Source organism: Clostridium sp., from assembly GCF_047777555.1.
Taxonomy (GTDB): Bacteria; Bacillota; Clostridia; order Clostridiales; family Clostridiaceae; genus Clostridium_H.
In genome coordinates this window covers 288,358-403,700 of record NZ_JBKEEV010000003.1, presented here as the reverse complement: position 1 = coordinate 403,700, position 115,343 = coordinate 288,358, and the positions used below count along the sequence as shown (strand labels likewise).

The 115,343-nt window shown below is 31.7% G+C and carries 115 protein-coding genes, 5 tRNA genes, 1 pseudogene and 2 riboswitches (1 of these 123 running past the window's edge); of the genes and pseudogenes, 105 read left to right on the top strand and 16 right to left on the bottom strand.

Annotated elements, in window-relative coordinates; all coding sequences use genetic code 11:
• Nucleotides 1–215 precede the first annotated feature (215 nt).
• Nucleotides 216–1,862 (top strand): hydroxylamine reductase, encoded by a 1,647-nt coding sequence (hcp, locus tag ACFWTK_RS07985; RefSeq protein ID WP_415875474.1) that lies wholly within the window; start codon nucleotides 216–218, stop codon nucleotides 1,860–1,862.
• A gap of 137 nt (nucleotides 1,863–1,999) precedes the next feature.
• Here hcp and ACFWTK_RS07980 read toward each other — a convergent pair whose 3' ends face one another.
• Nucleotides 2,000–2,677 carry a Crp/Fnr family transcriptional regulator gene (locus ACFWTK_RS07980; protein WP_415875473.1) on the bottom strand — a complete coding sequence of 226 codons (678 nt, stop codon included), beginning with the start codon at nucleotides 2,675–2,677 and terminating at the stop codon, nucleotides 2,000–2,002.
• 143 nt (nucleotides 2,678–2,820) lie between these two features.
• On the opposite strand from ACFWTK_RS07980, the gene ACFWTK_RS07975 reads away from it, so the two are divergent.
• The 4 genes from ACFWTK_RS07975 to ACFWTK_RS07960 all read left to right on the top strand — a co-directional run bounded on the left by ACFWTK_RS07975 (nucleotide 2,821) and on the right by ACFWTK_RS07960 (nucleotide 4,752).
• The gene (locus tag ACFWTK_RS07975; protein WP_415875472.1) at nucleotides 2,821–3,282 is read left to right on the top strand and encodes a hypothetical protein; all 462 of its coding nucleotides are present in this window, start codon (nucleotides 2,821–2,823) and stop codon (nucleotides 3,280–3,282) included.
• A gap of 243 nt (nucleotides 3,283–3,525) precedes the next feature.
• Nucleotides 3,526–4,008, top strand: coding sequence for a DUF2975 domain-containing protein (locus tag ACFWTK_RS07970; RefSeq protein ID WP_415875471.1), 483 nt, complete (start codon nucleotides 3,526–3,528; stop codon nucleotides 4,006–4,008).
• A gap of 35 nt (nucleotides 4,009–4,043) precedes the next feature.
• Nucleotides 4,044–4,523, top strand: coding sequence for a DUF2975 domain-containing protein (locus ACFWTK_RS07965; protein ID WP_415875470.1), 480 nt, complete (start codon nucleotides 4,044–4,046; stop codon nucleotides 4,521–4,523).
• A gap of 10 nt (nucleotides 4,524–4,533) precedes the next feature.
• Nucleotides 4,534–4,752, top strand: a complete 219-nt coding sequence (locus tag ACFWTK_RS07960) for a helix-turn-helix domain-containing protein (RefSeq protein ID WP_415875469.1) — start codon at nucleotides 4,534–4,536, stop codon at nucleotides 4,750–4,752.
• A 155-nt stretch (nucleotides 4,753–4,907) separates the two neighbouring features.
• Here the strand turns inward: ACFWTK_RS07960 and ACFWTK_RS07955 are convergent, their stop codons facing one another.
• Nucleotides 4,908–5,444: a GNAT family N-acetyltransferase gene (locus ACFWTK_RS07955; protein ID WP_415875468.1), complete on the bottom strand. Its 537-nt coding sequence runs from the start codon at nucleotides 5,442–5,444 to the stop codon at nucleotides 4,908–4,910.
• Nucleotides 5,445–5,947: 503 nt separating this feature from the next.
• On the opposite strand from ACFWTK_RS07955, the gene ACFWTK_RS07950 reads away from it, so the two are divergent.
• Nucleotides 5,948–7,330 carry a radical SAM protein gene (locus tag ACFWTK_RS07950; protein WP_415875467.1) on the top strand — a complete coding sequence of 461 codons (1,383 nt, stop codon included), beginning with the start codon at nucleotides 5,948–5,950 and terminating at the stop codon, nucleotides 7,328–7,330.
• An 85-nt stretch (nucleotides 7,331–7,415) separates the two neighbouring features.
• Here the strand turns inward: ACFWTK_RS07950 and ACFWTK_RS07945 are convergent, their stop codons facing one another.
• Nucleotides 7,416–8,531: a glycosyltransferase family 4 protein gene (locus ACFWTK_RS07945; RefSeq protein ID WP_415875466.1), complete on the bottom strand. Its 1,116-nt coding sequence runs from the start codon at nucleotides 8,529–8,531 to the stop codon at nucleotides 7,416–7,418.
• Between the two features lie 146 nt (nucleotides 8,532–8,677).
• On the opposite strand from ACFWTK_RS07945, the gene ACFWTK_RS07940 reads away from it, so the two are divergent.
• The 9 genes from ACFWTK_RS07940 (at nucleotide 8,678) to nifS (ending at nucleotide 16,947) form a co-directional block, all read left to right on the top strand.
• Nucleotides 8,678–9,688: a CotS family spore coat protein gene (locus ACFWTK_RS07940; RefSeq protein ID WP_415875465.1), complete on the top strand. Its 1,011-nt coding sequence runs from the start codon at nucleotides 8,678–8,680 to the stop codon at nucleotides 9,686–9,688.
• A gap of 86 nt (nucleotides 9,689–9,774) precedes the next feature.
• The gene (locus ACFWTK_RS07935) at nucleotides 9,775–9,969 is read left to right on the top strand and encodes a hypothetical protein (protein ID WP_415875464.1); all 195 of its coding nucleotides are present in this window, start codon (nucleotides 9,775–9,777) and stop codon (nucleotides 9,967–9,969) included.
• Between the two features lie 11 nt (nucleotides 9,970–9,980).
• Nucleotides 9,981–10,739 (top strand): spore coat protein, encoded by a 759-nt coding sequence (locus tag ACFWTK_RS07930; protein WP_415875463.1) that lies wholly within the window; start codon nucleotides 9,981–9,983, stop codon nucleotides 10,737–10,739.
• Between the two features lie 11 nt (nucleotides 10,740–10,750).
• Nucleotides 10,751–11,779 carry a CotS family spore coat protein gene (locus tag ACFWTK_RS07925; protein WP_415875462.1) on the top strand — a complete coding sequence of 343 codons (1,029 nt, stop codon included), beginning with the start codon at nucleotides 10,751–10,753 and terminating at the stop codon, nucleotides 11,777–11,779.
• Nucleotides 11,780–11,921: 142 nt separating this feature from the next.
• A complete protein-coding gene (locus ACFWTK_RS07920; protein WP_415875461.1) occupies nucleotides 11,922–12,362 on the top strand; it encodes an RrF2 family transcriptional regulator in 441 nt (146 codons plus the stop codon).
• Between the two features lie 43 nt (nucleotides 12,363–12,405).
• On the top strand, nucleotides 12,406–13,335 hold the full coding sequence (gene cysK, locus ACFWTK_RS07915; protein WP_415875460.1) for a cysteine synthase A: 930 nt from the start codon (nucleotides 12,406–12,408) through the stop codon (nucleotides 13,333–13,335).
• Nucleotides 13,336–13,463: 128 nt separating this feature from the next.
• Complete coding sequence (locus tag ACFWTK_RS07910; RefSeq protein WP_415875500.1) at nucleotides 13,464–14,600, top strand: cysteine desulfurase family protein; 1,137 nt, start codon at nucleotides 13,464–13,466, stop codon at nucleotides 14,598–14,600.
• Nucleotides 14,597–15,748, top strand: coding sequence for a tRNA uracil 4-sulfurtransferase ThiI (gene thiI / locus ACFWTK_RS07905; RefSeq protein ID WP_415875459.1), 1,152 nt, complete (start codon nucleotides 14,597–14,599; stop codon nucleotides 15,746–15,748). Before ACFWTK_RS07910 ends, thiI begins: the two co-directional genes overlap by 4 nt.
• A 47-nt stretch (nucleotides 15,749–15,795) precedes the next feature.
• Nucleotides 15,796–16,947, top strand: a complete 1,152-nt coding sequence (nifS, locus tag ACFWTK_RS07900; protein ID WP_415875458.1) for a cysteine desulfurase NifS — start codon at nucleotides 15,796–15,798, stop codon at nucleotides 16,945–16,947.
• A gap of 82 nt (nucleotides 16,948–17,029) precedes the next feature.
• Here the strand turns inward: nifS and ACFWTK_RS07895 are convergent, their stop codons facing one another.
• Nucleotides 17,030–18,163, bottom strand: a complete 1,134-nt coding sequence (locus ACFWTK_RS07895; RefSeq protein WP_415875457.1) for a glycosyltransferase family 4 protein — start codon at nucleotides 18,161–18,163, stop codon at nucleotides 17,030–17,032.
• A gap of 199 nt (nucleotides 18,164–18,362) precedes the next feature.
• Between ACFWTK_RS07895 and ACFWTK_RS07890 the strand changes: the two genes are divergently transcribed.
• The 11 genes from ACFWTK_RS07890 to spoIIR all read left to right on the top strand — a co-directional run bounded on the left by ACFWTK_RS07890 (nucleotide 18,363) and on the right by spoIIR (nucleotide 29,781).
• The gene (locus tag ACFWTK_RS07890) at nucleotides 18,363–19,373 is read left to right on the top strand and encodes a CotS family spore coat protein (protein ID WP_415875456.1); all 1,011 of its coding nucleotides are present in this window, start codon (nucleotides 18,363–18,365) and stop codon (nucleotides 19,371–19,373) included.
• A gap of 177 nt (nucleotides 19,374–19,550) precedes the next feature.
• Nucleotides 19,551–20,393 carry a DUF975 family protein gene (locus ACFWTK_RS07885; protein WP_415875455.1) on the top strand — a complete coding sequence of 281 codons (843 nt, stop codon included), beginning with the start codon at nucleotides 19,551–19,553 and terminating at the stop codon, nucleotides 20,391–20,393.
• Between the two features lie 195 nt (nucleotides 20,394–20,588).
• On the top strand, nucleotides 20,589–21,485 hold the full coding sequence (gene yabG, locus ACFWTK_RS07880) for a sporulation peptidase YabG (protein ID WP_415875454.1): 897 nt from the start codon (nucleotides 20,589–20,591) through the stop codon (nucleotides 21,483–21,485).
• A gap of 252 nt (nucleotides 21,486–21,737) precedes the next feature.
• Complete coding sequence (locus ACFWTK_RS07875) at nucleotides 21,738–21,974, top strand: Veg family protein (RefSeq protein WP_415875453.1); 237 nt, start codon at nucleotides 21,738–21,740, stop codon at nucleotides 21,972–21,974.
• A gap of 206 nt (nucleotides 21,975–22,180) precedes the next feature.
• Complete coding sequence (locus tag ACFWTK_RS07870; protein ID WP_415875451.1) at nucleotides 22,181–23,740, top strand: DUF3794 and LysM peptidoglycan-binding domain-containing protein; 1,560 nt, start codon at nucleotides 22,181–22,183, stop codon at nucleotides 23,738–23,740.
• Between the two features lie 269 nt (nucleotides 23,741–24,009).
• Nucleotides 24,010–24,852, top strand: a complete 843-nt coding sequence (gene ispE / locus ACFWTK_RS07865; protein ID WP_415875450.1) for a 4-(cytidine 5'-diphospho)-2-C-methyl-D-erythritol kinase — start codon at nucleotides 24,010–24,012, stop codon at nucleotides 24,850–24,852.
• A 142-nt stretch (nucleotides 24,853–24,994) separates the two neighbouring features.
• On the top strand, nucleotides 24,995–25,186 hold the full coding sequence (locus ACFWTK_RS07860) for a CLC_0170 family protein (protein ID WP_415875449.1): 192 nt from the start codon (nucleotides 24,995–24,997) through the stop codon (nucleotides 25,184–25,186).
• Nucleotides 25,187–25,234: 48 nt separating this feature from the next.
• Nucleotides 25,235–26,695: a spore germination protein gene (locus ACFWTK_RS07855; RefSeq protein ID WP_415875448.1), complete on the top strand. Its 1,461-nt coding sequence runs from the start codon at nucleotides 25,235–25,237 to the stop codon at nucleotides 26,693–26,695.
• Nucleotides 26,696–26,721: 26 nt separating this feature from the next.
• Nucleotides 26,722–27,822, top strand: coding sequence for a GerAB/ArcD/ProY family transporter (locus ACFWTK_RS07850; RefSeq protein WP_415875447.1), 1,101 nt, complete (start codon nucleotides 26,722–26,724; stop codon nucleotides 27,820–27,822).
• Nucleotides 27,812–28,996 (top strand): Ger(x)C family spore germination protein, encoded by a 1,185-nt coding sequence (locus ACFWTK_RS07845; RefSeq protein ID WP_415875446.1) that lies wholly within the window; start codon nucleotides 27,812–27,814, stop codon nucleotides 28,994–28,996. Before ACFWTK_RS07850 ends, ACFWTK_RS07845 begins: the two co-directional genes overlap by 11 nt.
• 131 nt (nucleotides 28,997–29,127) lie before the next feature.
• Entirely contained in the window at nucleotides 29,128–29,781 is a 654-nt protein-coding gene (gene spoIIR / locus ACFWTK_RS07840) for a stage II sporulation protein R (RefSeq protein WP_415875445.1), read from the top strand.
• On the opposite strand, the gene ACFWTK_RS07835 is transcribed toward spoIIR, so the two are convergent.
• Nucleotides 29,778–30,941: an MGDG synthase family glycosyltransferase gene (locus tag ACFWTK_RS07835; RefSeq protein WP_415875444.1), complete on the bottom strand. Its 1,164-nt coding sequence runs from the start codon at nucleotides 30,939–30,941 to the stop codon at nucleotides 29,778–29,780. The two genes, spoIIR and ACFWTK_RS07835, sit on opposite strands and share 4 nt — an antisense overlap.
• 136 nt (nucleotides 30,942–31,077) lie before the next feature.
• Here ACFWTK_RS07835 and ypeB point away from each other — a divergent pair, with 136 nt between their 5' ends.
• The gene (gene ypeB / locus ACFWTK_RS07830) at nucleotides 31,078–32,436 is read left to right on the top strand and encodes a germination protein YpeB (protein ID WP_415875443.1); all 1,359 of its coding nucleotides are present in this window, start codon (nucleotides 31,078–31,080) and stop codon (nucleotides 32,434–32,436) included.
• Between the two features lie 107 nt (nucleotides 32,437–32,543).
• Here the strand turns inward: ypeB and ACFWTK_RS07825 are convergent, their stop codons facing one another.
• Nucleotides 32,544–33,959, bottom strand: a complete 1,416-nt coding sequence (locus ACFWTK_RS07825; RefSeq protein ID WP_415875499.1) for a potassium/proton antiporter — start codon at nucleotides 33,957–33,959, stop codon at nucleotides 32,544–32,546.
• 254 nt (nucleotides 33,960–34,213) lie between these two features.
• Between ACFWTK_RS07825 and ACFWTK_RS07820 the strand changes: the two genes are divergently transcribed.
• The 10 genes from ACFWTK_RS07820 to rho all read left to right on the top strand — a co-directional run bounded on the left by ACFWTK_RS07820 (nucleotide 34,214) and on the right by rho (nucleotide 44,941).
• A complete protein-coding gene (locus ACFWTK_RS07820; protein WP_415875442.1) occupies nucleotides 34,214–35,920 on the top strand; it encodes a methyl-accepting chemotaxis protein in 1,707 nt (568 codons plus the stop codon).
• 111 nt (nucleotides 35,921–36,031) lie between these two features.
• Nucleotides 36,032–37,063, top strand: coding sequence for a D-alanine--D-alanine ligase family protein (locus ACFWTK_RS07815; RefSeq protein ID WP_415875441.1), 1,032 nt, complete (start codon nucleotides 36,032–36,034; stop codon nucleotides 37,061–37,063).
• 30 nt (nucleotides 37,064–37,093) lie between these two features.
• A complete protein-coding gene (locus ACFWTK_RS07810) occupies nucleotides 37,094–38,077 on the top strand; it encodes a tRNA 4-thiouridine(8) synthase ThiI (protein ID WP_415875440.1) in 984 nt (327 codons plus the stop codon).
• A gap of 15 nt (nucleotides 38,078–38,092) precedes the next feature.
• On the top strand, nucleotides 38,093–38,509 hold the full coding sequence (locus ACFWTK_RS07805) for a DUF1934 domain-containing protein (RefSeq protein ID WP_415875439.1): 417 nt from the start codon (nucleotides 38,093–38,095) through the stop codon (nucleotides 38,507–38,509).
• 153 nt (nucleotides 38,510–38,662) lie between these two features.
• Nucleotides 38,663–38,956, top strand: coding sequence for a ribose-5-phosphate isomerase (locus tag ACFWTK_RS07800; RefSeq protein ID WP_415875438.1), 294 nt, complete (start codon nucleotides 38,663–38,665; stop codon nucleotides 38,954–38,956).
• Nucleotides 38,957–39,130: 174 nt separating this feature from the next.
• Nucleotides 39,131–40,744, top strand: a complete 1,614-nt coding sequence (locus tag ACFWTK_RS07795) for a CTP synthase (RefSeq protein ID WP_415875437.1) — start codon at nucleotides 39,131–39,133, stop codon at nucleotides 40,742–40,744.
• 261 nt (nucleotides 40,745–41,005) lie between these two features.
• On the top strand, nucleotides 41,006–41,602 hold the full coding sequence (locus ACFWTK_RS07790; protein ID WP_415875436.1) for a cysteine hydrolase family protein: 597 nt from the start codon (nucleotides 41,006–41,008) through the stop codon (nucleotides 41,600–41,602).
• A 213-nt stretch (nucleotides 41,603–41,815) separates the two neighbouring features.
• The gene (locus ACFWTK_RS07785) at nucleotides 41,816–42,823 is read left to right on the top strand and encodes a S66 family peptidase (RefSeq protein WP_415875435.1); all 1,008 of its coding nucleotides are present in this window, start codon (nucleotides 41,816–41,818) and stop codon (nucleotides 42,821–42,823) included.
• A 136-nt stretch (nucleotides 42,824–42,959) separates the two neighbouring features.
• Nucleotides 42,960–43,304: a hypothetical protein gene (locus ACFWTK_RS07780; protein ID WP_415875434.1), complete on the top strand. Its 345-nt coding sequence runs from the start codon at nucleotides 42,960–42,962 to the stop codon at nucleotides 43,302–43,304.
• A gap of 179 nt (nucleotides 43,305–43,483) precedes the next feature.
• Nucleotides 43,484–44,941: a transcription termination factor Rho gene (gene rho / locus ACFWTK_RS07775; protein WP_415875433.1), complete on the top strand. Its 1,458-nt coding sequence runs from the start codon at nucleotides 43,484–43,486 to the stop codon at nucleotides 44,939–44,941.
• Between the two features lie 20 nt (nucleotides 44,942–44,961).
• On the opposite strand, the gene rpmE is transcribed toward rho, so the two are convergent.
• Entirely contained in the window at nucleotides 44,962–45,177 is a 216-nt protein-coding gene (gene rpmE / locus ACFWTK_RS07770; RefSeq protein ID WP_415875432.1) for a 50S ribosomal protein L31, read from the bottom strand.
• Nucleotides 45,178–45,498: 321 nt separating this feature from the next.
• Here rpmE and ACFWTK_RS07765 point away from each other — a divergent pair, with 321 nt between their 5' ends.
• The 31 genes from ACFWTK_RS07765 to ACFWTK_RS07615 all read left to right on the top strand — a co-directional run bounded on the left by ACFWTK_RS07765 (nucleotide 45,499) and on the right by ACFWTK_RS07615 (nucleotide 73,076).
• Entirely contained in the window at nucleotides 45,499–46,104 is a 606-nt protein-coding gene (locus tag ACFWTK_RS07765; protein WP_415875431.1) for a thymidine kinase, read from the top strand.
• Between the two features lie 42 nt (nucleotides 46,105–46,146).
• On the top strand, nucleotides 46,147–47,118 hold the full coding sequence (locus ACFWTK_RS07760) for a DUF1385 domain-containing protein (RefSeq protein WP_415875430.1): 972 nt from the start codon (nucleotides 46,147–46,149) through the stop codon (nucleotides 47,116–47,118).
• A gap of 39 nt (nucleotides 47,119–47,157) precedes the next feature.
• The gene (gene prmC, locus ACFWTK_RS07755; protein WP_415875429.1) at nucleotides 47,158–48,009 is read left to right on the top strand and encodes a peptide chain release factor N(5)-glutamine methyltransferase; all 852 of its coding nucleotides are present in this window, start codon (nucleotides 47,158–47,160) and stop codon (nucleotides 48,007–48,009) included.
• Nucleotides 48,010–48,084: 75 nt separating this feature from the next.
• Nucleotides 48,085–48,705, top strand: coding sequence for an HAD family hydrolase (locus ACFWTK_RS07750; protein WP_415875428.1), 621 nt, complete (start codon nucleotides 48,085–48,087; stop codon nucleotides 48,703–48,705).
• A gap of 135 nt (nucleotides 48,706–48,840) precedes the next feature.
• Entirely contained in the window at nucleotides 48,841–49,917 is a 1,077-nt protein-coding gene (gene prfA / locus ACFWTK_RS07745) for a peptide chain release factor 1 (RefSeq protein WP_415875498.1), read from the top strand.
• A gap of 31 nt (nucleotides 49,918–49,948) precedes the next feature.
• A complete protein-coding gene (locus ACFWTK_RS07740; RefSeq protein WP_415875427.1) occupies nucleotides 49,949–50,524 on the top strand; it encodes a hypothetical protein in 576 nt (191 codons plus the stop codon).
• Between the two features lie 47 nt (nucleotides 50,525–50,571).
• On the top strand, nucleotides 50,572–51,303 hold the full coding sequence (locus tag ACFWTK_RS07735) for a ZIP family metal transporter (protein ID WP_415875426.1): 732 nt from the start codon (nucleotides 50,572–50,574) through the stop codon (nucleotides 51,301–51,303).
• Nucleotides 51,304–51,387: 84 nt separating this feature from the next.
• Nucleotides 51,388–52,443, top strand: a complete 1,056-nt coding sequence (locus ACFWTK_RS07730) for an L-threonylcarbamoyladenylate synthase (RefSeq protein WP_415875425.1) — start codon at nucleotides 51,388–51,390, stop codon at nucleotides 52,441–52,443.
• A gap of 11 nt (nucleotides 52,444–52,454) precedes the next feature.
• The gene (locus tag ACFWTK_RS07725) at nucleotides 52,455–52,898 is read left to right on the top strand and encodes a low molecular weight protein arginine phosphatase (protein ID WP_415875424.1); all 444 of its coding nucleotides are present in this window, start codon (nucleotides 52,455–52,457) and stop codon (nucleotides 52,896–52,898) included.
• 59 nt (nucleotides 52,899–52,957) lie between these two features.
• On the top strand, nucleotides 52,958–53,407 hold the full coding sequence (gene rpiB, locus ACFWTK_RS07720) for a ribose 5-phosphate isomerase B (protein WP_415875423.1): 450 nt from the start codon (nucleotides 52,958–52,960) through the stop codon (nucleotides 53,405–53,407).
• A gap of 36 nt (nucleotides 53,408–53,443) precedes the next feature.
• Nucleotides 53,444–54,073: a uracil phosphoribosyltransferase gene (gene upp, locus ACFWTK_RS07715; RefSeq protein ID WP_415875422.1), complete on the top strand. Its 630-nt coding sequence runs from the start codon at nucleotides 53,444–53,446 to the stop codon at nucleotides 54,071–54,073.
• 208 nt (nucleotides 54,074–54,281) lie between these two features.
• On the top strand, nucleotides 54,282–54,770 hold the full coding sequence (locus ACFWTK_RS07710) for a deoxycytidylate deaminase (protein ID WP_415875421.1): 489 nt from the start codon (nucleotides 54,282–54,284) through the stop codon (nucleotides 54,768–54,770).
• 24 nt (nucleotides 54,771–54,794) lie between these two features.
• On the top strand, nucleotides 54,795–55,823 hold the full coding sequence (locus tag ACFWTK_RS07705) for an MraY family glycosyltransferase (RefSeq protein WP_415875497.1): 1,029 nt from the start codon (nucleotides 54,795–54,797) through the stop codon (nucleotides 55,821–55,823).
• 67 nt (nucleotides 55,824–55,890) lie between these two features.
• Nucleotides 55,891–57,006 carry a non-hydrolyzing UDP-N-acetylglucosamine 2-epimerase gene (wecB, locus tag ACFWTK_RS07700; RefSeq protein WP_415875420.1) on the top strand — a complete coding sequence of 372 codons (1,116 nt, stop codon included), beginning with the start codon at nucleotides 55,891–55,893 and terminating at the stop codon, nucleotides 57,004–57,006.
• 110 nt (nucleotides 57,007–57,116) lie between these two features.
• Nucleotides 57,117–58,295 (top strand): acetyl-CoA C-acetyltransferase, encoded by a 1,179-nt coding sequence (locus tag ACFWTK_RS07695; protein ID WP_415875419.1) that lies wholly within the window; start codon nucleotides 57,117–57,119, stop codon nucleotides 58,293–58,295.
• Nucleotides 58,296–58,545: 250 nt separating this feature from the next.
• Entirely contained in the window at nucleotides 58,546–59,721 is a 1,176-nt protein-coding gene (locus ACFWTK_RS07690) for an acetyl-CoA C-acetyltransferase (protein ID WP_415875418.1), read from the top strand.
• A 577-nt stretch (nucleotides 59,722–60,298) separates the two neighbouring features.
• Nucleotides 60,299–60,679 (top strand): ATP synthase subunit I, encoded by a 381-nt coding sequence (locus tag ACFWTK_RS07685; RefSeq protein WP_415875417.1) that lies wholly within the window; start codon nucleotides 60,299–60,301, stop codon nucleotides 60,677–60,679.
• Nucleotides 60,680–61,360, top strand: coding sequence for a F0F1 ATP synthase subunit A (locus tag ACFWTK_RS07680; protein WP_415875416.1), 681 nt, complete (start codon nucleotides 60,680–60,682; stop codon nucleotides 61,358–61,360).
• Between the two features lie 93 nt (nucleotides 61,361–61,453).
• The gene (gene atpE / locus ACFWTK_RS07675) at nucleotides 61,454–61,711 is read left to right on the top strand and encodes an ATP synthase F0 subunit C (RefSeq protein WP_061857998.1); all 258 of its coding nucleotides are present in this window, start codon (nucleotides 61,454–61,456) and stop codon (nucleotides 61,709–61,711) included.
• Nucleotides 61,712–61,776: 65 nt separating this feature from the next.
• The gene (locus ACFWTK_RS07670) at nucleotides 61,777–62,256 is read left to right on the top strand and encodes a F0F1 ATP synthase subunit B (protein ID WP_415875496.1); all 480 of its coding nucleotides are present in this window, start codon (nucleotides 61,777–61,779) and stop codon (nucleotides 62,254–62,256) included.
• A 2-nt stretch (nucleotides 62,257–62,258) separates the two neighbouring features.
• A complete protein-coding gene (locus tag ACFWTK_RS07665) occupies nucleotides 62,259–62,795 on the top strand; it encodes a F0F1 ATP synthase subunit delta (protein WP_415875415.1) in 537 nt (178 codons plus the stop codon).
• A 23-nt stretch (nucleotides 62,796–62,818) separates the two neighbouring features.
• Nucleotides 62,819–64,327 (top strand): F0F1 ATP synthase subunit alpha, encoded by a 1,509-nt coding sequence (gene atpA, locus ACFWTK_RS07660; protein WP_415875414.1) that lies wholly within the window; start codon nucleotides 62,819–62,821, stop codon nucleotides 64,325–64,327.
• Between the two features lie 28 nt (nucleotides 64,328–64,355).
• Entirely contained in the window at nucleotides 64,356–65,234 is an 879-nt protein-coding gene (gene atpG, locus ACFWTK_RS07655) for an ATP synthase F1 subunit gamma (RefSeq protein WP_415875413.1), read from the top strand.
• A 13-nt stretch (nucleotides 65,235–65,247) separates the two neighbouring features.
• Nucleotides 65,248–66,645: a F0F1 ATP synthase subunit beta gene (gene atpD, locus ACFWTK_RS07650; protein WP_415875412.1), complete on the top strand. Its 1,398-nt coding sequence runs from the start codon at nucleotides 65,248–65,250 to the stop codon at nucleotides 66,643–66,645.
• Nucleotides 66,646–66,660: 15 nt separating this feature from the next.
• Nucleotides 66,661–67,062 carry a F0F1 ATP synthase subunit epsilon gene (locus ACFWTK_RS07645; protein ID WP_415875411.1) on the top strand — a complete coding sequence of 134 codons (402 nt, stop codon included), beginning with the start codon at nucleotides 66,661–66,663 and terminating at the stop codon, nucleotides 67,060–67,062.
• 199 nt (nucleotides 67,063–67,261) lie between these two features.
• A complete protein-coding gene (locus ACFWTK_RS07640; RefSeq protein WP_415875410.1) occupies nucleotides 67,262–67,957 on the top strand; it encodes a hypothetical protein in 696 nt (231 codons plus the stop codon).
• 30 nt (nucleotides 67,958–67,987) lie between these two features.
• Nucleotides 67,988–69,247 carry a UDP-N-acetylglucosamine 1-carboxyvinyltransferase gene (murA, locus tag ACFWTK_RS07635; protein ID WP_415875409.1) on the top strand — a complete coding sequence of 420 codons (1,260 nt, stop codon included), beginning with the start codon at nucleotides 67,988–67,990 and terminating at the stop codon, nucleotides 69,245–69,247.
• Nucleotides 69,248–69,448: 201 nt separating this feature from the next.
• Complete coding sequence (gene spoIID, locus ACFWTK_RS07630; RefSeq protein ID WP_415875408.1) at nucleotides 69,449–70,477, top strand: stage II sporulation protein D; 1,029 nt, start codon at nucleotides 69,449–69,451, stop codon at nucleotides 70,475–70,477.
• A gap of 279 nt (nucleotides 70,478–70,756) precedes the next feature.
• The gene (locus ACFWTK_RS07625; protein ID WP_415875407.1) at nucleotides 70,757–71,515 is read left to right on the top strand and encodes a peptidoglycan DD-metalloendopeptidase family protein; all 759 of its coding nucleotides are present in this window, start codon (nucleotides 70,757–70,759) and stop codon (nucleotides 71,513–71,515) included.
• A gap of 145 nt (nucleotides 71,516–71,660) precedes the next feature.
• Entirely contained in the window at nucleotides 71,661–71,915 is a 255-nt protein-coding gene (gene spoIIID / locus ACFWTK_RS07620) for a sporulation transcriptional regulator SpoIIID (protein WP_061857988.1), read from the top strand.
• Between the two features lie 129 nt (nucleotides 71,916–72,044).
• The gene (locus ACFWTK_RS07615; RefSeq protein WP_061857987.1) at nucleotides 72,045–73,076 is read left to right on the top strand and encodes a rod shape-determining protein; all 1,032 of its coding nucleotides are present in this window, start codon (nucleotides 72,045–72,047) and stop codon (nucleotides 73,074–73,076) included.
• 63 nt (nucleotides 73,077–73,139) lie between these two features.
• On the opposite strand, the gene yyaC is transcribed toward ACFWTK_RS07615, so the two are convergent.
• Nucleotides 73,140–73,691: a spore protease YyaC gene (gene yyaC, locus ACFWTK_RS07610; protein WP_415875406.1), complete on the bottom strand. Its 552-nt coding sequence runs from the start codon at nucleotides 73,689–73,691 to the stop codon at nucleotides 73,140–73,142.
• 109 nt (nucleotides 73,692–73,800) lie between these two features.
• Between yyaC and ACFWTK_RS07605 the strand changes: the two genes are divergently transcribed.
• The 12 genes from ACFWTK_RS07605 (at nucleotide 73,801) to prfB (ending at nucleotide 85,355) form a co-directional block, all read left to right on the top strand.
• Nucleotides 73,801–74,409 (top strand): hypothetical protein, encoded by a 609-nt coding sequence (locus ACFWTK_RS07605; RefSeq protein ID WP_415875405.1) that lies wholly within the window; start codon nucleotides 73,801–73,803, stop codon nucleotides 74,407–74,409.
• A 207-nt stretch (nucleotides 74,410–74,616) separates the two neighbouring features.
• A tRNA-Thr gene (locus ACFWTK_RS07600) sits at nucleotides 74,617–74,692 on the top strand.
• Nucleotides 74,693–74,697: 5 nt separating this feature from the next.
• A tRNA-Tyr gene (locus tag ACFWTK_RS07595) sits at nucleotides 74,698–74,782 on the top strand.
• A 5-nt stretch (nucleotides 74,783–74,787) separates the two neighbouring features.
• A tRNA-Val gene (locus ACFWTK_RS07590) sits at nucleotides 74,788–74,863 on the top strand.
• A gap of 51 nt (nucleotides 74,864–74,914) precedes the next feature.
• A tRNA-Tyr gene (locus ACFWTK_RS07585) sits at nucleotides 74,915–74,999 on the top strand.
• A gap of 152 nt (nucleotides 75,000–75,151) precedes the next feature.
• A riboswitch (SAM riboswitch) is annotated at nucleotides 75,152–75,252 on the top strand.
• A gap of 70 nt (nucleotides 75,253–75,322) precedes the next feature.
• Nucleotides 75,323–76,498, top strand: a complete 1,176-nt coding sequence (gene metK, locus ACFWTK_RS07580) for a methionine adenosyltransferase (protein WP_415875404.1) — start codon at nucleotides 75,323–75,325, stop codon at nucleotides 76,496–76,498.
• Between the two features lie 233 nt (nucleotides 76,499–76,731).
• A complete protein-coding gene (gene recD2 / locus ACFWTK_RS07575; RefSeq protein WP_415875403.1) occupies nucleotides 76,732–78,981 on the top strand; it encodes an SF1B family DNA helicase RecD2 in 2,250 nt (749 codons plus the stop codon).
• 2 nt (nucleotides 78,982–78,983) lie between these two features.
• Nucleotides 78,984–80,009 (top strand): hypothetical protein, encoded by a 1,026-nt coding sequence (locus ACFWTK_RS07570; protein ID WP_415875402.1) that lies wholly within the window; start codon nucleotides 78,984–78,986, stop codon nucleotides 80,007–80,009.
• A gap of 17 nt (nucleotides 80,010–80,026) precedes the next feature.
• A complete protein-coding gene (locus ACFWTK_RS07565) occupies nucleotides 80,027–80,659 on the top strand; it encodes a ComF family protein (protein ID WP_415875401.1) in 633 nt (210 codons plus the stop codon).
• Nucleotides 80,660–80,924: 265 nt separating this feature from the next.
• Nucleotides 80,925–81,458: a ribosome hibernation-promoting factor, HPF/YfiA family gene (hpf, locus tag ACFWTK_RS07560; protein WP_415875400.1), complete on the top strand. Its 534-nt coding sequence runs from the start codon at nucleotides 80,925–80,927 to the stop codon at nucleotides 81,456–81,458.
• Between the two features lie 210 nt (nucleotides 81,459–81,668).
• Entirely contained in the window at nucleotides 81,669–84,173 is a 2,505-nt protein-coding gene (secA, locus tag ACFWTK_RS07555) for a preprotein translocase subunit SecA (protein WP_415875399.1), read from the top strand.
• 77 nt (nucleotides 84,174–84,250) lie between these two features.
• Nucleotides 84,251–85,355 (top strand): peptide chain release factor 2 gene (prfB, locus tag ACFWTK_RS07550; protein WP_415875398.1). Its coding sequence is split into 2 segments (ribosomal slippage): nucleotides 84,251–84,328 and nucleotides 84,330–85,355, totalling 1,104 coding nucleotides; the frame shifts between segments, so codons are not numbered across the junction.
• Between the two features lie 58 nt (nucleotides 85,356–85,413).
• On the opposite strand, the gene ACFWTK_RS07545 is transcribed toward prfB, so the two are convergent.
• The gene (locus ACFWTK_RS07545; protein WP_415875397.1) at nucleotides 85,414–85,713 is read right to left on the bottom strand and encodes a hypothetical protein; all 300 of its coding nucleotides are present in this window, start codon (nucleotides 85,711–85,713) and stop codon (nucleotides 85,414–85,416) included.
• 326 nt (nucleotides 85,714–86,039) lie between these two features.
• On the opposite strand from ACFWTK_RS07545, the gene ACFWTK_RS07540 reads away from it, so the two are divergent.
• From ACFWTK_RS07540 to ACFWTK_RS07510, 7 genes and pseudogenes are all read left to right on the top strand, one after another.
• Nucleotides 86,040–86,243, top strand: a complete 204-nt coding sequence (locus tag ACFWTK_RS07540; protein ID WP_415875396.1) for a DUF1657 domain-containing protein — start codon at nucleotides 86,040–86,042, stop codon at nucleotides 86,241–86,243.
• Between the two features lie 142 nt (nucleotides 86,244–86,385).
• Nucleotides 86,386–87,072, top strand: a complete 687-nt coding sequence (locus ACFWTK_RS07535) for a Crp/Fnr family transcriptional regulator (protein WP_415875395.1) — start codon at nucleotides 86,386–86,388, stop codon at nucleotides 87,070–87,072.
• Between the two features lie 115 nt (nucleotides 87,073–87,187).
• A complete protein-coding gene (locus ACFWTK_RS07530) occupies nucleotides 87,188–87,955 on the top strand; it encodes a formate/nitrite transporter family protein (protein WP_415875394.1) in 768 nt (255 codons plus the stop codon).
• A 15-nt stretch (nucleotides 87,956–87,970) separates the two neighbouring features.
• Nucleotides 87,971–88,970 (top strand): annotated as a pseudogene (gene asrA / locus ACFWTK_RS07525) (anaerobic sulfite reductase subunit AsrA).
• On the top strand, nucleotides 88,971–89,762 hold the full coding sequence (gene asrB, locus ACFWTK_RS07520) for an anaerobic sulfite reductase subunit AsrB (protein WP_415875393.1): 792 nt from the start codon (nucleotides 88,971–88,973) through the stop codon (nucleotides 89,760–89,762).
• Nucleotides 89,763–89,775: 13 nt separating this feature from the next.
• On the top strand, nucleotides 89,776–90,738 hold the full coding sequence (asrC, locus tag ACFWTK_RS07515) for a sulfite reductase subunit C (protein ID WP_415875392.1): 963 nt from the start codon (nucleotides 89,776–89,778) through the stop codon (nucleotides 90,736–90,738).
• Between the two features lie 344 nt (nucleotides 90,739–91,082).
• Nucleotides 91,083–92,282 carry an anaerobic nitric oxide reductase flavorubredoxin gene (locus ACFWTK_RS07510; protein WP_415875391.1) on the top strand — a complete coding sequence of 400 codons (1,200 nt, stop codon included), beginning with the start codon at nucleotides 91,083–91,085 and terminating at the stop codon, nucleotides 92,280–92,282.
• A gap of 106 nt (nucleotides 92,283–92,388) precedes the next feature.
• Here ACFWTK_RS07510 and ACFWTK_RS07505 read toward each other — a convergent pair whose 3' ends face one another.
• On the bottom strand, nucleotides 92,389–93,087 hold the full coding sequence (locus ACFWTK_RS07505) for an NAD(P)/FAD-dependent oxidoreductase (RefSeq protein ID WP_415875390.1): 699 nt from the start codon (nucleotides 93,085–93,087) through the stop codon (nucleotides 92,389–92,391).
• Nucleotides 93,088–93,296: 209 nt separating this feature from the next.
• Between ACFWTK_RS07505 and ACFWTK_RS07500 the strand changes: the two genes are divergently transcribed.
• Nucleotides 93,297–93,986, top strand: coding sequence for a YjjG family noncanonical pyrimidine nucleotidase (locus ACFWTK_RS07500; RefSeq protein ID WP_415875389.1), 690 nt, complete (start codon nucleotides 93,297–93,299; stop codon nucleotides 93,984–93,986).
• 140 nt (nucleotides 93,987–94,126) lie between these two features.
• Here the strand turns inward: ACFWTK_RS07500 and ACFWTK_RS07495 are convergent, their stop codons facing one another.
• Nucleotides 94,127–95,479, bottom strand: coding sequence for a M28 family metallopeptidase (locus ACFWTK_RS07495; protein WP_415875388.1), 1,353 nt, complete (start codon nucleotides 95,477–95,479; stop codon nucleotides 94,127–94,129).
• A 180-nt stretch (nucleotides 95,480–95,659) separates the two neighbouring features.
• On the opposite strand from ACFWTK_RS07495, the gene ACFWTK_RS07490 reads away from it, so the two are divergent.
• The gene (locus tag ACFWTK_RS07490) at nucleotides 95,660–97,816 is read left to right on the top strand and encodes a Tex family protein (protein ID WP_415875387.1); all 2,157 of its coding nucleotides are present in this window, start codon (nucleotides 95,660–95,662) and stop codon (nucleotides 97,814–97,816) included.
• 159 nt (nucleotides 97,817–97,975) lie between these two features.
• A riboswitch (FMN riboswitch) is annotated at nucleotides 97,976–98,099 on the top strand.
• A gap of 110 nt (nucleotides 98,100–98,209) precedes the next feature.
• Nucleotides 98,210–98,830: an ECF transporter S component gene (locus tag ACFWTK_RS07485; protein ID WP_415875386.1), complete on the top strand. Its 621-nt coding sequence runs from the start codon at nucleotides 98,210–98,212 to the stop codon at nucleotides 98,828–98,830.
• Between the two features lie 44 nt (nucleotides 98,831–98,874).
• Here ACFWTK_RS07485 and rimI read toward each other — a convergent pair whose 3' ends face one another.
• From rimI to ACFWTK_RS07465, 4 genes are all read right to left on the bottom strand, one after another.
• Nucleotides 98,875–99,321: a ribosomal protein S18-alanine N-acetyltransferase gene (gene rimI, locus ACFWTK_RS07480; RefSeq protein ID WP_415875385.1), complete on the bottom strand. Its 447-nt coding sequence runs from the start codon at nucleotides 99,319–99,321 to the stop codon at nucleotides 98,875–98,877.
• A complete protein-coding gene (gene tsaB, locus ACFWTK_RS07475) occupies nucleotides 99,314–100,030 on the bottom strand; it encodes a tRNA (adenosine(37)-N6)-threonylcarbamoyltransferase complex dimerization subunit type 1 TsaB (protein ID WP_415875384.1) in 717 nt (238 codons plus the stop codon). Before tsaB ends, rimI begins: the two co-directional genes overlap by 8 nt.
• A complete protein-coding gene (tsaE, locus tag ACFWTK_RS07470) occupies nucleotides 100,027–100,485 on the bottom strand; it encodes a tRNA (adenosine(37)-N6)-threonylcarbamoyltransferase complex ATPase subunit type 1 TsaE (protein ID WP_415875383.1) in 459 nt (152 codons plus the stop codon). Before tsaE ends, tsaB begins: the two co-directional genes overlap by 4 nt.
• A 124-nt stretch (nucleotides 100,486–100,609) precedes the next feature.
• The gene (locus tag ACFWTK_RS07465) at nucleotides 100,610–101,839 is read right to left on the bottom strand and encodes an HD-GYP domain-containing protein (RefSeq protein WP_415875382.1); all 1,230 of its coding nucleotides are present in this window, start codon (nucleotides 101,837–101,839) and stop codon (nucleotides 100,610–100,612) included.
• Between the two features lie 218 nt (nucleotides 101,840–102,057).
• Here ACFWTK_RS07465 and ACFWTK_RS07460 point away from each other — a divergent pair.
• The 8 genes from ACFWTK_RS07460 (at nucleotide 102,058) to ACFWTK_RS07425 (ending at nucleotide 106,740) form a co-directional block, all read left to right on the top strand.
• Nucleotides 102,058–102,133 (top strand) — tRNA-Trp (locus ACFWTK_RS07460).
• A gap of 113 nt (nucleotides 102,134–102,246) precedes the next feature.
• Nucleotides 102,247–103,068 carry a nitroreductase family protein gene (locus ACFWTK_RS07455; RefSeq protein ID WP_415875381.1) on the top strand — a complete coding sequence of 274 codons (822 nt, stop codon included), beginning with the start codon at nucleotides 102,247–102,249 and terminating at the stop codon, nucleotides 103,066–103,068.
• A gap of 155 nt (nucleotides 103,069–103,223) precedes the next feature.
• Complete coding sequence (locus ACFWTK_RS07450) at nucleotides 103,224–103,769, top strand: chromate transporter (protein ID WP_415875380.1); 546 nt, start codon at nucleotides 103,224–103,226, stop codon at nucleotides 103,767–103,769.
• Nucleotides 103,766–104,284, top strand: a complete 519-nt coding sequence (locus ACFWTK_RS07445; RefSeq protein WP_415875379.1) for a chromate transporter — start codon at nucleotides 103,766–103,768, stop codon at nucleotides 104,282–104,284. Before ACFWTK_RS07450 ends, ACFWTK_RS07445 begins: the two co-directional genes overlap by 4 nt.
• A gap of 132 nt (nucleotides 104,285–104,416) precedes the next feature.
• Nucleotides 104,417–104,584 (top strand): asparagine synthase, encoded by a 168-nt coding sequence (locus tag ACFWTK_RS07440; protein ID WP_415875378.1) that lies wholly within the window; start codon nucleotides 104,417–104,419, stop codon nucleotides 104,582–104,584.
• Between the two features lie 134 nt (nucleotides 104,585–104,718).
• Entirely contained in the window at nucleotides 104,719–105,120 is a 402-nt protein-coding gene (locus tag ACFWTK_RS07435; RefSeq protein WP_415875377.1) for a zinc ribbon domain-containing protein, read from the top strand.
• 91 nt (nucleotides 105,121–105,211) lie between these two features.
• Nucleotides 105,212–105,748 (top strand): SLAP domain-containing protein, encoded by a 537-nt coding sequence (locus ACFWTK_RS07430; protein ID WP_415875376.1) that lies wholly within the window; start codon nucleotides 105,212–105,214, stop codon nucleotides 105,746–105,748.
• A 23-nt stretch (nucleotides 105,749–105,771) separates the two neighbouring features.
• Nucleotides 105,772–106,740 (top strand): NAD(P)/FAD-dependent oxidoreductase, encoded by a 969-nt coding sequence (locus ACFWTK_RS07425; RefSeq protein ID WP_415875375.1) that lies wholly within the window; start codon nucleotides 105,772–105,774, stop codon nucleotides 106,738–106,740.
• A 41-nt stretch (nucleotides 106,741–106,781) separates the two neighbouring features.
• Here the strand turns inward: ACFWTK_RS07425 and ACFWTK_RS07420 are convergent, their stop codons facing one another.
• Nucleotides 106,782–107,408: a RusA family crossover junction endodeoxyribonuclease gene (locus ACFWTK_RS07420; RefSeq protein ID WP_415875495.1), complete on the bottom strand. Its 627-nt coding sequence runs from the start codon at nucleotides 107,406–107,408 to the stop codon at nucleotides 106,782–106,784.
• Nucleotides 107,409–107,544: 136 nt separating this feature from the next.
• Between ACFWTK_RS07420 and tsaD the strand changes: the two genes are divergently transcribed.
• The 7 genes from tsaD to ACFWTK_RS07385 all read left to right on the top strand — a co-directional run.
• Nucleotides 107,545–108,570: a tRNA (adenosine(37)-N6)-threonylcarbamoyltransferase complex transferase subunit TsaD gene (gene tsaD, locus ACFWTK_RS07415; RefSeq protein WP_415875374.1), complete on the top strand. Its 1,026-nt coding sequence runs from the start codon at nucleotides 107,545–107,547 to the stop codon at nucleotides 108,568–108,570.
• A gap of 436 nt (nucleotides 108,571–109,006) precedes the next feature.
• Complete coding sequence (locus ACFWTK_RS07410) at nucleotides 109,007–110,593, top strand: ABC transporter substrate-binding protein (RefSeq protein ID WP_415875373.1); 1,587 nt, start codon at nucleotides 109,007–109,009, stop codon at nucleotides 110,591–110,593.
• 82 nt (nucleotides 110,594–110,675) lie between these two features.
• A complete protein-coding gene (locus ACFWTK_RS07405; protein WP_415875372.1) occupies nucleotides 110,676–111,680 on the top strand; it encodes an ABC transporter permease in 1,005 nt (334 codons plus the stop codon).
• 13 nt (nucleotides 111,681–111,693) lie between these two features.
• Complete coding sequence (gene nikC / locus ACFWTK_RS07400; RefSeq protein WP_415875371.1) at nucleotides 111,694–112,614, top strand: nickel transporter permease; 921 nt, start codon at nucleotides 111,694–111,696, stop codon at nucleotides 112,612–112,614.
• Nucleotides 112,615–112,625: 11 nt separating this feature from the next.
• A complete protein-coding gene (locus ACFWTK_RS07395) occupies nucleotides 112,626–113,606 on the top strand; it encodes an ABC transporter ATP-binding protein (RefSeq protein WP_415875370.1) in 981 nt (326 codons plus the stop codon).
• Nucleotides 113,599–114,564, top strand: coding sequence for an ABC transporter ATP-binding protein (locus ACFWTK_RS07390; RefSeq protein ID WP_415875369.1), 966 nt, complete (start codon nucleotides 113,599–113,601; stop codon nucleotides 114,562–114,564). The genes ACFWTK_RS07395 and ACFWTK_RS07390 overlap by 8 nt, the downstream gene beginning before the upstream one ends.
• 195 nt (nucleotides 114,565–114,759) lie before the next feature.
• Nucleotides 114,760–115,343, top strand: the 5' portion of a protein-coding gene (locus ACFWTK_RS07385; RefSeq protein WP_415875368.1) for a TetR/AcrR family transcriptional regulator. Its footprint extends 37 nt past the window's final position; the window shows 584 of its 621 coding nt (coding positions 1–584); the start codon lies at nucleotides 114,760–114,762; its stop codon lies off the right edge, out of view.

Sequence of the window (115,343 nt, the reverse complement as noted above, 5' to 3'; positions counted from 1 at the left end):
ACGTTAAGGCTTTATCTAGCATGGTTGTAGATTTATTAAAATTTTTAGTGCTTTTTTTTAACCTGTAACAAAAGTTACAGAAACTAAACATTTTGCCATATATAATAAAGCCATAGAAATTATTAGTGAAGCAACAATTACATAGTTGAATTCACTGTTTAAATTAAATAAAAAGTTATTTTAAATAAAAATAGAAATAAAATGGAGGTATAAGAATGAGCATGTTTTGTTATCAATGTCAAGAAACTGCAGGATGCAAAGGCTGCACAATAAAAGGTGTATGTGGAAAGACTGCAGATGTAGCTAACCTACAAGATTTATTAATATATACACTTAAGGGAATAGCCCTATATGATTTAAAAGCAATGGATGCTGGGATCAAAAATGAAAAAGTAAATCAATTTATAGTGGATGCATTATTTGCAACAATCACAAATGCTAACTTTGATAAAGAAGGTTTTGATGTAAGAATTAGAAAAGGACTAGCTTTAAGAGAAGAAATCAAAGCTTCATTAATAGAAAATGGAGTAAATATAGATGATATAACTCATGACTCTGCTCTATGGATTGGAGACACTCTTGAGGAATTTGAGGAAAAGGCCAAAACAGTAGGAATTCTTGCAGTAGAAAATGAAGATGTAAGATCATTAAGAGAACTATTAATATATGGAATAAAAGGTATGGCAGCTTATGTTGAACATGCTTATAACCTAGGCTTTGAAGATGAAAATCTATATACATTCATGAAGAAAGCTTTAGTATCAACAACTAAAGAATTAAGTGTTGATGAAATGGTTGCAATAGTTTTAGAAGCTGGTAAGTTCGGTGTAGATGCTATGGCTCTACTTGACAAAGCTAATACATCTACTTATGGAAATCCAGAAATAACAAAGGTTAATATAGGTGTTAGAAACAATCCAGCTATTTTAATCAGTGGACATGATCTAAAAGATATGGAAGAATTATTAAGACAAACAGAAGGAACTGGAGTAGATGTTTATACTCACAGTGAAATGCTTGCAGCCAACTACTATCCAGCATTTAAAAAGTATGATCACTTTGTAGGAAACTATGGAAATGCATGGTGGAAGCAAAACGAAGAATTTGAAAAGTTCAACGGACCAATCCTAATGACAACAAACTGCATAGTTCCACCTAAGGATTCATATAAGGACAGATTATATACTACAGGTTCAACTGGATTCCCAGGAGTAAAACACATTCCAGATGGAGAAAATGGTCAGCCAAAAGATTTCTCAAGTATAATTGAACATGCTAAAAAGTGTGCTCCTCCAACTGAGATAGAAAAGGGAGAAATAGTAGGTGGATTTGCTCACAACCAAGTATTAGCTTTAGCTGACAAAGTAGTTGAAGCAGTTAAGAGTGGAGCAATCAGAAGATTCTTCGTAATGGCAGGATGTGACGGAAGAGCTAAGAGCAGAAACTACTATACAGAATTTGCTAAGGCTCTACCAAAGGATACAATAATTCTTACAGCAGGATGTGCTAAATATAAATACAATAAGCTTGATTTAGGAGATATTGGTGGAATTCCAAGAGTATTAGATGCTGGACAATGCAACGACTCATACTCATTAGCAGTAATAGCTCTTAAATTAAAAGAAGTATTTGGACTTGATGATATAAATGAATTACCAATTTCATTTAACATTGCATGGTATGAACAAAAGGCTGTAATAGTATTGCTTGCATTACTACACTTAGGAGTTAAAAATATTCACTTAGGACCAACACTACCAGCATTCTTATCACCAAATGTAGCTAAGGTTTTAGTCGACAACTTTGGTATTGCTGGAATTGGAACAGTAGAAGATGATATTAAATTATTCTTAGGAGAATAATTTAGATTAGAGAGAAAAATATTAAAGAGTGTAAAAATCAATGGATTTTTACACTCTTTTCTAACTCCATAAATTATTAATTTAGAATGTAAAGGCTTTAGTTCTTAATAAAATAAAATTGTTTTATGTTTATGATCCTAAAAAAGTATCTCTTCTAAAGCTTCTATATCCAATATGGTTATGGTTTTTCTATCAAAATCTATAAGTCCATCCTCTTTCATCTTTATAAGTTCCCTCGATAAGGAAGGTCTAGTAGTTCCAAATTGATCTGCCATTTCTTGTCTGGAGCTATTAAGAGTTATGGTTAAACTTTTCTTATTCTTATATTCATTCAAAAGGAAGCTAGATATTTTTTGCCTTATGGTTTGATAAGATAAATCTCTTAATATTTTGCTTAAGGTGAGTATCCTATTAGATAATACCTTCATAAAATTATTTAAAAATGTTGAATTAGAGCTGCATAATTTAAGTATATCATTCTCATGTATAAATAGGATTTTTGTTGCATTAGAGGATACTATAGTTGAAGGGTATGTCTTTTTATTTGAGAATATGATAGCCTCTCCAAAAACATTTCCTTTTTCCATGCGATTTATGGTGACAGTTTTACCAGAAGGGTAATTTTTTTGAACCTCTATTGTACCTTCAAGAACAATTCCGATGCTTGAAATTGGATCGTCCTCTAAAGCTATAATTTCACCTTTTTTATAGGAAGAAATTTTATAATTCGTATTAGATAGCGTTGATATAGCTTCTTCTTCATTGAATCCACTAAATAAACTGCAGGATTTTAAAGCGTTATAAATATATTCCATGAACATCCCCCTTTGTACATAAAGTTTCGTAACATAAGTTACATATTAGATACAATAATATTAGTATAATTAAGAAACTGAATCAAGTATATGATTATAGTCACAATAGATAAGAAGAAACCTTTATGAGAGGAGAAGAGTAAATGAATAATAAAAATAAGGATATATTTAAGGGAATATCAGCGTGTCCATCTATGATAGCTGAAAATATAAATAGTGATAAATCAGAATTAAGCCATTGGCCAATACAGCTTAAACTTATAAAAACATCAGCACAAATTTTTGAAAATGCAAACTTACTCATAGCTGCAGATTGCACTGCATATGCATGTAAAGACTTTCATAATGATTTTATAAAAGGTCATGTCACCACAATAGGATGTCCTAAACTTGATGATGTTGAATTCTATAAGAAAAAGCTAATAGAAATTTTTGAAAATAATAATATCAAAAGTGTTAAAGTTGTAAAAATGTCCGTACCTTGCTGCAGTGGGATAAGCATAATAGTTAAACAAGCTTTAAAGGAAGCTAAAAAAGATATTCCTTACAGCGAGGTTACTATAGATGTAGACGGTACATTAGGACTAAATTGTGCAGCAATTTAGTTCTAGTAGAAAGCATTGAATAAGCATTAAAAGCTCTTTATTTCTAGTTTTAAAACACCGTAAGAACCTTCTATTGTCTGAGCGACAGCGAGCTTAGAAGGTTTAGGAGTTTTAAATCCAGAAATATTAGAGTTTTTTTTATATATTACAATAATAATATAATATAAAACGATATAAATTTATTACAAAACGATAAATAATGTGTTAAAATTATCTTGTAATTAAATTAGTGAGGTGCTTTAAATGAATGTCAAACAAGGTTCAACCACTTTCCTAAAGGGAATTATTTTTCTCATTGGGATTGCTGTATTTGTTTTGTGCATCTATTGGTTGCCTGTCATAGCCATTAATGATGCAAAAGCGCATCCAGGTGACCACTTGCTATATCCCTTTTTAGGATATGCGTATGGATGTTTTATTGCGTTTTCTGTTGCATTGTATCAAGTATTTAAATTATTAACTTATATCGAAAAGGACAATGCTTTCTCAGCGTTATCACTTAAATCTTTGAAGGTTATAAAGAAATGTGGCTTAACAATCATTTCCTTATTTTTGTTAGGTATAGTAACATTAAAGATAGTTGCTAGTGGCACAGGAGATGACTCAACAGGTCCTATAGCACTGAGTCTAATAGGTATTTTAGCAACAAGTATCATCACACTAATTGTGGATGTACTGCAAAAACTATTAAAAAATCTTCTAGATAAAAAAACGAAAAATGCTTAACGGTTTTATAAAATTCAATTAGTGAGGTTATTTTTATGAAAAAAATTACAACAAACTTTTTAAGACTAGCTGTTATTTTTATAGGAATCGTAGTTCTTGCATTGTGTATATTTTTTGTACCTTATCTGGCTTTTGGTGTATGTAATTTTTTAAAAATTAATTTCTTAAAGTACATTATTTACATTATTTTATATGGGAGTGCGATACCTTTCTACTTAGCTCTGTATCAAGCTTTTAAACTTTTAAGTTATATTGACAAAAATAAAGCTTTCTCGGAATTATCCGTAATAGCTTTAAATAAAATCAAATACTGTGCCATTTCAATCTGTATTTTGTATGTGCTAGCCTTGCCATTATTCTTTTTGGTAGCGGATAAAGATGATGCTCCTGGTCTCATATTTGTCGGAATGGTCATTCCTTTTGCTTCAATGGTTGTAGCCGTTTTTGATGCTATACTTCAACGGCTTCTAGAAGAAGCGATTAAAATAAAATCAGAAAATGATTTGACGGTCTGAGGTGGAATATATGGCAATTATTATTAATATTGATGTAATGTTAGCAAAACGAAAAATGAGCGTAACGGAACTTTCTGAGAGGGTTGGAATTACTATGGCAAATCTTTCTATTTTAAAAAACGGAAAAGCAAAAGCGATTCGTTTTTCAACATTAGAAGCGATATGTAAAGCTTTGGATTGTCAGCCAGGTGATATTTTGGAGTACAAAAGCGATGAAGACACTCAATAAAAACATATAACAAATCTACTTAACTATCAGGAGTTGATAGACAATTTAAGGGATAGCCATCAAGCCGTCCCTTTTTTGTGGTCATTGATGTCAAAGAGAATCCGTTTTTACTTTACTTAATTCACCTTTTAGGAAAATTATGTATTAATTATAGATTAATACAAATATCCTAACATATCTAAATTACCATCTTTCCAAACTTTATTTCCTACTTTTTTTATCATCAGCCCTTTATCCTTAAATTCTTCTTCTCCAATTCCTATTATTTTATGTTCATGTATTTTGATCCACTTACACATAACATTTGCGTTAACAAAGCCATTCTTTTTATAAAAGTTTTCCACATCAGTGAAAAGTAATAAAAAGTCCATTTGATGTTCTACAGAAAAACATTCAATTACTTCTAGTAATTTCGAACCTATACCTTTGCCTCTATATTCATTTTTTACACAAATATCTATGATGCCCAATACTTTTATGGCTACACCATTTAAATTCATTACTCTATAATCTAATCCTACTTGTCCAACTAAGTTATCTTTATCAAATGCTAAAAATCTAAAATGAGGCAATTGTTTATAGTATATTCTGTCCTTCGGATAAATTTCTCCAAAGCTCTCAACCAGTAAATCTGATATTTTCTTTTCCAGTTTAATATCGATATCATATTCGTTTATATTTAAAATTTCCATGTTTTAGACCTCTCTTAAAATAAAATTTGAATTTGTTAAGTATATCGTAAATATTAATTTTATTTGTTACATAATATTTTTCAATTGTGCAATAAATTATAGTTAATTTATATCCTAATTATAACACTAACATAGTTGCTAATATATCACTAATATATCTTATTGCAACACCAGCTCCTCCACTTTCTACACTTCTAAACTCTCCACTTCTCTACTGTCACTTGCTCCTCCGATTGTTTTTATTTATCTAATCTAAAAGTTGCAGTACATAAGCTTCTTTGCGTAATGAAGCTTTCCTAAATGCAAATTCCATATGTGATGTTACATATAAGAAAATTGCTGCGCAATTCTCTTATATTGTATATTTATTAACACTTTGTAAATTTATCTCAGTTAATTATTGACTTTTAGTCATTTTAGAATATAATAGTAATAAATTGAATAAACTATTGTATTAGGGCTTGGGTTTGTAGATTTTTTAGTTTATATGAGGAGGAATTGCAATGGGAGTAAAGGATAGCTTGGAGAAGAGTGTTAAGCAAAAAGTGGTAAATACTGTATTAAGTATTATAGACAAAGATCCGGAAAAAAACGTAGATAAGATCTTTGAAGCATTAAAAAAGGTTACAAGGGATAAGGGACAGTTAGCTCAGATTGAGGCTGTTCATAAGTATTATAATATGCAGCCTGCTACTCGTAAGTTAGTGGAAAGCATATTAAAAGATACGGATAAGAAGTGTCTAAAAAAATTTTTTACTAATTTTTTTGCAAATGCAAACTGGTATGCTGGCTCTAAAAGATCAAAATATTTGTTTGAAGAGGATACAAAAATACCTTTTACAATGCTTATAAGCCCTACTATGCAGTGCAATTTGAGATGTAAAGGCTGCTACGCTACAGATATGATGAGTTTGCCTAAAATACCTATAGAAGAGGTGGACAGAATAATAGGTGAGGCTAGAGACCTTGGTATCTACTATGTTATAGTTTTAGGTGGAGAACCTTTCTTCTATAAGGAATTGCTCGATATATATGAAAAGTATGATGATATGATATTTACACCATTTACTAATGGTACTATGATAGATGAAAAAATAGCAGATAGACTCAAAGAATTAGGAAACGTAATACCTATGCTTTCTGTAGAAGGGGAAGAGGAAGCTACAGATGCAAGAAGAGGAAAAGGTACTTATAAAAGAGTTATGCATGCTATGGATCTTTTAAAGGAAAGAGGCCTATTATTTGGTGTATCTACTGCTGTTACGAGGGAAAATATTGATTCTGTATTATCTGATGAGTTTGTAGATAAATTGATAGAAAAGGGCGCAAGAATGAACTGGTATTTCCTATTCATGCCAGTTGGGTGTGAGAAACCAGATTTTGACTTAATGCTGACTCCAGAGCAAAGAATTTATCTTGGAGAAAGAACTCATGAAATAAGAAAGACTAAGCCGTATTTTACAATAGATTTCTTTAATGATGCACCTTTTGTTGGAGGATGCATAGCAGGAAAGTATTTCTTCCACGTAAATGCTAATGAGGACTGTGAACCTTGTATATTTGCTCACTTTGCAACACAAAATCTTAAAGGAAAACATCTTATAGATGTATTTAGAGATCCTTTCTTTAAAGAATTAAGACACAGACAACCATATAACAAAAATATGTTAAGACCTTGTATGATGATAGATAATCCAAATGTAGTAAGGGAAGTATGTGAAAAGGTAGGTGCTAAGCCAACAGACTTAGGTGGAGAAATTATGCTCCATGATGAGGAGTATAAGAGGAAAATAGAACAAGTAGCAAATGACTTTGCCCCTTATGCTGAAAAGATGTGGAAAGAAAGATTCAATGAGAAGGGCAATGAAAATTTTGCAAGAGGATAGTCAGAATAAGAGAAAAGTTTAAATAAACACAAATAATCCCACTGGTTGTAGCTTGCTGCAGACAGCGGGATTATTTATATTACACTTATCCATTACATACTTTTTCATAGACTTTAAAGGTTTTTTCGGCAGTTTTTTTCCAGGAGAATTTTGAAGCTTGCCTTAAACCTTTTTCTCTTAAGCTTTCCCTTAGCTTTTCATCATTAAGCACTTTTTCTAAAGATTCCTTAAGCTCATCTTCGTCATAAGGATTGATTAGTATGGCGCTGTCTTCTACTATTTCAGGTATTGATGTAATATTTGAAGTAATAACAGGGGCACCACAGCTCATTGCCTCAAGAGGTGGAAGTCCAAAGCCTTCATATAGAGATGGATATACAAAAGCATCACAGGAATTATAAAAAATAGGAAGTTCTTGCTTAGGTATAAATCCAGTAAACATTATCTTAGAAGCTAGATGAGAGTAAGAACTGCTCAAGTACTCTCCCAAGTCTTTTTTTGCACCACCTATTACTAGAGTGTAGTCTTTCTCTTCTAAATTAGGTAGAGCTCTTAAAAAAGAATTTATTAATGCCTTTACATTTTTTCGAGCACTAAATCCACCTATATATAGGATGAAAGGTTTAGTGATATTATATTTTTTAGCTAAAAATTTCTTACAAGTATCCTTATCTAAAGGCTTGTATATACTATCTGCAGCAAGAGGAGTTACAAATATCTTATCTGGGTCAATAGGGAAAAATTTTAGTATATCCTTTTTAGAGTATTCTGACACGGTGATTATTCCATCAACATTTTGTATAATATTAGGCACTTCTCTTAGAAACTTTAACAAATATCCACGTCCTACAGTTTCTGGCATAATATAAGGTATTAAATCATGAACAGTGATTACTTTTTTACATTTAGCATCTATATTTAGCCCAATACCATTTTGAGGCACGTGATAAATATCTATATTCTCACGGATTAAGTCGTAAGAAAAATAATTTTGTTCAAAAAATCTAGTATGACGCTTAGAAGTCATGACTATTTCCGTATTATCTTTTTTATACTCCTCATAATTTAGCTCTGACCAGTAGAGTCTATAATAATTATCTTTATATAAATTTATTAAGTTTTTAACAATATTTTCTGTATAAGTACCAATTCCAGTACCTCCATACCAATTGATACCTCTAGCATCAATGGCTATTCTCATTAAATCCTCCCCTTATAATCCTTATATAGTATTAATATTAAATATTTAACAAAAGTGTGATATAAATATCGATACTTACTATTATTCACATACTAAAAAAATTATTCATATACTAGAAGGAGAAAAAGATTTTGGAGGAAGGTTCCTTGGATGCAAAGGATGTAAAAGCAATAGTTGAAAAGGAGTATGGAGTTAACGTAAGTAATATAGAACCTTTGAAAAACATATATAAATTAGACATTTCTAATAAAGAATTCTGTCTCAAGGTTATCAAATATGAATTTGGGCATTTCTTTTTCATTCTTAGTGCCATAAAGCATCTTCAAGAAAATGGATTTCATAAAATACCTGAGATAATAAAAACTCAGGAAGGAATGGATTATATAGAACTTGAGGGTAATTATGCTTATTTAACCCCTTGGGTTAATGCAAGGCATTGCAATTATGATAATCCATTAGATATAAAAAAAGCTGCACTAAAGCTGGCTGAACTTCACATAAAAAGCAGAGGCTTTAATGTGACAAAGGAAATGAAACCTAGGATAGGGTGGCTAAAATGGATAGAAACATATAAAACGAGAAAAAATGAAATTCTTGACTTTAAGCATAGAATAAGTAAAAAGGAGAAGCCTTCTAAATTCGATGAGATGTATTTAGAAATTATGGATGATGAGCTAAAAAGGGCAGATAGAGCTATTGAGAATTTAATAAACAGCAGTTATGTAGAAAATATGAAAAAAGAAATAAAAGATAGAAGCTTTTGCCATCATGATTATGCATATCACAATGTACTTATAGATAATGATAATCAGGTTAATATAATAGATTTTGATTATTGTATATTAGATACACATTTGCATGATTTATCAAGTCTTTTAATAAGAAGGATGAAATATGGAAAGTGGGACTTGAAGAATGTGGTAGAAATACTTGATATATATAGCTCAATAAATGAAGTATACAATGATGATATTCCAATAATGGCTGCTTTTATGGAATTTCCTCAAGACTATTGGCAAAGAGGAATTCAATATTATTGGGAACAAAAGCCGTGGGGAGAAGAGTTTTTTATAAAGAAACTTGAAAAATACATTGAAGATAGAGAGCAGAAACAAGAACTAATAGAGCAATTTAGGAAAACCAAGTTAAATGGTTAAACTATTCCATTATCAATTATCTGTTTAATGGGCAGTGAGTATAAAATACTCGCCAATCATTAAAAAAGAGTTTTGGGGGGATGAGAATGAGCAAGGATGAAAATTATGAGATTTTCGGATACGATTCACAGGATATTGATATAGATAAGTATGACAAAGAAGTTGATAAAATGAAGCAGCATATTAAGATGTTAAAAAAGCTGAGGAAAAAACAGGAGAAGCTTAGAAAGCTGGAAAAGGAGAGACGTCATTTAATGAGAAAAATGAAGAAGGATAGATAGGAGTGAAGTTAATGATAAGCTTATATGATAATTCCTTTTTAAAATATTGTAAGGAAAAAGGAATTAAGCAAATAGATTTTGAAAATAATAATCTATTTAGAAAATTTGTTGATGAAGATGACATAATAGAGCATATGCATACATTAAGTAAGTTTCATAAAGAGATTAGTGGGTATAACAATTATATAGGATATAGATTAGAAGATAAAAGAGGAAGAACAGTAGAGCAATATAAAGTGTATAAAAGAAAGGTAAAACGTCAGTATGAATCCATAAAAAAAGAATCTGAACTAAGCAGCTTTGAAAAGCTTTTGTTAGAGCATGGAGATAAGTATTTAAAGAGGGCAGAAAAGTGTATAAAAGTGATATATGATAATGGATATTTAGAACTTATAAAAAGAAGTATGGATAGAAATGAAATCTGTATAGGTGACACTTCCTTTAACAATCTTAGAATAAGAAATCAGATAGAAGTTAATGATTTGAGCAAGTGCGTTTATGACTTAGTTGAGATTGATGGAGCAGACTTCTTGCTTAGATTAATAAAAAAAGGATTAGATTTAGATTATGAAAATCTAGTGAGAGAGTTTTGTAAGATAGAGGGCTTGGATTCAAGGAGTGAAAACTTTATAAAGGCAGTAGTATCCTATCCTAGTGAGTTTATGAAATGCTGTATTAAGTATAATAAAAAAAATGAAATAAAAGATAAGGATAAGTATGAAGCTAAGCTCAAGAAAATAGTTGAGGAGGCTTCCATAAGCTTAATATAGGAGGTGGGGAGATGTTAGAAAATATTAGATTTAAGGATAGAAAGGCTTTAATACAATATGATTTAAATATAGACATTTTTAAAAATTATAATTTTATTGTTGAGGATGTAATTCCAGTTCGAAAGGTTTTTATATTAGTTACTAATAAAGGAAATAAGATTCTTAAACGACTTAACTATGGAATTAAAGATTTAGAATTTATACAAGAAGGAGTAGATTATATAAAAAGGCATTCCTTTGATAGAGTGTTTAACTATGAACTAACAAAGGAAGGAAAGGCTTATGTTATTTGGAAGAAGCATACTTATACTGTTATGGATTTGATAGAGGCTAGAGAAAGCGAATATACTAATCCTATAGATGTAAATATAGCTTCACGCGGTCTTGGAGAACTTCATAAGGCTAGTGAGGGATTTAAATATAAAAATAAAACTAGATATGCCTGTGGAAACACTATAAATAGCTTTAAAAGAAAACTTGAAGAGATGGAGTTATTTAAAAATATAGCTATTTTGGGAGAGGATAAAACAGAATTTGATAATATATTTTTACAAAATATTGATTACTATAAAAAGCAAATAGAGGAAAGCATAAAAATTTTAGAAAAATCTAATTTCTATAAGCTGTGCAGTGAAGAAGATAAAGTAGTACTATGCCATCATGATTTAGCTCATCATAATATATTAATTAAAGACGAAAAGGCATATTTCGTAGACTTTGACTATTCTATAATAGATTTAAAAGTTCATGACTTATGCAACTTTATAAATAAGGTAGAAAAATGGTCCGCTTATGATATGGAAAATACTAATAGAATAATTGAAAATTATTGTGCTAATAACGATATAGATAAGAAGGAATTAGAGGTTTTATATGGAATGCTAGTATTTCCACAGGATTTCTATAATATATCTAAGGCATATTATACAAGAACAAAGGATTGGGATTATGACATGTTTTTAGAGAAATTAATAAAAAAGAATAACTTTAAGGAGGATAGAGAGGAGTTTTTAGAAAAGTTCAGAACCATGTTAGCTTAAATTGGAATATAATTAGCCGAATAAAAAGATAAGTTTAGGTTAATATTTAATATTAGCCTAAAACTTTTTTATTGACAAAAAAATGAATTTGTAATATAATCCTATTAAAACAGTAGTTTTAATAGGATTAAGGAGTGTTGATATGAAAATATCTACTAAAGGAAGATACGGACTAAAGGCTATGGTAGATTTAGCTCTTTATTCTAGCAGCGAAAGCAGTATAACCTTGAAGAGCATATCTGAAAGACAGAATATATCAGAAAGATATCTTGAGCAAATTTTCTCTGCATTAAGAAAAAATGACTTGGTAAAAAGCATAAAGGGACCTCAGGGAGGATATATGCTAAGTAAGCCGTCAAAATATATAAGTGTAGGAAATATTTTAAGGGCTCTTGAAGGTGAACTTCATATTGTATCAGAAGAAGAAGAAGAAAATGATGATAAAGTTGCAATGTGTATAAAAGAAACTGTATGGAATAAGATTAATGAAAGTATTGATAAAATAGTAGATTCTATAAGTTTAGAAGATTTAGTATGGGAATATAATAATTCAAATAGCAATGGATATATGTTTTATATATAAGTTTATAAGGTTTTATGCGTTTAAATTATAAGGAGGGATTCTCATGAAAATAGCAAAGAATTTAACTGAGTTAATAGGAAATACACCGATGATGGAGCTTGGTAATTATGATAAGGTAAATAATTTAGAAGCTAATATAATTGCAAAGCTAGAATACTTTAATCCAGCAGGAAGCGTTAAAGATAGAGTTGGTTATGCTATGATAGTAGATGCTGAAGAAAAGGGAATTATAAATAAGGATACAGTAATAATCGAACCTACAAGTGGTAATACAGGAGTAGGTCTAGCCTTAACAGCAGCTGCAAAGGGATATAAATTGATTATAACAATGCCAGAATCCATGAGTATGGAAAGAAGAAAAGTTCTAAAGGCTTATGGAGCAGAGCTTGTACTAACTCCTGCGGCTGAAGGAATGAAGGGAGCTATTGAAAAGGCTGAAGAAATAGCTAAAAATACTCCAAATTCATTTATTCCTCAACAATTTGCTAACCCAGCAAATGCTGATATTCATAGAAAAACTACAGCAGAAGAGATATGGAGAGATTCAGAAGGAAAGGTAGATATATTTGTTGCTGGAGTTGGAACAGGCGGAACTATAACAGGAGTAGGTGAAGTCCTAAAGCAAAAAAATCCTAATGTTAAAATTGTGGCTGTAGAACCAATGGATTCACCAGTATTATCAGGTGGAAAGCCAGGCCCACACAAGATTCAAGGAATTGGTGCTGGATTTGTGCCAGAAGTTTTAAACACAGAGATAATAGATGAAGTAATAAAGGTTAGCAATGAAGATTCATTTGAAGCTACTAGAGAGCTTGTAAAGACAGAAGGATTGTTTGTAGGAATATCTTCAGGAGCAGCAGTTCATGCAGCTAAGGTATTAGCACAAAGAGAAGAAAATAAGGGTAAAAATATAGTAGTATTATTACCTGATACAGGTTTAAGATATCTTTCAGAGCCTGTATTTGGAGAATAGAAAGTTATTTACAAGATACAACAAATTAGTAGAATTAATTAATGTATAAAACTTTCCTCAGTTGGGGAAAGTTTTAATTAAGTTTTGTGAATATTTTTTAGAGGAGGTGTTGAAGAGTGGAGGGAAAAATAGAAGTCTATATGGATAACAGCGCTACTACAAAACCTTATGATGAGGTTATAGATACTATGGTCGATGTAATGAAAAATTATTATGGAAATCCTTCTTCTGCTCATATCCATGGAATAAAGGGAGAAAAAAAGCTAAATGATGCCAGAGAAATAATTGCAAAAACTTTGAATTGTACTAAGGATGAAATTATTTTTACCTCTGGAGGAAGTGAAAGCAATAACTTTTTAATAGGTGGATTTGCAAAGAAAGGTGTCCATATGATAACTTCCACAATAGAACATCCCAGTGTACTCAATACCTTCAAGGAATTAGAAAATCAAGGGGTAAGGGTTACATATATAAATACAGACAGCAGTGGAAATATAAAGCTTGACGAGCTAGCTAACAGCATAACTAAAGATACTGTTCTAGTAAGTATTATGCATGTAAATAATGAAATAGGAATAATTCAAGATATAAATACTATTGGAAAGATTATAAAAGAAAAGAGCAGCAGAGCAAAATTTCATGTAGATGCTATTCAAAGCTATGGAAAGCTCGATATAGATGTTAAAAGAGACAATATAGATTTATTATCTATTAGTGGACATAAGATACATGGACCTAAAGGAGTAGGAGCAGCATACATAAAAAAAGGACTTAATCCAAAACCTTTGATATACGGTGGAGGACAGGAGAGAAAGCTTAGAAGTGGAACAGAAAATCTTCCTGCTATTGCTGGATTTGCTGTTGCAGCAGATAAAAAGGGTAAAAATTTAAAAGAAAATTTCTGCAAGGTTCAGGAAGTAAAGCAGTATTTTATAGATAAGCTGAAAGATATAGATGATATAAGAATAAACAGTGAAGGAGCAAAATTTTCACCATACATATTGAGCGTATCTTTCAAGGGCGTCAGAGGAGAAGTGTTGCTTCATGCCTTAGAAAGCGAAGGAATATATGTATCTACTGGTTCTGCATGTTCATCAAGATTACATGAAAGAAGTAATTCTTTAGAAGCAATCGGACTTACCGAAGAAGAAATGGAAGGAACTATAAGATTTAGCTTTAGTGAATATAATTCTAAAAAAGAAGTAGATTATGTAATAGAAACGCTAAAGAAATCTTTGAGTTTTCTAAGGAGATTAAAGAAATGAGAAAATTAATTTTAATAAAATATGCATCGGAGATATTTTTAAAGGGATTAAATAAAAAGAGCTTTGAGCAAAAGTTGTTAACAAACATAAAGAGAGCATTAAAAGGCCTTGAGTATGAATTTAGCATGGATCAAAACAGATGGCTTTTATATTCTGAGAATTTAGATGAAGTCATTGAGAGAGTAAGAAAAGTTTTTGGAATAAAGGAACTTGACTTGGTTACAGAAGTAGATGCTAACCTTGAAGCAATCAGCGAAGAGGCCTTAAGAGAAATCAGAGAAGTAAATCCTGCTACCTTTAAGGTGGAAACAAAAAGAGCAAATAAAAAATTTCCTATGAATTCTATGGAGGCCAGCAGAGAAGTTGGAGCATATATATTAAGAAATAGCAAAGATTTAGAAGTAAATGTGCATAATCCTGAAGTAGTAATAAACGTAGAGATAAGAGAAAAAGCGTATATTTACTCAACATCAAGAAGGATAAAGGCCGTAGGCGGTATGCCTTATAAAACTAATGGAAAAACTATACTTATGTTATCAGGAGGTATAGATTCTCCTGTGGCAGGTTATATGATGGCGAGAAGAGGAGTAGAATTAAGCTGTGTTTATTTCCACAGTCCTCCTTATACCAGCGAGAGAGCAAAAGAGAAGGTGAAAGACTTAGCAAAGATATTAAAGGGTTACACTGGAAATATAAACTTATATGTTGTCCCTTTCACTGATATACAAATGGCTATTATAAATAAATGTCCTGAAGATGAATTGACTATAATAATGAGAAGGCTTATGATGAGATTAGCCTGTAAGTTAGCGGAGAAAAATGAAATTCAGTCAGTTACAACGGGAGAAAGTATAGGGCAGGTAGCAAGCCAAACCATGGAAGGGCTGGTTGTAAGCACTGAAGTTGCGGATAGACCAGTATTTAGACCACTCATAGCCATGGATAAAGAAGATATTATGGATATAGCAAGAAAAATAGGCACCTATGAAACATCTATACTCCCATATGAGGACTGCTGTACAATATTTGTGCCAAAGCATCCAAAAACAAAGCCGAAAGTCCATTTCTTGAAAAAGTCTGAAGAAGCTTTAGATGTGGATAAATTAGTTGAGGAAGCGCTAGAAAATACAGAACTTATCATATTATAGGAAAGGGGAGAACTAAAGGCTGCATATATGCAGCCTTTATAAATAACATGAGTAAAAGTATCTATTTAGATTATGCATCAACCACATTTATAAAAGAAGAAGTGTTGAAGGAAATGATGCCATATCTTACTGAACACTTTGGTAATCCTTCATCCATTCACTCTATGTCAAGAGAAGTTAAAAAGGCTGTATATGATGCCAAAATAAGAACTGCTAAAGCGATAAATGCAAGTAGAGAAGAGATATTCTTTACTTCAGGAGGTACAGAGGCTGATAACTGGGCAATTAAAGGGGTTGCCTTTAGGAACAGAGATAAGGGTAATCACATAATAACAACAAAAATAGAACATCATGCAATTTTAAATTCCTGCAAATATTTAGAAGAGCAAGGATTCAAGGTTACATATTTACCAGTGGATGAAGAAGGTATTATAAGAATAGAAGACTTAAAAAATGCCATAACAAAAGATACTATTTTGGTATCAATCATGTTTGGAAACAATGAGGTTGGCAGTATTCAACCAATAAAAGAAATAGGAAAGATATGCAGAGAAAAAAATATAATATTTCATACAGATGGAGTACAGGCAGTAGGTTCAGTTCCCATAGATGTGAATGAACTAAACATAGATTTATTATCCATGTCTGCACATAAGTTTTATGGGCCAAAGGGCATAGGAGCTCTTTATATAAGAAAAGGAACAAAGATACATAATCTAATACATGGAGGCTCTCAAGAAAGGGCTAGAAGAAGTGGAACAGAAAATGTGCCAGGAATTGTAGGATTGGGAAAGGCAATAGAGTTAGCTTCAGAAAGTCTTGAAAAGGAAAGAGTTAGACTAACTTATTTAAGAGATAAGCTTATTGATGGCCTTCTTAAAATTTCTAATTCTAAATTAAATGGGCCTACTGGAGAAAAAAGACTTCCAGGAAACGTAAATGTAAGCTTTAAGGATGTAAATGGAGGAACAATGCTTATGACTTTAGATGAAATGGGCATTTTTGCATCTGCAGGAAGTGCATGTACAGCAGGGTCCTTAGAACCTTCTCATGTATTATTAAGCCTAGGCTTGCCAGAAGATATGGCGAGAAGTTCGGTTAGATTTACCATGGGAGCAAAAACCACAGAAGAAGAGATAAACTATGTAATTAATGTTATGCCTAAAATTGTGGAAAGGATAAGAAACACAAATATATAAGAACTTCGGCACGCAAATTCATAATTGACGATGGAAACTCTCCATCGTCAATTATGAATTTAAAAATAAATTGCTTTGTAACTTATTTTAAATTTTTTATTATACTGTTGTATGCTTTTAGTGTGGTTTCCGCAGTTTTTAGCCAGCTAAATTCGGAGCTTCTTTTTAAAGATTTATCAATAAGATCGTTTCTAAGATTTCTGTCCTCAAGAACTTTGTACATAGCGTCATATAATTCATCTACATCATATGGATTTATAAGGATACCAGCATCTCCTACAACTTCAGGAATAGAGGTCAAGTTTGAAGCTACTATTGGAACACCGCAGGCCATAGCTTCTATAGGCGGAAGACCAAATCCTTCATAAAGAGAAGGATATACGAAAAATTCACAAGCATTATAAAAGATTGGCATATGTTCTAATGGTATAAATCCAGGGAAAATAACATTGTCAGATAGCTGCAAATCGTCAGCAGTCTTCTTATATAGACTGTAGGATTTGCCTTGCTTTCCAACTATAACTAGCTTTAAGCTGCTATTTTTTAACTTATTGAGCAGCTTGCTAAATGCTTGGATCAATCCTACAATATTTTTCCTAGGACTGAAACCACCTACATATAAAATATAGTCGCCGTTTATAGAATAGTTTTTTTTCATAAAATCTTTACATTGTTTTTTATCAAGAGGAATGTATATATCTTCATTGGCTAAGTGAGTAACAAATACTTTATCTTCTGGAAAATCAAAGGCATTTAGTATGTCTTTTTTTGAGTAATTGGATACTGTAATGATTCCATCACATTTTGAAATTATACTTGGCATTTCTCTAAGAAATATTTCTAAGTATGTTTCTCCAACAGTCTCAGGCATTTTATAAGGTATAATGTCATGAAGTGTTATTATAAAAGGACAAGTTTTTTCTTTAGGAAGACCGATACCATTTTGAGGAACGTGGTATAAATCCATATCTTTGCTTTTCAATATATTAGGAATGTTAACCTCATCCCAGAAGTTTCCTTTCATATCTTGTGATATATTTTTTATTTTATAATTATTATTGAATCTAATATCACAAGTACCATCCTTAGGCATAAAAAGCAAATATTCATTAAAAAAGTCTATTTTATTTAAAGAATTGATTAATTGATAAGTATAAGTGCCTATACCTGTTCCTCTATACCAATTTGCAGCTCTTGAATCTATACCTATTTTCATAAAGCATCCCTTCGAAAAAGTAATAATAACTACAGTTTAGTATATTAGAGCTAAGTAAAAAGTGTTAATAAATACTTTATATAAAAAGGATATAGTTTAAAGACTGTGGAATTAGTTGATTTGTTATAAAGTAGTATTTATTAAAAATAATTCTAAATAAGTGCTTTTAGACATATAAATTTATAGGGAGGCGATAATAATGATGAGGGAATTTGAAATTGAAAGACAATTTGATATTAGAATCGAAAGTATAAAGCCCAACAAAGGGGTATATTTTTTAAAAACAAATAAAGGTGCCAAATGCCTTAAGAGAATAAATTATGGTGTCCAAAAGCTCTGCTTTGTATATGGAGCAAAAGAACACTTGATAAATAATGGATTTACCCATGTTGATAAGTACAGTTTAAACAGTGAAGGGGAGCCTTATGCTCTTGTAAATGAGGACATATACACTTTGTCAGAATGGATTGAAGGAAGAGAATGTGACTTTCATAATGATGATGATATAGTTATTGCAGCTAAGGCTCTAGCAAATATGCACATAGCTTCAAAAGGATATGATCCTCCAGAAAACAGCAAGTTAAAAACAGATCTTGGGAGATGGCCTCATCTTATGGAAAAAAGAGTTAAAGCTTTAGATAAGATGAGGGATATGTCAAGAAAGAGAAGTAGAAAAGGAGAGTTTGACGTTAATTATGTAAAGAATGTTGAATTCTATAAGGAACTTGGGAAAAGGGCAATAAAGGTTTTAGATGATTCTAATTACATGGATATATGCAGAGTTACTGATGATGAAAAGAGTTTCTGTCATCATGATTATACTTATCATAATATAATAATAGATAAAGATGACAATGTAAACATAATCGATTTTGATTATTGCAAGAGAGAGGTAAGAACTTATGACATTTCAAACTTTATGACAAAGGTTCTTAAAAGAAGAGAATGGGATATCAATTGCGCAAATCTTATTATTAATGCTTACAACGAAGTTAGTCCTTTAAGTAAGGACGAGTATAGGGTATTATTTGCCTTTTTACTATTCCCTCAACGTTTCTGGAGGTTAGGAAACAGATATTATTATAATGAAGTTAATTGGGCTACAAATACGTTTAATAAGAAAATACAGGCCCTAATTTCCGAGCAAGAACAGTACATGAAATTTATAGATGAATTCAAGAAAGTTTATAATCAGCAAGAGGAGTTATGATAGAAAAGATTTTTTTATAATAGAGCCATATAAGTATATACACTTATATGGCTCTATTATAATAATTTGATAAAAAGTAAAAAATATACTAGTATTATTCTTAAATAGATTAATTTTAGATAGGAGGAAGGCAATAAAAATCAGAAAAGATGATTCTGATAAAAAGCCTATTTAATAATGGAATATAAGAGTATATCTCAATTAAAAAGAGAAGGGCTGCAAAGCCTTAAAGGAAGATGGGGATTGGCTATATTAGTATGCTTAATTACAACCATAATAACAGAAGGAATTTCTATTTATGGAAGAGTTTCCACTATATCACATATTTTAAATAAAGATCTACTTTCACATTTTAGTAATGTAGATTTTCTATTAGAAGAAATGGGAACATCTTCTATAATGTTAAAATTAGATTTCCTTATAAACTTGTTATTAGGTGGGAGTATTACTTATGGACTTAGCAGGTTTTTCTTAAATCTAACTAGAAATGAAAATCCTCAGTTTGAAAACTTATTTTCTGGATTCAAGTACTTTGGAAAGAATTTTCTTATTCAGTTGATCATAGAAATATTTGGTATTCTTTGGACTTTAGTAGTTTATATACCTGTTATTATAATAGGATTTATTACAATAATAGGATCACTTTCAAGCTATTCCGATTTAACAGATATAGAACAGATGCCGTGGAATGTAGGAATAGAAATGGTCATTATTATGGTTGTGTTATTTATAATTGCTTCTATAATTGTTGAGCTTATAGTTCTAAGATATGCTTTAGCATTTTATATTTATAATGATATTAAAGATGCTTCAGTTATGGATTGCATAAATCATAGTAAAGAAATGATGAGAGGGCATAAATATAGGCTATTACTATTAAATTTAAGCTTTATAGGATGGCATATTTTATCTATCTTAACTTTAGGAATAGGGTATCTTTGGCTTAGACCATATATCTTTGCAGCAACAGCCAGTTTTTATAATGACCTTAAACAAAAGTCAGAAACCTTCCTAAACTAAGCGCAGCGCATAACCCCTGCGCTTTAGCATCTAAACTTCTAAACTCTCTCAACTCTCCACCCTCCACTTTTAAACTTCTCCACTGCGCCTATAGGCGCCTCCACTAATAAAAATGCACAGCATTTTTATTACAGTCACCTTCATTATCCATTTAGCATACTATGAAATATAAGTTGTAGTATTGGGGATGATGGTTTGGAAATAGGAGATGCTGTGGTAAGAAGATCTTATGGAAAAGATATTACTTTTAAAATAATAGATATAAAGGATAATGAATATGGAGTCGTTTATGTACTTAAAGGCATAAATATGAGAATAATAGCCGATTCTCCAGAGGATGACTTGGAATTAGCAGGTCGAGAGAATATGACTAAAAAAGAAGCTACATTTAATAAAAAGGTTAATGGATGTATAAAAAAGATATTGATGGATAGAGATATTCAAAAAAAGTATAGAGGGGAAGTAGAAGAAATCAGGGGAAGATCTAAAAATCAAAAAAAAAATAAAGAAGATCTACCCTCAATGCTTTTTGGTAGACCAGGAAGAGTACTGCATGTTGATGGAGATGCTGAATATTTAGATGTGTGTTTAAAAACCTATAAACAGTTATCTGTAGAAGCAGTTGGACATGTGATATCAGAAGCGGAACAGCCGATTCGTGTTCCAGAACTTGTTAGGCAATTAAAGCCCGATATAGTAGTATTAACTGGTCATGATGCTATTGTAAAGGGTACAGATGATTATATGAATCTTAATAACTATAAAAATTCAAAGTATTTTGTTGACACTGTAACTCAGCTTAGGAACTATGAACCGAATTATGATGATTTAGTTATATTTGCTGGGGCATGCCAATCTTGCTATGAAGCTATATTGGATGCAGGTGCTAATTTTGCAAGTTCTCCAAATAGGGTGCTTATACACTGTTTAGATCCTGTATTTATTTGTGAAAGGGTAGCCTATACTAATATAGACAAAGTAGTATCTATACATGAAGCTATACAAAACACTATAACAGGAGCAGATGGCATTGGAGGGCTTCAGACAAGAGGTAAATATAGAGAAGGGTTTCCAAAGTCTAAATACTCTTAAGCGTACTTTATAAATACTATTTGATAAATTTTATATTTTTTATGTATATTAAATAATAAAATTGAAGATAATAATAATATAAACGTATGAGATAAATAATTTAGCTTCAAGTTACGTTTAGCACTTGAAGCTAAATTTGTTTACAGAAAATTTACATTGACAACTATAATATGTTAATGATAAAATTATTAGTTATTTGACATTTGAAGATATGCACTGTATAATATATAATGTAGAAAGAGGGTGCTTGTGATGGAAGGAAGAAATATATTAGCGACTATAAAGAATGAGATGGATGACCACATCGGAGAGAAGGTAACGCTAAGAGCTAATAACGGAAGAAGAAAGATTATTGTTAGTAATGGAGTATTAGAAAAAACATATCCAAGTATTTTCGTTGTTAGATTAGAAGACGACACCCAAAGGACAGTCACATATAGTTACTCAGATGTTTTGACAAAAACAGTTCAAATAGACTTTGCTGGTTAAAGGAATACTGAAATTTCAGTATTTCTTTTTTTATAAGAAATATTTTGTAATATAAAATATTTTCAATACATAGTCTTAATTGATAGCCGCCTAATCCATGATTTTTTACTGCTAAAAAATAGGTAATTATTTTATAAAAGATATCATATTTTTTATAAAGAGTATATATACATTAGTTAGTAGGTATTTTATGGGAGGTAGAATGGATGGCTATGGAATTGATAAAAGAAAATATAGAGTACGAACAACTTCTAGGCGAACAGGCAGTTGATAATATGATAAAAGAAGAATACGTTATACCTGATGTTCAGCCAGATGTGAAAAAAATTTTGATGGTAGATGCTAAGCCTAAAATTGTTAATAAAGAGGTGATGCAAAATAAGGTATATGTAGAAGGAAGGGTAAAATGCAATGTACTTTATTTAGCAAGCGTAGAAGAAAATAGTGAGATTTTTAATGTAGTATATACTAAAGATTTTTCAACTTATATTGAGATGAATGGTGCTAAAGCTGATATGAGCTGTTCATTAGAATGCGATATTGAACATATGGAATGCAGCATAATTAATGAAAGAAAAATATCTATTGAAGGAATCGTACAACTAAAGCTATGGGTTTATAAGAAATATGAATTTGATGTTATTAAGGGTGTAGACGATTTGGATAACATTCAACTTCTAAAAAATCCTTGTATTATTGATAAGGTCATAGGCAATGTAAATGGAGAATTGATAAGCAAGGCCCATATTCAAGTTCCAATGGACAAACCAGAAATAGGCAAGATTTTAGACTGTGATGTTACTGTTCATAAGGCAGATGTAAAACTTAAGGAAGGGAAAGCTGAAGTTGAAGCTTTTACAAAAATAAAAGTTCTATATAAAGCTGCAGAAAATAGAGAATTATGCAGTTTGGAGGAAGATGTATTTGTTAGTGAAGAGCTAGAATGTCCAAACGCAGACCAGTTCATGGAAAATAGTTCGGAATTTGTAGTTGATGATATCGAATTTAATGTTAAAGAAAATGATTTAGGAGAAAACCGAATTATTGATGTTGAAGCTTTAGTAAAATGTGATATTAAAGTTATGCATAAAGAAGAAGTGGACATGATAGAAGATGCTTATTCACCTTCTAGAGTGTTAAAGATGGACAAAAAAGGCTATGAACTTAATACCATGCTAGGACATAATATAAATGAAACTATAATTAAAGAAAACATAGAATTAGAAAATAATATGCCAAAACCAGTTGAAGTCATTATGTCTATAGGAAAGGTATCAGTAACAGATAAGAGAATAGTAGAAGATAAAGTAGTTGTGGAAGGATTATTAAATGTTAATGTGCTATATAAGACATCTGATGATGATAAATATATAGCTACACTAAGTGAAGATATTCCATTCAATTGTAGTGTAGAAGTGTCTGGAGCTAAGATTGACATGGAATGCATTGTAAAGGCGCATCTAGAGAATTTAGAAACCTCTATAGAAGCTGGGACTATAGCTGTAAAAGGTATTGTAAGAGTTTATGCAAGAGTTAATTATGTTACTCATAAGGAATTCTTGGTTGATATAGTTCCTCTTGAAGATGAAGTAATAAAGAAGAAAGCTAGTATAACAATTTATGTAGTTCAAGATGGAGATACATTGTGGAAGATTGCAAAAAGGTACTGCACTACTGTAGAGGATTTGATCAATGTTAATGAGCTAAATAGTGATAATATAATGGCTGGACAGAAATTGATTATACCAGGAAGAGCGGTTATATAAGGGCAGCATTAGAAGTGGAGAGTGTAGAAGTTTAGAAAGTGGAGAATGAAGAAAGGCGCTGAGGCGCAGTGGAGAAGCGTTAAAAGGCAGTTTAGAGAGTTTAGAAAGTTTAGAAGGTGCAAGATAGGAAAGGGTTTTCAAAGGAATAGTCAATAAAAATAAAACTGTAGGTGTAGACTAAGTCTATACTTATAGTTTTTTTGTTTATAATTTTGTGATATAATGTTAAAATAATTTATATTTAAATAGATATTGCGGGGGAAACATATATGTTGATTAAAGCATACGCTAAGATAAATATATCATTGGATGTAGTGGGAAAAAGAGAAGATGGGTATCACCTTTTAGAGATGATAATGCAAAATATAGAGTTATACGATATTTTGAAGGTAGAAAAGAGCAGAAGAGATATTAATATTGAGTGCAATAAGTCTTATGTACCTACAGATGAAAGAAATTTAGTTTATAAGGCTGCTAAGCTGTTTATGGACACTTATGATGTAAAAGGTGGAGCAGATATTAGTATATATAAAAACATTCCTGTAGCTGCAGGACTTGCAGGTGGAAGTACGGATGCTGCAGCTACGTTATTAGCTATGAGAAAGTTGTATGAAGTAGATGTTAGTGATGATGAACTCAGCAAGCTTGGACTAAATATAGGGGCAGACGTTCCATACTGCATAAAGGGTGGAACTGCTTTATGCACAGGTATAGGAGAAGTGGTAACTCCTCTTAAGCCATTTAAAGGACATATGCTAGTTTTAGTTAAACCTAATTTTGGTGTATCAACTAAGGAAGTGTATAAGAATTTAGATTTAAATAAAGTATATAAACATCCAGACACTAAAAGTTTGATTAAAGCTATTGAGAATGATGATATCGTATATGTTAGCGAAAATATGAAGAATGTGCTTGAAAATGTAACATTAAAAAAGCATGTTATATTGAAAGAAATTAAAGAAAAAATGATTAGGGGTGGAGCGTTAGGTTCTATGATGAGCGGCAGCGGGCCATCTGTATTCGGATTCTTTGATGATATTTTAAAGGCTCAAAGATGTTATGAGTATTTTAAAGACAAATATAATGAAGTTTATATAACTAGAACGATTTAAGGATAACCGTATTCTTCTAAGGTGGAGAATACGGTTTTTTTAGTGAAGAATACTGTTATTCTTTTAGTGAAGAATACTGTTATTTTTTGTGTGTATATTTTGTTGCTAGAAGACAAAAAATAGGCTGAGTAGGAGTGATATTATGAAAATTATAAATTTATTTGGAAAATATTTTTTAGCATTGCTTGTAATACAGGGAGCAGTGTTATCCTTAATAGATTCAAAAGAATTGAAGAGGTCAGGAATGATTGAAGCATCTAGGAAAGCAAGAGTTATTGGAAATGGTGTAACTTTATTAGGAGTTATATTGTTTGCTTTAAATTTGCTTATATAAGTATTGAAATTAACTCCAATATTAAAGTGTGTGAAGGGTGTGACAAATTTGAAAGAGAGAATCAAGGAAAGCATATCTAGGCACGTTAAAGAAGACGTTAAATATATGAAGGAACTTTTAAAAGATAATTCAGATATAGTGTTTAGAGAGTTTAGAATTCATGAATTAGATGCAGTTATTGTATTTGTTGATGGACTGGCAGACAAAAGCTTTATAAGTGACTACATAATGGAGAGCGTAATGCATGAAGAGTCTGTAAAATATCATGTGGATGAAATAAAAGAGAGAATATTAGCTGTAGCGGATATGAGAGAGGTTGATAGTCTAAAAGATGGAATAAATGCCATGCTTTCAGGAGAAACCTTGATGCTTATAGATGGTCTTAGAGTTGGGTATGTTATAGCCACTCGTGCTTGGCCAGCAAGAGGAGTAAGTGAGCCAGCGGGTGAAACCGTAATAAGAGGTGCTAGAGAAGGCTTTACAGAGACCATGAGGTTTAATACAGCTTTGGTTAGAAGAAGAGTAAGAGATACTAGATTGAGAGTGGTTCCAAAATCTTTAGGAACTAGATCAAAAACAGACGCAGTGGTAATGTACATAGAAGATATTGTAAATGAATCAGTTCTTGATGAATTAAATAATAGGGTAGATGATATAGAAATCGATGCTGTATTAGACAGTGGATATATAGAACAATTGATAGAGGATAATCCTTTTTCATTATTTCCTCAGATACAAAGCACAGAAAGACCAGATGTGGTAGCAGCAGCCTTATATGAGGGAAGAGTAGCTATGCTAGTTGATAATTCACCATTTGCCATTATAGCTCCAGCAACCTTTCCTACTCTATTTCAATCACCTGATGACTATTATCAGCGTTGGATAAATGCTTCATTAATGAGGATTTTAAGAACTATTGCGGTAGTATTATCTTTGATTCTTCCGGCATTATATGTTGCGGTTACTTCTTATCATACTGCAATTATACCATCAAGGCTTGCTTACTCTATAGCTGCTTCCAGGGAAGGAGTGCCATTTCCATCAGTTGTAGAGACCTTGATTATGGAGTTTAGCTTTGCGCTTTTATTAGAGGCTATATTAAGGCTTCCAAGACCTATAGGTTCAACAATAGGTATAGTAGGAGGTCTTATCATAGGGCAGGCAGCTGTAAGCGCAGGAATAGTAAGTCCTTTAATGATAATAATAACTAGCCTCACAGCTATTACTGAATTTATTACGCCTAATTACGAAGTTTCTATTGCACTTAGAGTTACAAGATTTTTATTAATAATTGCCTCTGCAGTACTTGGTTTGTATGGTATAATGCTGGGACTTATATTACTACTCACACACTTACTGAGATTAAAGAGCTTTGGCATACCATACTTAGCACCAGCTGTTAGTCCAGATATAAATGATTTTAAGGATATGTTTATAAGGCTGCCTCTTAGGTATTTTAAAAAGAGACCAAATTATATGAAAACTGGAGATAAGATAAGGCAAAAATGATTTTGAAAGAGGTGTGATATATCCTTATGAATAAAAAGAACATTTTGAGTCAATATGATTTATTTGTAACTATAGTAGTAACTGTGGTTGGAAGTGCTGCATTCACATATCCAAGAAAACTTAGTGAAGTCATAGGAAGTGAGGGTTGGATTGTAATAATTTTAAGCGCACTTATAGTACTTCCATTTCTATATATAATCTATAAGGCTATTGAAATTAATGAGTATAGAAGGCTTGTAGAAATGCTACAGAGAAACTTTGGAAAATTCTTAGGAAATGCCATAGCACTTTATATTGTATTAGCTGGCATGTTTATAATGGCTATAGAAATAAGAACTTTTGCTGAAGTAATAAAAATGTATCTCTTAAATAGAACACCTACAGAATTTATAATATTAGCAATGTTTCTAGTTGGAGGATTTCTTGTAAGGGGAGAAGTTGAAAGCGTAATAAAATTTAATGAAATAGCTTTTTGGTTAATGTTTGTACCAGTACTAACAGGCATACCTTTTGTATTGAAGGGATCAGATTTTACAAATATACTTCCTATATTTGTTCATGAGCCTTTAGAGTATATAAAAGCTGTAAGAGTAAGTGTTTTCAGCTTTTTAGGCTTTGGAATATTATATATGATAATCCCTATGGTAAGAAACAAAAGAAGCATTATAAGAGTTACATTTAAGAGCCTAGCCTTTATAAGTGCTTTTTATATTATAATAACTTTGTCAGCCTTGTTTGTATTTTCAAAAGAATATAATTCTCAGTTACTATGGCCAACAATAAGTATGTTTTCGACTGTAGATATGCCAGGAACCTTTATAGAACGTTGGGAAGGTATAGTTATGACCTTTTGGATAATTTTCTACTTTACTACTTATGTAAATGTATATTATTTCAGCTCTGAAATTATTAGAGATGTATTTAAGCTGGAAGATGTAAAAGTATCATTGGTATTAATAACTCCTGTAATATATATACTGTCTTTATATCCAGAAAATATAGCTGAAGTTTACAGTATTCAAGATAGGATTACTCCATATACAGATCCTGTAATAATTGGAATATTACCTATTGTATTATTGATTACTGGCTTTGCTAAGGCAAGGAGAGTTAAAGATGAGACATAAGAAGGTAATGATTTTAGCATTAACTTGTTGTTTTTTAACTGGATGTTGGGATAAGGTAGAAATTGATAGCAGAAGTTTTATATCTACCATAGCCATTGATGCAGGAGAAAACATAGATGATGAGGAAAAGTTTAAAGAAATAAAATCTAATGAAGTTTTTAAAGAAAAAGATTTTAAAAAATTAAATATTACCTTTGGACTTCCAAATATTAGTGAACTTGGTCCTGAGGGTGGAAGTGCCGCCAAAGAACAGATTGTAACTACTGAATCCTTTTCTATGCAGGATGCAGTAACAGAACTAGCATCTAAAATGAGTAGAAGTGTATATACAGGTCATTCTAAGCTCCTGATATTAAGCGATAAAATAATAGAGTATCCTGAAACAATGAAAGAGGTATTTGATTATTTAGAACGTCAGCCAGATATTAATAAAATGATGTTGGTGGTTGTGGCAAAGGGTAATGCAGAAGAGTTTGTTAAATTTGAGCCTAAAATGGAAAAGAATATTGAATCTTATATAACTGGGCTAATGGAAAATGGGATTAGCAATTTTAGTGTTCTTCCTGTAAGGTTAAATGATATTTTTATATCCATGTATAAAAATAAAACTGCTGTAATACCAACCATAGAATTTGATAAGGTTAATAAAGATCAACTTAATATATCTGGGGTGGCGTTGATAAAAGATTATAAAATAGAAGGATATTTAACGCCAGAAGAAGATGCTTCATTAGAAATATTGAAGGGCAAAATAAAGGGAGGAAAAGAGGTCATATTGATAGATGGCCATCCCGTAGAATTACAGATAACAGGTATAAAGAGGAAGATAAGTTTAGAAGACGATACTAATCCTAAAAAACTAAAATTTAATATAGATGTATTATTAGAAGGGCAGTTAAAAGGATATTATATAGACAGCGATATATTTTCACAAGGTGAAATTGAAAAAATACAAGATAGTTTTAACGATGTAATAGAAAGAAAGTGTGAAAAGTTAGGAAGAATAATTCAAGAGCAGCATCCTATAGATGCCATAGGGCTTAGGGAATATATTGAAAAGTTTAAACCACAATTATATAAAAAAATAAAAGACAACTGGGAAGAAGTTTATAAAAATGCTGATATAGATGTAACTGTAAGTACTAAAGCAAGAAGACTTGGAATTACAAAATAATTATAAGATTGGAAAAAATAAGTTCGATTTTTTCCAATCTTTTTTATATTGAAATGTATATATTTAAAACAGTGTGTCAATAATTTCGAATATAGGAGATAAATCGTATAAAAAAATGGGGGACAAGTATTATGAAAAAAATAATTGCTATTATGGTTTTTTTAACACTATCATTAGGAATTATACTAGGAGTTTCTTATATGAGAGCTGATGCCAGCCAAAAAACAATTGCAAATAAACTGATAAGATTTCACGTTATAGCTAACAGTGATACTACAGAGGACCAAGCTTTAAAGTTGAAAGTAAGAGATGAAGTTTTGAAATATATAGCTCCAAAACTTAAAGAAGCAAAAAATATAAATGATTCAAGAAACATATTAAAAGCAAATGATGAAGTTATAAAAGAAATTGCTAAGAAGGTGGTTAGAGAAAATGGGTATACTTATACTGTTAATACATCATTATCTCATGAAAATTTTCCAGTTAAGAGCTATGGAAATATAACATTACCAGAAGGAAATTATGAAGCTTACAGGATTATAATAGGAAATGGAGAAGGACATAACTGGTGGTGCATAATGTTTCCCCCTCTATGCTTTGTAGATGTAACAAGAGGAGAAATTGCCTATGATGAAACAGAAAGAGAAATGAAGTCTGTGTTAACAGAAGATGAATACAAACTCGTTGATAATAAGAATGAAGATATTGAAAGCAATGATATAAAATTCAAATTTAAGATTGTAGAAGATATAAAGAATATATATAGAAAAGTCCAGGAAGATTAATTTTTCTGGACTTTTATGCTGCTTATATGATTTGATAGGTTATCTTGGTATAGGCAGTACATTAAAGTATATATATCATCTCCAGAATGAGGTTTTATGTAGTTTGTGTAGTTTCGCTTAATTCTTTCTAATAAAAAAGGATTTTCTAATAAATCTTTAACAATTTTATTACAATTTTTTATATCATCTAAATAAATTCCTAAATTGTGCTCGGTTAAAAACTTAACATTTTTTTCTTCCTGACCAGGAATTGGAGAAAATAAGACAAGAGGTACAGATGAAAGCATAGCCTCTGTTACTGTTATTCCACCTGGTTTAGTAAAGAGCAAATCAGAAGCCTGCATATATTTGCTTATTTCATTGGTATACTTAAGAATCCTAATATCTTTATAAAAGTTAGTCTTTAGTTTTACTAGTTGTTTATAAAGCTTAATATTTTTTCCTGTTATAACTATTATTTGTATATCATTTTCTATCCTATCTAATTCCTTGCAAAGTTCTAAAATCTTGCCCATACCTAAACTGCCGCCCATTATTAAGATAGTAAATTTGTCAGGAGATAAGTTCAGAGAACATAAGGTTTGTGTTTTGTCATATTTTTTTAAAAATTCTGGGTTAACAGGAATACCAAGGCTATAAACTTTGTTCTCATCTATTCCTTTTTCAGAGATATCCTTAATCAAGCTTTTATTAGCTGTGATATATGCATCTATACCTTCATGAAGCCAAAAATGATGGGGAGCATAATCTGTAATTATGGTAATTATAGGTACCTTTAATTCTAATTTTAGCTTAAGTATGGATAACATTTCAGTAGGTATAGGATGAGTCGATATTATGGTATCTGGCTGAAAGTCATCTATGAGCTTTTTAAGCTTAATTGATAACAAACTATTAAATTTAGAATTTAATTGTAGAGATGAAGGCTTATTATTAGAATCTATGACATAATACAATTTCCTATACAAACTTGGCTTAATTTGAAGCGCCTTTAAGTAGCTGCCAATGATTATTTTATTTAGGACGGGGCTTATATAAGTTAGAGTATCAACAATCATAACATCTGAAGTTTTATCTTTTGATAATATGTATTTTTTCATGGCTAAAGAGGTTTGATAGTGACCTTCACCAGCAGAAATTGAAAAAATCAATGTTCTCATTTTTTTCACTCTTTCTTTAATATTAATGTAATTGTGCTGTGCTACTAGTAGTATAACCAAAATGTATAACAATAATTATTAGAACAAATACTATTCATAGGAATTTTATGATAATAAATGGGAGGAAACATTAGATATGAATAAGAAAAGAATCGTCTATACTATAGCGGTAGCTTTTATAGTAGTTTTTTCTACTACTTTTGCTATTTTAATGACGCTTGAAAGAACGGATTACAGGAATTATCTTCAGGGCGAATATTCTAAAAGTATGTATCAACTGATTGATTCAGTAAAAAATATAAAAACTGATTTAGCAAAATCCGCAGTAATAGGATCTAAGGAGCAGGGTCTAATAGCATTTGGAAATATCTCTAAATATGCAGACTCAGCTAATGATAAACTACATTCTCTTCCTATACCTCAGGAGGATTTAGATGGAACTAGCAAATTTCTATCCCAAGTAAGTGACTTTGCTTACAGCCTTGCAAGAAGTTCATCTCAAGGGAAAGCTTTATCTGATAAGGATTATGAGAACATAGAAAATTTAAAAAATGAAGCTGATTATTTGCTAATTCAACTAAATGAGATTCAACAAGATATAAATGAAGGCAAAGTTAAATGGGGAGAGGTGAGAAAAAAAGCTAGTTTAGGATTAAATAAATCTGAAACAAATTTACTATCTAGTAAATTTAAAAACATACAAAACCAAGTAGTACGATATCCAGCACTAATATATGATGGACCTTTCTCAGAAAATATTTTAGAGGTAAAACCAAGGATTTTACAAGAGAAAGAGATTACAGAAGCTAATGCTAAAGACATTGTGAAAAAGCTTTTAGGAACAGATAAAGTTCAATCTATAACAAGAAGAGAGGATGGAAAGACCAAGATACCTTCCTATAGCTTTAATGTGTCTTTAAAGGGAAGAGAAGAAGGAGAAAATGTTGTATGTGAAATAAGCAAAAATGGAGGAAAGGTTGTTTATTTAATAGATAATAGAGGAGTAAATAAAGCAAAGATAGATGTAAAAAAGGCTGCTTCAATTGGCAAAGATTATTTGCAAAAGCTTGGATATAAGAATATGGAGTCTACTTATACAATGAAAGCTGATAATACTGTGACTGTAAGCTATGTATATCATGAAAATGATGTGGCTATTTATCCAGACCAAATAAAACTGAAAATAGCTCTAGATAATGGAGATATACTTGGAATAGAATCACAGCAATATCTAATTTCTCATGTTGAGAAAAGAGATATACCAAAGCCTAAAATTTCAAAAGAAAAAGCAAGGGAGAAGGTTGGAAAAAATCTAAAAATAACTTCAACAAATTTAGCCATAGTACCAACTGAAACTGATAAAGAAGTTCTTTGTTATGAGTTTGTTGGAAAATGTAAAGATGATGATTTCATTGTTTATATAAATGCAGAAAATGGATATGAGCAGAATATTCTTCAAATCATAAAAACAAAAGATGGAGAACTAACAATTTAGAAATGAATTAAAAGGCAATTTATTTGTAGTGGGATATTTATGACTGAGAATTGAGAGTTATTGTAGTTTCAAAGTGGCGAAACAATATTCACTCTCAATTCTTAATTTTAAATAGCTTGAAGTTTTTGCAAATCATTAGCAGCCAGAACTAAAATGTCTCCTGCCTTTATAACTGAGGATCCCTTTGGAATGATGACTTCATCTTTTCTTTTTATCATAATTATGAGTACATCTTCAGGTATATTAGCATTCATAATAGTTTTATTTTTCAAAGGACTATTTTCTTCAATAACTATTTCTACTAATTTTGTATGCACTTCATTTTCGTAATCATTAAAAGTTTTAAATACAGATGATTCTTCTTCAACTAAATCTAGTTTTTTTGATATTGTGGGAATTAATGTTCCTTGAACAATAATGGAAAATAGAGCGATTATAAAGACCGTATTAAATAGTTCATTTGCAACAGAAAGGTTGTTTGTAAGGGCATAGGTTGCAAACACTATAGAGGCAGCTCCACGAAGACCTACCCAAGACACGAGCAATTGTTGTTTTATTGGAGTTTTAAACCAACTGAGTATACTAAAGATTGCAACAGGACGAGCAACTAAAGCCATAAATATTGCAACTATAAAACCGTTTGTAAAAGCTGATGGAAGTTGAGATGGAAAGACTAACAATCCTAATGTAAAGAATAAAACAATCTGCATTAACCAGGATACACCATCAAAGAAATGGACAAGATTTCTTTTGTATGGAATCTTACTGTTTCCAATTACAATTCCTATTATATAAACTGTTAAAAAGCCATTTCCCCCTAAAATTTCGCTCAAAGAGTAACCAAGCAATGTTAGTGATATTACAAGAATTGAGTATAATCCTTCTACATTTAGATGAATCCGTTTTAAAACTAGCACTGAAAGATATGATATAACAAAACCAATAGCAATACCAAATAGTATCTGACGAGATAACATTCCTATTATTGATTGCTGGCTATTATTTGTAATTAAGGAAATAACAACTGTAGTCAACATATATGCTATAGGGTCGTTACTTCCGCTTTCTATTTCAAGCATGGAAGCAAGTCCGCCTTTCAGATTTAAGCTTTTAGATCTCAATATAGAAAATACAGAAGCAGCATCTGTAGAAGATACTACAGCTCCTAAAAGCATTCCTTCAAGAAGGCTTATATTAAGTATAAAATGAGAAAATACGCCAACTAGGATTGCTGTAAATACTACTCCTAAGGTTGCTAAAAGAATAGCTTGTGATGCTATAGGTTTTGCTTCATTCCAGCTTACACCAAAGCCTCCATAAAACATTATAAATACTAAAGCTATACTACTAATCTGCTGAGCAAAAGTGGAATTATCAAAATATATTCCACCTATACCATCGGAACCAAGAATCATTCCTAGGATTAAAAAGATTATCAGTGTAGGTATACCGAAACGATATAAAAGTTTACTGGAAATTACGCATATAAGCAACACTATGCCGCACAGCAGCAGAGTTTTAATCATAAAATCCCCCCTTTATAAATAAAATATTAGAATTTCTATATAAATTGTAATATATTATATTATAATTATATATTATAAATAAGCAAGTTTGCCAATTAAATCTTAATGTTTAAAAAAAATTTACGAAAGTATAATAAGTGATCAAATTTTATTTACAATGTTAAAGAAACATATAATTAATTGTGAATAACATAATATGAAAGCAAAATGATAAATATGAAAATAAAAATTTAGAAAAGGTTGTGGTTTTTATGCGAAAAATAAAAAGTATAAAGATAAAGATAATGCTGCCCATTATATGTATGATGGCTATTTTTATGGGAATTATGGTTAATCAAATTACTTCTCTAAGGAGTAATTTGGAAAAGGTAAAAGAAATGAATAATAAGGCATTTGCTATGTTAACAAAGTCAGAAGAGCTAAAACTAAATGTTGTACAAGTACAGCAGTGGCTTACAGATATTAGTGCCACTAGAGCAGCAAAAGGATTAGATGATGGCTTTGATGAAGCAGAAAAACACGCACAAAATATTGAAAAACTCTTTGATGAGCTTATAGAAATTAATCCAGATAGTAAAAGAAATATTGAAAAGATAAAAGAGGATTTTCAACCTTATTATGAAGCTGGAAAGAAAATGGCTAAGGATTATATTGAAGGAGGACCAGAGAAAGGAAACCTTACAATGCTTCAATTTGATAAGGAAGCTGAGAAGATAAATGAATCAGTAGACGCATTTAAAAATGAGGCATATAAAAGTATAAATGATTATATTTCTAATATAGAAAGAACTGTATATTTTTTAATAGTTAAAATATTAATTTTAGTTATTATAGAATTTATTATTTTTATTATGGTTTGGAAATATATTTCAAAGGGAATTATAAATCCTGTAGGGAATGTTTTAACCAAGTTAAAGGATATAGCTAATAGCCAAGGAGATTTGACTAAGCAAGTTGATGTAATAAGTGATGACGAAATAGGAGAGTTGGCTAAAAATATAAATGCTGTACAAGACTCTTTTAGAAATATTATTAAAACCATTATAGGGGAATCTGTTGAAATAGAGGATATAGTTAATAAGACTAATAATAATATGTCCAACCTAACAAGGGAAATTGAGGAAATATCTGCAGCTACAGAAGAGATATCTTCAAGTATGGAAGAGACAGCGGCCTCTACAGAAAGTATGGTGGGTACTGCTGAAACAATAATGGAAGTTATTGATTCTATAGATATAAAAGCAAAGGAAGGAACTTCTGTAGTAGAGGAAATTAGGTCAAGAGCTAGTGAGCTAAAGGAGAGTGCAGAAATATCACAAAAAAGTGCAAGACAAATAGGAACTAAGATAAAAGAAGAATTAGGTGATGCTATAGAAGGCTCTAAAGAAGCAGAGAAAATTAACTTACTAGTGGATTCTATACTAAAAATTGCACATCAAACTAATCTTTTAGCGTTGAATGCAACTATTGAAGCAGCTACTGCGGGGGAAGCTGGAAAAGGCTTTACTGTAGTAGCTAAAGAAATTGGAAAGTTAGCTGAGAGCTCAAAAAATGCTGTAAATGAAATTAGTAAGGTTACAGAAAAAATCATAAGTTCTGTTGAACATCTAACAGAGAGTTCTAAGGATGTTATAAAATTCATTGATACGGACATTATTAAAGATTATGAAGTTCTTGCGGAAATTGGAGATAAATATTATAAGGATGCCGAATATATGAGAGATTTTATTTTTAGTTTAAGTGATGCATTAGATCAAATTACGGAGAAAATAAGTGATATAGTAAAATCTATAGAACAAATTTCTAGCAGTAACAATGAGATGTCTAATGCCACTCAAGGTATGGCAGAAGGTACAATTATAATTGTAGATAAATCTAATGATGTACTTAAATCTATAAATAATGCTAAAAAAAGTGTTGAAAAACTTATAAACATGGTATCAAAGTTTAAAGTTTAGTATCTTGAAGTGCGCTGTTATTTGGATTAAAATATAGTAAGTGTTTAAAAATAAGATTGATATTAAGCTGATTTTACTTGTCAAGTATAAAGCTGTGAGGGAGATGAAGTTATGAAGAAGAAGGTAGCTATTCTTTTTGGAGGACAATCAACAGAGCATGAGGTATCACGTGTTTCGGCGTCTTCGGTATTAAGAAATGTTGATTTAAGCAAATATGATGTATATCCAATAGGTATAACTAAGGATGGAAAATGGTTTGAATATACAGGAGCAATTGATAAAATCGAAAATGGGGAATGGGAAAAAGATGAATTTTATAAATCTCCAAATGGTCAAGAGATACTTTTTAACAGAGAAGTTGATGTAGTTTTTCCAGTAATGCACGGATTATACGGAGAAGATGGAACAATACAAGGTTTATGCAAACTTTTAGGTATTCCTTGTGTAGGTCCTGGAGTTATGTCTTCAGCTGTATGTATGGATAAAGTTTATACAAAATATCTTCTTGAGAATTTTGGAATAAAACAAGCAAATTATGTAATAGTAAATGCTTATGAATATAGAAAAAGTAAGGAAAGTTTATTAGAGGAAATTGAAAATAAGTTAGGATATGCAGTATTTATTAAACCTTCAAACAGTGGTTCTTCTGTGGGTATAAGCAAGGCTCGCAATAGAGAAGAACTAGAGAGAGGACTTGAAGAGGCATTAAAATTCGATAGAAAAGTTTTGGTTGAGGAAGCCATTAATGCAAGAGAAGTTGAGGTGGCTGTATTAGGAAATGATGAACCTACAGCTGCAACTCCAGGAGAGATAATTCCTGCAAATGAATTTTATGACTACGAGGCTAAATATTCTAATGCGGAATCTAAACTTTTAATTCCAGCAGCTTTAAGCGAAGAGAAGCTTGAGGAAATAAGACAGCAGGCTATTAAAATATATAAAATTTTAGATTGTGCAGGTTTAGCAAGGGTTGACTTTTTAGTAGATAAGGAAACAGAGGAGGCATATCTAAACGAAGTGAATACTATACCAGGATTCACTAAGATAAGTATGTATCCTAAGATGTGGCAGGCAGAGGGTAAATCTTATGGAGATTTAATAAGCGAACTTATAGAACTTGCCATTGAAAGAAATAACCTATAATGATTTATAGCAACTAGAAAGGGGAACAATATGACAAGAGCATTAGCCCTAATATCTGGGGGATTGGACAGCATATTAGCTGCAAAGTTAATAAAAGAACAAGGAATAGATGTTATAGGAATAACTTTTAAGTCATACTTTTTTGGTCCAGACAATGCCATAAGAATGACTAATCAAATAGGTATACCTTTAGAAATTGTAGATTTTTCTGATGAACATTTTAGTATGACCAAGAATCCTAAACATGGACATGGAAAAAATATGAATCCATGCATTGATTGTCATGCTATGATGATGAGATATGCTGGGGAATTATTGGATAAGTTTGAGGCGGATTTTATTATAACAGGAGAAGTATTAAATCAAAGACCTATGTCTCAAAATAAGTCTTCTCTAAATATAGTAAAAAAAGAATCTGGATTTCCAGATAAAATATTAAGACCCCTTTCAGCAAAAGCGCTTCCTCCAACAGAAATGGAGTTAAATGGATTGGTAGATAGAGAGAAACTTTTAGGAATAACAGGAAGAAGCAGAAAAATTCAGATGGAGCTTGCAGAAAAGTGGGGAATAAAGGATTATCCATCTCCAGCTGGCGGATGCAAGCTTACAGATCCTAATTTTTCTGTAAGACTCAGAGAACTATTACAGCATAAAGAAAATCCTACCCAAAGAGAAATAGAACTTTTGAAAATAGGAAGACATTTTAGAGTTTCTCAAAATGCAAAGATTATATCAACTAGAACTGCAGAAGAAGCAAATTTCCTAAAGAAATATTTAATAGAAGAAGATTTAGGATTTTTAGTTAAGGATTTCAAAGGTTCTATGGTGGTTATAATAGGAGATGCATCAAAAGAAGACATACACTTTGCAGCTAAGGTTGCCGGAAGATATTCTAAAGGCAGAGAAGAGGAAACCTTAAGTGTTATTTATGGAAAGTATGGAAGTCCTTATAACAAGTCCGTAAAGGTAGAACCAGCTGCGGAAGAAGAATTGAGCAGATATTTAATAGTCTAGGAAGGTAGGTTGGATATGCAAAAGGATGCAATTATATCTGTAGGAAGCAAACAGGTTGGAAATGAAGATGAAGCCGTAGAAGTTATAACCAAAGGAAAGTTCTATAAGAAAAACAATTGCTATTATGCAGTTTATGATGAAACAGAAATATCAGGGATGGAAGGCACCACAACTACCTTGAAAATTAAGCCAGATAAGTTTACTCTTATAAGGATGGGAAGTACCAATGCAAAAGTGGATTTTAAAGATAAAAGTAGTGATATATCCATGTATGATACTCCTTATGGAGCTTTAGAACTTGTGATAAAAACAAATAAGCTGGATATAAATGTGGATGACAATGGTGGTAAGATTTCTATAGACTATAATATGGCATTAGCTGGACAGAAACCTTTAAAGACTATATTAAATATAGATATAAAAGTAAAATAGTTATATAAAATACAATTAAAACATTAGTTCATCCAATTCACAACTCACTTAGTATACTCTTTATGTATGCTGAGTGAGTTTTTATTTTAAAAATAATAAGTATAAGTTTAAATTTAGGTTTTATGGATAATAATCCTAAATGAGGTGAAATTTATGTATATGATGGAAAACTATGAAAAAGTAATAGAAATAATATGCTCTATGAAAGGTATAAACAGAGATGAACTTTTTAAAATATTACAAGATAAGGAACTTAAATATCTTTTCTTTTTACTTTTGAAAAAGTATAAATGTGATGATATGAATAAAATCAATGAAGATTTTTCTATAGATAGTAGAAGAATTGTAAATTACAATGTAAAAAAAGCTCAAGAAAAGTTTTTTATAAATAGAGAGTTTAGAGAGGCGTATTTTCAAGCGGAAAAGAGAATTGAAGAACTTAAGTAGATAATAAAAATTCAAAAAATACAAAAAAGACTAGCATAATTATAAAAATTATGATATCATATTATTTATGTTTTTGATTTTACCATATAGCATCCCCATTTTATGGGGTAATTTTTATTATAAAGGTTTATAAACAATATGTCAATAGTTTTTTATATCAAAGGAGGAATTATATTGAATACTAAATATGTATTTGTAACTGGAGGAGTTGTGTCTTCTCTAGGGAAAGGAATAACGGCGGCTTCACTTGGAAGATTATTAAAGAATAGAGGATTAAAAGTTTCTATACAGAAATTTGATCCATACCTAAATATAGATCCAGGTACCATGAGTCCTTATCAGCATGGTGAGGTTTTTGTAACTGATGATGGTGCAGAAACAGATTTGGACTTAGGGCATTATGAAAGATTCATAGATGAAAATTTAAGCCAAAACAGCAATGTTACCACAGGAAGAGTATACTGGTCTGTACTTCAAAAGGAAAGAAGAGGAGATTATTTAGGAGGTACTGTTCAAGTAATACCACATATAACAAATGAGCTTAAGTCAAGGGTTTATAGAGTAGCTAAGGAAAAAGATGTGGATGTGGTTATAACAGAAATAGGTGGAACAGTGGGAGATATAGAATCTCAGCCATTTTTAGAAGCTATAAGGCAAATAAAATATGAAGTTGGACGTGAAAATGTATGCTTTATCCATGTAACATTAATACCTTACCTTGGAAAGGCTGGAGAGATTAAAACTAAGCCAACGCAGCATTCGGTTAAGGAATTGAGGGGGATTGGTATTCAGCCGGATATATTAGTATGTCGTACAGAAAAGCCTTTGTCAGATGAGGTAAAAGAGAAGATCGGATTATTCTGCAATGTAGATGCAGATGCTGTAATACAAAATTTAGATGCTGAAAATCTTTATGAAGTTCCAATAATGCTTCATAATGAAGGACTAGATACTTTGGTTTGTAAAAAACTAGAATTAACTTGTAATGAAATAGATAATACAGAGTGGTTAGAAATGCTTAATAAAATTAAGAACTTAAAAGAAAATGTAACTATAGGTCTTGTAGGTAAATATGTGGAGCTTCATGATGCTTATCTTTCAGTTGTAGAAGCATTAAGTCATGGAGGATTTGCTAATGATTCAAATGTGGAAATTAAGTGGATTAATGCAGAAGAAGTTAATTCTGAAAATGTAGATAATTATTTAGAAGGTATAGACGGCATCTTAGTTCCAGGAGGCTTTGGAGATAGGGGAATAGAAGGGAAAATAGAATCTATAAAATATGCAAGAACTAAAAAGGTACCTTTCCTTGGAATATGTCTTGGAATGCAGTGTTCAGTCATAGAATTTGCGAGAAATGTTTTATCATTTAAAGATGCTAACAGTTCAGAAATAGATGAAAATACCACTCATCCAGTGATTGATTTAATGCCAGAACAAAAAGATGTAGATGAAAAAGGCGGTACTATGAGACTTGGAATTTATCCTTGTAAGCTTGAAGAAGGTTCTAAGGCTTTTAAAGCCTATGGAGAGCAGGTAATTTATGAAAGACATAGACATAGATATGAGTTTAATAATGAATACAGAAAAGAAATCACAAAAGCTGGACTTAAGATTACCGGTGTTAGCCCAGATAATAGGCTGGTTGAAATAGTAGAAGTTGAAGATCATCCTTGGTTTGTAGCAACTCAATTTCATCCAGAATTTAAATCAAGACCTAACAGACCTCATCCATTATTTAGAGATTTTATAAAGGCAGCGTTGGAAAATAAGAAAATTGCGCAGTAATTTTCTTATATGTAACATCACCTATGAGATTTGCATTTAGGAAAGCTTCTAAAGCTTGTTCAATGCTTTCTACAATGCAAATCCTATAGATGATGTTCCTATGTTAGTGTTATGGTTAGGATATAAATTAACTATAATTTATTACACAATTGTAAGAAATGTCGAACTTGTAATAATCAATTTCCATTATTTTTATTAATAATATCATTTCAATTGGCGGTATAATATTCATATGACTATACATTTAAGGGAGAGATTATTATGCTAAAGAAAAATGAAACAGCATTAATAGTTATTGATATGCAATATGGTGGTGGCGCTCCTGATGGATCACTAGTAAAGATGCTGAACGTTGATGTAACAAAGCAGGAAGATATAGTAACACCCATAGTGAAATTAAAGGATTACTTTAATGAAAATGGTATGCTAGTTGTAAATGTTAAAACTGAATATAATGAGGACTTTAGCGACTGGGAAATGCTTAATGAAAGATTTGAAGTGAGAAAATATAAGCATTTTGTTAAAGGTTCTTTAGACGCAGAGATTATCCCTCCGTTAGCACCGCGTGAAGGAGAAGAACTGGTAGTAAAAAATAGATGGGATGCATTTTTCAATACTAACTTAGACGAGATACTTAATAATAATGGTATTAAAAATTTAATACTTGTAGGAGCTGCAACAGATGTTTGTGTGTTTGAAACCTGTAGCCATGCTTTCTCATTAAATTATAACTGCATTGTGCCAATTGAAACTACAGCATCATTTAATGCTGAAAGAAAGAAAATTGGTCTTGAAATGCTCAGTTTTGGAAGAAGTAAGATAGTCAATGTAGAAGAAGTATATAATATGTTTGAATAGAACTAGAACATTAAGCATTAACAGGGATGTAGCATCATACATCGCTGAAAATCCATGACTGAATATTAGGTCGTGGATTTTTCACTTATATAATACTAATATTGAACATTCCACTCGCACCATAGGTGCCTTCCCACTTCTCCACTTAATAAAAATGCTGTACACATTGTAAATGTGGTGAACAAGAGACATTGTGTTTAAGGGGGAGTAAAAATGAAATATGTAGATAAATTAAAGGCTGGTGACTCTATAGGTATTTTTTCACCATCTTCACCCATAACATATTCATGTCCTAAAAGATTTGAACGAGCAAAAAAATACTTGCAAGAAAAAGGGTTTAAGATTATAGAAGGAAATCTTACAGGAAAACATGATTTTTATAGGTCTGGAAGTATTAAAGAAAGAGCAGAAGAATTAAATGAATTAATTAGAAATCCAGAAGTAAAGTGCATTATGTCTACAATTGGAGGAATGAACTCAAATTCCATTCTTCCATATATAGATTATGAAGCTTTTAAAAGAAACCCTAAAGTAATAGTAGGATATTCTGATGTTACTGCAATTTTACTTGCTATATATGCACAAACTGGAATAAATACATATTATGGACCTGCATTAGTGGCTTCCTTTGGAGAGTTTCCACCTTTTGTTGACTATACATATAAGTATTTTAAGGAAATTACTATGGATAATATAAAAATTCCTTATGTCTTTGAAACACCTGAATATTGGACAGAGGAATACATTAATTGGGAAACACAAAGTAGGAGCAAGAAAAAAAGAAAAAATGAATGGATAACAGTTTATAATGGTGTTGTTAAGGGTAGAGTTATAGGCGGGAATTTAAATACAATTGAAGGAATATGGGGAAGTAAGTATATGCCTGAAGTAAAAGATGGAGATATACTTTTTATAGAAGATTCTTTAAAGGATATTGCAACAATAGAAAGAAGTTTTTCTCTTTTGAAGGTAAATGGTGTCTTTGACAAGATTTCTGGAATAATCCTTGGAAAGCATGAGCTGTTTGACGATTTAAAGACAGGCAGGAAACCATATGAAGTACTATTAGAAGTGTTAGAAGATAGAAAGATACCATTCATTGCAGATTTTGACTGCTGTCATACCCATCCAATGTTTACACTACCTATAGGATGTGAGATTGAACTAAATGCTACTGATAAGAAAGTATCAATAATAAAAGATTGGTTCAATTTTACATGATAGGGTATTATTTTGGTATGGCTTAGGGTATAGAGAAATTAAAATTAGTTCACCCTTTTCTTAGTTTCTTTAGATTGTTTTGAAGGAAATATTAAATAGATATAGAATTTATTTAATATGATGGGGGTGAAAATAATTGTTAATAGATACTGTAGTTACTGCAGCATTTAAAAATGGCTTGGGTCAGTATGATATGAAAAGAATACACATATTTAATATTACAGATATAGACAAGTATTTCAAACATATAGAAGCTATTTTTTTGTCAAGTAGAGAAATCCAGCTTAACGTTAAATGTCCCATGTGTGGAGAAAATCATTATTATTCTTACGACATTTCTCACCTTATAAATGGCAGTATGGTGATTGGAGGATGTGAAAAGATAGGATACCCTATATTCTTTATAGGAGATAAAGAAAAAGTTGAAGAAAAGATAAATAAATATAAAGAAGTAAATGAAAAAATATATGCAATGTTCTAATAAATTGAATATGTTTTAAGTAATCTGTCAATATTATATACAGATTACTTTTTTATTTTGAAAAAAGTAGATAAAAAATAAAAAAAGGAGTATAATCTAATAGGTATTGCATATCAAATATTTTAGTCTAAACTATTTCCCAAGGATTATATATATAATAAAATATGGAGGTGCTATTTTTGACCAATAAAGATTTAAATTCTATGACGGTTGTTGAACTGAGAAAAATAGCTAAAGAATTAGAAATTGTAGGAAGTTCAAAATTAAAGAAAGCAGATCTTATAGAAGAGATTATTAAAAAATCTCCAGCTTCTATAAATAAAAATGGAGTTGTTTTAAGAGAAAAGATAAGTCCTAAAAGTGCACATAGTGTAGAAACTGAAGCTAAAGGAGAAATTAAGGAAAAGACTGAAAACGTACATATAGAAACTAAAGTGTCAGAAGATATTGATGAAATTGACGAGACGGAAGGCAATGTAGAGAAAGGGAAAAATCTGAAGGAAATTATAAGTGAATCTGATAGTGCAAAAGGTGTCCTAGAGATTGTTGAAAATAACAATTATGGATTTTTGAGAGGAGAAAATTATCTAACAGGACCTAAAGACATATATGTATCACCATCTCAAATAAGAAGATTTAATTTGAAAACTGGAGATGAGGTAGAAGGAAAAATCAGAACAGCCAAAGAAGGAGAAAAGTTTCAAGCTCTAATATATGTGGAGAAAATAAATGGAGAGAATCCAGAAAAGGCTGTAAGAAGACAGAGATTTGAAAAGTTAACACCTATTTATCCAAATGAAAGAATAAGGTTGGAAACAAGTCAATCAGACTTATCTTCAAGGCTTATGGATATAATTTCCCCTATAGGGAAAGGTCAAAGAGGAATAATAGTTGCTCCGCCAAAGGCTGGAAAGACTACACTTCTTAAAAAAGTTGCTCACAGTATAGCCACAAATCATCCAGAATCTAAGTTAATAGTGTTATTAATAGATGAAAGACCAGAAGAAGTTACAGATATGCAAAGGTCTATTAAAGGTGAAGTTATTTACTCTACTTTTGATGAAGAACCAGAGCATCATACAAAAGTTGCATATATGGTGCTTGAAAGAGCTAAAAGAATGGTTGAACAAGGGCAGGATGTTATAGTACTGTTAGATAGTTTAACAAGGCTTTCAAGAGCATATAACTTAACTATTAATCCAACTGGAAGAACTCTATCAGGTGGACTTGATCCAGGAGCTCTTATAATGCCTAAAAAGTTCTTTGGCGCTGCAAGAAATATTGAAGAAGGTGGAAGTCTTACAATACTTGCAACAGCTCTTGTGGATACTGGAAGCAGAATGGATGATATGATTTTTGAAGAGTTTAAAGGGACAGGTAATATGGAAGTCCATTTAGATAGAAGATTGGAAGAGAGAAGAATATTCCCTGCTATAGACATTTATAAGTCAGGAACTAGAAGAGAAGATTTGCTTTTAACACCAGAGGAATTAGAAGCTGCCTTTACTATAAGAAAGGTTCTTTACAATGAAAATAATACAGCAGCTGTAACAGAAAAGCTTATTAATTTGCTTTCAAAAACAAAGGACAATAAAGAATTCTTAGGAATGTTTAATAAAGAAAAATGGGAAAGATAAAATCTTTCCCATTTTTTTAACTATTTGTTGTCTGCTTTTAAGTTGTACTTTCTCATGAACTTTTCAACTCTTCCACCTGTATCTAGAACTTTTTGTTTTCCAGTATAGAATGGGTGGCAGCTAGAACATACATCGACTTTAAGTTCTTTTTTAGTTGAACCAGTAGTAAAAGTGTTTCCACAAGCACATTTAACTACTGCATCGTGGTAATATTCAGGATGTAATCCTTCCTTCATTATATTTCACCTCGCTTAAGATATTATTCTTTGGTAGAATAATTCAAACCGATTTGTCAACTCTTAGAATTATAGCATAACATAAGTTAAATATCAATAAAAAATGAGAAAAATAAAGATTTACAACCTCTATATATAGCTTTGGAATAGCAATATAAATGAAAGTGTGTTAATATAGCAGTACTAAAGAAATAATTCTATAATGCTATTCATACTTACATTAATAAACAGGCTAAGAAAGTCAAAGAAATGTACATGGTAAATGAATTAGTGATATAATAAGTTGTTGTAACAATTATAGTCTGGAGGATAAAAGTAAATATGAGTAAACTATATTTTAGATATGGAGCTATGAACAGTGGAAAATCAACAAACTTATTACAAGTAGCACATAATTATGAAGAAAGAGGAATGAAGGTAATAATTATAAAACCTAGAACTGATACCAAAGGCGGTAATACAGTGGTTTCCAGATTAGGTGTAACAAGAAATGTAGACATGTTATTGGGTAAGAATGAGAATATATATGAAAAAGTAGAGGAATGGTGTGAACAAAAAGGAAAGGTTCACTGTATATTAGTAGATGAGGTTCAATTTTTTGCAAAAAAGCAGATAGATCAACTTTTTGAAATTGCAGTAAAAATGGATATTCCAACTATATGCTATGGTCTTCGTACAGATTTTCAAATGAACGGATTTGAAGGCAGCACAAGACTTCTTTTGCTAGCTCACAGCATAGAAGAATTAAAAACTATATGTGCTTGTGGTAAAAAAGCTTTACTTAATGGAAGAAAAGTAAATGATGAGTTTGTATTTGAAGGAGAACAAATAGCAATAGACAATCAAGATGACATTAAATATGAGGCACTTTGCCCTAAATGTTATTTTGAGTATAAGGATAAGTATATGCGTAGAAAGGTAAAATAAATATTACTATTAATTATTAATTATTAGAAAAGGGGTGAGAATGTGGCTAGGAAAACTTCAGTTGGAGGACAGGCAGTAATAGAAGGAGTAATGATGCGTGGAAGCAAAGGGGTAGCTACTGCTGTTAGAAAAAGTAATGGAGAAATAGAGATAGATTTTAAAGAATGTTCACCTATTACAAAAAAAAATAAGCTGTTTTCTTTTCCTGTAATAAGAGGGTTTGTAACGCTTATTGATTCTTTGATTTTAGGAGTGAAAACTTTAAATTATTCCGCATCTTTTTTTGAGGAAGATGAGGATAAGGAGCCATCAAAATTAGATATATGGATGGAGAAAAAATTTAAAGGGAAAACTAATGACATTATAATGGGAATATCTCTAATTTTCTCTTTAGCTCTATCTATATTATTGTTCTTTATAATTCCTACTTTTGCAGCTAGCGGATTTAAGAAGTTGAGTATAGAAAATACCATAGTTTTAAATATACTTGAAGGGGTAATAAGAGTTTCCATATTTTTATTATATATCTACTTAATAAGTAAGATGGAGGATATTAAAAGAGTATTTCAATATCATGGTGCGGAGCATAAGACTATATTTTGCTATGAAAATGAAAAGGAATTAACTCCAGAAAATGCAAAACAGCAAGGAAGATTGCATCCAAGGTGTGGAACTAACTTTTTATTTTTGGTTATGATGGTAAGCATTATACTATTTTCTTTGACAGGATGGAACTCTATATGGGAGAGGATACTATATAGAGTGCTACTTTTACCAGTAGTTTCGGGAATCACTTATGAAATTATAAGGTGGATGGGTAAAAGTAATAATGTAATAAGTAAGATTTTTTCTTATCCAGGTCTTATGTTGCAAAAGCTTACAACACAAGAGCCGGATTTAGAACAGCTTGAAGTTGCTATACAATCTCTTAAAGTAGCAGAAGGAATTGAAACAGTTGAAAGTCTTAAAGAGCAGAGGAAGAGTACAAAGGACAGTACAGAAAGCCATGAATAAAAATAACGCTGGTTACTAAAAAGTGGGTGGTGATATTTTTTGAATATAAATCAAGCTTTAAGGAAGGCATATGACATATTGAAATCCGCTGGCATAGATACTTACATGCTGGATGCTCAATTACTTCTTCAGAAAGTTTTAAATAAGGATAAATTATTTATAACTATAAATAGAGATTTTGAAATTAGCCTTGAGGAAGAAAAAGAATACTTTGATATGGTAGAGTTAAGAAAAAATAAGATGCCTGTTAAGTATATATTGGGCGAATGTGAGTTTATGGGATTAAATTTTAATGTAAGAGAGGGAGTATTGATTCCAAGGCCGGATACGGAGATTTTAGTAGAAGAAGTTATAGAAAGAATAAAAGAAAATGACTATAGAGAAATTTGTGATGTTTGCTGCGGCAGTGGAGCTATAGGAATTTCCATAGGAAGATTTGTAGAAGATACTAGAGTTTACTGCTGTGATATATCCGATATAGCTTGTCAGGTCACCGAAGAAAATATAAATAAATTGGGGATGCAGGATAGAGTAAAGATTTTTAAAAGTGATTTACTAGATGAAGCTATAATAAAAAATAGAAAGTTTGATGCGGTAGTTTCTAATCCACCTTATATAAAAGAGGAAGTTATACCTACTCTTATGGATGATGTTAAGAACTATGAGCCTCATATTGCCTTAGACGGAGGAAAAGACGGTTTAGATTTTTATAGAAAGATAACAGAGCAAAGCCTTCAAGTTTTAAATAAGGGAGGGCTTTTAGCTTTTGAAATAGGTTATGACCAAGGAGAGGAAGTTCAAGCTATTTTAAGAGATAGAGGGTTTACAGATGTTAAGTGTATTAGGGATTTGGCTGGACTTAATAGAGTTATAACAGGAATAAGAATCTAAGTTTAAATTAATTGTTATATTTATCTATTGAGACAATGGGATACAATGAAGTTAATCTAGAAAGTGGAGGTTATCATGAAAAATATAATATTTGATGTTGATGGTACCTTATGGGATACAACAGAAGTTGTGACAAGATCTTGGAATAAGGCGATTTTAGAAGTAGGAGGAACGTCTGCTAGAGTAACTCCTGATATATTAAGAAAAGAGTTTGGAAAGCCTGTAGATGAAATAGCAGATGATTTATTTTATGATGTTAATGAGAAACAAAGGTATTTTTTAATGAATAAGTGCTTTGAATATGAACATGAGGCTTTAAAAGAAAATATGGATAACCTATTGTTTCCAGGTGTGAAAGAAACCATTGAAAAACTTTCAGAGAAGTGCGGTTTATTCATAGTTAGTAACTGTGAATCTGGGTACATTGAATTATTTATGAAAAAATCAGGAGTTGAAAAATATATAAAGGACTATGAATGTTTCGGAGATACATGCAAGTCAAAGGGAGAAAATATAAAACTTGTTATAGAAAGAAATAATTTAGATGATGCAGTGTATGTAGGGGACACACAGGGAGATTATAAGGCAGCTATGTTTGCTGGAGTTCCTTTTGTATTTGCAAAATATGGATTTGGCGATGTTGAAAACTATGATTTTGTCATTAATGATATAAAAGAAATATTAGATTTATGTTAAGGGTAACATAGTGGCAAATTCGATAAATTGCGTAGAAGTTTTCTAGTGTTGTTTGCCATCAATTCGCAATTGTCAATGAATAATTATTTGTGTTATAATAGTTAAATGTGAAAATAGAGATTACGGAGTGATAAAATAATGTTAGATAAATTGGATTTTATAGAAAATAAGTATGATGAATTATCTATAAAAATAAGTGACCCTAGTGTGATGGCTAATCAAAATGAATGGAGAAAACTCTGTAAGGAGCATGCGGAGCTTGAGGTTATAGTTAATAAATATAGAGAATATAAGAAAATATTAGAAGATTTAGAAGCTAACAAAGAAATGCTGGCAGAGGAAAGCGACAAAGAGATGAAAGATATGATCCAAGAGGAGATAAAATCTCTTGAAGAAGCTAAAGCAAATAAAGAGGAAGATTTAAAAATAGCACTTCTTCCAAAGGATCCTAACGATGATAAGAACGTATTTATAGAAATAAGAGCTGGTGCTGGTGGGGAAGAAGCTGCCTTATTTGCATCTAATCTTTTTAGAATGTATACAAGATATGCTGAGCGTCATGGATGGAAAGCAGAGTTTATGAGTTCAAACGAAACTGATATTGGTGGATTTAAAGAAGTTGTATTCATGCTAAAGGGGCATGGGGCTTACAGTAAGATGAAGTTTGAAAGTGGAGTTCACAGAGTTCAAAGAGTTCCAGACACAGAATCCAGCGGAAGAATCCATACATCTACAGCAACTGTTGCTGTACTTCCAGAAGTTGATGATGTTGAGATAGAAATAGACCCTAACGATTTAAAAATAGATGTATTCAGAGCCTCAGGTAACGGTGGACAGTGCGTTAACACTACAGATTCAGCTGTAAGAATGACACATATTCCAACAGGAATGGTAGTTTCTTGCCAAGATGAAAAATCTCAGCTTAAAAATAAGGAAAAGGCTTTAAAAATATTAAAAGCTAGACTTTACGAAAAGGCAGAGCAGGAGAGAAATGCAGCTATTTCTGCAGATAGAAAGAGTCAAGTCGGCAGCGGAGATAGAAGTGAAAGAATAAGAACTTATAACTATCCACAAGGAAGGGTTACAGACCACAGAATAGGAGTTACTGTATACAAACTAGATGCCTTTTTAGATGGAGAAATGGACGAAATAATAGATGCTCTAGTAACAGCAGAACAAGCTGAAAAAATGAAGAATATGGGTAACGAATAATTATAATATTAATAATTATAGAGGTGTAGTTATGAACATAAATAAGGCCATTAGAAAGCAAAAAAAATCTATTAAAAGATTTATGCTATCTATGGGCTTTATTTTCATTTTGCTTCCAACTGCCGCATATGTTTCTAAAATATCTTCCTTGTTTTTACTTATATATTTAATATTGATAGAAGTTTTCATAATTGCTGTTGTATTAGTCAGACTCAATAGAGAAACTTTAAAATTTCAATATGTAAGTAGGCTGAAGATTCAAAACGGTATTCTAGGAGATAATTACAGTATAGAATGCAATAAAGTAAGGGCTGTACATTCTATAAATAGAGGAAAAGCATTAGAAATAGTAGTCATATTAAAATCAAGATTTAGAAATAAAAACATAAAGAAAGTGGATAGTAATTTTTTAAAGAACAATAGCTGGGCTGATATATATTGTAAGGATATAAAGGAAGATAGTAAAACAGAATATTACTATATAATAATAAATAGAGGTGGATATATTAAATACAAGTTTTTAGACTCATTATATAGAAACTGTACGAGAGCTGATTTTACAGAAGAGGCTATAAAAAGAATAAAAGAATATAGAATTAAAGAATAAACTCCCTTTTTCTGAAATAGTATAAATTAGGAATAGGGGGGTTTATTTTGGATAAGCAAGTTATTTTAATAGTAACCTTTGCCAGTTTGCTTTCACTGGCAGGAACAATGATTGGCGCATCTATAGGCATAATAATAAGAACACCTTCTAAAAAGGTGATAGGAGCTATAAATGGTCTTGCATCAGGGCTCATGCTTTCTATAATTATGCTCGACTTAATTCCAGAAGCTGTAGAGAAGATAAACTTTTTTAATACTATTACTTTTTCTATAATTGGAATTTTTATTATTATGTTAGTTGATATGCTCAGTGGGAACGAAGGAAGATTTTTTAGCGACACTCATACTAAAGCTGCATTTATGGCTGCATTAGGTCTTATGATTCATAATTTCCCAGAGGGGATTATTATGGGAGCTGGTTTTTTAGCTAATGCCAGCCTTGGAATTAAGATGAGTGTGCTAATAGCCATTCATGATATACCTGAAGGAATAGCAGTTTCAGCTCCTCTTATGGTATCTAGAGTAAAGGTATCAAAAATACTAAACTATGCATTTATAACAGCATTTCCTACTTTAATTGGAGCTGGAGTTGGAATGTACATAGGTAATATTTCAGATATAGTTTTAGGAGAGTGTTTAGCCATAGCTTCTGGAATAATGCTTTACGTAGTTTTTGGACAAATGCTTCCAGAATCTCTAAGATTATGGGATGGCAAAGCTGTAACTTTTAGTATACTACTAGGGCTAATATTAGGACTTGTAATTACTAATGTGTTGTAATAAAATAATCGGTAAGTAAATATCCTAAATTTATAATTTACCAATGATCTGTTAAAAAAATTTAAAGTAAAGAAGTGAAGATACATGAATACAAAAGTGGAATATTTAGATAGTGACATGCCGGATAATGAAATAATAAAGAAAGCAGGAGAGGTTATAAGAGAGGGTGGACTTGTAGCATTTCCTACAGAAACTGTATATGGACTTGGAGCAAATGCTTTAGATGAAGAAGCAGTAAAAAAGATTTTTATTGCTAAGGGAAGACCTCAAGATAATCCTCTTATTGTGCATGTAGCAAATACTGAAATTGATGATTTAGTAGAGGAAATTCCAGACATTGCAAAAAAAATGATGGATAAGTTTTGGCCAGGACCGTTAACATTAATAATGAAAAAATCTTCTAAGATTCCTTATGTAACAAGTGCGGGACTTGACACTATAGGAATTAGAATGCCTTCAAATACTGTAGCTAACAAACTAATTAAAGAATCTGGAGTTCCTATAGCAGCGCCTTCAGCTAACATATCTGGAAAGCCTAGTCCAACTAACATAGAAAGATGTATAGAAGATTTACTTGGAAAAGTTGACTATATAATAGGTGGAGAGAAGTGTAATGTAGGATTGGAATCTACTATTGTAGACTGCACTGTAGAACCTCCTTGTGTGTTAAGACCAGGCGGTGTTACTTTGGAGATGCTTAAGGAAATTCATAAGGATATATATATAGACCCTGCCATTATGAAAAAGCCTGAAGGAGATTTTAGACCAAAAGCTCCAGGAATGAAGTATAGGCATTATGCACCAAAAGCTCCAGTAAAAATTATTAGCGGTAATTTGCAAAAAACTATTGCAAAAATTAACGAAATGGTGCAAAATTATATGGATGCTGGTAAAAGAGTTGGAATTATGGCAACTGATGAAAGCATAAAAGATTATCCTAAAGGCATAGTTAAATCCTTAGGAAGCAGAAAAGATTTAAGAAGTGTAGGTAAAAACTTGTTCAGGACTTTGAGGGAATTTGATGATGAAAATGTAGACATAATATTATCAGAGGCTTTTGAAGAAAAAGGTATAGGTATTGCTGTTATGAACAGGCTAAAAAAATCAGCTGGTTTTGATATAACCTATATTAATGATTAACGGAGGGCAGTATGAAGATTTTATTTGTTTGTACAGGAAATACATGTAGAAGTTGTATGGCTGAAGCTATATTCAATAATATATGTGATATAGAAGATATAGAAGCATATTCTGCTGGAATTTCTATTGTACCTGGAAGCAAAACTTCTAAAAATACTGCTATACTTGTCAAGAAAAACCTTGGGGTGGACATTAGTAAAAGAAATGCTGTTCAGTTAACAGAAGAGCTTTTAAGGGAAAGTGATCTTATTTTAACTATGACTTATTATATGAAGGAAATAATATCCGAAGCTTTTCCAGAATATCAAAACAAGGTATATTCTCTAAATGAATATATAGGTTTAAAAGATGATATATTAGACCCATACGGTGGTGATATGAAAACATATAATACTACATTTGATGTTTTAAGCAAAAGTGTAGAATTATTGTTACATAAATTAAAAGGAAGATAGTGGCAAATGCTGCAAGTATCTTCTTTTTTTGTATAAAATATAATTTAGGAGGGAGCATTATGAAGATAGCTATAGGATGCGATCATGGTGGATTTAAGCTAAAAAATGCGGTTATTGAACACTTGCAAAAAAAGGGATTAGAAGTTAAGGATTTTGGAACATATACAGAGGAATCTTGTGACTATCCTGAATTTGCTCAGAAGGTAGCAGAGGAAGTTGTAGCCGGAAACTATGAATTTGGTATAGTTATATGTGGAACAGGAATAGGAGTTAGTATAACAGCTAACAAGGTTCCAGGAGCAAGGGCGGCTTTATGCCATGATACATTTAGTGCTCACGCAACTCGTGAACATAATAATGCAAATATACTAGCTATGGGAGAGAGAGTTATAGGTGTAGGCCTTGCTTTAGATATAGTAGATACTTTTTTAAGAACAGAATTTGAAGGTGGAAGACATCAAAGAAGAATTGATAAAATTAAAGAAGTAGAGAAAAAATATTATAAATAGAACAAAATATATAAATTTATTAGGAGGAATTTTTTTATGGGTAAGGTAACACAAATTGCACATCCTTTGATATTACATAAATTATCTATCATAAGAAGTAAGGAAACAGGTGCTAAGGATTTTAGAGAACTTGTAGAAGAAATAGCTATGCTTATGGCATATGAGGTTACACGAGATTTCCCATTAGAAGAAGTAGAAATAGAAACACCTATATGCAAAACAAAGGCTAAGATGCTTTCAGGAAAAAAAGTTGCAATAGTACCAATACTAAGAGCTGGTCTTGGAATGGTAGATGGTATGTTAAAACTTATACCAGCAGCAAAGGTTGGTCATATAGGACTATATAGAGATGAAGAAACACTAAAACCTGTAGAATACTTCTGCAAGTTGCCTCAGGATATAAATGAAAGAGAAATTATAGTTACAGATCCAATGCTTGCAACAGGTGGATCAGCTATAGATGCTATTAATGCTTTAAAGAAGAGAGGCGCTAAAAATATAAGATTGATGTGCCTTGTATCATCACCAAATGGAATTAAGGCTGTAATGGACGCTCATCCAGATGTAGATATATATACAGCAGCTATAGATGAAAGATTAAATGAGCATGGATATATAGTACCAGGTCTTGGAGATGCAGGAGATAGACTTTTTGGAACTAAATAATATATAATAAGAAAGCTAAGTTGTAATTAATTTATTGCAATTTAGCTTTTTTATTTAATTTAAAATAAGTATATTATACTAAAATCAAGATTCTACAAAAGATATTCTTTATTTAAAGTTTTTTATTAAATCTTTCAATTATTTCGTTTATGGTATAGAATAATATAGAATGGAACTGTTATAAGTTTTTTAGGAGTGAAAATAAGACATGGATAGAATAGATAAACATAATTATTATTTGGACATTTGTGAGACTATATTAGAAAGAGGAACTTGTATTAGACGTAATTTTGGAGCAATAATTGTAAAGCATGATGAAATCATATCATCAGGTTATTCAGGAGCTCCAAGGGGAAGAAAAAATTGTTCTGATTTAGGATATTGTAGAAGAGAGGAATTAAAAGTCGAGAGAGGAACTAGGTACGAGCTTTGTAGATCGGTTCATGCGGAACAAAATGCAATTATATCTGCGAGAAGGCAGGATATGATAGGGTCTACATTGTACTTGGTTGGAAGAGAAATGTCAAATGGAGAATTTGTAAAAAATGCATCACCATGTTCTTTGTGCAAAAGATTCGTAATAAATGCTGGTATAACTAGGGTGATTATAAGAGACACAAAGAAAGATTTTAGAATCATAGATGTTCAAGAATGGATAGATAATGATGATTCACTAAAAGGGGATGGATCATACTAACAAAAGGAAGGTTAAAAAATGAGTATGAATAGTGTAAAAGTTTTGACCATGATTTCAGTACTGATATCATTTGTATTAACACCTTTTATTAAAAAATTTGCATTTTATATAAAAGCATTGGATATACCTAAAGATAAAAGAAAGATACATAAAGAGCCTATACCTTTGCTTGGAGGTATTGCTATATATATATCCTTTCTACTTACAATGATTTTAAAGGAAGGGCCTTTAAATAAATCGGAAAAGGGTATTTTAATAGGAGCAACCATAATTGTAATTGGCGGCTTAATTGATGATCTGAAGGATTTAAAACCTTGGATGAAATTAGCCTTTCAATTGGCTGGCTCCATAGTTCTTATAATATTTGGAGTTCATATAATTCGCATAACAAATCCTTTTCCTACAGGAAGTTCATATATAAATTTAGGATATTGGTCTATACCTATAACTATATTATGGGTAGTTGGAATTACAAATGCTTTAAATTTAATAGATGGTGTAGATGGACTTGCAGCAGGAGTGGCATTTATATGTTCGTTTACAATTTTTATTATAGCAGTCCTAAATAGTAGGCGGGAAGCAGCCCTTTTGACAGCTATCTTGAGTGGAGCTATATTTGGATTTCTACCATATAACTTCAACCCAGCATCAATATTTATGGGAGATACAGGAGCCCAATTATTAGGGTTTTTACTAGCAGCTATATCTTTAGAAGGAACTATAAAGTCAGCTACTACCTTTGCAATAGCTGTACCAATTTTAGCTTTTGGACTGCCTATATATGATACTTTATTTGCTATGATTAGAAGAAAGGTAAATGGGAAACCTATAATGCAAGCGGATAGAGGGCATTTACATCATAGGCTTTTAGACATGGGATTGAGTCAAAGACAAGTAGTAATAATAATGTATCTAATTAGTGCAATATTAGGTGGCATTTCAATAATTGCAATGCAGATTAGTACAGCAAGATCATATTTTTTACTTACAGCAGTAATAATAGTTATTGGATTAATTGCTTGGAAATTAGGATTTTTCAAACCTAAGGAATAGAATGTGTTTAAAAAAATTTCAGAGCTGACATTTATTTAAGCATAATGAAAAAATAGGGAGTGAAAACGTGAAAAAGATAAAGGTTATGAGCGTATTTGGAACTCGTCCAGAGGCAATAAAAATGGCTCCATTGGTTAAGGAATTAGAAAAGAATAATCAAATTCAATCGGTAGTATGCGTTACAGCACAACATAGAGAGATGTTAGACCAAGTTCTAACTCTTTTTAATATAACACCTGACTATGACTTAAACATAATGAAGGAAAGGCAGAGCTTAAGCGGCATTACAACCAATGTTCTTCAAAGCTTAGAAGGAATATTAAGCAAAGAGCAGCCAGATATAGTTTTAGTCCATGGAGATACAACAACCACATTTGCAGCTTCTCTTGCGGCTTTTTATAACAAAATAAAAGTTGGACATGTAGAAGCTGGGCTTAGAACCTATAATAAGTATTTTCCTTTCCCAGAGGAAATGAATAGAAAACTTACAGGAGCTATAGCCGACTTTCATTTTGCACCAACATTTAGAAATAAGAATAATTTAATTAAAGAAGGAGTATCAGAAGATAAAATATTTGTAACTGGAAACACAGTTATAGATGCTATGAACTATACCATAAAAGAAAATTATATTTTTGATAATCAACAATTAAATGAAATTGACTTTAACAAAAGAATTATAATGGTCACTGCCCATAGAAGGGAAAATTGGGAAAGTGGAATAGAGAATATATGCAAGGCTTTGCTAAAATTAAAAAAAAGCAATGAAGATATAGAAATTATATACCTAGTACATTTGAATCCTGTTGTAAAGGAAACAGTATATAAGTATTTGGAAGGAGTAGATGGAATACATCTTTTACCACCTTTAGATACTAGAGATACTCATAATCTAATGAAAAAATGCTACCTCATAATGACGGATTCAGGAGGAATACAAGAAGAAGCTCCTCATCTTGGAAAACCTGTTTTAGTTTTAAGGGATGTAACTGAAAGAATAGAAGCTGTGGAGGCAGGTACTGTAAAAATCGTAGGAACTAATGTCGAAAATATAGTAGATTGCGCTAATATTTTATTAAATAATGAGGAAGAATATTATAGAATGAGCAAAGCAGTAAACCCATATGGCGATGGAAAGGCCTCAATTAGAATAGTAGAAAGCATATTAAAACATATGAAATAATATGTAAAAAAATGATTAAAAATGTTAGCATGTGTATCAAACTAATTGAGAAGTTTTTAACAAGACTTAGATAACATCCTTTATACAACAGAACTAAGGAGGAAGGTTAGATGAGAGAGGTAGTAATAGCAAGTGGTGTAAGGACTCCTATTGGAAAGTTCGGTGGAACTTTAAAGGATATCACAGCAGCAGAGATGGGAGCTATAGTCATTAGGGAAGCTCTTCAAAGAGCAGGCGTAATAAAGGAACAGGTAAATGAAGTTTTAATGGGTCAAGTTCTCCAAGCTGGAAGTGGTCAGAATGCAGCAAGACAGGCATCTATAGGAGCAGGTATTCCAGTTGAAGTTCCTGCTGTCACAATTAATATGGTTTGCGGTTCTGGTCTTAGAAGTGTAAGCATGGCTGCACAGTTTATAGCTAATGGAGATGCTGATATCATAGTGGCAGGTGGAATGGAAAATATGTCACAAGCTCCATATTTAGCAATGAATGCTAGATGGGGTATGAGAATGGGAGATGGAAAGCTTGTAGATTCCATGATTCATGACGGGTTAATGGATGCATTTAATTACTATCACATGGGGATAACTGCAGAAAATATAGCAGAGCAGTGGAATATATCAAGAGAGGAACAAGATGAATTTGCTTTAAGATCTCAAACCCTAGCTCAAAAGGCAATAAAAGAAGGCAAATTCAAGGATGAAATTATTCCTGTGAGAATTAAGAGCCGAAAAGGAGAAATAATCTTCGATACCGATGAATATCCAAAGGATGGCACAACTATAGAAGCTTTGCAGAAATTAAAACCAGCCTTTAAGCAGGGAGGAACGGTTACTGCTGGAAATGCTTCGGGATTAAATGATGGAGCTGCAGCATTAGTTATTATGAGCGCTGATAAAGCAGAGGAATTAGGAGTAAAGCCTATGGCTAGGATACTATCCCATGGATCAAAAGGAGTGGATCCGTCAGTTATGGGATATGGACCTGTAGGAGCTACTAGAATAGCTCTTGAAAGAGCAGGATTATCTATAGAAGATATAGACTTAATAGAGGCTAATGAAGCTTTTGCATCTCAGTGTATAGCTGTAGCTAGAGATTTGCATTTTGATATGGATAAGGTAAATGTAAATGGAGGAGCTATAGCACTTGGACACCCAATTGGATGTTCAGGAGCAAGAATATTAGTTACTTTATTGTATGAAATGGAAAGAAGAAATTGTAAAAGAGGATTAGCAACTCTATGTATAGGCGGAGGAATGGGAACATCACTTATAGTTGAGAGAATATAAAAATCCGCGTAACGCGGATTTTTTTGTGTTTAGTGAACAAAAAATTGGTCATACCACGTAAATCATAGAAAATGTACAAAAAACTTAAAATAATCATATATATTTTAAATATTGTCAAAATATTAACAAATACGGGTGAATTGAGAGTTGCTTATAAAAAAAATTATAAGTATAATAGAAAATGATGATAAAATAACAATCTTTAGAAAAATCTAAAAACATAAGGATTAAAAATTAGGAGGGTTTTAGTATGAGGGAAATAGTTATTGCAAGTGCAGTAAGAACAGCTATAGGAAGCTATGGCGGAGCTTTTAAAGATGTACCAGCAGTTGAATTAGGCGCAATCGTTATAAAAGAAGCTTTAAAAAGAGCTGGAATCGATGGAAGTCAAGTTGATGAAGTTATAATGGGAAATGTTTTACAAGCAGGATTAGGTCAAAACCCAGCTAGACAAGCTTTAATAAAAGCAGGATTACCAGTTGAAAAACCATGCTTCACAATAAACAAGGTTTGCGGTTCTGGTTTAAGAGCAGTATCATTAGCAGCACAATTAATAAAAGCAGGAGATGCAGATATTATTGTGGCTGGTGGAATGGAAAACATGTCACAAGCTCCTTATTTAGTTCCAAATGCAAGATGGGGACAAAGAATGGGAGATGGAAAGTTCATCGATGAAATGATAAAAGACGGTTTATGGGATGCATTTAACCAATATCATATGGGAATAACTGCTGAAAACGTTGCAGAACAATGGAATATTACAAGAGAAGAACAAGATGCTATTGGTGCAAGATCTCAAAACTTAGCAGAACAAGCAATTAAAACAGGAAGATTTAAAGATGAAATCGTTCCAGTAGTAGTTAAAACTAAAAAAGGCGAAGTAGTTGTTGATACTGATGAATTCCCAAGATTCGGAACAACTGAAGAAAAATTAGCTAAATTAAAACCAGCATTTAAGAAGGGTGGAACTGTTACAGCAGGAAACGCTTCAGGAATAAATGACGGAGCAGCTGCAATAGTTGTTATGAGTGCTGAAAAAGCAGAAGAATTAGGAATTAAGCCAATAGCTAAAATAGTATCTTATGGTTCAAAGGGTGTTGACCCATCAATAATGGGAGTTGGTCCAATAGGAGCAACTAGAGCAGCTCTTGCACAAGCTGGACTTACAATAGAGGATATGGATTTAATAGAAGCTAATGAAGCATTTGCAGCTCAATTCATAGCTGTTGGAAGAGAATTAGGATTTGATATGGATAAGGTAAATGTAAATGGAGGAGCTATAGCACTTGGACACCCAATTGGAGCATCTGGTGCTAGAATACTTGTAACATTACTTCATGAAATGCAAAAGAGAGATTGTAAAAAAGGTTTAGCTACACTTTGCATAGGTGGAGGAATGGGAACAAGTCTTATAGTTGAAAGATAAGAAGCGAACCCAATAAATATCATTATTTAATAATATAAAAGAGAGTGATTACATATTAAATGTAGTCACTCTTTTTATATGCGCTGAGAATTGGTACAAGCTGAATAAAATAGTTATTCAACTTCTACTTAATTGTATGTTTTAACTCATATCTTAGTGGATATTTTTTGGAATTTATTTAATCAGTATAAATTTTATATATAATTTACCTATTACAAATATTGCACGAAAATTGATAAGTTAATTCAAACTATATTAAAAGAAAATAATTAATATATAACAAAGTATGGTTTTAAAATCAGTACTAATACAGAAAAAATAAAATAAAAAAGAAATAAGTTTAAAAAATAATTGATTGCAAATTGTGAAAATTATAAATATAGGATAAATTAATAAGAAATTATCAAAAAAAGTTGAATAAATTGAAATCTAATACAAACTGAAGAAAATTAATGAAAATAGCGTTTTCACCGCTATATTTATTAAGCCACAGCAGATTATTAAATATTTTAGCATTTGAATATATTCACAGCGATTATATAATAAAGTTTATTATATTAAAATTTTAGGAGGAAAAATGAAAAAAAGCGACGAAGTTCAACAACTGTTGAGAAGTATAATTCGCTTAGATTTAATTGTTGGACTTGTTCTAGGAACAGTTGTTTATTTTATAAAATCTGATTATGTGTTTGTATGCTTGTTAGGATTTTTTCTTGCTATTATAAACTTTTTTATAAATAGTTATATAACTGAGTATGCCATTATTGTAAATACAAATAATGGTAAAGTTTTAATGGTTTTAGGGTATTTTTTTAGAATATTTTTGGTAGGTATCATAGGAGCAGTATTATTTACACATAATAGATTTAATGTAATAGCTTATATGTTAGGCTATACCTTTCGTTTTTTTTCTTTAATTATTTATGGCTTATCACTAAAAAATGAGAGGGGTGAGTGAATGGAGGAAAAAAGAAGAATAATTCTTAGCTTGTTAGGATATAAATTCAGCATATCAGAGGCAGTTATTATTCAATGGGTCATAGTGCTAATTTTTTTAATCTTTTGTATTATAGTGAAAAATATATTAAAAGGGACACCAGATAAAAAACAAAGCATAGTAGAAATGATTGTTGAAGGTATTAACAACTTGGTAATAAGTACCATGGGAGAAGGAGCTGCTGTGTTTGTGCCTTATATAGGAACTTTAGTAATTTTTCTTCTATTGATGAATATTTCAGGTTTATTTGGTGTTGAACCTCCAACAACAGACTTTAGCGTTACCTCAGGAGTAGCAGCTATAAGCTTTGTGGTTATTCAAGCATATGCTATAAAAAAACATGGATTAAAAAGTTACTTTATGGGATATGCAAGACCTACGTGGGTTTTACTTCCTATAAACATAATGGAAAGAATAATGCTTCCAGTATCTTTAAGCCTAAGATTATTTGGAAATATCACTGCAGCATCAATAATCATAGAATTAGTATATAGTGGACTTGCTAAAACTCCATTAGGAATAGGGCAGTTAGCAATACCCGCACCGCTTCATTTTTATTTTGATATTTTTGATGGTGGACTTCAGATGCTTATTTTTGCAATGCTGACTATGATAAACATCAAAACAGTATCAGAACACTAAGAATGTTAAGAGTCATAGGCTAAAGATTATACAATCATAAAAATCTAAGCGATTTATTATAAAAATTTAAAATGATGATTAGGAGGAATAAATATGAATATTAGTTCAGAAGCATTTGTAGCAGGAATGTGTGCCATAGGAGCAGGTATAGCATCTCTTGCATGTATAGGTGGAGGAATTGGAACAGGAAATGCTACAGCTAAAGCGGTAGAAGGTGTAGCAAGACAGCCAGAAGCAAGTGGAAAAATAATGTCAACTATGATAGTTGGTAGTGCCTTATCAGAAGCTACAGCAATTTATGGTTTCTTAATAGGAATATTATTAGTATTAAGAATTGGAAATCTTATATAATAAATAGGTTTCGATAAATAGGTTTGGCGAAGATAAGCCTGAAGGGAGGCTTTAATCACAAAATGATGGAATTTACTATACCAACATTTGTATGGACGATTATAAATTTTTTATTGCTTTTAGGAATTCTCTCATTTTTTCTATTTAAGCCCGTTAATGAAATTATTAATAAAAGAAATGAGTCTATTAAAAATAACATAAAAAAAGCTGAAGAAGATAGAAAAGCAGCTGAAGAACTTAAAATAGAAAATGAGAATGAATATAAGCTAGCAAAGCGAGAAGGTAAAAATATAGTAGAAGAATATAAGCAAAAGGCAGAAAAAGTGTCTCAAGAGATCATCTCTGATGCTCACAATGAAGCCGAACTCATTCTTGAAAGAGCAAAAAAAGAAGTAGAAAGAGAAAGAGAAAAGGCAGAATACGAAATCAAGGTAAAAACAGTAGATTTAGCTATAGAGTTATCTAAGAAAGCTTTAGAAGAATCTATAGATGAAGCTAAGCATAGAGAATTAATTAGAGATTTTATTGCTAAGGTAGGTAACTAATTATGTATGAATATCTAGATAGGAGATATGCTCTAGCTTTATATGAAATAGCTGAGAAAAATGGAAAAGTAGAGGAGTATATAAAAGAGCTAAAAGAAATATTTGATCTAATTAAGACCAATGAGGAACTCTTAAGCGTAGTAAAGCATCCAGAGATAACTACTTCTCAAAAGAAAAGAGTATTTAAATCTATATTTAAAGGAAAAGTTGATGATTATATACTAGGTTTTCTTTTAATTCTTATAGAAAAGGATAGGATTCTTTATTTAGAGGAAAAAATTAATGAATTGGAAAAGATTCATTTAGAAAAGAACAACATTTTAGTTGCCCATGTTAAAAGTGTAATACCTCTAAATGAAGATGAAAAGAGCGCTTTAATAGAAAAGCTGAAAAAAAAATATAGTAAAAACATTATTCTAAAAGAGGAGATAGATAAAGGTATAATTGGTGGTCTTTATGTAAGAGTAGGGGACGATGTTATAGATGGCACTATAAAAACTAAATTTGAAGAGATTAGAAGAAGAGTAATCCATAACTAAGATAATAGAAAAGAGGTGAATGTATGAACGTAAAACCTGAAGAAATTACTTCAATCATAAGAAAAGAAATAGAGAGATACGAGCATAAAGTTCAAACCATAGACTCAGGTACTATAATACAGGTAGGAGATGGTATTGCAAGGGTTTATGGACTTGATGATTGTATGGAAGGAGAACTTCTTGAATTCCCTAATGATGTATATGGAATGGCTCTTAACCTAGAGCAAGATAATGTAGGATGTGTTCTACTAGGTAAGGAAGAGGGAATTAAAGAAGGAGACGTTGTAAAGAGAACAGGAAGAGTAGTAGAGGTTCCTGTTGGAGAAGCTTTAATAGGAAGAGTTGTAAATGCCTTAGGTCAACCTCTTGATGGAAAAGGACCTATAAAGACATTTGAAACTCGACCAATAGAGGTTGAAGCTCCTGGGGTTATTGAAAGACAATCTGTTAAGGAACCTCTTCAAACAGGTATAAAGGCTATAGATTCCATGGTGCCAATTGGCAAGGGTCAAAGAGAGCTTATAATTGGTGATAGACAAATAGGAAAAACTGCTATTGCATTAGATGCAATATTAAATCAAAAAGGAAAGAATATTAAGTGTATTTATGTTGCTATAGGACAAAAGCAATCTACTGTAGCTCATATAGTAAACACATTAACTGAAATGGGAGCTATGGATTATACTATAGTTGTTTCATCTACAGCCTCTGATTCAGCGCCTCTTCAATTCTTAGCGCCTTATGCTGGATGCAGTATGGGAGAATATTTCATGCATAAAGGAGAAGATGTGCTTATAGTTTATGATGATTTATCAAAACATGCGGTAGCCTATAGAACCATGTCACTATTACTTCGAAGACCACCAGGAAGAGAAGCGTATCCTGGAGATGTATTCTATATACATTCAAGACTTTTAGAAAGAGCAGCTAGACTTTCAGATAAGCTAGGTGGAGGTTCGCTCACAGCTCTTCCTATAATAGAAACACTTGCAGGAGACGTTACAGCATATATACCTACAAATGTAATTTCTATTACTGATGGTCAGATATTCTTAGAAGCCGAGCTTTTCTATGCAGGACAAAAGCCAGCAGTTAACGCAGGTATTTCAGTATCACGTGTTGGCGGGAATGCTCAAATTAAAGCGATGAAACAGGTTTCTGGAACTTTAAGACTTGAACTTGCGCAATATAGAGAATTAGCAGCATTTGCCCAATTTGGTTCTGATTTAGATAAAGAAGCAAAGGATAGACTTGAAAAAGGTAAGAGATTAGTTGAGATATTAAATCAAGACCAATATAATCCTATGCCAGTAGAAAAACAAATTATGATTTTATATGCTGCTGTTAACAATTATTTATCAGATATCAAAGTGTCACATATCAAGAGTTTTGAAGAAGAATTCTTAGAATATATGGATACTCATCATAGAAGTTTAGGTAAGCAAATACTTGAAAAACAAGAGTTAACAGATGATATAAAATCAGAGTTGAACACTTCTATAGAAGAGTTTAAAAAGATTTTTCTAGCATAGAGTGTATATAGGCCTTAGGAGGTAGGATATGGCAGGTGCAGGGTTAATTGCTATAAAACGAAGAATAAAATCTATAAATAATACAAAAAAGATAACGAAAGCTATAGGACTTGTTGCCACCTCTAAACTAAGGAGAAATAGGGAGAGCTTAGCTATAAATAGTAATTATTATAATTCCTTTAGAGAAATTATGAATGAAGTATTAGCAGATAATGAAATTGATACAAATATATATTTTAAATCCAATGGAAGCAATAAAAGATTATATATAGCTCTTACATCAGATACAGGTCTGTGTGGAGGATTCAATGGTAATGTGGTCAACAAGACTTTAGAATACTTGTTAAAGGATAAAGAAAATTCTCTTTTAATAATTGTAGGACAAAAGGGAAGAACATATTTTAAAAAATTTAATATAGAATCTGCTGCGGAATATGTGGAAGTTCCAGATATGCCTACTATAAAAGAGGCAAGAATTATATTAGATAAAGCTTTGACGTTATATTCTAAAGGAGAAGTTGGAGAAGTAAATGTAATATATACGGATTTTATTTCTGCTGTTAAGCAGGAAGCTAAGCTAAAAAAGCTGCTTCCTATAGATAGAGAGAGCATAGGAATAAGTAATGAAAATCATAAAGATGATAAGAATTCCATAGTAGAATTTGAGCCAGAGAAAGAAAAGATTCTAGGAACTATTTCTGAGCTTTATCTAAAGCAAACTCTACTTAATTTAATGTTGAACTCTAAGACTAGCGAACAGTCAGCCAGAATGGATGCTATGGATGGTGCTACAAAGAATGCAAATGATTTATTAGATAAACTTAATCTAAAATATAATAGAATAAGGCAAAGCACCATAACACAAGAAATATCAGAAATAGTAGGAGGGGCAGAAGCTCAGAGATAAGGGAGGTATATTCATGTCAGATAATGTAGGTAAGGTTGTACAGGTAATAGGTCCTGTAATAGATATAAAGTTTGATTCTGATTTCCTTCCTAATATTTATAATGCCATAGAAGTAGATATGGGAGACGGCAGGGTACTTATAACTGAAGTTGAACAGCATATAGGAGACGATGTAGTAAGAACTATAGCTATGGAAGCTACGGAGGGCTTGAAAAGAGGCATGAAGGCAGTTGATACTGGAAAGCCAATATCAGTTCCTGTAGGAAATGAAGTATTAGGAAGACTATTTAATGTATTAGGGAAAACCATAGATACTGATGAAGGTTTTCAACCTAAAGAATTTTATCCTATTCACAGACCAGCTCCAAGTTTTGAGGAGCAATCAGTTGAACCAGAGATGTTTGAAACTGGCATTAAGGTTATAGATTTAATAGCTCCTTATCAAAAGGGTGGAAAAATAGGATTATTTGGTGGAGCCGGAGTTGGAAAAACGGTTTTAATCCAAGAACTTATAAATAATATAGCAAGAGAACACGGTGGACTTTCTGTATTTACAGGAGTTGGAGAAAGAACCAGAGAAGGTAACGATCTTTATTATGAAATGAAGGAATCTGGGGTTATTAATAAAACAGCCTTAGTATTTGGGCAAATGAATGAACCGCCTGGAGCAAGAATGAGAGTAGCTTTAACAGGGCTTACTATGGCAGAATACTTCAGAGACCAAGGGCAGGATGTGCTTTTGTTTATAGATAATATATTTAGATTTACTCAAGCAGGTTCAGAGGTATCAGCTTTACTTGGGAGAATACCAAGTGCTGTAGGGTATCAGCCAACTCTTGCTACAGAAATGGGAGCACTGCAGGAAAGAATAACATCCACAAAACATGGTTCTATAACATCAGTTCAGGCTGTATATGTTCCAGCAGATGACTTAACTGACCCAGCTCCAGCTACAACTTTTGCTCACCTTGATGCTACTACAGTTTTATCAAGAAGTATAGCTGAACTAGGAATATATCCAGCAGTAGATCCTCTAGAGTCTACATCTAGAATATTAGATCCAAGGGTTGTAGGACAAGAACATTATGAAACAGCAATAAAGGTTAAGCATATTCTTGAAAGATATAAAGAGTTACAAGATATAATAGCTATTTTAGGTTTAGATGAACTTTCAGAGGAAGATAAGCTAGTGGTAGCAAGAGCTAGAAAAGTTCAGAGATTCCTATCTCAACCATTCACTGTAGCAGAACAATTTACAGGTATGAAGGGTAAATTTGTACCTGTTGAAGAAACAGTAAGAGGATTTAAAGAGATAATAGAAGGAAAGTATGATGATATACCTGAATCTGCTTTCTTATTCGTTGGAACAATTGAAGAGGCTGTGGAAAAAGCAAAGGCTATGTCAGTATAATGGGAGAGAAATAAAATGCCAAAGTTGTTTAAATTAAAGATAGTCACTCCGGTAAAGATTTTCTTTGAAGGGGAAGTAAAAGAATTAAATACAGAAACCCTAGAAGGGAAAAGAGGAATTTTACCTATGCATTCTCCGTTGATAGCCATGTTAAGGCCTACTGTGTCAAAAGTTATGCTAGAAAACGGAGAAGAGAAAAAATTCTTTTCTTCCACAGGAATCTTAAAAGTCAGCGATGGTGAAGTACTTATGCTTTGCGATGCTGCAGAATGGCCAGAGGATATAGATAGAAAAAGGGCAGAAGAAGCAAAAGCTAGAGCAGAAGGACGTTTAAAAGAGAATGATAAAGTAGATATAGAGAGAGCAAAAATGGCAATACTTAGAGCTATAAAAAGACTTGAAGTATCAGATATATAAATGTTATTAATATTAGAAGGTTATTGTACTTTTAAAAAGTACTCAGTGCATGTTTGCTTAAAATGCGCGAGTACTTAGAAAGGAACAATAGCCTTCTTTTTTGCACACTTTTATTAAAGAAATTATATATTAATAATATATTTGAAGTATATATTATTAATTCTTTGTCCATAATCTAAAGAGGAAGGCGGGGATATACATGGATAATAAGAAAAAAATACTAACTTTAATTTTAGTTACTATAGCTATATTGTTAAATCAAAAAATATCTTATGCGTATAAGAATATAAATTTGTTTGAAAAAATGATTGAAGCATCTCAAGGTGAAATTATAGAAAATGGAATAAGAACCCGTTTTAAATCTAATAGAAATGGACAAGAATTAGCTAAATACTTCATAAACAAAATTAATTCTAGTTATAACACCAAAGCAAAATCCTATATAAATAAAGAAAATTACTATATTGATTTTGAAGAAGAGAGCATAAAAGGAACTATAACTATAACATGCTCTAAAAGAAAAAATATAGTAACCATAGATATTATCCAAAAATGTAATAATAATGAGCTAGACATAATTAAAAACAAGGTAAAACTCATTTCTGCTCCAGTATCTGATGGTGATGAATCATATTATGAATATTTAAGGGCGAAATTGCCTAATAAGAATTTAAAAAGCGTAAATAAGGAATTAATTTCTATATTAAAGAAAAATGGGGCAGTGAACATTAGCTCAATAGAATTAAATAATGGATTTAGCAACTGCGCATATACTGGTAAATATACACCCAAGGTTAATAATGGTAAACTAATGGATTTAAATTTTGCATTGAGCAGTTATACTTCGGGAAAATATTTAATTATCGGGACTCCTGAGATAATTATAGCTTACTAGTTAAGGAACGATGGAATGGAGAGGATATAAATGAAAAAGATATTAGTGAGAGGTGGAAAAAGACTGAGGGGTGAGGTGGATATTAGTTCAGCTAAAAATGCTGTACTTCCTATAATTGCAGCTAGTATATTGAGCGGTAAAAAAAGTACAATAATAGATGCACCTTTGCTTCAGGATGTATATGTAATAACCGAGGTTCTAAAATCCATTAATGCTGATGTTAATATAGACAAAAATAAGAAAGAAATAATTATAGACACTTCTTCAGTTAAAAGTGTAGAGCCAGATAGTGAACTAGTAAGAAAGATGAGAGCATCTTTTCTTATCATGGGACCTATGGTTGCAAGGTTTGGAAGATTTAAAATATCCTTGCCTGGTGGATGTAATATTGGCAGCAGGCCTATAGATCTTCACTTAAAAGGCTTTACAGCCTTAGGAGCTAAAGTTAGCTTTGGTCATGGACACGTAGAAGCTTATGCTCCGAGATTAATAGGAAATAAGATATATTTAGACTTTCCTTCTGTTGGAGCTACAGAGAATATAATGATGGCAGCAGTATTAGCAGAAGGCGAGACTATTATAGAAAATGCTGCAAGTGAACCAGAAGTACAAGATTTAGCAGAGTTCTTAAATTCCATGGGAGCACGAATAACCGGGGCAGGGACTGACACTATCAGAATCATAGGGGTGAAGGAATTAAAAGACTCAACCTATAAACCTATACCAGATAGAATTGAAGCAGGAACTTTTATGGTTGCAGCAGCAATTACTAAAAGTAAGCTGAAAATAAATGGAGTAAGGGAGGAACACTTAAAGCCTATTATAGCTAAATTGAGGGAAATAGGAGTTTGCATGGAAAAGGAAGAAAATAGCATTATAGTAGATGGGGATAATGAATTTAGACCAGTAGATATAAAAACAATGCCTTATCCAGGATTTCCAACTGATATGCAGGCTCAAATGATGAGCTTATTGTCAATTGTAAATGGAACTAGTATTATAACTGAAACCATTTTTGAAAATAGATTTATGCATGCTGCTGAACTTAAAAGAATGGGTGCAAACATAAAAATAGATGGAAGATCTGCAATAATAGAAGGAGTTGAAAAACTTACTGGAACTGATGTTAAGGCTACAGATTTAAGAGCTGGAGCTGCACTTATACTTGCTGGATTAGCTGCTGATGGATATACGAAAATAGGAGACATATATCATATAGATAGAGGATATGTTAGTATAGAGGAAAAGTTTCTTAAATTAGGAGCAGAAATTAGAAGAATTGATGAATAATAAGGGGCCTTTAAAAAGGTCTCTATTTTTATGTAGGTTAGAAACTTTTTTTTCAGCCAAAACCATAGCTCTTGTTGCAAAAGATCAAGCTAGAAAGGACAGCTATTAATGACTAGCTGCTATAAAAATGAGGTAATATTTTCAGAAAGTGAGTAATAGTATAGTATTGATTTTAAATTTAAAGAGTAGGGAGAAAAACATATGCAGAAAATTATTATTGGGATGCTTTCTGGTGTATTATTTGTTATATTGCTTTCTATTGTAGTTGTTGGAATAGATACAAAATCATATAAAGAAGTGCCAAGTAACAGCACAAATCAGATAGTTGATAATATAAAAATAAAATCAATATATAATAAGGAAGATTTGAATATAGATGTTTATATGACTAAGGAAAATAAAATAGATAGAATGGATATAGAAGATTATGTGTTAGGTGTAATTGCGGCAGAGATGCCAGCAGAGTTTGAACTTGAAGCCCTAAAGGCACAAGCCGTAGCTGCTAGAACTTATGGACTTGCTCATAAAGAGAATTTTGGAGGGGAAAAAAGTCCAAAAGCATGTGGAGCTGATGTAAATGATACTGTAGAATTTCAGGCATTTATGAATAAAGAAGAAAGAATGAAATTATGGCCTAAAGATAAGGGAAAAGAGTACTGGGATAAGCTTAACAAAGCTGTAAAAGAGACAGAAAGTGAGGTCTTATCTTATGATGGGGAACTTGTTATGGCTCCTTACTATTTTTCTACTAGCAGTGGAAGAACAGAGGATGCGAAAGACGTATTTAATAAGAGTATTCCATATCTAAAAAGTGTAGAAAGCCCTGGAGAAGAAAGATCACGTAAGTATGTAAGTGAAGTTAAGTATACTTATGGTCAGCTTGCAGATATATTAAACAAATATAATCCCAATTTTAATATGAAATCTTCCACATTAAAAAAACATATAGCAATATTGGAGAGAAGTCATGGAGGAAGTGTGTCTAAAATGAAAATTGGAGATGAATACATATCAGGGCAAAAGTTTAGAACTATACTAAATTTAAATTCTGCTAACTTTGATATAAAATTTGCTTCTAATAATATAGTTATTGTATGTAGAGGATATGGACATGGCGTTGGAATGAGCCAATGGGGAGCAGACGCCATGGCAAAAGAAGGACACAATTATAAGGAGATACTCTCCCATTATTATCAAGGAACAGATGTAACAAAATTGAAGGTTAAATAGATACATGAGAAGAAAGTGGAGAGTTTAGAAGTGGAGAGTGGAAAGTTGAGAGTGAAGAAGTTTGGGGAGTTTAGAAAATTTAGAGAGTTTAGATATGTAGTTTAAAGATTAAAATGGGGAGGACAAATGCTGAATTAGGCGGAGCTTAATTCAGCATTTGTTTTTTTGTTTTATGAAGTAAAATAATGTCTAAAATCTAGGAAAAATGAGGAAAATTTTTTTCATAAAATAGGTATTTTTTATTTACAACAGGACAAACTACAAAAAGGAGGTGTTTTTATGGAAAACAAAGACAATAAGAAAAGTGTTTCAAATTTCTTAAAAAGGGAGGGCTTCTATGTAATTTTATTTGTTTGTTTATGCATAATAGCAACAGTTACTGCAATAACAACAAAGAATAACAGAAAAGTAGATAAGAGTCCTAAAACTACACAAAATCAAAAGGCTGATTCTAATAAGCCTGATGGCAGTGTTTCTTTATCCCAAAAAGATAAAGAAATCAATAATGCAGTTCAAGTAAAGCAAAACGAAAATGCGAAAAAAGCTGATACAGGAATTCAAGCATCTACAAAAAAAGAAGTATCAGTATCAAAATCTTCACAGCCAGAGTTTATAAAACCTGTTGAAGGCGAAATAGTGATGAAATATTCACAAACACCTGTATGGTGGGAAACTTCAAAATCATATAGACCTAACTTTGGTATAAACATAAAGGCAAATGTAGGTACACCTGTAAAAGCTGTTGCTAATGGTGAAGTTAAATCAGTAGATGAAAACGGATCTTTTGGAACATCTGTTACAATTTATCATCCTGAAAGCGGAAAGGCTACTGTTTATGGAAACTTAGATAAAGAGTTAAAGATAAAGAAGGGTGATAAGGTAACTCAGGGACAGGAAATAGGAAAGATAGGAAAGACATCCTTGAGAGGAATGTCAGAAGAAATAGGAAACAACTTCTTACACTTTGAAGTACTTAAAAATTTAAAAGAGGATTCACAATATTCAAGTGAAAATCCAGAAAAATATATAAAATATTAATCTAACAATATATGAAATATTAATATAACAGTAAAAGCCATTTTCCGATTTCATTCGGAAAATGGCTAAATAATAAGGATGACACAGTAATTTAAAAGGCTATAAGTGCATATTTATAAATATATAAGGTTAAGGAGGTAGCACTTTGAAAGATTACATTGAAGAAAGAGTTCTAGAAGTTGCAAGGTATATAATAGAATCAAAAGCTACTATAAGAAAAACAGCTAAGGTTTTCGGTGTAAGTAAAAGTACAATACACAAAGATATGACAGAGAGGTTACCTAAAATAAATCCACAAGTTGCTAAACAGGCAAAGGATGTTTTAGACTTAAATAAGTCTGAAAGGCATATAAGAGGCGGTAAAGCAACAAAAATGAAGTACAAGACTTTGGAAGGATAAAGTTTCTATTTCTGCTCAAAAAAAAAGGATTTTTTTGTAATCCTATAGAATAATTTGATATAAGCGTATATAATTAATATAGATAATTAATTAAGTAGAATCTACAAAAGAGCAGGAGTGAAAATAGAGATGTTTTTTAGAATGAGCACAGATATGGGAATAGATTTAGGAACAGCTACAGTACTGGTTTATATTAAAGGTAAAGGTATTGTTTTAAAAGAACCTTCAGTAGTTGCAATTGATAAGAACGCTAATAGAGTGCTGGCTGTAGGAGAAGAAGCTAGGCAAATGATAGGAAGGACTCCAGGCAATATAGTTGCTATTCGTCCGTTGAAGGATGGAGTAATATCAGATTATGATATTACTGAAAAAATGCTAAAACATTTTATAAGAAAAGCATGTGGAAAGAAAAAGGTAGGGGCACCAAGGGTAGTAATTTGCGTTCCATGTGAAGCTACGGAGGTAGAAAAGAGAGCTGTCAAAGATGCAGCAGTTAATGCTGGAGCTAAAAAAGTGTTCCTAATAGAAGAACCTTTAGCAGCAGCTATTGGCTCAGGATTAGATATAACAAAAGCAAGTGGAAATATGGTTATAGATATTGGTGGAGGTACCACTGATATTGCAGTTATCTCATTAGGAGGAATGGTTGTAAGAAGTTCTATTAAAGTAGCTGGAGATAATTTTGATGATGATATAATAAAGTACATAAGAAAAAAGCATAAACTTATGATAGGCGAGAGAACAGCAGAAGAGCTAAAAATAAATATAGGGACAGCCTATAAGAGAGAAGATAATATTACTATGGAAATAAGAGGAAGAGATTTAATAACAGGCCTTCCTAAGAATATAAGTGTGTCCTCAGAAGAAGTGAGGGAAGCGTTAAGCGAATCTGTTAATGCTATCGCAGAGTGCACTCATTCAGTGCTAGAAAGAACACCACCTGAGCTTGCAGCTGATATTGCTGATAAAGGTATTATGATGACAGGTGGAGGATCATTATTGCATGGATTGGATAAGCTAATAGCTGATGTTACAAAGGTCCCTGTATATGTTGCTCAAGATTCTGTTTCATCAGTTGCTCTTGGCACAGGAGAAGTCTTAAATTTTCTAGATAAAATAGATGCATCTTATAAGGGCCAAGATATCAATTTAATAGATTAAAGTTATACTTGCTATAAAAAGCTCTATAACTAATACTTAGTTATAGAGCTTTTCATAATTTCACTATATAATATCATTATTCTTTTGTAAATGGAGTTGAGAAAGATAATAGGAATGTATAAGAGAATGAGTAATAACTTTAGCCATGCCTATAATCAAGTCTAAACGTATATTTCTATTTGTAAACAGTTCATTGTTATCACTAGAGTCCACAATACCTATTATAGAGCTTTCACCCACCTCAGGGAGGAATTTGCCTACGCCTTTTCCAGGGTGTATGGGATAATCTCTAGCCTGTATTTCGCCTATGTTTTTACTATCTCCTAAACAAGCATCTATACCTATTATATTAGATGATGGGTGCATTTTTTTTATTTCTTGTAGTTTTTTATCTATATTTAGAGCATGTATAGGTTCAGAAATGGTTCCATATACCTTGAGAGGAAAGTTTTGCGTCTTTAAAAGTGTTCCCACCAAGGGTCCGAGGCAATCACCTATACATCTATCTGTACCTATGCATACAATTATAGAGCTATCGTTTATATAATCCTTTAAAAAGTATGCAATTTCATAATATGACAAGTTGTCTTTATAGTGGACTCTGACTTTATTCAAAACTGACACCTCCTTGTTAATTTATATGAAAAGTATATATATAATATGATGAAGCAAAAGAATAAAAAAAGTAAATTATGCAATAATTAGCATATAGAGGTGATTGAATATGAATAATAAATGGTTATCTTTTATAGTGGTTTTGTGTACTTTAGTAAGCAGTTCTATTATGATAGGATTTGATTCTGAAGAAAATGATATTGAAAATTCGCTGACTATTACGGATTCTTATAAACAACCAGAGAAAGAGATTGAAAAACCTAAAAAGGTTGAAAATGAATCTATTAAAATAGAGAAAAAAATAGAAGAAAATAAAGAGAGTATAAAAGAAGAAAACTACACCCATAATGTGGATGAATATAATGATAGTAAACAAGAGAGCAAATATGAAGTATCATCAGATGAATATGCAAGTAAAGATGAAGACATGTATGATGAGCATAAATATGATTATTCATATAAGAAACAAGAAGATGTACCTGTATTTAAAGTATCTACAGACGTTATAAGAAAAGAGGTAACATTAAAAGATAAACAAAAGCTGTTTATGATAGCAACAAAATTATCGCCAAAGGATTTTATTAAGATAAAAGAATATCTTTATTGGGAAGATGAAGAGGAAGGAACAAGAAGGATTATAGATTTAATAAAAAATAAATTAAGCAAGGAAGACTATGAAAAGGTAAAAAGCATATTGGGTAAATATATTTATATGTAGTGAAGAGAAATTGAGCATTAAAACGAGTTTAAAACAATAGAAATTTTAAGTATATATATGTTTAAAATTAAGATATTTAGAGAAAAAATTAGAAAAAGTATTAAAATTAATATGATGGGTGATTATTGGAGTTGAAATAAAATTAATATCGAGTTATACTAATATTCGTCGGTGGCGAGGTCGCCGAAAAACAAATAAATAAAATATGCTGGCATGGCTCAACTGGTAGAGCAACTGACTTGTAATCAGTAGGTTCCGGGTTCAAGTCCTGGTGCCAGCACCAATAACGGAGGAGTTCCCGAGTGGCCAAAGGGGGCAGACTGTAAATCTGTTGCGTTTCGCTTCAATGGTTCGAATCCATTCTCCTCCACCATAAATGGGCGCATAGCTCAGCTGGGAGAGCATCTGCCTTACAAGCAGAGGGTCACAGGTTCGAGCCCTGTTGTGCCCACCATTTATTGGATAAGTTGTTGGGACAAAATTTATTTTATGTAAAATTTAATATGGAGGAGTTCCCGAGTGGCCAAAGGGGGCAGACTGTAAATCTGTTGCGTTTCGCTTCAATGGTTCGAATCCATTCTCCTCCACCATGTAAAGACATCTTGAAACAAGATGCCTTTTGTTTTGCATAAAAGTTTAGTTTCGAACATAAAATATACAATAATTCCATTGAAATTATTGACACTGTAGTTTTGCTATGATAATATTATTTTACTCAAAGTTAAATAAGAGATAAGAAAAAAACTTATCAAGAGAGGTGGAGGGAATGGCCCTGTGAAACCCGGCAACCAGTACATTTGTACTAAGGTGCTAATTCCTGCAGTTGAATCTGCAAGATAAGGAATATTAATTATTGGTAAAAACCTCTTCAAATAAGAAGGGTTTTATTTTTTGTGAAAGGAGAAAAGATGAAATGAGAAGACTATTTACTTCAGAGTCAGTTACAGAAGGACATCCAGATAAAATGTGTGACCAAATTTCTGATGCTATATTAGATGCCATTTTAGAGCAAGATCCTAATGGAAGAGTAGCTTGTGAAACAGCAGTTACTACAGGAATGGTTATGGTTATGGGGGAAATATCAACAAAATGCTATGTAGATATTCCTAAATTAGTAAGAGACGTAGTTACAGATATTGGATATACACGAGCTAAATATGGATTTGATGGAGAAACTTGCTCTGTATTAACATCAATAGATGAACAATCAGCAGATATAGCTATGGGTGTAGATGAAGCCTTAGAAGCTAAACAAGGACAAAAGGACGATATTGAAGCTGTAGGAGCTGGGGATCAAGGAATTATGTTTGGATTCGCAACTAATGAAACTCCAGAATATATGCCTCTTCCAATAAATATGGCGCATCAGCTTGCTAGAAGACTAACAGAGGTTAGAAAAAATGGTACATTACCATATCTAAGACCAGATGGAAAAACTCAGGTTACAGTTGAATATGAAGATGACAAGCCAGTTAGAATAGATGCGATAGTTTTATCTACTCAACATGATCCTGAAGTTACTCAAGAACAAATACGTAAAGATGTTATGGAACATATAATAAAACCTATAATTCCAAAAGAATGGTTAGATGAAAAAACAAAATATTACATAAACCCAACTGGAAGATTTGTAATCGGTGGACCTCATGGAGATACAGGTCTTACAGGAAGAAAAATTATAGTTGATACATATGGCGGCTATGGAAGACACGGTGGTGGAGCTTTCTCAGGAAAAGACCCAACAAAAGTTGATAGATCAGCAGCATATGCAGCTAGATGGGTTGCAAAAAATTTAGTTGCAGCAGGAGTTGCAGATAAGCTAGAAATAGGATTAGCTTATGCAATAGGAGTGGCTCGTCCAGTATCACTTTTAGTTAATACTTTTGGAACTGGTAAAATTGAAGACGATAAAATAGTAGAAATAGTAAATAAAGTGTTTGATTTACGACCAGGTGCTATAATTAGGGACTTAGAATTAAGAAGACCAATCTATAGACAAACAGCAGCTTATGGACATTTCGGAAGAACAGATGTAGAACTTCCATGGGAACAATTAAATAAGGTTGATGAAATCAAAAAATACATGTAAGATTTAAAAGTATATTTATTAAAAAAGCTAATGCTAATTACGGCATTAGCTTTTAAGTTTTTTGTTATTATTATATGTAATAACTAATTAGAGTTTATTGATATAAATTTGTGGAAAAAATAATAAATATGTTAGAATAATTGTAAATAATGCGTTTTGTATTCTATAATTGTATTAAGAAGATATATGGGAGTGGAGTTTCATTTGATAAGAGAAGTTTTAGGAGAGATTTTATGACTGAAATACAAGGGAAGGTAGAAGATATAGTATTTAAAAACGAAGATAATGGATATGTTGTAGCTCGTATAAAAGATAAAAAACGAAAAATTACTATAACTGGATGCGTGCCTTTTATACTAGAAGGCCAGAATTTGAAAATACAGGGAGAATGGGTTAAACATCCTCATTTTGGACAACAGTTTAAGGTGACATCTTGTGAGGAAATAGTACCTAATTCTTTAGAAGGAATAGAAAAATATCTATCATCTGGAGTTATTTCTGGTATAGGACCTATAACTGCAAAAAAAATTGTAGAGCATTTTGGAGAAAAGACCTTAGAAATATTAGATGAAGATATTGAAAGGCTAAAAGAAATAGAAGGAATAGGGGATAAAAAAGCAGAAACTATTGCTAAGTCTTATTCTAAGCAGAGAGAAATAAGAAATATAATGGTGTTTCTTCAGACATATGGAGTTACAGTAAAGCAGTGTGTAAAAATTCATAAAAAATATGGAGCTAATTCAATAAAAGTAGTAAAAGAAAATCCATATGCTCTTACAGATGACATATCAGGAATTGGGTTTAAAACAGCAGATAAGATAGCTAGGAGCTTAGGAATAGAAAGCAATTCTCCTTTTAGAATTCAGTGTGGAATAAGATATATAGTAAATCAGTTTTGCAGTATGGGAAATACTTATATGCCGCTAGAAAAGTTATTAAAGGAATGTAAGGATATGCTTATGGTATCAGAAGAAGAAATAGTAAGCAGTATACAAGAATCTATGCTTAATGGAAAGTTAAAGGTAGAAAAGGTAGAAAATGAAGAAGCTGTTTTTACAATGCCTTATTATTATTGCGAGTTATCTGTTACAAGTAGAATTTTAACTCTTACCATTAGCAACTATGACAATATCAAAATAGATGTTAAAAGTGAGATTGAAAAGTTTGAAAAAGATAATAATATCAAATTTGCTCCAACTCAGATAGAAGCTATAAAGGGTGCCTTTACAAATGGAATAGAAATAATAACAGGAGGACCAGGTACAGGAAAGACCACTATAATAAAATGTATAACAGAAATATTTGAAAATGCTTCCATGACTGTATTTATGGCAGCACCTACTGGAAGGGCAGCAAAACGAATGACTGAAGCTACGGGAAGAGAAGCTAAGACTATTCACAGACTACTAGAAATGGGCTTTAGCGATGATGAGGATACAGAATTTTTAAGAAGCGAGGAATCTCCACTTCAATGTGACGTACTTATCATAGATGAAGCATCTATGATAGATATTTTACTTATGAACAATCTACTAAAAGCCATATCTATGGGAACAAGACTTATAATAGTAGGAGATGCAGACCAACTTCCTTCTGTAGGACCAGGAAATGTATTAAGGGATTTAATTGAGAGTAAGTGCGTAAAGGTGGTAAGATTAAAAGATATATTCAGACAGGCAGAAGAAAGTATGATTGTAGTAAATGCTCATAAAATAAATAATGGAGAAATGCCAATTCTAAATAAAAAAAATAAGGATTTTTACTTCTTAAATTGCGAAGAACAAGAAAAGATATTAGATACTTTAGTAGAGCTTATAAATGAGAGGCTTCCAAAGTTTAATAAAAGTTGGAACAGCTTTAAAGACATTCAGATATTGTCTCCTATGAGAAAAGGAATGCTCGGTATAGAGAATTTAAATAAAAGACTTCAAGATATATTAAATCCGAAGACTAAAAGCAAAAGTGAAAAAGAGTTTAAAGACACTATCTTTAGGCTTGGAGATAAAGTTATGCAGACTAAAAATAATTATAATCTAAAATGGATCAGAATAGATGGTGATGGGGAACCAGAAGGGCTTGGAGTGTTTAATGGGGATATAGGATATATATGTGAAATAGATGAAGATAAGGTATCTGTAATCTTTGATGAGGAAAGAAAGGTTGTTTATGATGATATGTATTTAGATGAGCTTGAACTTGCTTATGCTATGACAGTACATAAAAGTCAAGGTAGTGAATTTCCAGTAGTTATTATGCCTATGTTTATGGGACCCCCTCTTTTAATGAATAGAAACTTATTTTACACTGGTATTACAAGGGCAAAACAAATGGTAGTTTTGGTTGGGCTGCCTAAAGCTGTTAACTTTATGATTAGTAACAACAGAAGTTTTGAAAGATATTCAGCATTAAAGTGGAGAATACTGAATATATTAGAGGGTGATACTGCTAATCATGAGGATTTATTTCAAGGGGATGAGGAATAGATATGTACTCAAAAAATATAAATCCTGCTAAAGTAGAAAAGAGTGTAAGGAGAGAAATTGCTCAATGGTGTTTAGGAAGAGAAAAAACCTTGAATATAATATCTCCACCTTATAATTTAATGAAGATTTTTCCTTACGCTATAATAAATAGTGTAAATCTGAATAAAAAAGTTCTTTATATTACAAATGAAGAGAGCAGTAATGTCCATATCATAAATGATATGAAAAAAGAATATGGTTTCAAAAAGTATACTTATTATAAAGAAAATATTAAATATAACGACAGCCTCCTTGTTATTTCAAAACATAATATGCTTGAAAACATTAAAGATAAATTTGATTTAGTTATCTATGATGACATAAAAAGTTTTTCTTTTCATAGTAAGAAAGAGATTGCTGAAGCTTCGGAAAGCATGTGTAAGAAAGATGGAAAGATAATTGGCTATTCGGTAGAAAGAATTTTTGATAGGGCTAGTAGAGAAATAATTTTACCTATAAGAGGAAATGCTATTCCTTTAGTAGAGCCTAAATTTATATCAACTAGGATAGATATTAATAAGGATATACCTTATGTAGTCTATGAATACATAGAGTGGTCCATAAATTCAAATCGTAAAGTTATTGTGTATGTTCCAGATGAAGTCAAGGTAGAAAACGTTCATGAATACTTATCTAAGTATTGCAGCAAGTTCAGTAAAGGAACTCTTCCATTTATCAGGAACAAAAGCGAAAAAAGAATATTATATAATTTTATAAAAATGAAAAAAGCTATAGTAGTTACAAATCATTTCAATGATGTGCATTTTGACTTAAAAGATATTAATGTTATGGTGTTCTTTGCAGATAACAAGTATTTTGATTATAAAAAGTTAGTATATCTCTGTGGAAAGGTGGGCAGAAGCGAAAACAGCCATAATGGCGAGGTTGTATTTTTAGGAAACTATGAAACGGAAGATATGGATAAGGCTAAAAGTATAACCAGGCGTTTTAATAAAGAAGCATGGGACATGAACTTATTAAAAATATAAGATATTTCTTTAGGTGTATGTTAGATGTGATATATAATCCTGAAGAATGTATAGTGTGTGGGGCATATGTAAATAATGAAAGCTTATTATGCACAAAATGTAGTTCAGAAATAAGAATATGTAATAAATTTTTTCAAATTACAAGGCAGAATTATAGTATACGCTGCTACAGTTCTTTTTATTATTCTGGACTTGGAAAAGAATTAATAGCAAGATTAAAGTATAAAAGCGATTTTAGGGCTGGAGATGTAATAACAGAATATATGCTAAATACAATTAAAACCTATAAGATAAATTTTGATATAGTCACCTATGTTCCTTGCAGTAAATCTACTTTGAAAAAAAGAGGATATAATCAGAGCCAATATTTAGCTAAAAAAATTGCTTATAAGACAAACAGTAAAGTAGTTGAATTGCTCAAAAAGTTTAAAGATACTAAGGATCAAATAGGATTAAACGGAGAAGAAAGATGGAAAAATTTATCGGAGGCTTTTAAAGCTGTAAATGGAAATGAAATAATTAATAAAAACATATTATTGGTAGATGATGTTATAACTACAGGAGCTACAGCTTTTTATTGCTCCATACTTATGATTGAGAAAGGTGCAGCTAATGTATACGTATTAACAGGTGCAAAGAGCAGCGTATGAATATTTTTTCCATTGTATAATTAATGGATAGTTTTCCTAAATTTTATTATATCATAAATAAAATAAATTATCCTCGCTAAATTAGATGGTTAAAGAAGAAAGATGTAGAGAAAAGATGCATATAAATAGCATAAAATGATTTAATTTTCTGCAAATTGCTTAATATAATACTTGTTATAACTAATAATAAGTAATACAATATAAGAAAATAAATAATACTAATAAACAAATTTTCATAAGGATATACAAGAAAGGGGCTGGCTTTATGAACATAACAGTAAGCGGCAAAAATATTGTTGTAACAGATGGATTGAGGGAGGCAGTAGAACGAAAAATATCTAAATTAGAAAAATATTTTAGTCCCAATATAGAAGCAGATATAACGTTAAGCGTCCAAAAAAATAGACAAATAGTTGAAGTTACAATACCATTTAATGGAGTTATACTAAGAGCAGAAGAAGCTAATGAAGATATGTATGCAGCCATAGATTTAGTATTAGAAAAACTAGAAAGACAAATAAGAAAACAAAAAACTAAATTAGAAAAAAGAAAGTATGGGGATAGTTTAAGATTTCAATTTATACCTGAGTATGTTCCTGATGATGATGATGATATAGAGTCTAAAATAGTAAGAACAAAGAAATTTGCAATAAAGCCAATGAGTCATGAAGAAGCTGTTCTTCAAATGGAGCTTTTAGGACATAACTTCTTTGTATACAAAAATGCAGATACAGATGAAGTTAATGTATTATATAAAAGAAAAGATGGTCAATATGGACTTATAGAACCAGAATTTTAAAAAAAGGAGGATTTTCCTCCTTTTTAATTTACCAATAAATATTTACATATTTCCGAAATTATTCACAGCGTAATCTGAGTTATAACAAGAATTCATATAGGTATTAAAATATGTGTAAAATTATTTCCAAAGTATAATGTTGAACCCTGCTAAATTAGGTGTTATAATCAATAAGTATAGTAAAAATACGATTAGTGAGGATGAAGATAAATGGGATTATTTGATAAGATATTCGGTACATATAGTGATAGAGAATTAAAAAAGATTATTCCGATAGTTAATAAAGTTATGTCTTATGAAGAAGATTTTGAAAAGTTAAGTGATGAGGAATTAAGAAATAAAACTTTTGAGTTTAAGGAAATGCTAAAGAATGGAAAGACTTTAGATGATATACTTCCAGAAGCTTTTGCAGTTGTAAGAGAGGCTTCTTCTAGAGTGCTTGGAATGAAGCATTTTAGAGAACAGATTATGGGAGGAATAGTTCTTCACCAAGGAAGAATTGCAGAAATGAAAACTGGAGAAGGTAAAACTTTAGTTGCTACTCTTCCAGCTTATCTAAATGCTTTATCTGGTGAAGGAGTTCATGTAGTTACTGTAAATGATTATCTTGCTAAAAGAGACAGAGATCAAATGGGTCAACTATATGGATTTTTAGGGCTTACTACTGGAGTTATAATTCACGATTTGGATAATAATCAAAGACGTGAAGCCTATAACTCAGATATAACTTATGGAACAAATAATGAATTTGGATTTGATTATCTAAGAGATAATATGGTTATATATAAAGAAGAGAGAGTTCAGAGAAAGCTGAATTTCTGTATAGTCGACGAGGTTGACTCTATATTAATTGATGAAGCTAGAACTCCTCTTATAATCTCTGGTGAAGGAGAAAAATCTACAGACTTCTATAGAGTAGCAGACTTTTTTGCTAAGTCTTTAAAAGAAGAAGATTATACAGTAGATGAGAAAACCAACTCTGTTATTCTAACTCAACCTGGTATAGAAAAAGCAGAAAAGTTCTTTCGCATAGAAAACTATGCTGATGCAGAAAATATGAATATTCAGCACCATGTAGTTCAAGCATTGAAGGCTAATTATAGCATGAAACGCGATAAAGATTATATGGTTAAGGATGACGAAGTTATAATTGTTGATGAGTTTACAGGAAGGCTTATGGAAGGTAGAAGATATAGTGATGGTCTTCACCAGGCTATAGAAGCCAAAGAAGGAGTTAAGATTCAAAAAGAATCTAAAACTCTTGCAACTATAACATTCCAAAATTATTTCAGAATGTATTCTAAACTTTCAGGTATGACAGGTACGGCTCAAACAGAAGAAAGTGAATTTAGAGAGATTTATGGACTAGATGTAATAGTTATACCTACTCATAAACCTGTAATAAGAATAGATGCTCCAGATGTGGTATATAAATCTGAAAAAGCTAAATTTAAGGCTATAGTTAAGGATATAGAGGAAACTTATAAAACAGGACAGCCAGTCCTTGTAGGTACAGTAAGTATAGAGAAATCTGAGCTTCTTTCAGATATGTTAAAGAGAAGAGGAGTTCCACATAGAGTTCTTAATGCTAAATATCATGAGCAAGAAGCTGAAATAGTATCTCATGCTGGTGAAAAAGGTACTGTAACTATAGCTACAAATATGGCAGGTCGTGGTACCGATATTAAGCTTGGAGAAGGAGTAGCAGAACTAGGTGGACTTAAGGTAATAGGTACTGAAAGACATGAAGCAAGACGTATAGACAATCAGCTAAGAGGACGTTCTGGTCGTCAAGGAGACCCTGGTTTCTCAAGATTCTATGTATCATTGGAAGATGATTTAATGAGAATATTTGGCTCAGAAAGACTTCAAGGGATTGTTGAAAAGTTAGGATTAAGCGATGAAGATGCTATAGAAAGTAAAATGGTTTCCAGTGCAATAGAAAATGCTCAAAAGAAGGTTGAAGGAAATAACTTTGATGTAAGAAAGAATGTATTACAATATGACGATGTTATGAATCAACAAAGAGAGGTTATTTACAAGCAAAGAGCGCAGGTTTTAGAGGGAGAATCTCTAAAGGAAGACATTCAGGAAATGATAAAAAGTGTTATATTCAGCGCTGTAGATTCTCATATGTCAGGCCTTGATGAAAATCTTGAAGATGACATTGCAAAGCTTATTGCATATTTAGAAGACATATATCTACCAAAGGAAAAAGTAACTGTAGATGAACTTAAAGTAATGTCTGATGAAGAGATAAAGGAAAAACTTTTTGCTATAGCTGAAGAAATATATAATGAAAAAGAAGAAACTATTGGCTCAGAGCAGATGAGAGAGATAGAAAGAGTTATTCTTTTAAGAGTCGTTGACACAAAGTGGATGGATCACATTGATAATATGGATCACTTAAGACAAGGTATGGGACTTAGAGCTTATAGACAGCAAGATCCTGTTCAGGCATATCAATTTGAAGGTAGTGAAATGTTTGATGAGATGATTAACAGTATAAAGGTTGATACTGTAAAATACTTATTCCATGTTCAAATTGAAAAAGCTCCAGAAAGAGAAAGAGTAGCTAAAGAAACTTCAACAAACATGAGCGGTGATGATTCACTTAAAAAGAAACCAGTAAAGAGAGCAGAAGAAAAGATAGGAAGAAATGACCCTTGCCCATGTGGAAGTGGAAAAAAATATAAAAACTGCTGCGGAAGATAAATCAAAATAAAAAATCCAGCTTTGCTGGATTTTTTATAAGTAAAGGAGATAAATTTAAGTTAAGAGAGGGTGATTTTATGATAATTCAGCTAGAAGAACTTAAGGCAAAAGTTGCTGAATTAAAGATAAGTTTAGATGAAGTGGGGGCTTCTCTTTGACATAGCTTTAATAGAAAAAAGAGTTTCAGAGCTTGAAAATAAAATGCAAGAGGCTAATTTTTGGGATGATATAAATAGAGCTCAAGAGGTAACTCAAGAGGCTAAAGGATTGAAAGATAAGTTAGATAAGTATGATAATACTAAATCAAGATTAGATGATTTAGAACTTTTAATAGAAATGAGCATTGATGAAGAAGACGAATCATCTATAAATGACATAAAAAAAGAAGTAAAGGAAATACAAGATATAATAGAAAACTTTAAGATTCAAGTGCTCCTTTCTGGTGAATATGATAGAAATAATGCTATACTAAGTTTACATTCAGGAGCAGGTGGAACTGATGCGCAGGATTGGACTCAAATGCTGCTTAGAATGTACACAAGATGGGCTGAGAAAAAAGGATTTAAAGTTGAAATCCTAGACCTAATTCCTGGAGATGAAGCTGGTATTAAAAGTGTAAGTTTAAAAATAAGCGGAGAATTTGCATATGGATATTTAAAGTCAGAAAAAGGAATACATCGATTGGTCAGAATTTCTCCATTTAATGCTAATGGCAAAAGACAGACATCTTTTGCTTCTGTAGAAGTACTTCCAGAGCTTACAGAAAGCCAGGACATTGAAATAAGACCTGAAGATTTAAGAATAGATACTTATCGTTCAGGTGGAGCTGGAGGGCAGCATGTTAATAAGACTGATTCTGCTGTAAGAATAACCCACCTTCCTACAGGAATAGTTGTTCAAAGCCAAGGAGAAAGAAGTCAATTTCAAAATAAAGATACTGCCATGAATATGTTAAAATCAAAGCTAGTAGAACTTAAAGAAAGAATGCATAAGGAAAAAATAGAAGATCTTGCAGGGGACTTAAAAGATATAGGATGGGGAAGTCAAATAAGATCCTATGTATTTCAACCTTACACTATGGTAAAAGATCATAGGACTAATGCGGAGATTGGAAATATAAATTCTGTCATGGATGGAGAGATTGATTTATTTATAACAGAATTTCTTAAGTTGGACAATTAGATAGGGAGTTTTAGATGAATGATAAATTCTACATTCATTTAAAACTCTCTTTTTTAGTTTAGCAGCTTCCACAACATTGGTCTGTTTCAGATTCTTCTTGTGAGCAATTGTCGGACTCAGGCTGCTGTGGATTACATTCATCTCTATTGTAAGTGTATCTAGCAAAAGTGTGTACAATTTGTCCACAACAATTACTATCCAAAGTTACTGTATTAACTAATTTATATCCAAGGTTAAGAAGTCTTTCTATGGCTTGTGTACCACTAACTCCTCTTGGTATTCTTCTATCAGAGCTGCATTCTACTATAACACAGTCATTATCGAAGTTAGAATTATTATAATCACAGGTTACATTCATCCCAGCAGTTTAAAGGTTCATATCCCCAACTGGAGCCTGTATTAACTCTACAAATCAAAGTTACAACATCCACGTTTGTCCTCATTTTTTAGTAATCCTCCTTTTAATCTGTAGATAAAATGATATAGTAATAAAAATAGCTTGTCTCAATACTATATTATGCTTTGAGAAATAAGACGTTACACATATAACAAAATACTTATTTTATATAAAAAAAATTTTCCTTATGAAGTCTTTATTTCCTTAATGAGCTGCTCATATTATGATTCAAATAGGACAAACTAACTATTGTTGAATCAACTAAAATATTAAAGGAGGAATTTTAAATGCCTACAGGAAATAAGCTAGAGCAAGCATTAGCTAGTGCTAAGGGATTAGCAGCACAATTAAAAACATTTGAATTAGATACTGATAGCCAAGAGGCTAAGCAAATGTTTAATCAATTATCTACAGATGTAGAAAATGTAGCACAAGCAATTCAAGGAAGATTAGATTTTGTAAAACAAGAAGAGCCTCAATATAGGGGATAAAAATAAAGAATTATACTCCTCTGTTTATTAAATTTAATAAATAGAGGAGTTAATTGCTTTAATATTGAAATGTCAAATATAGTTCAGTTATAATATACATAAAGTTTTAAGATTATAAAATATTAAGGGAAGGAATTAAGGGATGATTAAAGTAAATGAGAAAGACTTATTAAGTATCCCAATGTTTTCAAAGTTACGAAAATCAACTCTACAAGAGTTAGAGGCTATTGGATATAAACTGAACTTAAGAAAAGGAGAAAAGCTTTTTTTAGAGAGAGATGATGTAGATAACATATATGTAGTTTTAAAAGGAAAAGTGACTATGTATAGAAGCAATCAAGAAGGTCAAAAAAAGGTAATATATATTTTAGACGAAGGGCAGTTTATAAATGAAGTAATTCTTGATAGAAAATCAGCTTCTATAAGCTGTGAAGCTTTTGAGCCATCAGAAATAATATCTTTTCAACGGGAAGAGCTTTTAAATGTAATGGAAAAGGACTTTGATTTAACTAAGCAAATGCTCAATATGATGGCTAAAAAAATAAGAAGATTGTATAGACAATTAAAAAACACAGTTCCTATAAAAATGGATAGAAAGGTAGCAGCTAAGTTGTGGAAACTTTCACGAGATTATGGAGTGGAAGTAGAAGATGGAACTTTAATAAACTTAAAGATAACTATAACCTATTTAGCAGATATGCTTGGCTCTCCAAGAGAAACTATATCAAGGGCGATAAAGGTTTTAGAAGAAAAGGGCATGGTAAAATATGAAGATAGAAAAATGATAGTGAATACGGAAAAGTTAGCTAAATATTATAGGGAACTATAGTTTTACAAAAAAGGTATGTGATTTTTATAACAAGTTTGTGATAAAAATCACATACCTTTTTTTTGTTATAATTTATCATTAAATTATAACAATTATCTGAAAGGAGAACTGTGAAATGTTTAGTGAAACAATTAACAAAATTTCAGATGCTGCGCAGGGTAAAAGAAATTTATTAGAAAAGGGAAAAAGCAAATACCTGTTTTCATCAGCTTTAGCAGGTATGTACGTTGGATTTGGAATACTACTTATATTTACTGTTGGAGGATTATTATCAAAAGCTCAATCCCCTTCAACAAAAATAGTAATGGGACTTTCTTTTGCTATAGCTTTAAGCCTTGTGCTTATGGCTGGTTCAGAACTGTTTACAGGGAATAACATGATAATGTCTATAGGAGCTCTTCAAAAAAGAACTTCATGGAAAGATGCATTCAAAGTTTGGACTTATAGTTATATAGGGAACTTAATTGGTTCTGTGATATTAGCTGGAATATTCGTTTTAAGTGGACTTGCATCTGATTCTACAGCAGAGTTTATGTTAAAAACCTCAGCAGCAAAAATGTCAGCACCGTTTATTCAACTTTTTATGAGAGGAATCTTATGTAATATACTTGTTTGTCTTGCAGTATGGTGTTCTTTTAAGCTAAAAGAAGAAACAGCAAAGATTATTATGATTTCCTTATGCTTATTTGCTTTTATAACTTCAGGTTTTGAACACAGCGTGGCAAATATGACGCTTCTATCAGTAGGTTTAATGATACCTCATGCTGCGGCAGTAAGTTTAGGAGGATTTGTATATAACCTAGTTGCAGTAACTTTAGGAAATATGCTGGGAGGAATCTTCTTCGTTGGATTTGCTTATTGGTTTATATCAAAGGATAAATAGAAAGGTGGCAGAGATATGGGTATAAAATTAAGTGTTGAAAAATTTGATAAATGTATAAAAGAACTGCAAAAAAATTATAAAATATATGCTCCAGTTTTAATGGAGGGAAAAGGAACTTTCTCAGATACAGATACAGTTAGATACGCAGAAATAAACAGTATTAGAGATATAGAATTTGAAAAAAAGGCTAACTTTTCAGCTAAAGAAGTTTTACTTCCAATAACTGAAACTTTATTTTATTTTACAGAAGATGAATATATTGAGCCTAAAAAAGAAGAAAAAGGTACTTTAATATTTTTAAGAAGCTGTGACATTCATGCAGTAAAAAGAATAGATGAAGATTTATTTAAGAAATGGTTTTGAGGATCCATATTATAAGGCTAGACGTGAAAAGGTTAAACTTGTTCTTATGGGATGTGAAAATAGCTTTGAAAACTGCTTTTGTGTAAGTATGGGAAGCAATACAACAGATGAGTATGATATGTATGTAAAACTTCAAGATGAAAATGTATTTATGGACATAAAAAGTGATGAATTTCAAGTTATATTTGAAGGAGAAACCTCAGATGTAACTCCAGACTTTGTAGAGTCAAATGAAGTGAAAGTAAATGTACCAGAAAATATAGATATAAGAATTTTTAAATCAAAAATGTGGAAAGAGTATTCCGAGAGGTGCATAGCTTGCGGAAGATGTAATTTCGTCTGTCCAACGTGTACATGCTTTACTATGCAGGATATATTCTATAAGGATAATCCAAAGAACGGTGAGAGGAGAAGAGTTTGGGCTTCATGTCAAGTAGATGGATACACAACTATGGCTGGTGGACACGGTTTCCGTCAAAATAAAGGTGACAGAATGAGATTTAAAGTAATGCATAAGGTTTATGACTTTAAAAAGAGAAATAGATATCACATGTGTGTAGGATGCGGAAGATGTGATGATGCTTGTCCGGAATATATTTCTTTTTCAAATTGTGTAAATAAATTAAATGATGCTATGAAAGAGGTGGAATAAATGAATAATATATACATGCCTATAAAATCTAAAATATTAAGCATAACTCCTCATACAGATATTGAATATACTTTTAGAATGGAATACAAGGGAGAGGCAAAGCCAGGTCAATTTTTTGAGGTTTCTATACCAAAGTATGGTGAAGCTCCTATTTCAATATGCGGAATTGGTGATGGATATGTTGATTTAACTATAAGAAGAGTAGGTAAGGTAACAGATGTTATTCATACATTCTTCGAAGGAGATACTTTATTTTTAAGAGGACCTTACGGAAACGGATTTGATGTTACTTCATATGAAGGTAAGGAAATAATAGTTGCGGCTGGTGGAACAGGACTTGCTCCAGTTAAGGGAATAGTAGATTACTTTGCACAAAATCCAGAGAAAGCCAAAAGTTTTAGATTGCTTACAGGATTTAAGTCTCCAAAGGATGTATTATTTAAAGAAGATATGAAGAAATGGGAAAAGACTATTGATGTTACTTTAACAGTAGATAATGCTAACGAAGGCTATGAAGGCAATGTAGGCTTAATAACAAAATATGTTGATAGTCTACCAATAGAAAATCCTGGTGAAGCACAATTAGTGATAGTGGGACCTCCTATAATGATGAAATTCACTATACCAGAGTTTATAAAAAGAGGAATTAAAGAAGAAAACATTACTGTTTCATATGAAAGAAAGATGTGCTGCGGAGTAGGCAAGTGCGGACATTGTAAGATAGATGACACATACATTTGTTTAGACGGACCTGTATTTAACTACACTAAGGCTAAGAATTTAATAGATTAGGGGGGAGAGCGGCATGAGTTTAGATATAAATACTAAAGCTTTAAAGAAAAATGCCTTCAGGGTTACAAAACATAGAGGAATAACTGCTCTAAGGGTTAGAGTTCCAGGTGGACACCTTCCAGTTAAGCATCTTGCCACCATACAAGAAATTGCTGATAAGTACGGAAATGGAACTGTCCATATAACAACAAGACAGGGATTTGAGATTCTTGGAATAGATATGAAGTATATGAAGGAAGTTAATAAGCTAATTCAACCTGTTATAGAAGGATTAGAAATAAATCAGGAAGATCCTAACACAGGGTATGCTGCATCAGGTACAAGAAATGTGGCAGCTTGCGTAGGTAATAATGTATGTCCATTTGCAAACTATAACACAACAGCCCTTGCAAGAAGAATAGAAAAAGCAATCTTTCCTAATGATTATCATGTTAAGGTTGCAGTAACAGGGTGTCCAAATGACTGTATTAAGGCTAGGATGCACGATTTTGGAGTACTTGGAATGACACAGCCTCAATATGATTCTTATAGATGTATAGGATGTCAAGCTTGTGTGAATAACTGTAAAAAGAGAGCTACAGGAGCTTTAAAATTCGAAAACTACAAAGTAGTTAGAGATCATGAAAAATGTATAGGTTGTGGTGAATGTGTAGGAAAATGCCCAACTGGAGCGTGGACAAGAAGTAAAGAAAAATATTATAAGCTTGTTATAATGGGTAGAACAGGTAAGAAAAATCCAAGAATAGCTAAAGACTTTATAAAGTGGATAGATGAAGATAGCATAGTTAAAATAATATTGAATACTTATGATTATATCCATGAATATATAGACAAGGATGCTCCAGGCGGAAAAGAGCATATAGGATATATAGTTGATAGAACTGGTTTCCAGGAATTTAAGAAATGGGCTTTAAAGGATGTTAAGCTTCCAGAAATAGCAGAAGTTGCAGATAATATTTATTGGCATGAAAAATAGAAGGGACTAAGGGGGCAGGACACAACTTTTATAAAAGTTGTGTCCTGCTCCCTTATTTTTTAAAACACCTCGATATATATTTTATAAAGATAGAATTCGTTTTATATGTTTGAGGTGGTAAAAAATTTGTATATAGATACACAGAAAAGGGAACAATAGACGAGGCAAGATTATTTCTTTAAAATAGAAAAATTTTTTCGCTTAGGATTATTTTATAGATATCACCATAATTTTATTTATAACCTAAGCTGCAGAAAATAAATTTTTAAATGCATAATAAAATATAGAAATTCAGCAAAAGTTAAAGAAAGGTGGAATATTTCATTTAAAAGGAGAGAATAGAGATGAGTTTCAAAATTAATGATAAAGTTACATGGGTAGGAAAAATAGATTGGGAACTTAGAAGATTCCATGGAGAGGAATATTCAACTCATAAAGGCTCTTCCTATAATTCTTATTTAATACATGATGAAAAAACAGTGTTAATAGATACAGTATGGGCACCTTTTTCTAAGGAGTTTATTAAAAATTTAAAATCAGAAATTGATTTAAATAAAATCCATTATATAATTATGAATCATTCAGAACCAGATCACAGCGGAGCCCTTCCAGAGTTAATGAAAGAGATACCAGATGTTCCAATCTACTGTACAAAGAATGGTGCTAAATTATTAAAAGGGCATTATCATGAAGATTGGAATTTTGTTGAAGTAAAAACTGGAGATACCCTAGACATTGGAAAAAATAAATTAGTATTTATAGAAGCTAAAATGCTTCATTGGCCAGATACAATGTTTACATACTTAACTGGAGAAAACATACTATTTAGTAATGATGCTTTCGGACAGCACTATGCTTCAGAGCTTATGTATAATGATCGTGTTGATAATTGTGAATTGTATTATGAAGCAATAAAGTATTATGCCAATATATTAACTCCATTTAGCCCTCTTGTTGAAAGAAAAATTAATGAAATACTTAAATTGAATTTACCAGTAGATATGATATGCCCTAGTCATGGAGTAATATGGAGGGATAATCCACTACAAATTGTTAATAAGTATTTAGAATGGGCAAAGGGCTATCAAGAAAATCAGATTACTATTATATACGATACTATGTGGAATGCTACAAGAAGAATGGCTGAAATGATTGGAGAAGGGATAAAGTCAGCTGATAATGATGTAAATATTAAAATATTTAACTCTTCAAAATCAGATAAAAATGATATCATAACTGAGGTGTTCAAGTCAAAAGCTATACTTGTTGGTTCATCTGTAATAAATAAAGGAATTCTATCATCTGTAGCAGGAATTTTAGAAATGATAAAAGGTCTTGGATTTAAGAATAAAAAGGCAGCTTCTTTTGGAAGTTATGGCTGGAGTGGAGAATGCACCAGAATAATCAATGAAGAGCTTCAAAAAGGTGGTTTTGAGATATTGAATGAAGGTATAAAAGAATTATGGTATCCTGGAGAAGAAGAAGAAAAGAGATGCAAAGCATTTGGAGAGGAATTTGCTAAAAGATTACAAGATATTAAGTAAAGTTTAAAACAGATACAAATCGTTAATCACTAACCTCTAATCGCTAAAATATATTATAAATAGAATCACTGGCGACTAGAGATTAGAGATTAACGACTTCTAGAAGCTAGTTATTAGTTACTTGCTTCTGGTCATTGCTTGCTTCAAAACGGCTAAGAACGTCTTCTTTAAATTTTTTAAATCCTATTCTGTCAATAAACAATCCTAGCTTTTCTCCAAACTCCGCAGTTTCGTTGTAGTAATCCATTATAACTTTTACCATGGCAAAAGCTTCATCTTCATTTAACCCTTCAGCTACTATATCAGGAAGTCTTGGATTAAAGCCAGCACTTCCACCTACAACTACAATGTATCCAGGTTTATCAGCTATAATACCAATATCCTTGGCATTCATGCTTCCGCAGGCATTTTTGCATCCAGCTACACCTATTTTAGTTCTATTAGGAGCTTTAGCGCCATAATACTCTTTTTCAATCATCATACCCAATTTAAGGGAGTTTTGTTTAGCTCTTTTACAAAATGCTGCAGGGCATATTTCTATATTTTTTACGGAATAAGTTGAAAGAACAGCAGGCTCCATTCCTAAGTCTTCCCAAGCTTTATTAACGTCTTCAGCTTTTAAACCAAGAATAGCAATTCTCTGACCTGATGTTATTTTTAGTGTACCACCATATTTTTGTGCTACTTCTGCAATTTTTATTAAAGTTTCCGGGGAAATAAATCCACCTGGTATTCTAGGTGTTATAGCATAGGTTCTTTCTTCACTTCTTACTTTTTGTAATGTTGCATACTTTGGTGAATCCATACATCAATTCTCCTTTGGAATATAAAATACTGTTGCGTATCATAATTATACAATATGGTGAAGAAAAAAATAAGTAACTTATGTTACAATCTGTGATAATAATCACAGAAAATTTTAAATAAGTTTTAAATAGTAGAAGAAATATAGTTATTGTCTTATAATTATATTTAATGTGAAAAATTGGAGTTTATATATTAAGGAGGTAATTGATGAAAAAGTATGAACTTATTATTTTTGATGCGGATGAAACTTTGTTAGACTTTGAAAGTGCAGAAAAATATGCTTTTGAAAAGGCAATGGAGGAGTTAGGCATAAATTATGATAAGGAATACCACCTAAAGGAGTACAGGAAGTTTAATAGACAAGTTTGGCATGAGCTTGAGGAAGGACTAATATCTCCTAATGAATTAAAATTAGAAAGGTTTAATAGATTATTTAAGAAACTAGATCTTAAATTAGATCCAAAAGAGGCAAATGAGAAATATACAAATGCCTTATGTGAGGCATCTTTTTTATTGGATGGTGCTGAAGAGATATTACAAGCGCTTTCAGGGAAATACAAATTAGCTCTAATAACTAATGGATTATTAAAGGTTCAAAATGCTAGGATAAGGCAATCTAATATAGCAAAGTATTTTCACGTTATTGTTATATCAGAGGAAGCTGGAGTGGCTAAACCCAACCCCGGAATATTTAAGTATACTTTGGAAAAAATAGGACATGAAAATAAAGATACTGTTTTAATAGTAGGTGACAGTTTAAATTCTGATATTAAAGGTGGAGCCAATTTTGGCATAGATACCTGCTGGTTTAATCCAAAAGGTCTTAATGGAAAGTCTGGACTTCATCCAACCTATGAAATAAAAACTTTAGGAGAGCTTAAGAAAATATTACAATAAGCTCTTAATTTATAAAATAAATTGATAATTGACAATGGATATAAAACTAAATAAGATATAGTTATTTTAGTTTTATCCAATTAAATTTTGGGAGCGGTTAAATATCTTTCATTGTCAATTATCAATTGTATATTATCAAATTATAATTTCTTTTTTCTTTTTGAATAAGCAAATATTATAACACTTGCTAATATCACTAAGGAGGACCCTATTAGAGCTTCCTTATAATATAGAATAAAAATATTATTTCCAAATGCATATTTTACTACTTCTCTTGATACTACATTGAAGCACCTATCTATGGCAGTAGTACTTATAAATTCTGGCTTATCCATAGGAGTGTGGATTCTAGATGTGTCATTGTCGCAAAATGTTACAGCATCTATATTATTTTCCCTAAAGGCTTTATGATCGCTGTCACTTCCAAATTTATAATTAAAATATATTTTTTCATCGGAGCAAGTATCTGATACTGATCTTAAAAAAGCAGTTTTAGCAGTATCCTGAGGTCCGCCTACTATGCAAAGGGGAACTCCATTATCGCTTCCTACCATATCAAAATTAAATACCTTGCTATCTTGAATATAATTTTTGTATTTTTTAACGAACTCTGTGGAACCGATACAACCAAATTCCTCGGCATTGAATCCTACAAAAAGTATACTTCTTTTTGGCTGTCCTAGAGAACTTATATATTTTGCCATCTCAAGCATAAAAGAAGCACCTGAAGCATTATCTAAAGCACCTTTATATACGGTATTATTAAGGTCTGAACCTAAATGATCAAAATGTGCCGAAAGTATAATTGGGTCAGCAGTTTTATCTTTACCTTCTATATATCCCATAACATTATTAGCTAAAGTTTCTTTTGTAGTAAATGGAATAAAACAATTAATGGTGTACCCATCATCAATATATTTTTTTATACATTTAAGTGTAGGTTCTGTTACCATGATACACATGCTCCAATGAGATGTATTTATAAATGAACTTCTAAAATTTAATCCTTCTTTAGAAGGTATGTATATTAGAAAATAGTCCAGATTATCTTTGACTTGTATGACATTATCCTTGGAGGTTATTTGAGGATTATTTTTATTAAAGCTAAATTTATTGCTCTTAAAATTTAACATATCCTCTTTATAGTCCTTACCATATTCAAATTTCTTTATAATATTTCCATCATCATCAGATACGGTTAAATATGGATCACCTTCTATCCTTTGCGGATACTGAATTTTAAAGGCCTGAGTATATTCTCCCATAAATGGCTTCAAGTTATTTTCTATAAACTTAAGCTTTATATATTCCTCAACTTCCTTATTTTCCAGAGTGCCAGTAAGTCTACCTTTGAAATTATCAGAACATAAAAAGTTTATTGTATTAAAAACCTCTTTAGAATTAAAAGGATGTACGGTGATATAAAGTTTGAAGCTAATAAAAAAGATTATTAAAAAAATAGAAAAAAGAAGACCTCCTATAATTTTTTTCATATTTAAACTCCTTATAAATTAATATATATATAGTTATGAATGGAAAAAATAATATATGATGAAAGATTGGACTTTTTAACCCCATTAATGTAAAATTTGAGATGTGAAAATTACATATTTTTAAAGATATAAGTATTAATTTACTTAAAATAGAGTAGGAAAATTTGAATGGAGGTAACTATGACCAATATTAATAACAGATTAGCTAAAGAATTTAATATAGGATTAAATCAAGTAAACAGTGTAGTACAACTTTTAGATGACGGTAATACTGTTCCTTTTATAGCGAGATACAGAAAGGAAAAAACAGGAGGCCTTGATGATATAGTTTTAAGAAGTCTTGCTGAAAGACTTACATATTTAAGAAATTTGGAAGATAGAAAAGAAGATATAATAAGAATAATAACAGAACAGGGAAAAATTACAGAAGAATTAAAACTTCAGATAGAAAAAGCTGAGACTTTAACTGAAGTAGAAGATATATATAGACCTTTCAAGCCAAAGAAAAGAACAAGGGCTACTATTGCAGTGGATAAAGGATTACAGCCTCTTGCAGATGCTATTTTAAGCGGCGAATTTAAAAATGATATTGAGGAATATGCAAAAGAATTTATAAATGAAGAAAAAGAAGTAACCTCTGTAGAAGAAGCCTTAAGTGGAGCTAAAGATATAATTGCTGAGGTTATATCAGATGATGCTGAATACAGAAAGTGGATAAGAGAATTTGTTAGAAAACATGGATTAATTGAATGCAGCGGAAGCAGCGAAGAACCAACACCTTATGAGATGTACTATAATTACTCAGAAGCCGTTTCAAAAATTCCTTCACACAGAATACTTGCTATAAATAGAGGGGAAAAAGAAAAGATATTATCAGTTAAAGTTACAAGCGATATGAATAAAATAATAGAATACATAAATAGAAAAGTTGTTAAGGGTAATGAAATTACAGATAAATATATATTAGAAGCAGCAGAAGATTCTCTAAAGAGATTAATTTACCCTTCAATAGAAAGAGAGATAAGGTCAGAACTTACGGAAAAGGGAGAAGAAGGAGCTATAGAAGTGTTTAAAGCTAATTTAAAAGCACTTTTACTTCAAGCTCCTATAAAAGGAAAGGTTGTTCTTGGATATGACCCAGGATTTAGAACAGGGTGTAAGATAGCCGTTTTAGATGATACAGGAAAGCTTCTTGACACAGCAACAGTGTACGCTACAGCACCACAGAATGACATAGAAGGTTCAATAAAAATATTAAAAGAATTAGTATATAAACATAATGTGGATGTAATATCTCTAGGAAATGGTACAGCAAGTAGAGAGTCAGAAGAAGTTTTAGCAAGGCTCATTGATGAAGTAAAGAAGGAAAGTGGAAAGGACTTATTCTATGTGGTTGTATCTGAAGCAGGAGCATCAGTTTATTCAGCTTCGGAGCTTGCATCTAAAGAATATCCTGATATAAATGTATCTTTAAGGGGAGCAATATCCATAGGACGCAGACTGCAAGATCCTATGGCAGAACTTGTAAAGATTGATCCTAAGTCTATAGGGGTAGGACAGTATCAGCATGATGTAACTCCAAAAAGATTGGATGAATCTCTAGGAGGAGTAGTAGAAGATGTAGTAAATAGCGTTGGAGTTGATCTTAATATAGCAACACCATCTTTGCTATCATATATATCTGGTATAAATTCAACTATTGCAAAAAACATTGTAGACTATAGAGAAGAAAATGGAAAGTTCAAAGATAGAAAAGAGCTCCTAAAGGTAAAGAGACTTGGGCCTAAGGCTTATGAGCAGTGTGCAGGATTTTTGAGAGTTCCGGAAAGCAAAGAAGTTTTAGACAACACTGCTGTTCACCCAGAATCTTATAAGGCAGCAAAGGAACTTTTAAAACTATTAAGCTATTCAGAGGAAGATGTAAGAAAAGGCAAACTTTTAGATATAGATGATAAAATTAAGGAAGTAGGATTAGAAAATTTAGCTGAAAAGTTAGAAATAGGAGTTCCTACTCTTCAAGATATAATAAAAGAGATTAAAAAGCCTGGACGTGACCCAAGAGAAGAACTTCCAAAGCCAATATTTAAAAAAGGAATAGTTGATATAAATCAATTACAACCAGGAATGGCATTAACAGGTACTGTGAGAAATGTAGCGGACTTTGGAGCATTTGTAGATATAGGAGTTCATCAAGATGGTCTTGTTCATATAAGTCAATTAGCAGACAGATTTGTAAAGCATCCTCTTGACGTAGTTAAAGTAGGAGACATTGTAGAAGTACGTGTATTGGAAGTTGATGAGAAGAGAGGAAGAATTGCTCTTACTATGAAGAAATAAGAAGTATGAGAAAATTGCATAGAAATTTTCTTGGTGGAGAAGCTAAGAAGTGATGGATGAGTCTAGGAAGTTTAGGGATAAGACACCAATTTAAATTTTAACTTGATTTTTATAAGTGAGATATGTATAATAGGGTTGTAGAAATAAAACAATAAAATAATATATCTTCAGGGCAGGGTGGAATTCCCGACCGGCGGTATAGTCCGCGACCCGTATAATTTTATACGGCTGACTTGGTGAAACTCCAAGACCGACAGTAAAGTCTGGATGGAAGAAGGTAAAGGTAGAGTATATTTGAGATTTTTTTGCCCTGACGATTTTTAGAATTGTCAGGGCTTTTTAATTTAACTTCTGCCAATACCCTTGGAGATACAAAAAATAGGGGGTATTTATATGAGACAAAAAGGGTTAAACACAATGATTAAAATTTCACTATTATCAGTAATGGCATTTATACTTATGTTCCTTGAAGTACCGCTACCAATCTTTCCTAGCTTTTTAAAGATCGATTTGAGTGACTTACCAGCTCTCTTTGGTGCTTTTGCTTTAGGACCAGCAGCAGGAATTGGTATCGAACTACTAAAGAATATACTACACATAGTTTTTAAAGGTACTCAAACAGGATTTGTTGGAGAATTTGCTAACTTTGCTGTAGGTGCAACTTTGGCAGTAACAGCAGGAACTATATATAGAGTTAACAAGTCAAAGAAAACTGCAATTTTGGGACTAGTTGTTGGTTCAATTGTAATGTCATTAGTAGCATCAGTATTAAACTATACAGTATTATTGCCTTTATATGCTAAGGTTTATAAGGCTCCAATAGATGCTTTTGTAGCTATGGGTGCAGCCGTTAATCCTAATATAAAAACTGTAAAGGACTTAGTTATGTGGTCTATATTCCCATTCAATTTATTAAAAGGAATAGTAGTATCTGCAGTAACTGTGCCTTTATATAAGAGAGTATCTCCTATGCTTCATAACGAGGTTGTGAAAGATAATAGAAGAATAGCGTAATAGAAAAGGAAGTTGCCATGGCAGCTTCCTTTTTTATATATAACTCACAGGATGTTTCTCTTCCACATGATTATTGCATGAAGTCCTTCTCCATAGTAATTTTTACGAAGTCCTTCTCCTGTGAAACCGTATTTTTTATAGAGATTTTGAGCAACTATATTATTTGATCTAACCTCAAGGGTAATAGAAGGAATTTTACGCTCTTTGCAAATATCTATTATGGCATCCATTAATAGATTACTTGCACCTATGCCTCTATAATCAGGGTGAATAGCTATGTTTATTATATTAACTTCATCTAATATAATCCATAGAGCGGCAAAACCTATAACCTTGTCTTCTTTTTTTACTACAATATATTTTGAAAATTTATTTTTTAGCTCATTTTTTAAAGAACTCAAGTTCCAGGGTGGAGCGAAGCTTAAATTATATATGTTTAAAACATCTTCTAAATCACATTCTTCTATTTCATGAACTACTAAATTATTCATCTACGCTAACCCCTGTTTTTTCTTCATATTCTCTTTCGGCTTGAGATTTTCTTATATAAATTGGAGAGAAGGTTAATAAATTGTCTTCATGACCTTCTTTTAATTTAATAAGGCCTAATTCTCCTAAAGATGACGCTCTAGCTAAATTAAGATGAGCAGGAGCAAAGAGAACCTGGTGGAAGCTTTTTTCTAATTTATCTCTAAATTTAGGTACAGCATCTCCTATAAAGCTTATGTTAGCAGGAGATTTTTCTTTTATAATAGAGATAAGCTCATCTATGTGAATAGCCATATAATCTGATACTCTTTTTAAGTTGCCATCACTAAATGAGTACAGTGCAGTATATACGTTATCTCTTAAAGCATCTAAAATAGGACATACTAATCCAGGAGTATAGGCTAAATTAAAAGCAAGAGCATCCAATGAGGAAATCCCTATAAAAGGTTTATTATTAGCTTGAGCAAGACCTTTTGCTGTTGCCATGCCTATTCTAAGTCCTGTAAAAGAACCAGGACCGCTGGACACGATAAAAGCATCTATATCGTTAATATCTAATTTTAGGTTGTTTAATAAAGAATCGATTATGGGCATTAAAATAACAGAATGCTGTTTTTTATCATTTAATACAATCTCTCCGAGCAATTTGCCATCTTCAACGACAGCACAGGCAGCACTGGCTGTAGAAGAATCTATACTAAGTACTTTCATATTTTAATCTCCTTTACATATTCATATCTATTTCCATAATATTTGATAGTTATTTTTCTATAGTTATCCCCCATTTCAGGCATTTTTTCCATTATTATTCTTAAATGTTCTTGAGGAATCAACTCCTCAATATAATTTGCCCATTCAATTATGCTTACAGCATCGGAAAATATGTATTCGTCAAAGCCTATAGCTTCTATTTCATCTGGATCATTAACTCTATATACATCAAAATGATATAATTTATGCCTACCCTCATATTCATTTACTATACCAAAGGTAGGACTTGTTATATGGTCGTCTATTCCGAGGCCTTTAGCAATTCCTTTTGTAATATGGGTTTTTCCTGTTCCTAAATCTCCGATAAGACAAATGATATCTCCACTATTTGCTAATCTGCCTATTTGCATGCCTATATCAATAGTTTTATCTACATTATCAACTATAAATTCCATAGTTATTCACTCCTAAGTCGAAACTTTTTATATCATTAGTTATTGTATACTAAAATCTAGGAAAATAAAAGCATACAGAAACTCTATCTAATGATTAAGATAGAGTTTTATAAATAACATACTATTATAAAGCTTCTTTTAAATAAGATAAGGATTTCTTACATATAAAATTGGATGAAGCCATGTCACTCATTATAGAAAAGGCTTTATCCGTGCTTAGTCCTTTTCTATAAGGCCTGTCTTCAGTTAAAGCTTGATATATATCACAGACTGCCATAATCCTTGATTCTTCACCCAAATCTTTTGAGCATAGTTTTCTAGGATATCCTGTTCCATTTAATTTTTCATGATGATTTGAAGCCCATTCGTTTATATCTTCTATTCCATCTATTTTTCTCAATATAATCGAAGTGTAGTATACATGAGATTTAATTATAGAGAATTCTTCTTTAGTAAGGGGACCATTTTTATCTAGTATTTTGGATGGAATAGCCACCTTGCCTATATCATGAAGAAGACCTGCAATTCTCATTTTCTTGCACTTCTCATCAGAGTATCTTAAGTGATTTGATACATTAAAAGCTAACTCTGAAATTCCTTTAGAGTGAACAGCTGTGAACTTGCTCTTTGAGTCAATTATGTTTGAAAAAATAGAGGCTATGGTTTCAAAGTGTTCTAAGTTCAAAGTTATATCTAAGCTAGGAGAAATTTCATCTAATATAAAATCTATAAAGCCTATGTTTTCAAGATCAAACCAGAAGGTATCAGTAGAAGAAGCTTTTAAAAAAGCATCTACTATTTTTCTGGAGAATATAGTATTAGAATGAGAGATTACCCAATTAGTTATATGACCTTGCTGCTTATATGGCGGTAGTTTTTCTTGGTATAATAACTCTACTAAGTCAGCAAGTCGTATTATTTGACTTTCTATTGGAATATCATCTTCCTTTATATTCATAGGGCCAGTCCCATCATAATTTTCATGATGATACAAAATTATTTCGGAAATTCCACTCAAAATGGGAAAAGGCTTAATTATTTCACAGCCTTTAATACAGTGTTCTTTTATAAAATCACAAGAGGAATGGCTTGGTTTTAAGCTATTAGCAGCTCCTATATCATGTAAAAGAGCACAGGTATATAAACGCATCATATTTTCTTTACTTAAATTTAGAAAGCTGCCTATCTTTAGAGCTATATAAGCAGTTCTATTAGAATGATGAGTGAATTCATGATTGGAGTAATTTACATTTGAAACATTTTCTATTATATTTTTATCCTCTAGGGAACTTATTTCTATTAAATCAAGGGCTATAGACATAGCTCTTACGGTTTTACCTAAACTTATTTCCATTATTGTACCTCTTCCTTGTATAATATAGTATATCAGAATAATTTTAGCATAATATAGCATAATTTGAAATGTATAATCTCAAGCTTAGGTTATAATGAAAGATGTTATTGAGTTCTCATAATTTTATTATAAATAAGGCAGATTTAAAGAATAAGAAAAAATTTTAAAAAATGTATTGCATATTTAGAAAATACATGATACAATAAACTTCGTCACGAAGGGGTATGGCTCAATTGGTAGAGTAGTGGTCTCCAAAACCATTGGTTGTGGGTTCGAGTCCTACTGCCCCTGCCAGAAAATCCTGTAAACATTATAGTTTACAGGATTTTGTTTTTTTGTGTAAAATAAAATTACTAAGTTTTATATAGAAAAAGTACATATTAATGGATAGAGGGAGTGAGATAAATATGTTAAAAATAGATGTTAAAAAATGTATAGGATGTGGGCAATGTGTTAAAGATTGCTTTCCTAATGATATAGAGATAGTAGATGGTAAAGCTCATGTTAAAAATGCAGCATGCATTAAATGCGGACATTGTATAGCTGTATGCCCTAAAAATGCTGTATCCATAGATGAGTATAGCATGGAAGATGTAAAAGACTATAATAAAGAAGAATTTTCTATAGATGAAGATAATCTATTAAATTTTATAAAGTTTAGAAGAAGCGTAAGACAATTTAAAGATAAAGAAGTGGAAGAAGAAAAAATTCGTAAGATTATAGAAGCAGGTAGATTCACTCAAACAGGAAGTAATATGCAAGATGTATCTTATATAGTTGTAAGAGAAGGATTAGAGAAACTAAAAATATTAACATTGGATGCATTAAAAGAAATAGGAGAACAGATGTTAGCTAATTTAACTCCAGAAACTATGAAATTCAAAAATTATGCACAGATGTGGATAAAAATGAAGGATGCATATGAACAAAATCCTAAAGATAATGATAAATTATTTTTTAATGCTCCAGCTGTAATAGTTGTTACAGCCAATTCAGAAGTAAATGGAGCCTTAGCTTCTTCCAACATGGAGCTTATGACTAACGCTTTAGGACTTGGAACAGTTTTTAGCGGTTTCTTTGTAAGAGCAGCACAAAGAAGTAAAAAGATTAGGGAGTTTCTTGGAGTTAAAGAGGGTAAACAAGTTGTAACATGTATGGTAATAGGATATCCAGATGTAAAGTACTTTAGAACAGTACCAAGAAAAGAAGCTAGTATATCTTGGCTTTAAAAAGAGCTATATTTCTAATTTATAGGTATTTAAATGAGTAAAGCGGTAAAAAATAAAATAGAATTTACTACTGCATAGGTGGTAATATTGATATATAATGTATATAATTAGATTTATGAAAGAGCAGTATAGAGAATGTATTAGGCGGTGTTTAAATGAAAAAATATCTAGAGATGTTTATGGCCTTTTTTAAAATCGGAGCTTTTACCATCGGCGGAGGATATGCTATGCTTCCTTTAATTGAAAAAGAAGTTGTAGAGAGAAAAAAGTGGATAGAAAGAGAAGAATATCTGGATATGATAGCATTGGCTCAGTCTGCGCCGGGTCCTATAGCAGTTAATACTTCCGTGTTTGTAGGATACAAGGTAGGAGGAGCCTTAGGAGTTCTTGCAACGACTTTAGGATCAGTTTTACCATCTTTTTTAATAATTTTAATAATAGCTTCTTTTTTTGTAGGTATAAAAGATAATGTTTTTGTAGAAAAAGCTTTTAAGGGAATAAGACCAGCTGTTGTAGCTCTTATTGCAGCACCAGTGATAAACATGAGCAAAAGCGCTAAAATCAATAGAAAAACTATAATTATACCTATTGCAGTGGCTATTTTAGTAGCCTTTGTAGATATAACTCCTATAATAATCATAATAGTTTCAGCATTAGGTGGTATTTTTTACATGAGACATATAGGAGGAAAAAAAGAATGATACTTTTAAGACTTTTTATCACATTTTTTAAAATAGGTCTTTTTAGCTTTGGCGGAGGATACGCTATGCTATCAATGATACAACAAGAAGTTGTATCTATACACAAATGGGTTGGAGCTAAAGAATTTGTTGATATGGTGGCTATTTCTCAAATTACTCCAGGACCTGTTGCTATAAATATGGCTACATATGTAGGATATAAGGTAAATAGCGCAATAGGTTCATTATTTGCAACCCTTGGTGTTGTAACACCATCTATAATAATAATGCTCATAATAACACGATTTTTTGTAAAATTTAAAAATAATAAATATGTTGAACATGCTTTTTTAGGATTAAGACCAGCTACAGTTGGACTAGTAGCTGCAGCAGCCATATTAGTTGCTTATGGAGCTTTTATAGATTATAAAAGCATACTTATATTCATAGGAGCATTTATACTTTCATATAAATATAAGATAGATCCAATACTTATGACCTTCATTGCAGCAGTAATCGGAATACTTATTTACTAGAACATACTAGAAACAAATTGCTGTATGCTCAATATTAAACTTATCCTATGAGATTTACTAAAATGTTGCTAGAATAAAAGAACATAGCTAGTGGAATTATAAAAGTGAAACCTAAAATAAGGAGGGACTTTTATGAGAATTCAAGAAGGATTAATCCCGACAGTACTTGGAGCTATAGTAAGTGGGACAGGAGCTACTATGACTAAAAAGCATATTAAACCCATGATTGCAGCAGGTATTTTAGGTTTTGGACTAGCACATATAGTCCTTGGTTCTATAGATATGATTCAGCACAGATAATATGCAGAAAGATAGTTAAATAGAATGAAGGCAAAGGATTGCCTTCATTTTATATTTAACAATACTTTTTTAATTCTTGAAATTTTTTATTATAATATGTTAGATAAAATCATATTTTATAGGGAGCTGAGTTTATGTTTTTCTTTGGAATTTTTGGTGTTTCTACTAGGGAAAAAGAAATAAGGGAAATAAGCAATAAAATATGTAAGAAATGTGGTGCTATGACTACATATAAGATGATAAAAACTTACAATGTGTTTCATATATTTTTTATTCCTATACTTAAGTGGGGAGAAAAGTATTTTTTAAAGTCACGATGCTGTGACACTATATTTGAGATATCAGGGGAATTAGGTAAAAAGTTAGAACAAGGTGAAGAAGTGTATATAGAAGATAGTGAACTTAATGAAATTTATAGCAACTATAGTAATGAATTTTACAATAAAAAAGAGACAAGGTGTAGAAATTGTGGAAGTATTGTGGATTCGTCGTTTAAATACTGTCCTAACTGTGGAGAAAAGTTAGATTTAAAATAACCTCATGTTACTAATAGACATAAGAAAATTGAAGTGATATAATTACACTGGTTCAAATAGTGTCATAAATCAGCACTAGAGGAGAGACAATATGAAAAGGGCAATTATGTTGATATTAGTTACATTTTTACTTGTAGGGTGTATGACTAATAAAGTAAGCTCTTCTAATGAGGGCATACAGAACAATAATGAACCTGTATCAGAGTCCACATTAAAAAAGCAGCAATATAGTTTTGGACCTATGGCAGACTTATCTAGAATAGATGATGCCACGAAGCAAGAACTTCAAAACCATTTAGATAAGTTAGGAGATCCACCTACAAATAGAATAACTTTTAATGGAATAAGTGCATTTTATAATGAGGATGGTTCTCTTCTTGTGGACATATTCATTCGAAATGGATATTCTTATTCTGTGTTTAACTTGGAAGCTACGTTAGATATAATAAAAGATGGTAAGATTATTGCATCAGCACCTTTTTATTTTAATGTACAGGAGTTTGGAGAACTTCCTTCAAATGTTTCAAGACCTTGGACTATATTATATTATCCTGAGGATATAAAATTTAAAGAAAATCAACTTAGCGAGTTTGATATAAATGTTAATAATCTCCAGTATGAATATTAGATATGCAAATGGGGGGATTTTAAATGCATGAATATGATGTAGTAATAGTTGGAGGAGGACCAGCAGGGCTTGCGGCAGCTATAAGGACTAAAGAACTTGGAATCAGCAAAATTTTAATATTAGAAAAAGAGGAATGTCTTGGAGGAACTTTAAACCAGTGTATACACAGCGGCTTTGGAAAAGAAATTTTTGGAGAAGAGATTACAGGTCCTGAATATGCTGAAAAGTTTATAAAGCAAGTTAAAGAAATGGAAATAGAATATAAGCTGAACACTACTGTATTTGATTTTAACAGAGATAAGACAATCTGGGCAGTTAATGAAGAAGATGGTGTAATGGAGATAAAACCAAAAGCTGTAATTTTAGCTACAGGGTGTAGGGAAAAGCCAAGAGGAGCTATAAACATAGCAGGAAGTAGAAGTGCAGGAATATATACTGCAGGAATGGCACAGAAGTTTGTTAACATAGAAGGATATATGCCTGGAAAGGAAATAGTGATTATAGGTTCGGGAAATGTAGCTCTTATTATGGCAAAAAGACTTGTTTTAGAAGGAGCTAAGGTTAAAGCTGTAGTAGAAGCATCATCTGCTCTTAAAGCTTCCCCAAAGTATATAGAAGACTGTTTAGAAGATTTCAACATACCTATAAAATTATCTTATACAATAGTTGGTTTAGATGGAAAAGATAGAGTTGAAGGAATCACCATTGCAAGGGTTGATGAAAATAAGAACCCTATAGAAGGAACTGAGGAATATATTTCTTGTGATACGGTGTTATTATCTGTAGAAATTTCTCCGGAAAATGAGCTGGTAAAGAAAGCTAAAATTGAAATTTCTCAGGAAACAAGAGGACCTAAAGTGGATTGGAAGATGGAAACAGATTTAGAAGGAGTATATGCCTGTGGTGATTTGCTTTATGCTCATGAGAAAGTAGATGAAATAACTTTAGAAGGTTATAAAGCTGCAGAAAGTGCAGCAAATTATATTAAATAAGAGTAGAACAAAAGGCCTAAGCATATATTGCTTAGGCTTTTTTAAAAGGCTTTTTTAAAACATGATTTACATATCAATGTCTTACCCTTATTTGCAGAAATAATTTCATTTTCATTTTTTATTATCTTACCGCAAATTGCACAAGTACTGTGAACTTCATCTATGGATTTGGGTTTAATATTTTTTAATCCTTGAGACTTTTTATTAGCAGGAGGTTCATATTCTATAGGTTCATCTGCGGACTCCTTTTTAGAAACTTTATAATTAATAGAATATGTACTTTCTCCAAAAAGCTCTAATTCAAATCGTGGATTTTTAGAGTCATAATATTCCTCTATTATAAGTCTTCTAATCTGAGCATCGTTTATAATAAGTCCGCTCTTTTCAATTCCATCAAAAATACTTTTAGGTATATTTGTTGTATCAGGATGTCTTTTTTTACTTTTATAATAAACCTTTAGAACTGCAATTAAGGATTCTGTAAGAAATACATTAGGATTTTGCAGTCTTGCAACATATGCTATTTCCTTTTCGTATAAAGCATATCTATCATGATATTTACCAGAATTATAAGGAAGAATAGACCTGCCGCTTGAGTTAGAGAGCTTAAAATTAGATTTTGAAATTGGAGAACCATTCACAACTACTTTTGCATAAGTGTTCATTATATCAACCCCCTTTGTAGAGTCAGATAATATTATAACACAGTATGGCAAGGTTGCTAATACCTTATGGGTGAGGTATAATTAGTTCTGAAATTTGTCAATAATAAGATGAGGGTTTAAAAGCGAAAGAGGGAAAAGTATGAATAAAGATATAAAGATTCTTGCTATAGAAACTAGCTGTGATGAAACTGCAGCAGCTGTGGTAGTTAATGGAAGAGAAGTATTATCTAATATAATATCTTCCCAAATAGATATACATACTAAATTTGGAGGAGTAGTACCTGAAGTTGCATCTAGAAAGCATATAGAGGCTATAGGAGCAGTAGTAGAAGGAGCTTTAGAAAAGGCTGATATTACATTAGAAGATATAGATGCTGTAGCTGTTACTTATGGTCCAGGATTAGTAGGGGCATTGCTAGTAGGAGTTCAATATGCTAAGGGACTTTCTTATGGCTTAAAAAAACCTCTAATAGGGGTAAATCATATTGAAGGTCACATAAGTGCTAATTTTATACAATATAAAGATTTAGAACCTCCATTTGTATGCCTTGTAGTTTCAGGAGGACATACTTTTGTAGTATATATGAAAGACTATGGAAAATTTGAAGTACTAGGACAAACAAGAGATGATGCTGCAGGAGAAGCTTTTGATAAGGTAGCAAGAGCTATAGGGCTTGGATATCCTGGAGGACCTAAAATAGATAAAATATCAAGAGAAGGAAACGAAGAAGCTATAGCTTTTCCAAGGGCTAACTTTCATGATAAGGATTCTTTGGACTTTTCTTTTAGTGGAATAAAATCAGCAGTACTTAATTATCTTAATAAGATGAATATGAAAGGTGAAGAAATAAATAGAGCTGATATAGCTGCTTCTTTTCAAAAGGCTGTAGTAGACGTGCTGGTTGATAATGCTCTAAAGGCATGTCGACTTAAAAAGGTAGATAAAATAGCCATAGCAGGAGGAGTTGCTTCAAACTGTCATTTGAGAGAAAGTATGATAAAAGAAGGGAATAAGAATGGAATAAAAGTGCTGTTCCCAGATCCAATTTTGTGTACAGATAATGCAGCTATGATTGGAAGCGCTGCGTATTTTGAATTTTTAAAGGGAAGAATAGCACCATTAGAATTAAATGCTATACCTAATTTAAAATTAGGAGAAAGATAATAACAACTAAAAAAATGGCTTTGCTTTGATTATCGCTTTGATTATTAAGATTTCAGATATATAGAATTTATATATCTGATTTTTTTATGCAAGAAAAATATGAATAATTGCAAAATAGATATTGCATTTTATATGAAAGGAGTATATAATAGAAAATAAAATTTATAAGTTAATTACATGTATTGAATAAATTCGATATCAAGGAATAAATTTCAATAGCATTTATAATGTTATATATCGGTTTTTTTTTATATAATAGAGGGTTTTTTTATATATTGTAACGAAGTAAGTGGGAAATAATTGTTTTATAAAAAGGGGCTAATAAAAATAATTTTTTATTATCTAAAATTATCAATATTAATTTATAAAATTTTAGATAATTGAATTATTTTATATTTATATATTGTAAAAAGTATAAAAAGGGGGATATAAAACTATGAAGAAAAGGCTATTAGTAGCAGTGCTTGCAGCTACTTTTGTTTTCACATCCTTATTAAGTGGATGCGGCAGCAAAAATAGTTCTGCAAATAGTAATGGGGCAAAACAAGAAAGCAGTAAAAGTGGAAAAACATTAATTTTTGCACAAGGTTCAGACCCAAGAGGATTAGATCCTGCTTTTGTAGATGATGGAGAATCTGCAAAAATAATTGTAAATGTATTTGATGGATTATTAAAGTACAAAAAAGACTCAACTGAATTAGAACCAGCACTAGCTACAGAATGGACAATAAGTGAAGATGGAAAAGAGTATACTTTTAAATTACGTCAAGGTGTAAAATTTCATGACGGAACAGATTTCAATGCTGAAGCAGTTAAGTTTAGTATAGAGAGGCAGCTTCCTCCAAATAGAACAGATGCCATGCCTTATGCTTCTTTCACATTTGGTCCAGTTGATAAGGTAGAGGTAGTAGACACTTACACAGTAAAAATCATTTTAAAGGAACCTTATACTCCATTCCTTTCAAATTTAGCTATGGCGCTTGCAGCTCCAATTGTAAGTCCTACAGCTGTTAAAAAATATGGAGATAAGTTTATTGAAAATCCAGTTGGAACAGGAGCTTTTAAGTTTGTAAAATGGGATAAAGGTCAGGCTATTACCCTTGAAAAGAATAATGATTACTGGGGAGAAAAGGCGAAAGTAGATAAAGTAGTTTTCCAATTTACAAAGGAAAATTCAGTAAGAGCAACACAACTTATGACAGGAGCTGTAGACATTATAGATGGAGTAGATGCTAGTAATGTAGAACAGATAGAAAAGTCAGGAGCAAAAATGTTCTTAGAGCAAGGAATGAATATAAACTATATGGCATTTAATACTTCAAGAGCACCATTTAATGATCCTAAGCTTAGAGAAGCAGTTAGCTATGCTATCAATAGAGAAGAACTAGTTAAGTTCTTATATCAAGGATATGCAGAACTTGCTAATAGTCAGATGCCAAGTTTTATACCAGGTTTTAATGATAAGGTTAAGCCATATGAGTATAATCCAGAGAAAGCAAAGGCTATGTTAAAGGAATTAGGAAAAGAAAACTTAGAAATAAAGATTATAGCATACTCTAACCCAAGACCTTATAATCCAGCAGGTCAAAAGTTAGCTGAATCAATTCAAGCATATTTAATGAAAGTTGGTATTAAGTCTACAATAAATGTTTATCAGTGGAAAGAATACAAGGATAAAGCAGCTCAAGGAGAAGGTGACATCATGTTCTATGGATGGACTGGAGATAATGGAGATGCTGATAACTTCTTATCACTTCTTGACTCAAATGAAATAGAATCTACTTTAAATGTAGCTAAATATAAAAATGAGCAAGTTGATAAATTGCTTAAAGAGGCTAGAAAGACTCCAAATGGGGCAGAAAGAGAAAAGATGTATAAAGATATCCAAGAGATAGTAGCTAAGGATGCGCCATGGCTTCCAATCTCAAGTGCTAAAAGCATGGCTGCATATTCACCTAAGGTAAAAGGCTTTATATATCATCCAACTGGTGTTGTATTCTTGAATCAAGTGGATAAAGAGTAGAAAAGTTACTAAGGATTAAAAGTGGAAACCCTTTTTTAGGGTTTTCCATTTTCTTTATATAAGATAAAGAGGGGGCATTTTTGTGGCTAAATATATAATCAAAAGGTTGATTATGCTTATTCCTGTAATTTTAGGAGTTTCAATAATGGTTTTTATTGTTATGCATGTATTTGCATCAGATCCAACCAGCATAATACTAGGACAACATGCTACTACAGAACAGATAGAAAGACTTCGAGAACAGCTGGGCTTAAATCAACCATTATATGTACAGTATTTTAATTTTTTAAAGGGAATTCTACATGGAGATTTAGGAAGTTCGCTAATTACAAACACATCTGTTGCTTCTGAAATAGGTTCAAGATTTCCAGCTACTTTGGAACTTGCACTAATTTCCATTATACTAGCTTCTGTATTTGGAATTCTTATAGGGGTAATATCGGCTGTTAAGCAAAATACAATTATTGACTATGTGAGCACAGTAGTTTCTCTTTTAGGTGTATCTATGCCTATATTTTGGCTTGGACTTATGCTTATAATATTATTTTCAGTAAAGTTAGGCTTGCTCCCAGCGGCTGGAAGAATACAGATAGGTTTGGAGCCTGAGCATATAACTGGACTTTATATCTTAGATAGCTTAATAACTGGAAATATGGAGGCTTTAAAAAGCTCATTAAGCCATATAGTATTGCCATCTGTTGCTCTAGCATCTTATTCAACTGCTATTATAGCTCGTATGACTAGATCTACTATGTTAGAGGTCATAAGGCAGGACTATGTAAGAACAGCAAGAGCAAAAGGGATTTTTGAGAGAGTGATTATATTAAGTCATGCTTTGAGAAATGCTTTGATACCAATCGTAACAGTAATAGGACTTCAATTAGGTTCTTTGCTCGGAGGAGCAGTGCTAACCGAAACTGTTTTTGCTTGGCCAGGAGTTGGAAGTTATACCATAGATGCTATATTAAAATCTGATTATCCTGTAGTACAAGGTGCTGTTATGATGCTAGCAATTATTTTCGTTGTTGTGAATTTAATTGTAGACTTACTATATGCACAACTAGACCCAAGAATAAAATATTCATAAGGAGGTCTAAATGATGGAAGGAAAATTACAAATGGAAGATAAAGCTGTAGATGATATAAATAGAATTGATGCGGAATTGAAAGAAGAAAAACCTACATCTCAATTGAGAGAAATGTGGAATATGTTAATACAAAACAAGGCTGCTGTAGTTGGAATGGTTATAATAATACTGCTTATATTGATAGCTCTGTTCGGAAAGTTTTTAGAGCCTTATGATCCAAATGTGGGCGAGCTTTCTCAAAGCCTTCAGGCTCCTTCAAGTGCTCATATATTAGGTACGGATGAACAAGGTAGAGATATATTAAGCAGAGTTATAGACGGTACTAAGATATCATTAAGAGTTGGAATCACAGCTGTAGCCTTTGCTCTTAGTATAGGAACTGTGCTTGGAGCAGTTGCTGGATATTACGGTAAAAAAGTGGATATGATTATAATGAGATTTATGGATATAATATTGGCTTTTCCATCTATGCTTTTAGCCATAGCTTTTATGGCGGCTCTTGGTAAAGGAATTGACAAAGCTATAATTGCTATAAGTATAGTAACAATACCTGAGTATGCCAGAATAGTGAGAGGGTCTATATTATCTATAAAAGAAAGTGAATTTGTTCAAGCTGCAAAAGTAATAGGCAATAGTGATGCTGCTATTATATTTAAGCACATTTTGCCAAATGTTATATCTCCTATAGTTGTACGTGCTACTTTAGGAATATCTTCGGCTATATTGGATACAGCTGCACTAGGGTTCTTAGGTCTTGGAGTTCAGCCGCCAGCTGCTGAGTGGGGAAGTATGCTTGGCTCTGGAAGAACTTACTTTTTCAATGCCCCTCATATAGTTGTATTTCCGGGGATTGCTATAACAATTACAGTACTTGCTTTTAATTTATTCGGGGATGGACTTAGGGATGCATTAGACCCTAAGCTACGTAATTAGGGGGGATCTTAATGCTGCTAGAAGTAAAAAATCTTAAGACGCAATTTAAGACAAAGAAAGGAATAGTAAATGCGGTCAACGGAGTAAGCTTTAAAGTTGATGAGGGAGAAGTTGTTGCTATAGTTGGAGAATCTGGAAGTGGAAAAAGCGTAACTTCTCTATCTATAATGAGACTTATACAGAGCCCTCCAGGAGAAATATCAGAAGGAGAACTTTTATTTGAGGGAGAGGATCTACTAAAAAAGAATAAAAGAGAGATGCAAGATATTAGAGGCAATAAAATATCTATGATATTTCAAGAACCTATGACCTCCTTAAATCCTGTTTTTACTATAGAAAAACAGCTTTGTGAAACTTTAATGAGGCATAAGAATTTAACCAAAAAAGAAGCGGTACTTGAGTCTATAAGGATGCTTGAGCTAGTAGGAATACCATCTCCACATAAGAGAATAAAGGATTATCCTCATCAAATGAGTGGAGGAATGAGACAGCGTATAATGATAGCAATGGCACTTGCCTGCAAGCCTAAACTTTTAATTGCTGATGAGCCGACTACAGCGCTGGATGTAACCATTCAAGCTCAGATTTTAGATTTGATGTTGAATCTTAAAAATAAATTTGGAACTTCCATATTGCTTATAACTCACGATTTAGGGGTGGTAGCAGAGACCGCAGATAAGGTAGTTGTAATGTATTGTGGTCAAGTTGTAGAAAAGGCAAATGTTAAGGAGCTTTTTGAAAAACCTCTTCATCCTTATACAGAAGGCTTGCTTATGTCTATACCTAAAATTGATGATGATAAAGAAAAATTGTTTGCAATAGATGGAGTTGTACCTAATCCGTTAAATTTACCTAAAGGATGCGCTTTTAGCACTAGGTGCACTAAATGCATGGATAAATGCAAAAAAGAAAGTCCAAATCTAATTAGAGTAGGAGAAAGAGAAGTTAGGTGTTTTTTGTATAGTGGAAAGGAGGAGACGTGCAATGGCTGAAGTCTTATTACAAGTAAAAGATTTGAAAAAGTATTTCCCTATACATTCAGGTTTTTTCAATAAAGTCAAGAACAATGTAAAGGCAGTAGATGGTATAAGCTTTGATATATTTGAGGGAGAGACTTTAGGATTAGTTGGAGAGTCAGGATGTGGTAAATCCACTACTGGAAGGATGATTGTTAATCTATTGGAGCCTACATCAGGAGAAATAATTTTTAAGAATGAAAATATATCAAAGATAAGTAAAAAGAGACAGAAAGAGTTAAGACGTGAAATACAAATCATATTTCAGGATCCATATGCTTCATTAAATCCAAGAATGACCATTGGGCAGATTATCGCGGAACCTATGAAGGTTAATAATATTGCAGAAGGAGCAGAACTTGAAAGAAGGGTTAAGGAACTTTTAGATTATGTAGGGCTTGCATCTTACCATAGAAATAGATATCCTCATGAATTTAGTGGAGGACAAAGACAGAGGGTAGGTATAGCTAGAGCTTTAGCCGTAAATCCAAAGCTGATTGTATGTGATGAGGCTGTATCTGCTCTTGATGTATCTATACAAGCTCAAGTTTTAAACTTACTAGATGATTTACAGAAGGAATTTAACCTAACCTATTTATTTATTGCTCATGGATTAAATGTAGTAAAACATGTAAGCAATCGTGTAGGTGTAATGTATCTTGGTAAGTTAGTAGAAATAGGAGATGACAATAGTCTTTATAATAATCCAAAACATCCTTATACACAGGCTCTTCTTTCTGCTATACCTATACCTGATCCAACACGGAGAAGTGAAAGAATTATCTTAGAAGGGGATGTACCAAGCCCTATAGATCCACCTAAAGGATGCAGATTTCATACTCGATGCAACAAGTGCATGGAAATCTGTAGGAATGTAGAGCCTGAAATGAAAGAATTAGAAAATGGACATAAAGTGGCGTGCCATCTATACTAATATATAAGTTAAAAATTAAAGTTTAAGGATTTAGGCTGTGTTTGAAGAAATAGTTTCGTAAATATTTTTTCAAATACGGCCTTATTCTGTATTTTTTTGTTTACTTAGTACTAAGAATGGATTAAAGTTTAAAGTATAGAGGTGTACGAAAAAGTGTACTGATTATAAATAAAACTTCAAGAAGGTGAAGATAGGTTGAGTGTAAAATCTGAAGAACAAACAAGGACGGAAGAGAAAAAGCTTATAAAGCAAAATAAGCTTTATGAAGCAGCTTATGAACTCTTTACTACCAAGGGAGTCAATAAAACATCTATTGATGATATTGCAAAAAAGGCAGGGGTAGCAAAGGGAACCTTTTACCTATATTTTAAAGATAAACATGATATCATAGATAGAATAGTATGGAGAAAAAGTCTTAGCCTTTTAAATGAAGCTATGAATAAGACTGAAATGGAAGCATTAAAGCAAGATGTTTCTTTTGTAGATAGAATGATAATGTTTGCAAAGTATTTAATTGAAGATTTAAAAGAAAATAAGAGACTTTTGGAATTGATAAATAAAAATCTTTCATGGGGAGTGTTTAGAAATGCTCTAAGAGACCCTAGAAATTATGACAAAATGAAAAGAGCAAGAGATTTTTTCCTAGACAGCAACAAACCTATAAATATGGATTCAGATACTCTGGAAAAGGTTGTCTTTATGATAATTGAGTTAATAAGTTCTGTATGCTACAGTTCTATAATCTTAAATGAACCTGACAGTATTGATAACATGAAGCC

Excerpts from the sequence above, each read along its gene's own strand:
- ACFWTK_RS07845 (WP_415875446.1), top strand. The coding sequence starts at position 27,812 with ATGAGACATAAGAAGGTAATGATTTTAGCATTAACTTGTTGTTTTTTA.
- ACFWTK_RS07535 (WP_415875395.1), top strand. The coding sequence starts at position 86,386 with ATGATTAAAGTAAATGAGAAAGACTTATTAAGTATCCCAATGTTTTCA.
- ACFWTK_RS07430 (WP_415875376.1), top strand. The coding sequence starts at position 105,212 with ATGAAAAGGGCAATTATGTTGATATTAGTTACATTTTTACTTGTAGGG.
- ACFWTK_RS07695 (WP_415875419.1), top strand. The coding sequence starts at position 57,117 with ATGAGAGAGGTAGTAATAGCAAGTGGTGTAAGGACTCCTATTGGAAAG.
- thiI (WP_415875459.1), top strand. The coding sequence starts at position 14,597 with ATGAGAAAATTAATTTTAATAAAATATGCATCGGAGATATTTTTAAAG.
- ACFWTK_RS07645 (WP_415875411.1), top strand. The coding sequence starts at position 66,661 with ATGCCAAAGTTGTTTAAATTAAAGATAGTCACTCCGGTAAAGATTTTC.
- ACFWTK_RS07435 (WP_415875377.1), top strand. The coding sequence starts at position 104,719 with ATGTTTTTCTTTGGAATTTTTGGTGTTTCTACTAGGGAAAAAGAAATA.
- ACFWTK_RS07690 (WP_415875418.1), top strand. The coding sequence starts at position 58,546 with ATGAGGGAAATAGTTATTGCAAGTGCAGTAAGAACAGCTATAGGAAGC.
- ACFWTK_RS07565 (WP_415875401.1), top strand. The coding sequence starts at position 80,027 with ATGTTAGATGTGATATATAATCCTGAAGAATGTATAGTGTGTGGGGCA.
- metK (WP_415875404.1), top strand. The coding sequence starts at position 75,323 with ATGAGAAGACTATTTACTTCAGAGTCAGTTACAGAAGGACATCCAGAT.
- ACFWTK_RS07455 (WP_415875381.1), top strand. The coding sequence starts at position 102,247 with ATGTTAAAAATAGATGTTAAAAAATGTATAGGATGTGGGCAATGTGTT.
- ACFWTK_RS07730 (WP_415875425.1), top strand. The coding sequence starts at position 51,388 with ATGAATACAAAAGTGGAATATTTAGATAGTGACATGCCGGATAATGAA.
- ACFWTK_RS07890 (WP_415875456.1), top strand. The coding sequence starts at position 18,363 with ATGATGAGGGAATTTGAAATTGAAAGACAATTTGATATTAGAATCGAA.
- ACFWTK_RS07615 (WP_061857987.1), top strand. The coding sequence starts at position 72,045 with ATGTTTTTTAGAATGAGCACAGATATGGGAATAGATTTAGGAACAGCT.
- asrC (WP_415875392.1), top strand. The coding sequence starts at position 89,776 with ATGAGTTTAGATATAAATACTAAAGCTTTAAAGAAAAATGCCTTCAGG.
- spoIIR (WP_415875445.1), top strand. The coding sequence starts at position 29,128 with ATGAAAAAAATAATTGCTATTATGGTTTTTTTAACACTATCATTAGGA.
- ACFWTK_RS07850 (WP_415875447.1), top strand. The coding sequence starts at position 26,722 with ATGAATAAAAAGAACATTTTGAGTCAATATGATTTATTTGTAACTATA.
- ACFWTK_RS07540 (WP_415875396.1), top strand. The coding sequence starts at position 86,040 with ATGCCTACAGGAAATAAGCTAGAGCAAGCATTAGCTAGTGCTAAGGGA.
- ACFWTK_RS07605 (WP_415875405.1), top strand. The coding sequence starts at position 73,801 with ATGAATAATAAATGGTTATCTTTTATAGTGGTTTTGTGTACTTTAGTA.
- ACFWTK_RS07680 (WP_415875416.1), top strand. The coding sequence starts at position 60,680 with ATGGAGGAAAAAAGAAGAATAATTCTTAGCTTGTTAGGATATAAATTC.
- ACFWTK_RS07490 (WP_415875387.1), top strand. The coding sequence starts at position 95,660 with ATGACCAATATTAATAACAGATTAGCTAAAGAATTTAATATAGGATTA.
- ACFWTK_RS07960 (WP_415875469.1), top strand. The coding sequence starts at position 4,534 with ATGGCAATTATTATTAATATTGATGTAATGTTAGCAAAACGAAAAATG.
- ACFWTK_RS07510 (WP_415875391.1), top strand. The coding sequence starts at position 91,083 with ATGAGTTTCAAAATTAATGATAAAGTTACATGGGTAGGAAAAATAGAT.
- tsaD (WP_415875374.1), top strand. The coding sequence starts at position 107,545 with ATGAATAAAGATATAAAGATTCTTGCTATAGAAACTAGCTGTGATGAA.
- ispE (WP_415875450.1), top strand. The coding sequence starts at position 24,010 with ATGTTGATTAAAGCATACGCTAAGATAAATATATCATTGGATGTAGTG.
- nikC (WP_415875371.1), top strand. The coding sequence starts at position 111,694 with ATGGAAGGAAAATTACAAATGGAAGATAAAGCTGTAGATGATATAAAT.
- ACFWTK_RS07970 (WP_415875471.1), top strand. The coding sequence starts at position 3,526 with ATGAATGTCAAACAAGGTTCAACCACTTTCCTAAAGGGAATTATTTTT.
- asrB (WP_415875393.1), top strand. The coding sequence starts at position 88,971 with ATGAATAATATATACATGCCTATAAAATCTAAAATATTAAGCATAACT.
- tsaE (WP_415875383.1), bottom strand. The coding sequence starts at position 100,485 with ATGGAATTTATAGTTGATAATGTAGATAAAACTATTGATATAGGCATG.
- atpA (WP_415875414.1), top strand. The coding sequence starts at position 62,819 with ATGAACGTAAAACCTGAAGAAATTACTTCAATCATAAGAAAAGAAATA.
- ACFWTK_RS07930 (WP_415875463.1), top strand. The coding sequence starts at position 9,981 with ATGATAAGCTTATATGATAATTCCTTTTTAAAATATTGTAAGGAAAAA.
- recD2 (WP_415875403.1), top strand. The coding sequence starts at position 76,732 with ATGACTGAAATACAAGGGAAGGTAGAAGATATAGTATTTAAAAACGAA.
- murA (WP_415875409.1), top strand. The coding sequence starts at position 67,988 with ATGAAAAAGATATTAGTGAGAGGTGGAAAAAGACTGAGGGGTGAGGTG.
- hpf (WP_415875400.1), top strand. The coding sequence starts at position 80,925 with ATGAACATAACAGTAAGCGGCAAAAATATTGTTGTAACAGATGGATTG.
- nifS (WP_415875458.1), top strand. The coding sequence starts at position 15,796 with ATGAGTAAAAGTATCTATTTAGATTATGCATCAACCACATTTATAAAA.
- atpD (WP_415875412.1), top strand. The coding sequence starts at position 65,248 with ATGTCAGATAATGTAGGTAAGGTTGTACAGGTAATAGGTCCTGTAATA.
- ACFWTK_RS07390 (WP_415875369.1), top strand. The coding sequence starts at position 113,599 with ATGGCTGAAGTCTTATTACAAGTAAAAGATTTGAAAAAGTATTTCCCT.
- ACFWTK_RS07665 (WP_415875415.1), top strand. The coding sequence starts at position 62,259 with ATGTATGAATATCTAGATAGGAGATATGCTCTAGCTTTATATGAAATA.
- ACFWTK_RS07975 (WP_415875472.1), top strand. The coding sequence starts at position 2,821 with ATGAATAATAAAAATAAGGATATATTTAAGGGAATATCAGCGTGTCCA.
- ACFWTK_RS07790 (WP_415875436.1), top strand. The coding sequence starts at position 41,006 with ATGCTAAAGAAAAATGAAACAGCATTAATAGTTATTGATATGCAATAT.
- ACFWTK_RS07860 (WP_415875449.1), top strand. The coding sequence starts at position 24,995 with ATGAAAATTATAAATTTATTTGGAAAATATTTTTTAGCATTGCTTGTA.
- ACFWTK_RS07445 (WP_415875379.1), top strand. The coding sequence starts at position 103,766 with ATGATACTTTTAAGACTTTTTATCACATTTTTTAAAATAGGTCTTTTT.
- ACFWTK_RS07750 (WP_415875428.1), top strand. The coding sequence starts at position 48,085 with ATGAAAAATATAATATTTGATGTTGATGGTACCTTATGGGATACAACA.
- ACFWTK_RS07810 (WP_415875440.1), top strand. The coding sequence starts at position 37,094 with ATGACAAGAGCATTAGCCCTAATATCTGGGGGATTGGACAGCATATTA.
- hcp (WP_415875474.1), top strand. The coding sequence starts at position 216 with ATGAGCATGTTTTGTTATCAATGTCAAGAAACTGCAGGATGCAAAGGC.
- ACFWTK_RS07800 (WP_415875438.1), top strand. The coding sequence starts at position 38,663 with ATGTATATGATGGAAAACTATGAAAAAGTAATAGAAATAATATGCTCT.
- spoIID (WP_415875408.1), top strand. The coding sequence starts at position 69,449 with ATGCAGAAAATTATTATTGGGATGCTTTCTGGTGTATTATTTGTTATA.
- ACFWTK_RS07640 (WP_415875410.1), top strand. The coding sequence starts at position 67,262 with ATGGATAATAAGAAAAAAATACTAACTTTAATTTTAGTTACTATAGCT.
- atpE (WP_061857998.1), top strand. The coding sequence starts at position 61,454 with ATGAATATTAGTTCAGAAGCATTTGTAGCAGGAATGTGTGCCATAGGA.
- ACFWTK_RS07450 (WP_415875380.1), top strand. The coding sequence starts at position 103,224 with ATGAAAAAATATCTAGAGATGTTTATGGCCTTTTTTAAAATCGGAGCT.
- ACFWTK_RS07765 (WP_415875431.1), top strand. The coding sequence starts at position 45,499 with ATGAGTAAACTATATTTTAGATATGGAGCTATGAACAGTGGAAAATCA.
- ACFWTK_RS07955 (WP_415875468.1), bottom strand. The coding sequence starts at position 5,444 with ATGGAAATTTTAAATATAAACGAATATGATATCGATATTAAACTGGAA.
- cysK (WP_415875460.1), top strand. The coding sequence starts at position 12,406 with ATGAAAATAGCAAAGAATTTAACTGAGTTAATAGGAAATACACCGATG.
- ACFWTK_RS07710 (WP_415875421.1), top strand. The coding sequence starts at position 54,282 with ATGGATAGAATAGATAAACATAATTATTATTTGGACATTTGTGAGACT.
- ACFWTK_RS07870 (WP_415875451.1), top strand. The coding sequence starts at position 22,181 with ATGGCTATGGAATTGATAAAAGAAAATATAGAGTACGAACAACTTCTA.
- ACFWTK_RS07835 (WP_415875444.1), bottom strand. The coding sequence starts at position 30,941 with ATGAGAACATTGATTTTTTCAATTTCTGCTGGTGAAGGTCACTATCAA.
- ACFWTK_RS07935 (WP_415875464.1), top strand. The coding sequence starts at position 9,775 with ATGAGCAAGGATGAAAATTATGAGATTTTCGGATACGATTCACAGGAT.
- ACFWTK_RS07705 (WP_415875497.1), top strand. The coding sequence starts at position 54,795 with ATGAATAGTGTAAAAGTTTTGACCATGATTTCAGTACTGATATCATTT.
- secA (WP_415875399.1), top strand. The coding sequence starts at position 81,669 with ATGGGATTATTTGATAAGATATTCGGTACATATAGTGATAGAGAATTA.
- ACFWTK_RS07925 (WP_415875462.1), top strand. The coding sequence starts at position 10,751 with ATGTTAGAAAATATTAGATTTAAGGATAGAAAGGCTTTAATACAATAT.
- ACFWTK_RS07625 (WP_415875407.1), top strand. The coding sequence starts at position 70,757 with ATGGAAAACAAAGACAATAAGAAAAGTGTTTCAAATTTCTTAAAAAGG.
- ACFWTK_RS07685 (WP_415875417.1), top strand. The coding sequence starts at position 60,299 with ATGAAAAAAAGCGACGAAGTTCAACAACTGTTGAGAAGTATAATTCGC.
- tsaB (WP_415875384.1), bottom strand. The coding sequence starts at position 100,030 with ATGAAAGTACTTAGTATAGATTCTTCTACAGCCAGTGCTGCCTGTGCT.
- ACFWTK_RS07820 (WP_415875442.1), top strand. The coding sequence starts at position 34,214 with ATGCGAAAAATAAAAAGTATAAAGATAAAGATAATGCTGCCCATTATA.
- ACFWTK_RS07440 (WP_415875378.1), top strand. The coding sequence starts at position 104,417 with ATGAGAATTCAAGAAGGATTAATCCCGACAGTACTTGGAGCTATAGTA.
- ACFWTK_RS07500 (WP_415875389.1), top strand. The coding sequence starts at position 93,297 with ATGAAAAAGTATGAACTTATTATTTTTGATGCGGATGAAACTTTGTTA.
- rpiB (WP_415875423.1), top strand. The coding sequence starts at position 52,958 with ATGAAGATAGCTATAGGATGCGATCATGGTGGATTTAAGCTAAAAAAT.
- upp (WP_415875422.1), top strand. The coding sequence starts at position 53,444 with ATGGGTAAGGTAACACAAATTGCACATCCTTTGATATTACATAAATTA.
- ACFWTK_RS07740 (WP_415875427.1), top strand. The coding sequence starts at position 49,949 with ATGAACATAAATAAGGCCATTAGAAAGCAAAAAAAATCTATTAAAAGA.
- atpG (WP_415875413.1), top strand. The coding sequence starts at position 64,356 with ATGGCAGGTGCAGGGTTAATTGCTATAAAACGAAGAATAAAATCTATA.
- ACFWTK_RS07425 (WP_415875375.1), top strand. The coding sequence starts at position 105,772 with ATGCATGAATATGATGTAGTAATAGTTGGAGGAGGACCAGCAGGGCTT.
- ACFWTK_RS07945 (WP_415875466.1), bottom strand. The coding sequence starts at position 8,531 with ATGAGAATAGCCATTGATGCTAGAGGTATCAATTGGTATGGAGGTACT.
- rimI (WP_415875385.1), bottom strand. The coding sequence starts at position 99,321 with ATGAATAATTTAGTAGTTCATGAAATAGAAGAATGTGATTTAGAAGAT.
- ACFWTK_RS07485 (WP_415875386.1), top strand. The coding sequence starts at position 98,210 with ATGAGACAAAAAGGGTTAAACACAATGATTAAAATTTCACTATTATCA.
- ACFWTK_RS07980 (WP_415875473.1), bottom strand. The coding sequence starts at position 2,677 with ATGGAATATATTTATAACGCTTTAAAATCCTGCAGTTTATTTAGTGGA.
- ACFWTK_RS07875 (WP_415875453.1), top strand. The coding sequence starts at position 21,738 with ATGGAAGGAAGAAATATATTAGCGACTATAAAGAATGAGATGGATGAC.
- ACFWTK_RS07950 (WP_415875467.1), top strand. The coding sequence starts at position 5,948 with ATGGGAGTAAAGGATAGCTTGGAGAAGAGTGTTAAGCAAAAAGTGGTA.
- ACFWTK_RS07805 (WP_415875439.1), top strand. The coding sequence starts at position 38,093 with ATGCAAAAGGATGCAATTATATCTGTAGGAAGCAAACAGGTTGGAAAT.
- ACFWTK_RS07725 (WP_415875424.1), top strand. The coding sequence starts at position 52,455 with ATGAAGATTTTATTTGTTTGTACAGGAAATACATGTAGAAGTTGTATG.
- ACFWTK_RS07465 (WP_415875382.1), bottom strand. The coding sequence starts at position 101,839 with ATGGAAATAAGTTTAGGTAAAACCGTAAGAGCTATGTCTATAGCCCTT.
- ypeB (WP_415875443.1), top strand. The coding sequence starts at position 31,078 with ATGAATAAGAAAAGAATCGTCTATACTATAGCGGTAGCTTTTATAGTA.
- ACFWTK_RS07505 (WP_415875390.1), bottom strand. The coding sequence starts at position 93,087 with ATGGATTCACCAAAGTATGCAACATTACAAAAAGTAAGAAGTGAAGAA.
- ACFWTK_RS07530 (WP_415875394.1), top strand. The coding sequence starts at position 87,188 with ATGTTTAGTGAAACAATTAACAAAATTTCAGATGCTGCGCAGGGTAAA.
- ACFWTK_RS07545 (WP_415875397.1), bottom strand. The coding sequence starts at position 85,713 with ATGAATGTAACCTGTGATTATAATAATTCTAACTTCGATAATGACTGT.
- ACFWTK_RS07395 (WP_415875370.1), top strand. The coding sequence starts at position 112,626 with ATGCTGCTAGAAGTAAAAAATCTTAAGACGCAATTTAAGACAAAGAAA.
- ACFWTK_RS07965 (WP_415875470.1), top strand. The coding sequence starts at position 4,044 with ATGAAAAAAATTACAACAAACTTTTTAAGACTAGCTGTTATTTTTATA.
- rpmE (WP_415875432.1), bottom strand. The coding sequence starts at position 45,177 with ATGAAGGAAGGATTACATCCTGAATATTACCACGATGCAGTAGTTAAA.
- ACFWTK_RS07670 (WP_415875496.1), top strand. The coding sequence starts at position 61,777 with ATGGAATTTACTATACCAACATTTGTATGGACGATTATAAATTTTTTA.
- ACFWTK_RS07495 (WP_415875388.1), bottom strand. The coding sequence starts at position 95,479 with ATGAAAAAAATTATAGGAGGTCTTCTTTTTTCTATTTTTTTAATAATC.
- ACFWTK_RS07785 (WP_415875435.1), top strand. The coding sequence starts at position 41,816 with ATGAAATATGTAGATAAATTAAAGGCTGGTGACTCTATAGGTATTTTT.
- ACFWTK_RS07920 (WP_415875461.1), top strand. The coding sequence starts at position 11,922 with ATGAAAATATCTACTAAAGGAAGATACGGACTAAAGGCTATGGTAGAT.
- ACFWTK_RS07410 (WP_415875373.1), top strand. The coding sequence starts at position 109,007 with ATGAAGAAAAGGCTATTAGTAGCAGTGCTTGCAGCTACTTTTGTTTTC.
- ACFWTK_RS07885 (WP_415875455.1), top strand. The coding sequence starts at position 19,551 with ATGGAATATAAGAGTATATCTCAATTAAAAAGAGAAGGGCTGCAAAGC.
- ACFWTK_RS07815 (WP_415875441.1), top strand. The coding sequence starts at position 36,032 with ATGAAGAAGAAGGTAGCTATTCTTTTTGGAGGACAATCAACAGAGCAT.
- ACFWTK_RS07570 (WP_415875402.1), top strand. The coding sequence starts at position 78,984 with ATGTACTCAAAAAATATAAATCCTGCTAAAGTAGAAAAGAGTGTAAGG.
- ACFWTK_RS07895 (WP_415875457.1), bottom strand. The coding sequence starts at position 18,163 with ATGAAAATAGGTATAGATTCAAGAGCTGCAAATTGGTATAGAGGAACA.